The following is a 115,343-nucleotide window of genomic DNA, read 5'->3' on the forward strand; positions in this document are numbered from 1 at the left end:
AAGAACGTACATTTCATAGAGACCCATTTGAACACACCTTTCCTATCACGCGACGCAGTTGCGACCGTGTCTTGAGCTTCATCTCTTTTCCCATTTGCCTTTCAGATCGATGGGCATTGCAACGGGGCACTGAAAATTGCCACCTGGGGAATAAAGACACTTATCAGTGCCCCGCATCAGCAGTTTATGCCTAGCAAGCCAATCCTTTAGCAAACGACCTTCAGAGAAATAGAAAGGCCCACCACAAACCCAGTCCATCTCTCCTCAGTTCATCGCCGGAAAACATTCGCCCTCAGACCCCAAATGTGAGAGCTACGTCTTCTCTCACACCGGCGCTGATCCAGCGTAAAACCGGAACGTCTCCCGATTCATCGTTGAATGGAAGTAGTATAAGTCATGCAAACAGGGTGGGGATAAAGAGGAAGTAAAAAAACATGGTCCAAAAAAACTGTAGATGAGTCAGCGCGAAAAAACCAAACCGCGTTTTACTCTCTTTTTAAGCGCTCCCATTCGCTGATCAATGAGCTATATTTTTCAAGAAAAATAATCTCTTCATCGCCCTGTAAAGGTGTTGTTCGGGGGGAAAAGAACGTCTTACGAAGGGGATCGATGATGCGCATATCATCTGCATCAAGATTAATCAGCGCGCGCTGCATCACCCACAAGCCCAATCGTCCCCCTACTTCGGACAACGCGGGCTCCTCACTAAAGTAGGGGTACACGACGCGTGTGTATTCGCCTCTAACGCGCGCGTGCAAAGCATCACGTATCCGGATTGTAGCGTCTAGTTCTTCAATTTTTAGGATGCCATGCACGCTTTGGGGAATGATCTCAACTAGTTCATTTGACCATCTCAACTTTGCACTGAGCAGATCGAGAACGCCTTCTTTTAACTGTGGGTATAGTCGCTTGAAATTTTTATTCGACCTTATCCGTTCTTCCGTCAGTATTGTGAGATCACCGCGGTCGGAAATATGCTTCTTCACATCTGCCCAAAAGGCCTCATGGAAGTTTCCACCTCTGCCTCGGTTTCCACCGGCCTCTTTTTTGAGATCAAGACGAATATCATCTTTCAAAATTTTGCGCCGCAACGCCGGAGGTGCATCAAACAATTGCAGCACTTTTCGAAGAGGAATATCCAAAACAGACATACGGCCCCACAGTTTTGATTGAATTAGAGATCACTTCAATATTTACATCAACGCAAGGGATTACTGCGATATTCAACCGATAATAGATCAACACTCAGAGAAATGCATCAAGCAGCGACAGCAACGTAGACAAAGAGCAGACCGCAGTCACTGCGCCCTTCTAGTTGCATGTCCTGACGAAAAAACCACTTTCCCGAGAACTTAGAGTTGATTTAGACTTAGGAAAAACTCGGGGGAATAGCAATATGACAGATTTTAAGAGGGTGACCCTATATAAAATCAAGACCGTATCCGGTTTTGAGGATTTTATAATTGGCAGTAACTATGACTCGGTAGATGTTGAGGACGGAGTAACCGGCCTCATTAAGTATGAGGAAGTACTTAGTAAAAATAAAAATGAAGATGACATCCCCTGGCTCGTCTTCCTTAACTCCGGACACTCTTCAAAAAAATATGAATTCAAATCCAGAAACAAGTTTCCGCGCGCCGTAATGGCACTTCGCATAGAAACAGATAGTACTCCGCTCTTTTTTGCCGCCACATTTGGTCAGCACGCAGATAGTTACATTGAAAAAGATCAAATAGTATACGATTTCGGGATCAGGGTTGGAATGAACATATGCCACGACGATGGACTTCGGCGGATTCAGACTACTGGTCATGAGGCGATCAGCAAGCAGACTGAGCGGCAGGCCAGTTCCGGAGCTCCCTTAAGTGTGTTCGGGATAAACTCGGACACCGAGTTTCTCCGTATAATTTCCGGCTCGGTAAAAGAGCCGTATAAGGAAAAAGTCGAATCGTTTAAAGGAAAAGATAGCATAACAATAAAATTTCCGAAAGATTCCGAAGTTTCTTGGTCCTATCTGGTTGAGACATGCAAACAGTTTTAAGAGCGGTATTGGTCAACTGACTACAAAAATACTCAATTTAAGTCGTACGACAATCTTCGTCACGAAAACGATCCTGCGATTATTGAAAAACTCGACGAAATTCTTTGTCTCTCTATCGAGGCGGGAGACTTAACGCGAGTTCACCTAGCTCCGCCCGAATTTGTAGAGGGTGACCTCGAGTTTGCATACGTAAAGGCAGAGGCAAATAAACCCGCCCCGCCTACCTTTGAGGATTTGCGTATCACAGACATCATCTCAGTTACTCGCCGACGCCTAAAAGACCTAACTGCGCAGCGGCTAAAATCTTGGAAAATTTTTCTCTATGACAGCGAGCAACATGTAACTTATCCGAAGTGGAACGCCTATAAATGCCTTGTGGCAGAGGCCGATCTTGGTGATCGAACCTTCGTTCTGTCGAACGGACAATGGCGCGAAATATCAGAGGATCTAAAAGTAGAGGTCGAATCGTTTATTAAGACTGACATCGTCATGCATGACGCGCCCTACCTTCCTACAAATGTGAATATATGGAGTGCGAAGCATAACCAAAACCGAGAAGATGTCTTCAACTCTACTGCAGGCAAAGCCTGTTCAGAGCTGTACGTTCTAGATAAATCAAAAATCACGATCGCAGGCAGTAAATCATATGAGGTTTGCGACCTTCTTCACGCCGACGGCTCAATCATCCACGTAAAGCGCTATTCATCCGGCGCTGCCTCCATTAGCCACCTCTTCACCCAATGCAAATTTTACGCTGATGCCTTCCTCACAGACACAGAATGCCGCTCAGATATGCGGAGCTGGATCAAAGATGACGGTGGCGAGGACAACACAGGCAAGGATAAGGCTCTATTCCTAGCGCTTATTCCAGAGAAGAGTCAGGAAGTCGTGGGGGAGAAGTACACGGTGGTGTTTTGCATACTTTGCACTACCGAAGAATTTTCCCTGAACGACCTCCCTTTTATGTCTCGTTATGAACTGATGCTTAGTCAGCGCTACCTCACCGAGCATCGCAAATTCAAAGTAGGTGTTGTCTTGAGAAAGATCATACATGGCACGAAACCAGAGGAAACGGCGGCAGAAGCTGCTTAGTTTTGATAGTCCACTTACGCCTAAAATGATCCGCTGACCGAAAGCTAGAACGTTCAGTCGCCATAGGAAGCTGGCTTTGCCGGCGGAGCGCAATATTTCTGAGCGGACGGGAGAACAAAAATGAGAATCAGGAATTGAAGGCAATTACAGGAACCGGATGTACCGCTGCCGATCTGCTCTTTTCAGTTTCAGGCACCTTCGCCGCGCCGACCTATTTCAGCTGTGAGTTTGCCAGCTCGAAGGCCCCCCCAGGTGTTCAATTTCGCTCTCGACTGCGCGGCGGCAATCACGGTGAGATTCAGCGTCAATCAGGATGAGACGCGCGCGACAATCTAGATGAGACTCTTATGTCGCGGTCGGAGTGAAGGTATCATGTTGATTGTCGCGCTATACTCGACGAAGCCGCCGGGACATTTGGAGTTTATGTCCCGGCTTCTGGAAGTCAGAGAATGGAGAAGGGTGCCTTTGCCGGTGGTAAAGCGAGCCTGAATGAAGGCTCCATGGCATGGGAGATCGACATCGCCAAGGGTTCCGTTATCCGTGATAAGCGCATGGTTGGCGAGAAGGATGACGGGACCTGCAAGACGATCTCGCACGCGCAGAGCGGCTTTGAAGATTAATGCCGGTCTGGACAAGAGACCAGTATCAAGACCTCTGCACATGGAGCTGACGGCACGGCGCATCTACAGCGCCTTGGCGAAGCGTTCCAGTTTGCCCAGCGTTTGCTGACCCAGCTCCACGGCGCCGAAACCCTTCGCTTGCTGGAACTCGGCTTCCGTGCTGAACACCATGCCCAGCACAACTTTCGTCGCGCCATCCTGATCTTCAAAAGAGGCCCAGGCGTCGGCATGTTTCGGCCCGTTTTCGCCCCATAGCAGCGTATAGGCGAGCCTCTCTTCGGGGCGCACCTCGACATAACGATGATGGTTCGGGAAAACTGTGCCGTCAGGGCCGATCATGTCAAAGACCCATTCGCCGCCGGTCCGCAGGTCAATCCTCTTCGTGCGGCAGGAAAAGCCTTCCGGGCCCCACCATTGCGGCAGCGTCTTTTCATTCATCCAGGCTTTCCAGACAATGTTTCGCGGCACCTTTATCGTTCGCTCCAGCACCATGGTTCGCCCGGCCACGCTGGCCAGATTGTTGAGACCGGCGCTGAAACCCTGTTGATAGCCATCCCGCATATCCTCGGCCAATGAGGAAAGCTGAACCGTTACGGTCAAGCGGCTACGCTCTTCCGCAGCCTGAAAATCGGCAGTTACCAGCGCTGCCGACTGGGTTACGCCGCCGGATGAGACCACCTCGTAATTCACGCTGCGGCGGGTTGGCTGAAGCTCCAGCCAGCCGCATTCACAGCGAATATCCGGCTGGCCAGCGACCTTGCAGAGCGACACTTCGCGACCGCCCAGCCTGCTGTCCGCCTCCAGGAACTCCACTGTCACCGAGGGCGTGGGAGAGGCCCACACCGCCCGGGCGGCGGGTGACAGCCAGACCTGCCAGAGCGCCGATAGCGGAACGGCAATTTCCCGTTCGAAGCTGAGCGTTGCAAAACGGTCTTGCGGTTGAAGCGGTTCAGCGCGTGCGCTTTTTTGATCCGGTTTCGTTGTCATTCTGAATCCTCCTTCATGGCCTGCATTGCAAATGCCTCCAGCCGGTCAAGCCGGCTCTCCCACACAGCCCGCTGCTCATCGAGCCATGTACTTACCGGCTCCAGCGCTTCGGGCACGATTGCGCAGGTGCGCACCCGCCCATCCTTGGACGTGACGATCAGCCCCGCCTCCTCCAGCACGGAAAGATGCCGCATGACCGTGGGCAGACGCAGCCCCGTGGGCGCGGACAGCTCCATGACCGGCGCCGGCCCGCCGCCGAGGCGCGCCAGAATCGCCCGCCGAGTCGGATCGGCCAGAGCCTGGAAGATCAGTGAAAGTTCCCGATAATGCTTAGTCATATTGCTAACTATCATGTTTCATGGCGATGGGGCAAGGAAAAACTTAGCAGATTAACTAAGTTTTATAGGGAGGAATGGCCCCGGGGATGAAATGCCGATGCGTCCTCCGGCCGTCTCGTTTGGGTAACCGGGCCTTTCCCCTTCATGCGCCTGGCGTTCGGCAACGGGTGGCGGATGCAACTGCCGGGCCGGAAACGGGCCATCAAAAGTTGCAGAAAAAGATTGACTCTCGCTGCCGCCTGAGTGAGCTTCGCCGGGAAAAGACGGGGAAAAAATCAAATCATCATGTCACCAGAACGCTTTAATCAATGCCTGCGGGTGATCCGCTGGACGCCGATCAATATTGCGTCCGCGCTGCAATGCGAACTTTCATGGATCGAGGCGCTGGAAGCGGGCAACGAGGAGGTTCCCGCTGGCCTGGCGACATGGCTGGAAACGCTGGCGCAAGCCCATGAGGCTCTTCCGCCTCCGTCCACTTACAGAGGAAAACGGTCGACATTCTGATGCGGCCGGCAGCTTTCAGCCTTTACCAACGATTGGATTATTCGAAATGAAATATGTCATAGCAGCTCTTGGCCTGATCGCCTTCTCAAGCCCCGTCCTCGCCGCATCCTGCGAGAAGAACTTCACTGTCTCAGGCGTACCGATGGTGACGGCTGTCTCTTACAAGTCCTGGCAGGAGCTGCCGAAGGCGAAAGCGCCCGCCGTGCTGCAAAAACTCGCTCAGGCCGTGGCGGCGGAAGGTTTTGCAGGCATCCAGATCAACAAGGCGTTGTCTTCCATCGATGCGCATCAGGAAACCAGCGGCAGCGGCAGAATTCAGACGCTGCGGGTCGTGGCCCGGCAGAAGGGCGCCGCGGTGCGAATTGATGCTGTCTTCAACATTCAGGCAGGGCAGATCGCGGACAAGAACGTCATCCGCGAGGGCATCTGCAATATCATCAATGGCGCGTGACGCACGGTGAATGACCCGTCCGTTCGCAGTCTCGATGCCGGCGCACGCTGACATCGAGACTGGGGAGCTGTGCGGGTGCGGCGCATTTGTTGCGAACGGACGCGGCGGCTGGCCCGCCGCGGGCGGCGGGCCATGTGCTGGTGCATGCCGTTGATGGCGATGCTTAGGGTATGGCGGGCAAACCCGGAATCTGCGATGGGTGCAGACAGGGATAGTGTCCGCAGCCGAAAGCAGGCTGCGAATCGACGGGGAAAACATGCCGATCTATGAACTGGCTGCCGTGGGCGCCGCGACGTGCTGGGCGATAACCGGGCTTCTTGCCGCGGGCCCGGCGGGGCGGCTTGGAGCGCTGGCCTTCAACAGGACGCGGCAGCTTTTTGTCGCCGCTTTGCTGGGGGTCTATGTGCTCGCGTCAGGCTCCTGGCGAGAGCTTCAGCCCGAGGCATTATCGTCGCTTATCCTTTCCGGCTTCATCGGCATTTTTGTTGGCGACACGCTTCTCTTTACCTGCCTCAACCGGCTGGGGCCGCGCCGTTCGGGAATCCTGTTTGCGCTGAATGCCCCGATCGCCGCACTGCTGGCATGGGCGGTGCTTGGCGAGCAGCTTCCCGCAAGCGCCATTGCCGGCATAGGTCTGACACTCAGCGGCGTGCTGCTGGCAATCCTCTTCGGCAAGCGCAAGGCGCAGCTGCATGAATGGGAGAGCGTGAAGGGGCCTCTCTGGCTCGGCGTGCTCTTCGGCCTTCTGGCGGCGCTCAGCCAGGCGGTCGGCTCGCTCATTGCAAGGCCCGTGATGGCGACCGGGATCGATCCTCTTGCCGCTTCCATGCTGCGTGTCGGGGTGGCCGCCCTTTGCCTGACCGCACTGACCATGCTGCCTATCGAGGCTGTCAGGCCCAGAGGCCCTATGACCCGAAGCCTGTTCCTCCAGACGGCGTTCACGGGCATCATCGCCCTGGCTTTCGGCATGACGCTGCTTCTTTTTGCCCTTTCCGGCGGCAAGGTCGGCATCGTCTCGACACTGTCGGCAACGACGCCAGTGATTATCCTGCCATTGCTGTGGCTGAGAACGCGGGAAGTGCCGGCGCCCGGCGCATGGGCCGGCGCCGCACTTGTCGTGGCCGGTATGGCGCTGATGTTCTGGAGATAGCTTCAACCCGATGGAGAACGGGTGCGGAAACACCTCATCCGCGTCGAGACTTTTCACGCCAGAATTCAGACAGCAATGACCCCTTGCTAAGCAACTTTTGCGTGCTTAAAAGGCAGCCAATATCAGTTCGTTAGAGAGGACTCACTTCGTGGAACAGGAAAACATCCAGACCGGCAAGGGTCGGCGCAGGGCGCTTTGGGCGGCAGTTGCGATTATTGCCGTTGCTGCCGCAGGCGTCATCGGCGGCAAGACCTTCTACGAAGCAAAGGTGAAGGAGCTGGTTGCCCGCAGCGGTGCGACGGCCACTTCCATCGAGGTCGATTTTCTCGGCAAAATTCATGTTCGCGATCTGACGCTGCCGCTCGAAGAGGGCAGGAATATCAAGATCGCGGCTATCGACGGACGCCCGAAACTTCCGTTTCTGGATGGCGCGTTGGACATGAACACAATCGACATCGATGTGCCGACCGGAAAGATTTCAGTGGCGCAGGCCCGCGTCGAGAATGCCGCGTTCCAAAAGCCGGCACAGGCGGAAGGAAACGGCGGCTCCCTGCCCCGGCGCATCGAGCGCTTCGCGGCGACAAGCATCTCCACGCCGGAGGTGACGTTTACCCAGTCCGTCGCGACCACCGAGCAGAAGACCGTTTACAGGAACCTCGCTCTCTCTGAGATCGCCGGCGGCCGCATTGCCCGATACTCTATCGACAATGGCAGCTACGACATCAAGATGCAGCTTCCCGACAGCGAAGGCGCGATGAAGGACAAGCATATGGTCGTGTCGACCGGCGCGATCGCCGGCCAGGACATCGACGTCGCTTATCTCGCCCGGCTCTATACGGAGAAGGCCGGCCCGGACGACAAGGAAGCGAAGCCGCTCTACGGGCCGCTCTCCATTAAGGCGGTTTCCTTCTCTGAAGGAGACGGTCATTTCAGCTACGATGAAATCCGCAGCGATGGCTTTACCGCCCGCATGCCGTCCGAACCGCTGCTGGATACCCTCAAAACGCTGACGACCACCCAAGATCCTGACGAGCTTTCACCGGAGGCGCGCCAGGCGCTTTTCGCGAAGGTCGTGTCCATTCTCGACATGGTCGGCAAGAGCAACATGCAGTTCATCGGCCTCAAGGCCGACGCGCCGGACGAAAAGGAAGGGGCGGCCGGCAAAAGGGTCAAGGCCACCATCGACCGCATCGACATGCAGATGGACAGCCGCACGCTCGACTTCGGCTTGAATGGCATGTCGATCGGCGATGGCGACAGCAAGATTGAAGTCGCGGAAGCAAGCCTCAAGGGCTTCGACTGGAGTTCGACGATCAAGGGAATTTCCGAGATCATCACGCTCGACGAGACGCAGATGGAAACCTTCCAGTTCAATCGCCTGATACCGGAACTCGGCAGGGTGCGCGTCGGCGGCATCAACGTCGATATCGCCGCGCCGGAAAAGACGGAGGAAGAAACGGCCGGCACGCCGGAACGTATCAAATTCTCGCTCAAGAATTTCGAGATGGGGCTGACCAAACCCTTCAACGGCATTCCGACCGATATCGAGATCAGGCAGGACGAGCTCACGCTTCCGATCCCGGCGGATTCGACGGAGGAAGTTTTCGTCGAAGCCCGCAAACTGGGTCTCGAAACGCTGGCCTTCTCTTACGGTCTCGCCGCCGGCTGGGACGAACCGAACAGCAATCTGGTGATCCGCGATATCTCGCTCAGCAGCAAGGATTTCGGCAGCGTCAATTTTGCCGGTCTGGTAAGCGGCTTTACGGAAGAGTTCTTCTCCTTCGACGTCAATCGCGCGCAGGCGGCGCTCTTCGGGCTTGCCGGCCGCGAAGTGAAGCTCACGATCAAGGACGAAGGTTTGATGGCCAAGGCGATCAAGCTTTATGCCCTGCAGAACGACATGACGGAAGATCAGGTACGCGCCACCCTGACGCTTGTGGCGAGCATGATGCTGCCGCAGGTGGCAGCTGAACAGCCGAAGCTGCAGAACGCCGTGCAAGCGCTCGTCCAGTTCATCAGCAAACCCGGGACCCTGACGGTAACGGTCAAATCCACCGGCGCAAACGGCCTCGGCATTTTCGATCTGGTTGCCGCCTCCGACAATCCGATGGGGCTTCTCGACAAGGTCGATATTCAGGCGACGGCCGAATAAATCCGGCGATTTCCGCCCCTTCAGTGGCTGCACAGGCTTTAGCTAGTGCAGCCACTCGCAACTATAGGCCAGCACCGGCTCGGCGAAGCCCTTCAGCCTGTAACGATCACCATGCACGAGGACATCGGCGCCGCCATATTCCTGGAAGGTCTTGTCCGAGATCAGGATCTGGTCGCTCTCGGCGGCGGCGCAAAGCCTTGCCGCCAATTGCACGGTCGTGCCGAAGAAATCATTGCTGTCTTCGATAGGCTCCCCGCAATCCAGACCGATACGGATGTGAATGGGCTCACCCCTGTCGCTGTTGTAACGATGGAACTCGCGCTGGATGTCGATGGCGCAATCCACGGCAAACGGCGTGGAGGAGAACACGGCCATTATGCCATCACCGGTGTGCTTGACCTCTCGTCCCGAGCGCCGCCCCAGACAACCGCGCACGAGGGCGTCATGCGCCCGGATAAGTTCCGCCGCCATGCGATCGCCGAGGCGGGCCGTCATTTCGGTTGAACCGACAATGTCCGTGAAAAGGATCGCGCGGTGGCCGGGGTCCATATTTTTCGAGGCGGCCGCGGGCGCTACCGGATCCTGTATTCGCCCGAGAAACGCTTCCACCGCCGACAGCGCGACTTCCACCACCTCGCTGGCGACGAAGCCGTGCGCTTCGCGATGCACGCACTGCGCGGTTTCAGCGTCCGGCGCGTCCATAAGGCAAAACGCCGTGCCGCGCCTTTCATCGAACCAGTAGGTCAAAAACCTGACGCCGTACCGATCCTGAATGTTGATATCTTTAAGATGTGCCGCGGCGATATCGGCAGCGGAAACGCCGGCAAGCTCGTGCCGGTCCATGAAGATAGGCATTGGTTTCCTCCCAAGAGTATATCGTTGCCTCCTCTGCCAGCCATTTTATGACTTCGCCGAATTGCCGTCCATCGTTCTTACGGGTGACGCCGCACAGGGCGGGAACACCGGAAAGGGCGATATTCGTTCGCGTTAGCACTCGCGACAGCCGCAGCGACTTAGCTGCGTTTGACCATGCGCCGAAGCAGGGAGCGGGATCTGGCCTTGCGGGAAATGAGGTGGATATCGCTGACCAGCTTTGCGCCGCCTTCCCGGCGTTCCAAGGTTATCTTCCGGCTATGGAAGGCCTCCAGTTCGGCACGATGCGCCACGCTGATGATGGTGGCGTCGGGCAACTCATCGATCACCGTCTGCATCATCCTGTCCTGGCTTTTTTCGTCGAGAGCCGCGGTCGCCTCGTCCATGACGATGATATCCGGGTCGTTCAGCAACAGGCGGGCAAAGGTCAGCCGCTGTTTTTCACCGCCCGACAGCGTCTGGTCCCACGGCGCCTCCTCTTCCACCTTGTCTTTGAGATGGCCGAGACCAACCTTGTCGAGAGCTTCTCCTATCTCTTCGAACGTCCAGCTCTCGGCCGCCTGCGGATAGCAGACCGCCCGGCGAAGGGTGCCGGAGGGCACATATGGCCGCTGCGGCAACATGAAAAGCCGGCTGCCGGCCCGAAAACTGACGCTGCCTCCGCCCCATGGCCAAAGGCCCGCGATTGCCCGCACAAGCGTGCTTTTACCGGATCCGGATTCGCCTGCGACGAGCACCCTTTCTCCCCGCCCGATTTCCACATCGGTTTCCTTGACAACGGCCGTGCCGTCGCCGAGCGACACCGAAACATCCTTGAGGCTGAGCATCGTTTCGCCTTCCGTTTCGCCGCGCACGATCCGGCCGAGCTTATCGCTCTGTTCGGCCCGCTCCAGCCCGTCAAGCGACATCATCAGGGAGGCAACGCGGCGTGCACAGGCATTCCAGTCCGCCAGCCGTGGATAGTTGTCGACCAGCCAGCCGAAGGCGGATTGAACGATGGTGAAAGCGGATGCCGCCTGCATGACCTGGCCGAGAGACATGCTTCCATCGAGAAATTTCGGCGCGCAGAGAAGAAGCGGAACAACGGGCGCGATCAACATCGATCCATGCGACACGACCGTGGTGCGCATATATTGCTGCGCCATCTGCTTCCATTGGTGTCGGACATTGCGGAACCTCCTGTCGAGGTCGCTTCGCTCCTCCTCTTCGCCGCCGAGCAGGGCGATGCTCTCCCCGTTTTCCCGGACGCGGGTGAGCGTGTAACGGAATTCCGCCTCCAGCTGGTTCTTGACCTCGGAGACCCGGACGAAGTTCCGGCCGATCAACGCGATGGAACTGGATGTGATGAGCGCATAAATCACCGCCGCAATCACCAGAAAACCTGGTATCGTGACCGATAAGCCGCCGATCGGCAGCGTCAGCGCGCCGCCAATCGTCCACAGAACGACGATAAAGGTGGACGCCGATACGAAGGCCGCAATGACGCCCGCCACGAAATCCACGGGCGCTTCGGTGGCGATCCGCATATCTTCCGACAGCCTCGCCTCCGGATTTTGATGGTCGCCGTCGATCAGGTTGAGCTGGTAATAGCGGCCATTTGCGATCCATCGCGAGACCAGCACCTTGGTCAGCCACGACCGCCAGCGGCGCTGAATGCGCATTCTGACATAAACCTGCGAGGTCACAATAAAAACGCTTCCGAGAACCAGCGGCGGGAATATGGAAGCGAGAAAGTAGACCGTCGATGCATCCCGTTTTTCAATTGCGTCGAAAATCCCGCGATTCCAGACGTTGATGCCATATTGGAAACCGACATTGACGCCGATCATAGCGAGAAGCCCGATGGAGAACGGCCAGGCAAGCCCGTCCCCACGGCGGCTCCAGAAACCCCGCGCGCTGATCAGGAAGCGCTTCAGAAGATATCGCTTGCGAGCCTCTTCGGCCTGCTGCGGCGTCAAACCCGCAGCGGGCTCCAATTCCTCCGGCGGAAGGGGATCATCGGGTGCGTCGTTGGCATGAACATTCTCTGCACCGTTGTGGCCGGTGCCATCGACTGGTTTGGGTTTTGCGTCAGCATCGGTCATGGATGCATAAACGGATGACCGTTTGAAAAGTTGCCGGCCCGGGACGCCGGTTTTTTCTCCACTTCAGCAGATAGCCAAATCCCGGTCCGAGCAGAGCGCCGGCGATGACCCATTCCATCTGGTCGAGCGAAATCGGCGCCGCTGCCGCTCAGCGCGTGCATCCGGCCATGCACGGATATGGGAACCTTTCGTCCCGCTCTGCGCTCTTATCCCTGAGGGAGCAATTCAATGGACACGCGCGTCACACATCGCAGAACCTCAATTGCGGGGGTAGAGACCTTCTACAGGGAGGCTGGCTCGCAGGATGCGCCGGTCATTCTGCTGCCGCACGGCTATCCCTGCTCATCCTTCGAGTTCCGAAACCTCATGCCCAGATTGGCCGACAGATGGCGGCTGATCGCACCGGATTTTCCGGGGTTCGGCTATAGCGGCAATCCCGAAACCTTTTCCTATAGCTTTGACGGTTATGCTAGCTGGCTTAACGCTTTTGTCGAGACGCTGGGTCTCGATCGTTTTGTGCTCTACCTGCACGACTTCGGCTCTCCCATAGGCGCAAGGCTTTCCATCATGAAGCCGGACCGCATCGTGGGACAGATCATCCAGAATGGCGATATTCCCTATGAAGACGCGCTGGGGCCGAAATATGCCGATATCGAAAAGTTCTGGTCGCTGCCTGCAGACCGGATGCGCGCCGCATTTCGCGATGCCGTCACCGAGGAGAATTTTCGTGACGAGTTTCTGAATAACGTCCGTCCCGAACTTACCGCACTCATTCCTCCTGACCTCTGGCAATTGCACTGGAGCCTTGTGACGGAGAGGAGGAAGGATATCGCAGCAGACCTACTTTCTGACCTCAAGGCAAATCGCGACTGGTTTCCGATCCACCGCCGCTACCTGCAAACCTGTCGGCCGCCGACCGTCATCATCTGGGGACCGCAGGATCATTACATGCCCGAGCGCTCCGCACGCGCTTATCTTCGCGACATGCCCGATGCCGAGCTTCATCTACTGGATGGAGGACACTGGCTCCTGGAAACAAACCTTGAGGAAGTCATCCCTTTGATCCGGAGCTTTCTTGATCGCATCCACCACTGATGGGACCACGCTTTCATCGCGCCCTCATTCAGGCCGCCGGTCCGCAATGGCATCCTCCCCACGCGAATGGCACGACAAATGTTGTGCGATGCACAAATTTCGGAGGAATAGGCATGAAATTCGGATTTTTAGATACATATCATCCGGAAAAAACCGTCTAAAACTCTCTCAACTCAAGGAGAGACGTCATGACGGACACAACATCGCAGTTTGATGGGGTAGCTATCCCCCTGGAAACCACAGAAGAACCCGCATGGACGGCTGCGACCTGGTTCGCCGTTCTTTCCATGGCGGCCACCAGCTTCGCGCTGGTATCGGCCGAATTCCTGCCGGCGGGCCTGTTGACGCCCATGGCGCGCGATCTTGGCATCACAGAAGGCACGGCCGGACAGGTCGTCACCGCCACCGCCTCCGTGGGCGCGGTGACGGCCCTGTTGAGCAATGTTCTGATCGGCAAGCTGAACCGCAAGACAGTGCTTGTCGGTCTTAGCGCGCTGGCGATTGCCTCCAACATTCTGGCATCGGTTGCCGCCGATTTCTGGCTATTGCTCTTGGGCCGGGCCGGGCTGGGTGTTGCACTCAGCGGTTTCTGGGCGCTGTCGGTTGCCGTTGTGGCGCGGCTTGTCGGCGCAAATTCGACCGGGCGCGGCATGGCTATCGTTACCCTCGGCGTTTCGCTTGCCACCATTGCAGCTCCTTCGATGGGCGCCCTGATCAGCGACTGGCTGGGATGGCGCATCGCCATGTCGATGACGGCGGGACTTGCCATAGTTGCCATGCTGCTTCAGATACTCAGCCTGCCGTCGCTGCCGGCAAGTACAAGCAACAGTCTTTCCGATGTCCTTGGATTGACGCGACGCCGCAGCGTTCAGCTCGGTATGCTTGCCATCCTGTTGCTGATGACGGGGCATTTTGCAGGCTCGGTCTATGTGCGTCCCTTCCTCGAAAAGGTCACGCTTCTTGACACCACGCCGATTGCACTCGCCCTGCTCGGATTTGGCGTTGCCTCGGTGATCGGCAATGTCGTCGGCGGCCGGATGGCTGACGCCAGTATCCGCGTTGCTCTCATCGTCACTGCAGCGGTGATGGCATTTGCGACGATCGCCCTCGTTATCTGGGGTGCTCATACGAGTGCGGCTTTTGCTCTCGTCGCACTTTGGGGCCTTGCATTCGGCATGGGGCCGGTCGTGCTGCCGACAAACCTCTCCCGTGGTGCACCCGATGCCCTGGAGGCAGCCGGCAGCCTGATGGTGGTATCTTTCCAGGTGGCGATCAGCATTGGCGCGGTGCTCGGCGGTTATATCGTTGACTCCTACGGTGCGACCGCGCCGCTCGCTCTCACCGCCGTCCTTGCCGCATTGACGGTCGCACTCGCCGTCGTGCAGCGTCGCGACTGATCCCTGCCACTCCTGGGCCGCGGGCGACATGACGTCCGCGGCAACCGGATGAGCGGCGAATTTCCGGAGCCGCCACCTGCAACAGGTTAAAAATTGGGGCAGGTCCTGCCTTGCGTCACTCCACCTTTGCGCTACGCTTGAGAACAAGGATTTCTCAACGGAGGGACTGAGGCATGTGCAACAATTGCGTGATCGAGAACGTAAAACGGAACATGCTGTCACGACGCCTGCTGTTCAAGGGCGCCGCGGCCGGTTTAACGGCCATGACGGCGGGCAGCCTGGCGGCGCCAGTGCTGGCGCAATCGCCCCGGGAGGTCGTTGATCTCACCCATACCTATGATTCCACATTTCCCACATTCGATGGCAAACCGGGCATAGAATACGAGTGGGCAGCGGAGATCGCCAAGGACGGCTATCAGCTCCACAAACTCACCATCTACGAACATACCGGCACCCATATCGATGCGCCTTTCCATTTCAGCGCGGATGGCGCGAGCGTCGACCAGTTGGAGCCGCAGAAACTTGTGGCGCCGCTCGTCATCGTCGACATCACCGACCGCGCCAAAGACGATGCCAATTCCACCATTGAAGCCGAAGACATCGAGCGCTGGATATCTGCGAATGGCGACATTCCGGCAGGTGCAATCGTGGCCCTGCGCTCCGGCTGGGCAACCAAAGTGAAGAGCCCCTCATTCCGCAATGACGACGCCGGAAAATTCGCCTTCCCCGGTTTCGGCAAATCGGCGACCGACCTTCTGCTCAAGCTCGATACGGTCGCCATTGGCGTCGACACGCTTTCGCTGGATCCCGGCAACTCCGCAGATTTCGCGGTTCACAATTCCTGGCTACCGGCAGGGCGCTACGGCATCGAAGGGCTGAACAACCTCGAGGCTCTGCCGGTCAAGGGAGCGACCATAGTTGTCGGCGCGCCGGCACACCGCGGCGGAACGGGCGGCCCGGCCCGGATTCTGGCCCTCGTCTGATACCGGACAGCCGTTCCGTTCACTCATGGATCGATTGGAAAGGCGAAGCCGGCCTTGACGCGGTCCATGACGACCATCGTCTTGAACCCCTTGATATCGTGGTTCTCGTAAAAGAACCGGCGGGTGAAGGCCTCGTAGTCTTCCATGTCCTTGGCCGTGATAACCAGAATGAAATCGGCGTCGCCCGTCACGTAATAACCGATCATCACCTCCCGCGTGGCGCGAATGGCGGCTTTGAAACGATCGACAATATCGGCCCTTTCTCGCTCCAGCGAGACGAGAACGATCATGGTGATGCCGCGCCCGACCGCCTTGGGCGAAACGATTGCCACATCGGCTTCGATCACCCTCTCATCACGCAGGCGCTTCAACCGACGCTGGCACGCGGTTGGCGAGAGGTTGACGATTTTGGCGAGCTCCTCCGATGTCAGGCGATTGTTCTTCTGCACGGCGTCAAGCAGTGCCCGGTCGGCTCGGTCAATCTGTGTCATGCGGGATTCCTGCATCTGAATGTCGAACTAAGCATTATTCCTGCGTCGAAGCATGCTTAAACGCCGTCGATCAATCATGCAGCGCAGTTAAGCTTCTGGCAAATGAAAAGGGAACTTGCCGATGGAAGCTATCGCCAGCGCAGCGCTTAAAAACCTTCACCGACCCGAGCTGATCGAGCATCGTGCCTTTCTGGATGGGCAATGGGTGGCGCGTAAGGAGACGCTGGGCGTTGTCGATCCGGCAAGCGGAGATCATCTGCTCGATGTCTCTTCCTGCTCCCTGAACGATGTGGACGCCGCAGTCGAGGCCGCCGGCAGAGCGTTTCTCCGGTGGCGCGACATGCTGCCCGTGGAACGCGGCGATATCCTGCGGGCATGGGGCCGGCTGATGCGTGACAATGCCCGCGACCTCGCTGTTATCATCAGCGCCGAACAGGGAAAGCCGCTTTCGGAATCGCTCGGCGAAATTTCCTATGCCGCCGCCTTTCTCGACTGGTTTGCGAGCGAAGGCGAGAGATCCTATGGCGAGACAATTCCCAGCCACCTCAAAGGCGGCAATCTTTCCGTGCGGATGCAGCCGATCGGCGTCACGGTGGCCATCACGCCCTGGAACTTTCCCTCAGCCATGATCGCCCGCAAAGCGGGCGCGGCCCTTGCTGCCGGCTGCACGATGATCGTCAAACCCGCACCGGAAACGCCGCTTTCGGCACTGGCACTGGCAAAACTGGCGCAGGAGGCGGGCATGCCGGCCGGCGTGTTGCAGGTTCTGCCGGGTGAAGCCGCGCCGCTTGCGCGCCGCCTGCTGGAGCATACCGAGGTGCGGGCATTTTCCTTCACCGGTTCGACGGAGGTGGGACGGCTCCTCCTCACGCAATCGGCGGCGACCATCAAAAAAGCCTCGCTGGAACTTGGCGGCCACGCACCCTTCATCGTCTTCGCCGATGCGGACCTGTCCCAGACAGTGAAGGGCTGCCTCGCCGCCAAATTCGCCACATCGGGACAGGACTGCCTTGCGGCAAACCGCATCTATGTTCAACGCGGGCTTTATGACCGTTTCATTGAGCGGTTTGCCGATGCGACCTCCAGACTGACCGTCGGCCATGGCCTTGAACCCGGTATCGACATCGGGCCGATGACACGACCGTCCGTCGCCGAAAAGTGTCGTCAACAGATTGCGCAGGCGCTCTCTTCCGGTGCGCGCCTCGTCTGCGGCGGGCAGGACAGCCCGCTCGGCGGCAATTTCGTCACCCCCACCGTGCTCGCCGATGTGACCGACGACATGCTGATCGCGCGCGAAGAAACCTTCGGTCCCGTCGCCGCCATCCTGCCCTTCGATGACGAGCGGGAGGTGGTCCGCCGCGCCAATGCCACGGAGATGGGGCTTGCGGCCTATGTCTACACCAACGACCTCGGCCGGGCGATGCGCCTGACCGACCAGCTGGAATACGGCATGGTTGCCGTCAACACCCCGAAATTCACCGGCGCGCCCATTCCATTCGGCGGCTGGAAACAATCCGGCCTTGGCCGCGAGGGCTCACGTCATGGCCTCATGGAATATCTCGAACCCAAATATGTCTGCTTCGGCAACCTGGCTGCCTGAAAGGAACTCGCCTATGACCATCGACATCAAAAACATCGCGGAAATGGATCGAAATGCGGTTCTGCATCCCTTCACGCAGTTGAAGGATTTCGCCAGCGGCAAACTCGGCGAACCGACCATCGTCGAAACCGGCAAGGGCATCCGCATTCAGGACGCGCATGGCAAGCAGCTGATCGATGGCTTTGCCGGTCTTTATTGCGTCAATGTCGGCTACGGCCGCACCGAGGTGGCGGAGGCCATCTCCCGTCAGGCCTACAGGCTTGCCTACTACCATTCCTACGCCGCCCACACGACGGACGAACTGGCGATCCTGTCCGACCGGCTGGTGAAGATGGCGCCCGGCAAGATGAGCAAGGTCTTTTACGGCATGTCGGGCTCGGACGCCAACGAGACCCAGGCCAAGCTCGTCTGGTATTACAACAACCTGCGCGGCAAGCCGCAGAAGAAAAAAATCATTTCCCGCGAGAGAGGGTATCACGGCTGCAGCGTGGTCTCCGGCTCCATGACCGGCATGAGCTTTTATCACGACCACATGGACCTGCCGCGCGCCGGCGTGCTGCACACCGGCGTTCCGCACCATTACTGGGGTGCGGAAGCTGGTGAAACCGAGCTGGAATTCTCAAAACGGCGCGCCGACGAACTGGAAGCGCTCATCCTGCGCGAGGGCCCCGACACGATAGGCGCTTTCATCGCCGAACCGGTGCTTGGCACTGGCGGCATCACGCCGCCGCCGGAAGGCTATTGGCGGGCGATACAGGATGTCCTCAAAAAATACGACGTCCTGCTGATCGCCGATGAGGTGATTACCGGCTTTGGCCGCACGGGCTCCATGTTCGGCTCGCAACATTACGGCATCGAGCCGGACCTGATCACCGTCGCCAAGGGCCTGACTTCGGCCTATTTCCCGCTCTCCGGCGCCATCGTGGGGGAGAAAGTCTACAGGGTGATGGAGGAAGGCGCCGATCGCGTCGGGGCCTTCTCCCACGGCTACACCTATTCCGGCCACCCCATCGGTGCGGCTGCGGCAAATGCCGTGCTCGACATTGTCGAAAAGGAAGACCTGCCCGGCAATGCGCGCGCCGTCGGCAGCTATTTTCAGGAGCAGCTGAAGGCGAGGTTCGCGCAGCTTCCAATCGTCGGAGAGGTGCGCGGTGTGGGCCTGATGGGCGCCATCGAATTCGTGGCGGATCGTGAAAAGAAGACACGTTTCGCCCCCGGCCTCACGGTCGGCGCGCGCGTTTCGAAGGCGGCGCGCAACGGCGGCCTTATTGCGCGCGCCATGCCGCATGGCGATATTCTGGGCTTTGCACCGCCGCTCGTTACAACGAAGGCTGAGGTGGATGAGATCATCGCCATCGCCGAAGCCGCCGTGCGCAGCGTCATGGATGATCTGGTGCGGGCCGGCGAAAAAATCTGACGCCAGCCTTGGCGTTTAACGGTCACCACTGCTGCCCATTTCGACAGCAATGACATGACAACTGCGCCTATTTGCGGCGCAGTTGTCATCTGCGCTGCATAAGGCTTCATCTTTTCGCAGAAGCGTGCATAATGTCATGAAATTACCTTCGTCAAAAACGAGACAATTTCATGCGTCGTCAAGCCAATCCGCTCAGCTCCGATCCGGTTTCCGCAACCAAACCGGTGGCATGGCGGCCGTCGCTTGCCAAGCAGAAGGGCGAAACGAAACACTCCGCACTGACGGAACGCATCATTGCCGATATCGACGCCGGCGTCCTGAAGCCGATGGACCGCATGCCGACCCACCGCGATCTTGCCCGCGAACTCGGCCTTTCGGTCCAGACCGTAAGCCTCTCCTACAAGGAGGCCGAGCGGCTGGGTTATCTCAGCGGCGAAATCGGCCGCGGCACTTTCGTAAAGACACGGGTGACGGACCGGGCGGGCCGCATGATGCTCGATCACAGCCCGACCGAGGTGCTCGATCTCTCCATTATCCGTGGCGTTTATCTCGACGACCATGAAAACGCCTCGCGCGCCATCCTTCGCGAATTGGCCGATGGCGACAATTCGGGCTTCATGCGCCCCTGCCGGCCGGTCGCGGGCCTCGACAGCCATCGCGAAACCGCACGGATCTGGCTTGGCATGATGGGCGTGACCGCCGGCGCGGAGCGTATTCTTGTCATCAACGGTGCTGCGCACGGCATTTTCCTTGCCTTGAGCTGCGTTATCCGCTCGAACGACGTGGTTCTCTGCGAAAACCTCACCGACCACGGCATTATCGGCCTGTCGAATATTCTTGGCTTCAGCCTCAAGGGCCTGCCGACCGATGAAGAGGGCATTCTGCCGGACGCGCTGGAGGCCGCCTGTGCAGCCGGTGGCGTCAGGGCGCTGGTGCTCATTCCCACCCTCAACAATCCCACCGGGCATGTTTCGGGTGCGGAGCGCAGGCGGGCGATTGCGGCGATTGCCGAGCGGTACGGCGTCTTTGTCATTGAGGACGAAGTCTATCGACCGATCATCGAGGATGATCTGCCATCCATCACCGAAATGCTGCCTGATCTGGGCTTTTTCGTCACCAGCTTTACCAAGACGGTGCTGACCGGGCTCCGCGTCGGTTATCTCGTCGTGCCGCCCGCTTACTCCATCCGCGCCGCCTCTATCCTGCGTGTATCGAGCTGGAGCGGCACCTACCTCACGGCCGAAATCGCCACGCGCTGGGTCGAAAACGGCACCGCACGGCGGCTGCTGGATGTCCAGCGCGCCGAAGTGCGTGCCCGGCAAAAGATTGCCACGGACATATTGGGCGACCATATCGCCTCGAGCCACCCCCTCTCCTTCTGCGCCTGGCTGAAGGTTCCACCACGCTGGACAGAAGACGGCCTGGTGCGCGCGCTTACAAACCAGAACGTCGCGGTCACGCCGTCGGAACCATTCATTGCCGGTCCCGGCCATGGCGGCGGCATCCGCATATGCCTCGGCGGCCGCCTCAATCACCCAAGCCTCGTCAAGGCCTTGACCACCGTGCGGCAGACCTTCGAGCAACTGCCGCCTGTCTACGATATCGGTTCAATCGGCTGAGGCGGCCGCTCGAAAATCATTGAATCATTACAATATAATAATTGACATGATTTTACTTCGCTCACAACATGACAATCATGAAGAGCGAAAACCAGTCCATATCCGCCCACAAAACCCTGCTTCCGGTCTCGCTGACCGCGATAGAACAGGCAGCTGCGCGGCTTGCCGGACAGGTGGAGCGAACACCTTTAATTCGCTCGGACAATCTGTCCGAACGCTGTGGTTATCCCGTTCATCTGAAACTTGAAACCCTTCAGCCCATCGGCGCCTTCAAACTGCGCGGCGCGGTGAACGCCATACTCTCGCTTGACGATGAGGCACGCAGGCGTGGCCTCGTCACGGCCTCGACCGGCAATCATGGCCGCGCCGTGGCTTATGCGGCCCGCAAGCTCGGAATTCCCGCCACGGTCTGCATGTCGGCACTCGTGCCGGCGAACAAGGTGGAGGCGATCCGCGCGCTCGGTGCGGAGATCCGGATCGTCGGCAGGTCACAGGATGACGCGCAGGAGGAAGCGGAGCGCCTGAGCAAGAGTCTCGGCCTGACCGCAATCCCGCCATTCGATGATGCTGACGTGGCGGCCGGCCAGGGCACGATCGGTCTCGAGCTTGTCGAAGACATGCCTGAACTGACGACCGTGCTCGTTCCTCTTTCGGGCGGCGGCCTTGCGGGCGGTATCGCCGTTGCGGTGAAGGCGCTAAAGCCACGGGCACGGGTCATCGGCATTTCCATGGAGCGGGGTGCGGCCATGCAGGCGTCGGTCGCAGTCGGCCGGCCCGTCACCGTCCGGGAGGAAGAAACGCTGGCGGATTCGCTGGGCGGCGGAATTGGACTGGAGAACCGCGTGACATTCGCGCTTTGCCAGGCGCTTCTCGATGAGATCGTGCTGGTTTCCGAAGACGAGATTGCAGCCGGCATCCGCCATGCGGCGCGCGATGAAGGTTTGACGGTGGAGGGTGCGGGCGCCGTTGGTTTCGCTGCCATCCTGTCCGGCAAGATCGACATCAGCGGCCCGACCGCCATCATCGTGTCGGGCGGAAACATCGATCCGGCGGTCCACAGAACAATCATCGACGGGGGAGCCGCATGAGCCGCATCACCATCCTGACCGAAAAAGACCTTCGCGGTGTCATCCAGCTCGACCTTTCCGCTGTCGACTGCGTGGAGCGGGCCTTTGCGGCGCTCGCAACGCAAGCCGTTGCCATGCCGCCGATCCTGCGGCTCGATATTCCGGAGTTTCGTGGCGAAGTGGATGTGAAGACGGCCTATGTGCCGGGCTTTGACGGTTTCGCCATCAAGGTCAGCCCCGGTTTCTTCGACAATCCGAAACTCGGTCTGCCCAGCCTCAATGGCCTGATGATCCTCTTCAGTGCGAAGACCGGACTGGTGGAGGCCCTTCTCCTCGACAATGGCTATCTTACCGATGTGCGGACCGCCGCGGCTGGTGCTGTCGCGGCGCGGCATCTGGCCCGCAAAGACGCGTCCGTCGCCGCAATCTTCGGGGCGGGCATGCAGGCCCGCTTGCAGCTTGAAGCCCTGATGCTGGTGCGCCCGATCAGATCGGCACGGATATGGGCACGCGACCATGACAAGGCCAAGAGACTGGCGGGCGATTTCGCCAGCGAACACGGCATCGAAGTCACCGCCATGGCCGATCCACAGGCCGCCGCGCGGGGCGCCCATATCACCGTGACAACGACACCCGCCGAAAGCCCGATCCTCTTTGCCGACTGGCTGGAAGAAGGCCAGCATCTGACAGCCATGGGATCGGATGCCGAACACAAGAACGAGATCGATCCGGCCGTATTCGCCAGAGCGCGTTATGTCGCGGACCGCATCTCGCAGACCCGCATTCTCGGTGAGTTGCATCATGCCATCGCCGCCGGCCACGCCGCGTCGGATCAACACTTCGCCGAACTTGGGGACGTCATTGCCGGCAAGGTGCAGGGCCGCATGTCGAGCAAGGACATCACCTTTGCCGATCTGACCGGCACCGGCGTGCAGGACACCGCCATCGCCAATCTCGCCTTTGCCCGCGCAAAGGAAGCCAAGAGCGGTCAAACCATCGAAAACAGCATAAAAATGGGAGACGCAGCGTGAGCGTAACGCTGAACTTTACGCGCGAGGAATATGCCGCGCGCCTGTCCAAAACCCGCAAGGCCATGGAAAAGGCCGGGATCGATCTTCTGGTCGTCACCGACCCGTCCAACATGCATTGGCTGACCGGTTATGACGGCTGGTCCTTCTATGTGCATCAATGCGTGCTGGTGCCGCCGGAAGGCGAGCCGATCTGGTACGGCCGCAAGCAGGATGCCAACGGCGCCAGGCGCACAGCCTATCTCAACCACGACAATATCATCGGCTATCCGGATCACTACGTTCAATCGACCGAACGGCACCCGATGGACCTGCTGTCTGAGATCATCGAGGAGCGCGGCTGGTCCGGCCTGACGGTCGGTGTCGAGATGGATAATTATTATTTCTCGGCAGCCGCCTTTGCGTCTCTGCAGAAATATCTGCCAAACGCCCGTTTCAAGGATGCCGCCGGTCTCGTGAATTGGCAGCGCGCGGTGAAAAGCCCGACCGAACTCGACTATATGCGCAAGGCCGGCAAAATCGTAGAGCTGATGCACAAGCGTATCGTCGATGTCGTTGAGCCGGGCATGCGCAAATGCGATCTCGTGGCAGAAATATACGATGCCGGCATTCGTGGAACCGCCGAATTCGGCGGCGACTATCCCGCCATCGTGCCGCTGCTTCCTTCGGGTGCCGACGCGTCCGCCCCGCATCTGACATGGGACGACAAGCCGATGCGCTCAGGCGAAGGTACTTTCTTCGAAATCGCCGGCGCTTACCGCCGTTATCATTGCCCGCTGTCGCGCACCGTCTTTCTCGGCAAGCCAACACAGGCGTTTCTCGATGCGGAAAAAGCGACGCTTGAGGGCATGGAAGCCGGTCTTTCCGCCGCAAAGCCGGGCAACACCTGCGAGGACATCGCCAATGCCTTCTTCGCCGTCCTGAAAAAATACGGGATCATCAAGGACAACCGCACCGGCTATCCCATCGGCCTCTCCTATCCGCCGGACTGGGGCGAGCGCACCATGAGCCTTCGCCCCGGCGACCGCACGGAGCTGAAGCCCGGCATGACATTCCATTTCATGACCGGTCTCTGGCTGGAAGACATGGGCCTCGAAATCACCGAAAGCATCGCCATCACCGAAACCGGTGTCGAATGCCTTTCCAATGTGCCGCGGCAACTCTTCGTGAAAGGCTGAGACGATGTTGAAGACCGTGCTTCGCCCCTCGCCGATCACGCCCACCGTCGATTTTGACGCGAAGGGCGTGCAGCACGGTCATCTGCGGCTGCCATACAGCCGCGATGACAGCGCCTGGGGTTCGGTGATGATCCCGATCTGCGTCATCGCCAATGGCGAAGGGCCGACAGCCCTTTTGACCGGCGCCAATCATGGTGACGAATATGAGGGACCGGCAGCACTCTTCGAACTCGCCCACACGCTCGATCCGGCAGACGTGAACGGGCGCGTGATCATCGTTCCGGCGCTCAACTATCCGGCCTTTCGAGCGGGAACACGCACCTCGCCCATCGACCGGGGAAACCTGAACCGCAGCTTTCCCGGCCGCCCTGACGGCACGGTGACGGAGAAGATCGCCGACTACGTGACCCGCCATCTGATACCGCTTGCGGATATCGTTCTCGATTTTCATTCCGGCGGCAGGACACTCGATTTCCTGCCCTATGCCGCAGCCCACGAATTGCCCGACAAGACGCAGGAGGCCCGGTGTTTTGAAGCGGTGGCGGCTTTTGCTGCCCCCTATTCGATGAAGATGCTGGAAATCGATGCCGTCGGCATGCTCGACACAACGGTGGAGGAGATGGGCAAGGTCTTTGTCACGACCGAACTCGGCGGAGCCGGCACGGCGAGCGCAAGATCGATCGATATCGCCCGGAAAGGCACCGTCAATCTGCTGCGCCATGCCGGCATCCTTGCCGGCGCACCGGCACCTGCGCCAAGCCGCTGGCTCGACATGCCATCCAGCGATTGCTTCACCTTTGCCCAAGACGACGGGCTTGTCGCCTTTGTCCGCGATCTGGGAGACGCGGTCACGGCGGGTGAAACAATCGCCCGGGTTTATCCCGTCGGCAAAACCGGCCTCGCGCCGGTCGATTACCGCGCCTCCATCAATGGCGTGCTTGCCGCGCGCCATGTTCCCGGCCTGATCAAGGCCGGCGACTGCCTTTCCGTCATCGCCACGGTCACGGAGAATATCTAGCCCCAAGAAACATCGTGAGATCCGAAAACGGACCGCGCAACCCAACCAGAGGAGTAAGAACATGCACATTACCAGACTTGCCGGGCTTTCCGCCCTCGCGCTTACCATCGGCGTGACGTCCGCCAGCGCCCTGACAGTCGAGGAAGTCAAAAGCCAGGGCTATATCCGCGCCGCAACGGCCAATGAAGTGCCCTATTCCTACATGCAGCCAGACGGCACCTCCGCCGGCATCGGCCCCGATGTGGCCAACGCGGTTCTGAAATCGATGGGTATCGAAGAGGTCAACTGGACGGTGACGCCCTTCGGCACGCTGATCCCCGGCCTCAAGGCCCGTCGCTTCGATTTTGCGGCCGCCGAACAGAACATCTCGCCCGAGCGCTGCAAGCAGGTCGCCTTCACCGAACCGAACTCGTCCTATGGCGAAGGCCTGCTGGTGAAGAAGGGCAATCCGAAAAAGCTGACCACCTATGCCGATATCGCCAAGGACCCCTCGCTGAAGGTGGCCGTCGTGTCGGGCGCGAACAATGTCGACTTCCTGCGGGCGGTCGGCGTCAAGGAAGAGCAGATCGTCTTCATCCCCGCCAATGCGGACGCCATTCCGACCGTCCAGAGCCGCGCCGATGCTTATGCAGCGACGGAGCTGACTGTTTCGGAACTCGCCAAGGGACAAGCCAATGTCGAGCAGGTCGAGCCTTTCACCGACCCCGTCGTGAAGGATGCGCCCGTGCGTAATTACGGCGGCTTCGCTTTCCGGCCGGAAGACAAGGAGCTGCGTGACGCCTTCAACGCCGCACTCGTCGAATTCCGCAAGACCGACGATTACAAGAAAATCCTCGCCAAATATGGCCTGTCCGAACAGAGTATTGCGGCGGCGGCCGAAAAGAAGGTCGCCGATCTCTGCGCCGGCAAATAATGCCAGCCGGCGCCCGGCCATAACCGGGCGCCGTTCCTCGGGAATTCGGGAAAACGCCAGATGGACATGACCGCCTATCTGCCGATGTTGTGGCAAGGCGCCGTCGTCACCATGACGATTACGCTCGCAGCCCTTGTCGTCGGCACGGTGCTCGCCTTTTTCTTCGGCATTCTGCGCGTCGAGGGTGGACCAATCCTGTCGACCATCGCGCTTTGTTATACGGAAGTGTTCCGCGGCACCTCGCTGCTGGTGCAGCTTTTCTGGTTCTATTATGCCCTGCCGCTGGTCGGGCTGAGCTTCGATCCGATTACCACCGGCGTGCTGGTGCTTGCCGCCCATGCCGGCGGTTATGGCGCCGAGATCGTGCGCGGCGCGCTGTCTTCCGTTTCGGTGCAGCAGCTGGAAGCCGCACGCGCGCTGAATTTCACACGGATGCAGACGCTGTTTCGCATCTCGCTGCCGCAGGCCGTTGTCGAGATGATGCCAGCCTTCGGTAATCTCGCCATCGAAACGCTGAAGCTTTCCTCGCTCGTATCGCTGATCTCGATTGCCGATCTCACCTTTGCCGCGCAGTCGATCCGCAACCTGACGCTGGATAGCGCCAGCATCTATTCGGTCACGCTGCTTTGTTATTTTGCGATGTCGCTGATCCTGATGGTCCTCATCCGGGTGATCGAACGCTTCGTGCGCCGCGGCAACGTCTTCCCGCGCACCCGCCATTCGTAAGGATATCTTCTCATGATGTATGGTTACGAATGGGACACGACCACCTGGCTCACCTACACGACCTCCATCCTGCCCATCATTCTGATTGGACTTACGGTAACGCTGAAAGCAGCCGCCGCCGGCTTCGCGATTGCGCTGGTTCTGGGGCTTGTCTTTGCGCTGCTGCGCCGCAGCCGGGTGAAAATGATCTCCTGGCCGACCGCGCTGGTGGTCGAATTCCTGCGCGATACGCCGCTTCTGGTGCAGTTGTTCTTCCTCTATTACGTGCTTCCGGATTTCGGCATTGTCCTGCCGGCATTTCTCACCGGCGCGCTGGCGCTCGGCCTGCAATATGCCGCCTATACGTCCGAGGTCTATCGCGGTGGCATAGAGGCGGTGCATCACGGGCAATGGGAAGCGGCGACGGCGCTTAATCTCACACGCATGCAGACCTACAGGGATATCATCGTCCCGCAGGCCATTCCGCGCATCGTTCCGGCCATGGGCAACTACCTCGTCGCCATGATCAAGGAAACGCCGGTGCTTTCCGTCGTCACGGTTCTGGAGATGATGGGGCTTGCCAATATGATCGGCGAGCGCACCTTCGAATATCTGGTGCCGCTGACGCTTGTGGGCCTGATCTTCCTCCTTCTGACCATAATCTGCTCGGCAGGCCTCAGCCGCCTGCAAAGGGCGCTTCCAAAAGCAGGAATACCCTTGCGATGACCAACAACACGAACCAGCCACTGATCGAATTTTCCGATGTCACGAAACGCTTCGGCATTCTGACGGTGCTCGACCAGTTCAATTTCAGCGTGACGAAGGGCGAAAAAGTCACCCTCATCGGTCCTTCCGGCTCCGGCAAGTCAACCGTCCTGCGCATTCTCATGACGCTGGAGCCGTTCCAGGAGGGAAAGCTGACCCTTGCGGACATGTCCTACCACGAGCCAGGCGGCAAAGGACCTTTCAAGGCCTCGGAAAAACATCTGCGCCAGATCCGCAACCACGTCGGCATGGTGTTCCAGAGCTTCAATCTCTTTCCCCATATGACCGTCCTTCGCAATATCGTGGAAGCGCCGGTGCGGGTTCTGGGCATCGGCCGCGCGGAGGCGGAGGCGCGCGCAATCGAATTGCTGAAGATGGTCGGGCTGGCAAATAAGAAGGATCATTATCCGGTCCAGCTTTCCGGTGGGCAGCAGCAGCGTGTCGCCATTGCCCGCTCGCTTGCCATGCGTCCGCGTGTCCTGCTTTTCGATGAGCCGACCTCGGCGCTCGACCCGCAACTGGTCGGCGAAGTGCTGTCCGTCATCCGCGATCTGGCCCATGAGCATGACCTGACGATGCTTCTCGTCACCCACGAAATGCGCTTTGCCCGGGAAGTCTCGGACCGCGTGTGTTTCTTCGACAAGGGCCGCATCTGCGAACAGGGGAAACCGGACGAGATTTTTGGCCAGCCGAAAGAAGACCGCACCCGCGAATTTCTGGCTTCCGTCTTACGGTGACCTTGGTGCAATCAGTCGGCAGGGCTGGACAGAACCTTTCCGTCCCTGCCCTGCACGATATCATGCGACGGAACCGGTGGAGCATCGGCAGCCGGCAGGGGCGGGATTATCAACCACGCGCCGGGATAGTCGTTGCGAAGATGCCGGGGATTGTAACGAATACTGGTTCCGGCGGCATGGTGAAGCGTCCCGAGCTTTGCGTCTTTTGACAGGACACCTCTTTTGATCTCGTGGAGTTTTCGCTCGCCATCAAGGGCAAGCGTTGCCTCGGAAAGATCGAAACTGTCGATGTGAACGGTCTGGCCCTGAGCCGTATCGAGAACCCATCGATCGGAATCGACGAAGCCATCAATATAGACATTGCCGGTGGAGGCACGCAGGGACGTGCCTTTCGGCAGGGTGATGCCGTCGACAACATTACCATCGGAAAGAGTGCAGTTGCTGAAAGCGGAGATGCCGCCATCGGGAGAAAGATCGAATTCCACCGGTTGCGTCGCATCGCAGCGCCAGCCGCTCTGGGTGGTCACGCCGTTGCCGGTGATCCGCATGGTCTGCGGGGTAAAGCCCACCGTTTCATAATTCTCGTTGGTTTTTATCGAGATGTAACGGGCGATTTCGACGGCATCGATATCCGCCACCCGCACCGGATGCGGAAACACGGCCCGGTCGAAGGCTTCCCTGTCGTTGGCAATGGCCAGTTCGAGTTTCGTGCCCTTGGGCATATCGATCTGGCCAAGACGCGCCGGCTCGAGCAGTTCCGGCCGATGGCTTGCCTTCCTCTCTTTGTCGTAGGCGCGCATCTGCAGATAAAAATCACCGAACCGAAAGAGGGTGAAAAGCGCGACGGTGGTTACCAGTCCATAGGGCAGGATCATCGGGCGTTTCCAGCGGCCTGCCACATATCGTACGAACAGCAGGAACGTCCAGACGATCCATACGAAGGTCGTGATGAACAAGAAGGCAAGGAGAAGCAACGCTTCGACGGACGGGAGTGCGACAGGGATCATGCAAACCAATGGTCTTGGGCGGATCGTATTGATCCCGAAGAGACATCCGTGCTTTAGCCCACAAGCGGTTATCTTTTCAACTCGGCGATTGCGGGCGAACATGGCAGTCGCTGCCCGGGCGACAGATGGCCGCCGCCCGGTCAATGCGCTTATCAGCCATCAGCCGCCAAGCACGAAACGGGAAAATGCCAGGGCATTGCGGGCATCCTCGTCCATTTTCGCGAGGTCGGCGCCGCCGCTGAGATCGCGCCACACCTTGATGTCGGAGCCGATCGTGCCGCCCGTCTTGACGAAAGGCTCCATGACGACCGCGCCGGTGTAATTGATATCGCGAAGGGCGAGGCCGATTTCGTGCCAGGGCATCCTGCCCTTGCCCGGTACGCGGCGATTGCTCTCGCCGGTATGGAAATGCCCCAGCAACGGGCCGGCCGTGCGGATGGCCTCACCAAAGCTGTCTTCCTCGATGTTCATGTGGAAGGTGTCCAGCATGACTTTCACGTTGTTCTTGCCGACATCCTTCACAAAAGCGACGCCCTCGGCCGCCGTGTTGAGAACGTGGTTTTCGAAGCGGTTGAGGACTTCGATGCACAGGTTGATGCCGAGATCATTGGCGAAATCGGCAATGCCGTGAATGCCCTCGACGCCGCGCGCATAATCGCCCGCCTTGTCGACCGGCTGCGAATAATCGATTGGCCAATAGGAATGCAACGCGCCGCCGATGGTGTGGATGTCTAGCTTGGCGACATTGGTAAGGGTGCGTTCAAAGAACGCCTTGCCGGCTGCACGAACCGCGGCATCCTCTGACGACAGGTTCTTCGTTTTCGAAGGGCCGATGCCGGCGGTGAGGATGATGCCGTTATCCTTTGCGCTCTGCCTGATGACGGCGAGTTCGGCGTCGCTGTATTCATTGATGTGGTGGGCGGCGACTTCGATGATATCGAAACCGAGCTTGGCGACCTTCTCGATATAGGGGCCGAACTTGGCGCTCCACTCATGTTCCCAGTAGGAATAATAGATGCCGTGTTTCATGGGGGTCTCTTTCGCTTTTCTGTTTCGCTTGACTTTGGATAGGAAGGCGCAGCCCTTCAGGAAGGTTCAGGACGCGGAACTGCTTCCCGGATTTCCGATGCGAATATCCGGCTCCGTGCTCGTCGACGTGATGAAGCGGCCGTTGGGGAGATCGTTTTCCTCCACCTTCCGGTTGATCTCGTCTTCGCCGAGACCGAAGCTTCGCCAGCGGTCCCGCAGCCGCGCACGCAGATCGTCTTCGTCGACATCAACGAAAATCGTGAGATCGAAGATCGACTTGAGGCGATCCCATGGCGACTGGCCGGCGAGGAGATAATTGCCCTCGCAGACGATGATATCGACGGATTTCGGGATCAGGCGGCCGCCGGCGCGGGCGATCTCGATGGCGCGGTCAAAGACGGGAACGGCAACGACATCATCCTCATTGGCCTTCAGGCGCTCAAGCATGTGGCGCAGGCCGTGGGCATCGAACGTATCGATGGCGCCCTTGAAGGGACGGCGTTTCATCTCTTCCAGAACGGCATCGTCATAATGAAAGCCATCCATCGGAAACAGTGCGGCCGATACGCCTTCACCTGCGTTCAACGCATCGACAACGCATTCGGCAATGGTTGATTTTCCCGATCCGGGGGCACCGGCAATCGCAATCATCACACGCCGGCCCTTTGACCCTTCCAGTCGCTGGAGGGCAAGGCCCGCAATCTCGCGGGCATTATCGTCAATAGTGTTCAAGGTGCTTGCCCCGATAATGAGTGCTTTCAGAAAATGCGGTACTGGTGTGCCTTGTCGCGCAGAAATGCGAGGCCCTTATCGAGAACCTCATCGGCGCTGGGCGCAACCGGCCGCCAGGTGGAAATCGCGCCGGCCATCTCCCTGGGCATCGCAGCGAAGCTTTCGAGCGTCAGCACACCCTTGAAGCCGATGGCCGCGAGCGCAGAAAACACCTCGTCCCAGGCAACATTGCCGCAACCCGGCGTGCCGCGGTCGCTTTCCGACATATGCATGTATTTCAGATGGTTGCGGGCGGCGATGATGCCGTTGGCAATGCCCTTTTCCTCCATATTCATGTGGAAGGTATCGAGATGGATGAAGACGTTGTCGGCACCGATGCGCTCCACCAGCGCCACCGCCTGTTCGGCGGAATTGAGCAGATGGTTTTCGTAGCGGTTGACGGTCTCGATGCCGAATTGCAGGCCGAGTGTTTTTGCGTGGCCGACAGCCCTGGAGAGCGCCCTTGTCAGATTGTCATATTCGCCTTGTGTCGGCGGAAATCCGGTTCGCTCATTTGTGCCGCCATAGGTAACACCTGTCAGCGCCTCCGCGCCCATTTCTGCGGCCTTGTCGAGCGCAGCATTCAGATGGTCGATTGCCGCGTCGGGGCGCACGGACGCCCAGGCGGGCTCCGGCAGCACCAGCGAGCAGACGGCACGCAAGCCGTATTTCTCCAGCAGAGCGCGCGTGTGTTTTGCATCGACGGCAGGGATATCGATAAGCGGAATCTCGATGAAATCCTGACCGTAATCCGCGGCAGCGGCGATGGACCGTCTGGCGTTTTCATTGTCCCATTTGAGAGACCACATCATTGCGTGAACACCGAAGCCTTTCACGTCATACCTTCTTTCTGAGAGATGCGAAGTAGCTTGAAAACAGGCCGCGCGCCGCCATGACGACAATCATCAGCACACCCCAGAGCGCCGTTGCCAGATGCTGGTTGGCACCAAGAAGATTGAGGCCGGACGACAGGAGCTGCAAAACGATCAGCGCGACGAAGACCGGCAGCACCCGACCGAAACCGCCGAACGGATTGATGCCGCCGAGAAAGGCCGCCAGCACCGTGATCAGCAGATAGGATTCCCCGTGGCCGACACGGACGGAGTTGAAACGGGCAAGCATGATGATGCCGGCAACCGCACACATCAGGCCCGAGAGCGTGTAGACGAGGACCTGAATCTTGCGCGTATTGAGGCCGGAATAACGCGCGGCTTCGATGTTCGAGCCGATCATCAACAGGCCGAAGCCGAGCTTGGTTCGGGTCAGCAGCACATGCCAGAGGCCGACGCAGACGGTGAAAATCAGAAGTGGGATCGGCAGACCGAGAAGTGTGCCGTGACCGAGCGGCGCCATATAGGTGGGGAAACCGGAAACGTCTCCGCCACGGGTGAGAAACTCGCCAAGGCCGCGCAGGAAAATCATCATCGACAGCGTCACCAGAATGGGGTGCGCGCGGGTGTAGGCAATCGCCGCCCCCGTCATCGCGCCGGCAGCGCCGCCGGTGACAAGTGCGGCAAGGCAGGCGAACAGGAAGGCACTCGGCGGCGCATCCACCCCGCCATGGGCCTGCAACACCCAGGCTGCGGCGAGACCCGACAGATTGGCGGCGAAGGTGACGGACAGATTGATGCCGCCCGTCAGCAGCGGCAGCAGCATCGCCAGTGTCAGCAGGCCAAGTTCCGGCAGCTGGAAGGCGACCGAACCGAATGTCGCGAGCGAGAGAAAGTTATCGGCAAAGGTTCCGAAGATGAGCATGACCGCGACAAAGGCAATCACCGGCCCAGCCATGTCGGCACCGAAAATCGCGTTGAATTTCCGAACGAGACTGCTCATCGCTGTGCGCTCCCCTTCTTTGCGGATGTCCGTAAGGCACTCGGCAAAAGCTTGTCGAAGCGGGTGGAAGAAAGCGTGATGGCGATGAGGATGATGGCACCGACGATCATCTTGAAGGCAAAGGGAGAAACGCCCATCAGGTTAAGACCGTTCTGGGTGATCGACACCATCAGCACCCCGAGCACGCAGCCGATGACGGAGCCCTTGCCGCCGCCAAGCCGCGCGCCGCCAAGCACGGTTGCGGCAAGAACATCCAGCTCGCGGCCATAAAGCGCGTTCGGCACCACCTCCTGCGCATAATGGGCCTGCATGAGCCCGGCAATGCCCGCCATCAGGCCAAGCCAGCCGAAGGAAATATAGTGCATGGCGCCGATATTGATGCCGAAGCGGCGTGCGCCTTCCGGATTGTCGCCGAATGCATAAAGTTTGCGCCCGACGGTGGTGCGCGAAATCATGAACCAGGTGGCGAGGCAGCAGAGGATCATGACCACGACGGGCAGCGTCAGCTCGACCCAGGAACCATCGGACATCTCGCGCTCGTAAAACACCACGCGCGTCGACAGCCATTCGGGCAGGTCGTAGATCGAAACGCCCTTGGTGAAGAACATCAACAGCCCGAAGAAGATGTTGAAGGTGGAGATGGTCGCGACGATGGAAATGATGTTGAGCCGCCAGACGAGGAAGGCGTTGACGAAACCGAGACCAAGGCCAACCGCGCCGGCAATGATGAAACCTTCCGCCCAGTTGCCGCCGCCGAGCGCATTGAGCGCCAGCACCGTGACATATTGAACGACGGAGGCGGCGACCGCGAAGGAGATGTCGATACCGCCCGAGATCAGCACCACGAGCAGGCCGACCGCGAAGATGATGTTGACCGCCGAGACATTCAGCACATCGAAGGCGTTGGAAATGGTGAGGAACCGGTCGGTGGCGAAGGACAGTCCCGTGCAAAGCAGCACCATGACGACAAGCAGCGTGAATTCGGTCGTATGTCCGAGAATGAGCCTACGCATAGATGGCGGACTCCAGTTCGGTCAGCGACAGGCGTCGCGGATCATAGGTGGCGTGGAACCGGCCTTCGACCATGTGGATGACCCTGTCTGTATTGAAATAAACTTCCGGCGGCTCGTCGGAGATCACGATGATCGAAAGACCTTCTGCGGCGAGCTTGCGGACGATTTCGAAGATGCCGGCGCGGGCGCCGACATCGACCCCCACGGTCGGCGCATCGAGGATGAGGATTTTCGGCCCGATGGCCAGCCACTTGGCAATCGCCACACGCTGCTGGTTGCCACCCGAAAGCGTGCGGATCGGATCTTCCGGCAGGCCGATCTTGACGCCGAGCGCCGAAATCCAGCGGGAAACGACATCCGCCTTTTTCGACGGTGAGATCAGGCCGCCGCTCAACAGCCGGTCCAGAGAGGCCATGACCAGATTGTCGGCAATGGACTGCGGCTGGTTGAGGCCAAGCGACAGCCGGTCTTCGGAAAGATAGGCGACGCCCGCCCGGATCGCATCGCGGTTGGAATGAAAATCCACCTTCTTGCCGTCAATCAGGATTTCACCCGATTGCGGCCGATGCATGCCGAACAGCGTCAAAGCCAGTTCCGTGCGGCCGGCTCCCAAGAGGCCGGTAATGCCAAGCGTTTCGCCCCGCCGCAGATCAAACGAAACATCCTCGAACTCGCCGGCCCGGCTCAGCCCGCGCACCGAGAGAACGACGGGTTTGTCATCGTGATCGGCGGCAATGACGGCGCTGTCGAAATTACGGCCGGTCATCAGTTCGGTCACCCGTGACTGGGTCATGCCTTCGACGGGAAAGACACCGACAAGCGACCCGTCCCGCAAAACGGTTATGCGGTCTGAAATCTCAAGCACTTCCGCAAGGCGGTGCGAGACGAAGACGACCGCGACGCCGGAGGCCGACAGGTTGCGGACGATGTCGATCAGGTAATCCGTTTCCGACTGCGTGAGCGACGCGGTCGGTTCATCCATGAAAACCAGCCGCGCTTCCCCGACCAGCGCTCGGGCAATCGCCACGATCTGGCGCTGGGCGATAGGCAGTTCCTTGAGCGGCTTATCAAGATCGATCTCGACGCCGAGCCGGGCAAGCGCCTTTTCGGCCGCCTGCTCGATGGCACGCTTGTCGACCAGCCCGTATTTTCCATTCACCGCGTACTGGAAGCCGATATTCTCAGCCACCGTCATTTCATCGAACAGCGCCAGATCCTGCCAGATCACCTGGATGCCAAGCGATTGCGCAAGCGTCGGATTCATCGCGGTGATCTGCTTGCCGTCGAAATAAAGTTCGGCATCGCTTTCGGGCGTATAGACGCCTGTGATGACCTTGATCAGCGTGCTTTTACCGCAGCCGTTTTCGCCGGCAAGGCAATGCACTTCACCCGGATTGACCTCGAAAGAAACACCCTTCAGCGCGCGGACGCCGCCGAAGGTGACTTTGACATTTTTGAGGGACAGGAGCGGTTCTGCGCTCATGATAACGTAAATCTCCTTCGCCGCGGCAGCATTGCAGACGTGGCGCTCGGCATGTTTTCCAGATGGGACGTCGCGCGAGTATCACACCTCGCGCGACGCCCTCGGCCTTGGGGAGGATCAGAGGCCCATGGAAACGAGCTTGTCGATGCTTTCCTTGTCGATCTTCAAAAGCTGGTCGACGACGATGGTGTTGCCCTCGGGATTGATGGTGCCGAGACCTTCGATATTGTCGCCGGCCTTCGGTGTCTCGCCCTTGGCGATACGGTCGGCGAGGGTAATGAAGACTTCACCGGCCTGTTTCGGGTTCCACATGAAGCCGCCCGTCAGCGCCCCCGACTTGATGAGCTTGGCGCCCTGACCCGGCGAGAACGGGCCGATGACGAAGACCTTGCCATCCTTGCGCCGCTCTTCGACGGCACGCCCGGCGCCGATCGGCCCCTGCGAACCGAAGGCGAGGAAACCGCTCAGGTCGGCATTGGCGGACATCAGGTCAAGCGCCGTCGAACGGCTCTTGTCGAGGTCCTCCGCCACGCCGTAGCGATCGCCGACGAGCTTCATGTCGGGGTAATTCGCCTTGATATAGGCGATGGCGGCATCAGCCCAGGCATTATGAAGCGGAACCGTAAGCGAACCGACGAAGACGGCATAGGAGCCCTTGCCGCCCATCTTTTCCGCCAGAAGCTTGCCATGCGCTTCACCAAAACCCTTGGCGGAAGCCAGTTCGAAATCCCAGTCGGCGCCGAGCTGCTTGGGCGATTCATGGGTGATGACCTTGATGCCGGCAGCCTGGGCCTTTTTCAGCACCGGCTCCAGCACCTTCGCATCATTCGGCACGACACCAATGAAATCGACCTTCTGGGCAATCAGGTCTTCGATGGCACGGACCTGCAGCGCCGGGTCGGCGCTGGTCGGGCCGACCATGAAACCGTCAACGCCGAGCTTCTTGCTCTGCTCCTTGATGCCGGCCTCCATGGCGTTGAACCACGGAATGCCGCCGATCTTGACGACAACGCCCACCTTCGGCCCTTCGGCAAAGGCTGCGGACGAGAGCAGCGCGAGCGACAGGCCGACCGCTGCAGCAATAATTTTCTTCATGATGTTCCTCCTCAAAAAATTAGGCAAACGAAACCCGCCGCAGCCATTTTTCATCTGGCGCGTTCAAAATTTCTCATCTCGCTTATTCGAGACTCTCCCTTGCCACTCCCACAGCAACCATCTTGCACAATCGATATTGCCAAGTTGCACAATCGATGGTGCAATAACCATAACATGAAGCGCCCTTCCGTCAAGGGGATGTGTGCTCTAATAATCGGAATCAGTTGGGGAGATCGCAGTGACGGGTATAAGTTCCAAGAAAGCCACCATTTATGACTTGTCGATATTGTCGGGCGCATCAGCCTCGACAGTGAGCGCGGTGTTGAACGGATCGTGGCGCAAACGGCGGATTTCGGAGGAGACTGCCGACAAGATTCTCTCGCTCGCCAAGGCGCATCGCTACACCACCAACCTGCAGGCCCGCGGCCTGAGGAGTTCGAAATCCGGTCTCGTCGGGCTTCTGGTGCCCATTTATGACAACCGGTTCTTTTCATCGATGGCGCAGACCTTCGAGGGGCAGGCACGCAAACGCGGCCTGTCGCCCATGGTGGTCTCCGGACGGCGCGATCCCGAAGAAGAACGCCGCACCGTGGAGACACTGATCGCCTATTCCATCGATGCCCTCTTCATTGCAGGCGCGACCGATCCCGATGGCGTGCACCAGGTCTGCGCCCGCGCAGCACTGCCGCATGTCAATATCGACCTTCCCGGAAAATTTGTACCCTCGGTCATTTCCGACAACAGGCACGGTGCGGAAATACTGACATCGGCGATCCTTGCCCATGCGGAAAAAGGCGGGCCTCTCGGCCCTGACGACGTCATCCTGTTCGGCGGTCATGATGACCACGCCAGCCGCGAGCGTATCGACGGCTTCCACGCCGCCAAGGCCGCATATTTCGGGGCGGAGAGCGGAGACGATATCGAGATCACCGGCTATTCACCGCATATGACGGAGCTGGCATTCGAACGCTTCTTCGAGCGCAGGAGCCGCCTGCCCCGCTGTTTCTTCGTCAATTCATCGATCAATTTCGAAGGCCTGCTTCGTTTCATGGGGCGTCATGATGGCGAGGCCTTCGGCGACATCGTTGTCGGCTGCTTCGACTATGACCCGTTCGGGTCATTCCTTCCCTTCCCGGTCTATATGATCAAACCCGATATCGCGCAGATGCTTGAAAAGGGTTTCGAACTGCTGGAAGAGAACCGGACCGAGCCGGAAGTCACCATCATCGAACCGAAGCTCATTCCCCCACGAACCGCTCTCGAGGGCCCGCTCGACGACATATGGGACCCGGTTGCATTGCGTCGCATGGCGAAGTGACAGCGCGAAATCCCGCTTGACCTCAACTGCGCTCGAGGTCGTACCGATTGCATGGTGCTTCACCATTGCAACGGGACAACGATGATCGAAAAACTCATGAGGATGCTGGAAGACGGACGGGACAGTCCGCTCCTGCGCTTTTCAATCGCAAAGACGCTCAAGGCGGCCGGGCAGTTCGAAGATGCTGCGCTTCATCTCCAGGAGGCCATCCGGCAGGATCCCGACTATTCGGCGGTTTGGGCCGAACTCGGCGAATGTCGCGCACGGCTGGGAGATGGCGACGGCGCCATTGCGGCGTGGGTGGAAGGCATCGCGGTGGCCGTCAGGCGTGGCGACATTGAGGCAAAGAGGCAGATGGAGGTCCGGCTGCGACGTTTGCGGTCACGCGCCCTGAAGGGCGTCAGTTTATGAGACGGGCATCACGGGCGCAACTCGGCCGCGTCGTTGCCAGCACAATCGAGCCCATGCGCTAAAAAATCGCCGGAAGGTTAGCCAGATTTCATAAAACTGGCTATGATCGCCGGAAAAATCACGGGAGGCGGCTGTCGAGGGCCGGTGATTTATGGGTTTTTCGGATCACATCAAGGAAATCGAGCACGTCGGACAGGGCAGGAATACCGGTCGGGATGCGGTGGTGCTCGAATCCTGGCGGCGTTGTCTCGACACCTATCAGCTTGATCCGGCCAAGGCCCGCGAAGCCGTCATCGTTTCCGAAACATGCCTGCGCGAGCATCGCCAGCGGGCTGAAGACCTCGTCCACATCGCCCGTTCCGGCCTGGAGCGGCTGTATCGGCAGGTGGCCGAGCAGAATTACGTTCTTCTTCTGTCGGATCAGCAGGGGGTGACGGTCGAGTTTCTGGGCGACCCGTCATTTAACAACAATCTGCGCAAGGCCGGGCTTTACCTAGGCTCGGAGTGGTCGGAACCGCGCGCCGGCACCTGCGCTGTCGGCGCCTGCATCGCCACCGGCGAAGCGCTGACGATCCACCAGACCGATCATTTTGATGTGACGCATACGCCGCTTTCCTGTACCGCCGCCCCGATCTACGATACCCAGGGCGCACTCACCGCCGTACTCGATATTTCGCTGCTGAGTTCCCCCATCCTCAAGACGAGCCAGAACATGGCGCGCCATCTGGTTTCATCGACCGTGCGAAGGATCGAACTTGCAAATCTGATGGCCAGCAGCCGCCATGATCTCGTGCTGCGCTTTGCTGGCGCGCCCGAATTTCTGGATGTCGACCCCGAAGCGGCCCTGTCCGTCGATGGCTCCGGCCGGATAACGGGCATGACGCACGCCGCCGCCCGCCTTCTCGCCGCATCGCGCGGGCTTGACTGGCGCCTGCCGGAACGCCTCCTCGGGGAGCGGGTAGAGGCGTTTTTCGAGGCCGGCTTCGATGAACTCGCCTCCCTCACCCGATCAAGCCTGCCGCAGGAGAGGCGCATCGTCGTGAAGGACGGCACTGTGCTTTATGCGCACGCGATCGAACCGCAACAACACCGGTCGACCGTGCCGCTTGCCCGTCCAAAATCCCAGCCGGTCATGGAAGAGATCGGCGGCGATGGGCCGGCGGTTCGAAACCTCAGGCGCAAGGTGGAAAAACTGGCGCCCGCAAAACTGTCGATCCTGCTGCAGGGCCAGACCGGAACCGGCAAGGAACATCTCGCCCGCATCATTCATGACGCCAGCGGCGTTTCCGGCCGCTTCGTCGCCGTCAATTGCGCCGCCATTCCCGAACAGCTGATCGAAAGCGAATTATTCGGCTATCTGCCGGGAGCCTTCACGGGCGCGCTGGCAAAAGGACGCAAGGGGCTCGTGGAAGAGGCACAAGGCGGAACGCTTTTCCTCGACGAAATCGGCGACATGCCGTTTGCGGCACAAAGCCGGCTGTTGCGCGTATTGGCCGAAGGCGAGATCCTGCCCGTCGGTGGCTCCACCCCCCAGAAGGTGGATTTCAGGGTGATTTCCGCATCGCACCGCCCGTTGAGCGACATGGTGCGGACAGGAGATTTCCGCGAAGACCTCTATTACCGCCTGAATGCGGCTGTGTTGACCTTGCCCGCACTAAACGAGCGCGATGATTTCCCCTGGCTTCTCGATAAGATTCTGGAAAAACATGGGCTGCCCGGTCGTCCTCTCACACTTTCCAACGCAGCGAGGATGTCGATCCTTGGCCATCGCTGGCCCGGCAATATCCGCGAGCTGGACAATGCGATAGCCTTTGCCGCCGCCCTTTGCGACGACGGGGTGATTACGGTGGAAGACCTTCCCGATCATCTTGCCGCCACCGCATCAGCCCCGATGATTGACAGTCGCGGGGCCGATCTCGGCGCGCTTCTGGCGGCCTGCAACGGCAATGTGTCGGAGGCCGCACGCCGGCTCGGCATCGATCGCACGACGATGCACCGGCGAATGCGACGCCTCGGCATCGGAAAACCTCACTAACAGGTGAGGCATATGCCACGGCTGTTGCGCCACAGCTGTGGCGTCATACAAAACCGGCATTCTCGTAGAACCCCGCAATTTCAGGCTTCCAGCACGGCAAACCGTGCTGGCACGGGCATTGCACCTTCTCTGGCATCAGGAGCCATCGAGGAGAAAACATGCGCGCGCTCAGATTTCATGCAGCCAGGGACCTGCGGGTTGAAGACATTCCCGAGCCGAAACGGCCGGGGCCGGGGCAGGTTCTCGTCCGCAACCGGTTCGTCGGCATCTGCGGCACCGATCTGCATGAATATAGTTACGGTCCGATCTTCATCCCCACCGAACCGCACCCCTTTACCGGCGCACATGGCCCGCAAATTCTCGGTCACGAATTCGGCGGTGTCGTGGAGGCCATCGGCGAAGGCGTCACCTCGGTCGGCGTCGGTGATCGCGTCTCGATCCAGCCGCTCATCATGCCGCGATCCGGTGACTATTTCGCCGACCGTGGCCTCTTCCATCTGAGCACGCAGCTGGCGCTGGTCGGTCTCAGCTGGGAAGGCGGCGGCATGGCGCAGGCAGCACTCGTCAACGAATATAACGTTCAGAAGATTCCCGACGAGATGACAGATGAAGAGGCCGCACTCGTTGAACCCTCAGCGGTTGCTGTCTATGCCTGCGACCGCGGCGGCGTCACCGCCGGCAACAGCGTTCTGGTCACGGGCGCCGGCCCGATCGGCATGCTCACGCTTCTGGCCGCGCGTGCGGCCGGCGCTGCCCAGCTCTTCGTGTCCGATCTCAATGATGCCCGCCTTGAGCTTGCCCGCAGCATCGTCCCCGACGTCATCACTATCAACCCAAAGCGCGACAATGTCGGTGATGTCGTGCGCGCGGCAACGGAAGGCAAGGTCGGCTGCGATGTCGCCATTGAATGCGTAGGCAATGAACATGCGCTCAAGGCCTGCGTCGATGCGGTGCGCAAACAGGGCGTCGTCGTACAGACCGGGCTGCATCCGCATGAAAACCCGATCGACTGGTTCCAGGTGACATTCCGCGACCTGGAGATCAAGGGCTCATGGGCCTATCCGACCCATTATTGGCCGCGGGTCATCCGACTCATCGCCTCCGGCCTGCTGCCGGCGACGAAGATCGTTACCAAGCGGATCACGCTCGATACGGCCGTGTCTGAGGGCTTCGATGCCCTGCTCGATCCCGCCGGCACTCATCTGAAGATCCTGATCGATCTTTCGAAATAGGCTTTCCGCCTCCGCATGCCGGGAAGAGGAGCCCGGTATGCGGGAGCCGTTGGCTTTCGGGGCGCCGACTTCGCCGCTCCACGATCAGACCAAGCACCATGGAGGAGATGAATATGCTTGATGTCAGTCCCGCCACCAAAATCGACACGGTTCTTTCCAAGCTCGGCAATGCGCTGGAAAATGGAGACATAGACGCCGCCGTCAACCTGTTTCAGGCCGATTGTTACTGGCGCGACCTCGTGACCTTCACCTGGAACCTGAAGACACTGGAAGGCCGTGAGCAAATCCGCGACATGCTGACGAGCCAGCTTTCCGCCATCAAACCCTCGGGCTTGGTGCAGGATGTGAAGGAGCAAGCCTCGGAAGGCGATGGCGTCACCGAAGGTTGGTTCGAGTTCGAGACCGGAGTTGCCCGTGGTTACGGCCATATCCGCCTCAAGGATGGGCTGATCTGGACCCTGCTCACCACCATGAGTGAACTGAAAGGCCATGAAGAGCCGAAGGGTATCCGGCGGCCCATGGGCGCAGAACACGGCCACGACCGCAACCGCCGGACCTGGAAGGAAAAACGCGAGGCCGAAGCCGCCGAACTCGGCTATTCGGAGCAGCCCTACGTCGTCATCATCGGCGGCGGACAGGGTGGTATCGCGCTTGGCGCGCGTCTTCGCCAGCTTGGTGTGCCGGCGATCATCATCGAAAAGAATGAGCGACCCGGCGACAGCTGGCGCAAGCGCTACAAATCGCTCTGTCTGCATGACCCCGTCTGGTACGATCACCTGCCCTACATTCCCTTCCCGGAAAACTGGCCGGTCTTCACGCCGAAGGACAAGGTGGGAGACTGGCTGGAAATGTATACAAAGGTCATGGAGCTGAATTATTGGGGCTCCACCACCTGTAAGTCGGCCCAATATGACGAAGCGACGGGCGAATGGACGGTGGTTGTCGACCGCGCCGGCAAAGAGGTCGTGCTACGGCCGAAACAGCTGGTACTGGCGACCGGCATGTCGGGCAAGGCGAATATCCCGAAATTTCCCGGACAGGATGTCTTCAAGGGCGAACAGCAGCACTCCTCTCAGCATCCAGGCCCCGACGCCTATGCCGGCAAGAAGGTCGTGGTAATCGGCTCCAACAACTCGGCGCATGATATCTGCGCAGCGCTCTGGGAGGCGGGCGCCGATGTCACCATGCTGCAGCGGTCCTCCACCCATATCGTCAAATCGGACTCGCTGATGGATATCGGCCTCGGCGATCTCTATTCCGAGCGGGCAGTGGCAAACGGCATGACAACGCGCAAGGCCGACCTCATCTTCGCCTCCCTGCCCTACAGGATCATGCATGAGTTTCAGGTTCCGATTTACGACCGCATTCGCGAACAGGACGCCGATTTTTATGCCGCCCTGGAGAAAGCCGGCTTCATGCTCGATTTCGGCGATGACGAATCGGGCCTGTTTATGAAATATCTGCGGCGTGGATCGGGTTATTACATTGATGTCGGGGCCTGTGACCTCGTGATCGACGGCTCGATAAAGCTCAAATCCGGTGTCGACGTCTCGCATCTGACGGAGAACGCCGTGGTGCTGAAGGATGGCACGGAGCTACCCGCCGATCTGGTGGTCTATGCGACCGGCTATGGTTCGATGAATGGCTGGGCGGCTGATCTCATTTCGCGCGAGGTGGCGGAAAAGGTGGGCAAATGCTGGGGCCTCGGCTCCGACACCACCAAGGATCCCGGCCCTTGGGAGGGCGAGCAGCGCAACATGTGGAAACCGACCCAACAGCAGGCGCTGTGGTTCCACGGCGGTAACCTGCACCAATCGCGGCACTATTCGCAATATCTGTCGCTACAGCTCAAGGCGCGGCAGGTAGGGTTGAAGACGCCCGTCTATGGCCTTCAGAAGCCGCATCATCTGTCCTGATCAGAGCCCGGGGGCGCAGGCCGATCTCGGCGCCCCCGGGCGACAGACATGTCTCCGTCTAAGTCTTCTCCACGTTTCCAAGCTCGCTCAATATGGCAATCAGCTGCGGTGCCGTTTCGCGGACTTCCTTGAGATGGATTGCGCTCAGATGCGCCATGATCTGCTCGGCCTTTTCCGTCAGCTGTAACGTCTGACGGCGGCGATCGGCAGGGTCTGGTTCGCGCGTGATGAGGCCGCCGCTTAACAGACGACCGGCAAGCTCGGTTGCCGAATGGGGCGCGATCAGCAACCGTTCCGCAAGTAGCCCCACCGTCATGACCTCGCCCGCCGGCAAGCCCTTGATGGCGAGAAGCGCCTGATGCTGCTGCGGCGGCAGGCCCGCCGCCTGAGCGGCCGAGGTGCTGAAATCCATGAATTTCTTAAGCGTGTGGCGAAAGACGGCAAGCGCCTCATATTCCGATTGGGTCGGCAATGTCATATGTCACAAGCCCTTATCCTGGTCGCCTCTCATTCTTCTTTAGCCCGACTATCCGCGAATGAAAATCGCCGGATATTTTGAGAGATTACAAATCCATTGATTTATATCGTATTGCGACATATTTATCGCGCCACTATTTTCGTGCACCCAAGGATAAGCCGTTGACCCAAGCCTCTTCACCCTCAAGATCAAGTCAATTCGACAGCGGTTTTCCAAGGCGGCAAGCCGGAGATTTCACGACGGACAAACGCGTGCTGCTGCTGATCGCCATGGCATGCATCGTCGGCTCGCTCGGGGCCCTTGCCGCATGGCTTCTGGTCAGCCTCATCCAGCTTGTCACCAACATTGTCTGGCTTGGCAGGTTCAGCACGCACGAGGTCAGTTTCGCAGACATACATCCTTCCCTGTGGATGGTCGTGGCGCCGGTCCTCGGCGGTATCGTCATCGGGCTGATGGCCCGTTTCGGTTCGGAAAAAATCCGGGGGCACGGCATTCCGGAAGCGATTGAGGCCATTCTCATCGGCGGCAGCCGCATGTCGCCGAAAGTGGCGCTCCTGAAGCCTCTCTCGTCCGCCATTTCGATCGGTAGCGGCGGGCCTTTCGGCGCGGAAGGCCCGATCATCATGACGGGCGGCGCGATCGGCTCTCTCTTTGCGCAATGTTTCCACATGAGCAGCGCGGAACGCAAAACCCTGCTCGTGGCAGGCGCCGCCGCCGGCATGACGGCGATCTTCGGTTCGCCGATCGCCGCTGTCATGCTCGCGGTCGAACTCCTGCTATTCGAGTGGAAGCCGAGAAGCTTCATACCGGTTGCAGTCGCCGCTGCGGTTTCGATTACCTGGCGGCCGTTCTATTTCGGCACCGGTCCGCTATTTCCCACGGATTTCGCTTATGATCTGCCATGGTGGGGGCTTGCGCCCTGCGTCCTGATCGGCGTGGTCGCCGGCCTGCAGTCCGGATTGATGACTATATTGCTCTACAAGATCGAAGATCTTTTCGAAAAGCTCCCCATCCACTGGATGTGGTGGCCGGCGCTCGGCGGCCTCGCCGTCGGCCTCGGCGGCCTGATGGAGCCAAGAGCGCTCGGCGTCGGTTACGACATCATTGCCGACCTTCTCAATAACCATATTGCCGCTCAGGCCGTCCTCACCATTCTTCTGGTCAAGTCGGGAATCTGGCTCATCGCCCTGTCCTCGGGCACATCCGGCGGCGTGCTCGCGCCGCTTCTCATCCTCGGCGGATCGGCGGGTTATCTGACAGGGACATTCCTGCCCGGAGAGCCCGCCCTCTGGGCGTTGCTTGGCATGGCCGCCATGATGGGTGGGACAATGCGCGCACCGCTGACCGGCATCTTCTTCGCGATTGAGATCACTGGCGATCTCAGCACCGCGATCCCGCTCATGATAGCCACCGTGGCCGCCTATTCCGTCACCGTCCTTTTGATGCGGCGCTCGATCCTTACGGAAAAGATCGCCCGGCGCGGCCAGCACATCACACGCGAATATGCGATCGATTCCTTTGAGCTCACCCGTGCGTCCGAGATCATGATCCGCAAGGTCGACACGCTGCCTGCCGGGATGACGGTATCGCAGGCGATTTCCTTCTTCACCGGCTCGCAGGAAACGCACCGGACATATCCGGTGGTACAGCCCGAGGGAACGCTGGTGGGGCTTGTGTCGCGGGCAGACATTCTCACCTGGCAACAGGAGCCGCATGGCGGCGAAGAAACATTGGCCGACAGGCTGGCTGACCGTGAAATCCCGGTTGCGCACGAAAACGACCCCGTTGGGTTGATCGCCGACCTGATGCTTAGCGCCGACACGGGCAGGATCGCCATTGTAGACAAGTCCTCGAATAGTCTCGTCGGTCTCGTTACGCGCAAGGACCTGCTTCATCTGCGCCAGGCGCAGCAGAGGTCTGAGCAGGAACGGCAACCCTTCATCGGAACGGCAATGACAAATCGCCGCCAGCCTGCGACGACGCCCTGAAACAGGGCAGACCTTTCCGCTCGCCCGCAAGGCACCCGAAAGCGCCGGCCCGCCTCGATGAGACGGGCCGGGCATTTTTACGGCTGCGGCTTATCGGATCGCCAGAACCGATAAAGCTCGGCGACATTGCCGCTGGTCATGAGCGGCATTGCCGCCTTCAGCCGCGCCGCCGGCCAATCCCACCATTTCATCTTGAGCAGCAGGGCGATGCTGTCGTCATCGAACCGCTTTCGGATCGTTTTTGCGGGATTGCCGCCGACGATGGCATAGGGTTCGACATTCTTCGTCACCAGCGCCCGCGTTCCGATCACGGCGCCATCGCCGACCGTGATGCCGGGCATGATGATCGCTTCCGAGCCTATCCAGACATCGTTGCCTATGACGGTATCGCCCGCCGGCAGATAACCGTTGCCGGCATTCTCAAACTCAGGCACCTCCGGCATGAAGAAGAACGGGAAGGTGCTGATCCACTCGTTGCGATGGCCCTGATTGCCGGCCATGATGAAGGCGGCGCCCGAACCGATCGAGCAGAAGCTTCCGATCACCAGCCTGTCCGCGCCTTCATCCGGCAGCAGATAACGGGCGCAATCCTCAAAACTGTGGCCGTGATAATAGCCGGAATAATAGCTGTATTTCCCGACTACGAGGTTCGGGTTCCTGACCTGCTTGTCAAGCGTGGTGCCCCGGAACGGGCTTTCGAAGTAATTTTCCATTGGAGTAATCTCACTGCATATGTTCGCATTCGCTTGCCTTCAGACAAGCCGGCGCCGAGCGCCAAGCCTGTCGGCTTTTCGCTCGATGCTCCTCGCGCTGCGGCGGGAGCTAGATGCAGGTCATACTCGATGCTTTTATCATTCAGTCTGGTTACCGCAAAAAGAGGCGAAGGCCAAGCCATGTCGCCAGTCTCCAATGGTCTGGTCGGAGCACCGCCACCCATAAAAACAGCGGGGATTTCTCCCCGCTGTCCACGTTCATTCGGCGTTTTCAGTGCATCGCCAGCGCAGAGCCTTGTGGCCCAAGCACGGCGATAATCACGATCTCAGTAATGCACCGACTGGGAATCGATCGGCGTCGTCTTCGGCGGAGCGAACTTCGTCAGGTCGATGCCCTCGACGGCGGAACGATACTCCTCGATGCTCGGCGTACGGCCGAGAATGGCGGACAGCACTACGACCGGGGTCGAGGCCAGAAGCGATTCACCTTTCTTTTCAGCACTGTCTTCAACGACACGGCCCTGGAAGAGACGCGTCGAGGTTGCCAGAACCGTGTCACCCTTCGCAGCCTTCTCCTGGTTGCCCATGCACAGGTTGCAGCCCGGGCGTTCCAGATAGAGGATGTTTTCGTATTCGGTCCGGTTCGTTGTCTTCGGATTGATATCATCGAATTCGAAGCCGGAATATTTCTGCAGGATTTCCCAATCCCCTTCCGCCTTCAGCTCGTCGATGATGTTGTAGGTCGGCGCGGCAACGACGAGCGGAGCCTTGAATTCGACCTTGCCTTCGGTCTTTTCGATGTTGCGCAGCATCTGCGCGACGATCTTCACGTCGCCCTTGTGCACCATGCACGAGCCGACGAAGCCGAGATCGACCTTCTTCGTAGCGCCATAATAGGAAACCGGACGGATCGTATCGTGCGTGTAGCGTCTCGAAACGTCGTTGTTGTTGACGTCTGGATCGGCGATCATCGGTTCGTTGATGACATCGAGATCGACGACGACTTCAGCGAAATATTTCGCATTCGCGTCAGGCTTCAATGCTGGAACTTCACCGGAACGGATCTCCGCAATGCGTTGATCCGCCTTCGCAATCAGCCCTTTAAGCGTCTGTGCGGCATTGTCCATGCCCTTGTCGATCATGATCTGGATGCGCGACTTGGCGATCTCCAGTGACTCGATCAGCGTTTCGTCTTCGGAAATGCAGATCGACGCCTTGGCCTTCATCTCGGCCGTCCAGTCGGTGAAGGTGAAAGCCTGGTCGGCAAGCAGCGTTCCGAGATGGACTTCGATGATACGGCCCTGGAACACGTTGTCGCCGTGCTGCTGTAGCATCTGCGCCTGCGTTGCGTGCACGACGTCGCGGAAGTCCATGTAGGGCTGCATCGTTCCCTTGAAGGTGACCTTGACCGACTGCGGGATCGGCATGGTCGCCTCGCCGGTGGCGAGCGCAAGCGCGACGGTTCCGGAGTCCGCACCGAAGGCGACGCCCTTGGACATGCGGGTGTGGCTGTCGCCGCCGATGATAATTGCCCGGTCATCAACGGTGATGTCGTTCAGCACCTTGTGGATCACGTCTGTCATGGAGTGATAGACGCCCTTAGGATCACGGCCGGTGATGACGCCGAAATTGTGCATGAAGGCCATGAGCTTCGGCGTGTTGGCCTGAGCCTTCTTGTCCCAGACGGACGCCGTGTGGCAGCCGGACTGATAGGCGCCGTCCACCAGCGGCGAAATGACGGTGGCCGCCATCGCTTCCAGTTCCTGCGCGGTCATCAGACCGGTCGTATCCTGCGAGCCGACGATGTTGACCTTGACGCGAACGTCGGAGCCGGCGTGCAACACCTTGCCAGGCGTCACGCCAACGGCGTTGCGGTTGAAAATCTTCTCGACGGCCGTGAGGCCCTGGCCTTCGATCGAAATTTCCTTGTTCGGTGCAAAGACAGGGGTCGCCTCGACGCCAAGCGTTTCAGCGGCAAAAGTCTGGAGCTTCTTGCCGAAGACGATGGCGTAGGAGCTGCCCGCCTTCATGAATTCCATCTTCTGGGGCGTGAAGGACGAAGCGAGGTCGACCAGCTCGGTGCCGTTTTCGTCCCGCAGCTTGCGATTCTTGGCGTCGATCTTGAGGACCGTGCCGGTCTCGACCGAATATTTCTGCTCGAGGATGGGGTTGCCGTCATTGTTGAGGATCGGCTTGCCGTCTTCACCGAGCTTCTTCACCCAGTTCTTCAGATTGACGCCGATGCCACCCGTCACGTCGACGGTGGTGGCGAAAATGGGCGAAATGCCGTTGGTGCCCGCAACGATGGGGGCATAGTTTACAAAGGGCACGTAGGGGCTGGCCTGCTTGCCGGTCCACAGCGCCACGTTATTGACGCCCGACATGCGCGAGGAGCCAACGCCCATCGTGCCCTTCTCGGCGATCATCATTACCCGCTTGTCGGGATGCTGCTTCTGCAGCGCGACGATTTGCGCCTGCGCTTCCGGCGAGATCATACACTGGCCGTGCAGCTGGCGGTCGGAGCGCGAATGCGCCTGATTGCCGGGAGACAGGAGGTCGGTGGAAATATCGCCTTCGGCGGCAATGAAGGTGACGATCTTGATCTCGTCTTCGACATCCGGAAGCTTGGTGAAGAATTCGGCCTTGGCGTAGCTTTCCAGCACGGCCTTGGCGATGGCGTTGCCGGCCTTGTAGGCATCCCGCAGGCGGAACATGTCGGCATCGTAAAGGAAGACCTGGGTCTTCAGCACTTCACCCGCCTTGGTGGCGATTGTGGCATCGTTGCCGAGCGCAATGTCGAGCAGCACCTTGATCGACGGGCCGCCCTTCATGTGCGACAGCAGTTCCAGCGCGAAGGTCGGGGTGATCTCAGGGACGATGACGTCGCCGAGGATGATCTGCTTCAGAAACGCAGCCTTCACGCCGGCGGCGCTCGTGGTTCCCGGCAATGTGTTATAGATGAAAAACTTCAGGGCATCGGCGCGGTGTTCGCTGCCTGCATCCTTGATCAGTTCAATGATTTCGGCGGTCAACGCACCGTCATCGATCGGCTTGGGTGCGAGACCCTGTGGTTCTCTGCTTTTGATTTCAGCCAGGTAATCCAAGTAAAGGTTCATCGCAATCCCAACGTCATGATGTCTATTGAGCCGAACGCAGCGTCACCGAACGGTACTGTTGATCGGCCCGGGTTTCTATCGATTTCGAGTACGCCAACCGGGGCCGGCTGACAAGATGTCGCATTTCAGTAAAAAACTCGTAGACGAGATTTAGCGTCGATCCTGTGCTTTGCAACCACGTCGCGACACTTTTGATTGTGGCGCGTACTGCATTTCAGCCAGTGGTTTTTTAGGCCTCCCCCATTAAGAATTTATTAACCAAATCGGCGCGAGTATTAGATTATTCTAATTACCCGTTATTGGAGTAATTCCATGTTGCGCATGGAAAAATCAGCAGCGCAGCAGCTTGGGGAGGCAGCATGAAGTTTGCAGCATCAGGCTATTTATTATCATTTGCGGCACTGGTCCTTACACCGGCATCGGGCGTCGCGCAGGTCGCCACGACGAATTTCAACGTCCAGATCACCATTCAGGCGGCGTGCCAGATCAATTCCGCCGGCAACCTCAATTTCGGCACCAATGGTGTGATCGGCAGCAATATCGATGCAACCAGCAATATTGTCGTGCAATGCACGGCCAGCACGCCCTTCAGCCTGGGTCTCAGCGCCGGCGCCGGCTCTGGAGCGACGGTCGCCAACCGTCTGATGACATCGCCTGCGGGTGCGACCATTTCCTACTCGCTTTATACGACTGCGGCACATAGCACGGTGTGGGGGAACACCGTGGGAACGGACCGGCAAACGGGAACCGGAACCGGGGCGCCGCAGACATTCACGGTCTATGGGCGCGTACCTGCCCAGACGACACCCGCGGTCGGCGTCTATACCGATACGGTGACGGCCACGCTCAACTACTGATCGCCACAGGGAGGATCGCGCATGCGTGTTTTTACCTTAGCGGCTGCGTTTTTTGCCGGTTTGAGTGTTTCACCTTCACAGTCTGCATCTCTACGGGTCGCACCCGTGCTTCTGGATCTCAAAGCGCCCACGGCGGCCTCCAGCCTCCGCATCTGGAACGATGCGAAAACCCCGATCAACGTTCAGGTCAGGATATTCCGCTGGACCCAGCAGAACGGGCAGGACGTCTATACGGCGGCGCAGGACGTCGTCGCCAGCCCGCCGATGACGCAACTGAAGGGAGGCGCGGAAAACCTCATCCGCATCGTCCGCCTTTCCAAGGCGCCGCTTCGGGCCGAAGAGAGTTACCGCGTCATCGTCGACGAATTGCCGCCGGCGGGAAGACCGCAATCCGGCACGGTCAATCTGGTGGTGCGCCACTCCATACCCGTTTTCTTTTCACCCGCCTCCACAGGCGACGCAGAACCTGCCTGGAAGATAACGCCGCAGGGCAATGGCTACCGGGTCTCTGTGTCCAACACGGGCGCAAAGCGGATAAGGATCGCCAACCTGATGCTTTCCGGTAGCAACGGGCAGGCGCTTGCCCGGCAGCAGGGGCTGGTGGGATATGTGCTTGGCGGATCCGCCGCAAGCTTTGTGGTTCCGGCAACGGGCGGCAAAAAAGGCGGCGGCACGCTGAAGATTTCGGCAGACAGCGAAGGCGGCCCCGTCAATGCGACGGCGCGCGTCTCGGGCGGCTGATCTCGCCGTTTTGACGATTGCCGCTCTGACGGTCATTTCATCGGGCAATTTCTCCGTGGCGCAGGATATACCCCCTGCGGCGCAACCCGCCTCTTTTGCCGCAAAAGAAGCGGGACAGTTGCAGCTCGAAGTCTACATCAACGATGTTTCGACAGAACTGATCGCCACATTTCGTCAAAACGACGCCGGATCGTTTCTCATCGAGCCGGAACAGCTGACCAATATCGGGATTTCCCCGGTTGAAAGCGCTGCAGGCGATGATGGCTGGATCGATATTTCCCGGCTGCCGGATGTGGTGGCGCGTTACGATGAAGGCACCCAGTCCATGCATTTCACCCTGCCGATGGCGGCGCGGGCGAACAGGGTGATCGACGCCTCCGGCAAGATTGCGCGGGAAGAAGACGAAGAGACCCGGGAAAAGGCCACGAGCGATTTTGGAGGTCTGGTGAAGTACACGATCTATGGTTCATCCGGCGGCAACAAATGGTCGGATATCGCCGATTTCAACGGCGTCTCGGCCCTTTTGGAAAGCAGGGCCTTCGGTCCGCTCGGCGTGCTCTCCTCATCGCAGGTTCTGAGCACATCGCGCCTGTCGGAGTTCGATACCCAGCGCCTCGATACCACCTGGAGCTACTCGGACGAGGACACGCTGACGAGCTATCGGGCCGGCGATCTCATCACCGGCGGGCTGAGCTGGACACGCCCGACACGGCTGGGCGGCCTGCAGATACGCCGCAATTTCGACCTGCGGCCGGATATCGTCACCATGCCGATGCCGGAATTTGCCGGTTCCGCAGCCGTGCCCTCCACCGTCGACGTCTATGTCAACAATGTCCGCCGCCTGTCGCAGGATGTTCCCGAAGGGCCGTTCTCGATCACCAATCTCCCTGTCATCAGCGGCGCGGGCAATGCGCGGCTGGTGGTGCGGGATGCGCTGGGGCGCGAAACCGTGTCCGAAACGCCCTTTTATGCTTCACCGGATCTGCTGGCGCGGGGCCTCATCGATTTTTCGGCCGAACTTGGCTTTGCCCGGCGCAATTACGGAACCTCGTCTTTCGATTACGATGACAAACCGCTGGGGTCTGCGACGCTGCGTTATGGCGTGTCGGACAGTCTGACGCTGGAAGGCCATGCGGAAGGCGGTGAGAATTTCTACAATATCGGCTTTGGCGGCGTCTTCACCCTTGGAGCGCAGGGACTGGCGGCGGTTTCGGGCGCATCGAGCCGCTTTGGCGCGGAAAGCGGTTATCAGCTTTCCGCAAGCGTCGAAGCGGAATTGCTGGGGGTAAAATTTCACGCACGGTCGCAAAGGACATTCGGCGATCATCACGATATGGCCTCCGTCTCCGCCGACCTGTCCGATATCCGCACGGCATCCGGGCTGCTGAGCGCGCGGCCGCCGCGTGCACTCGACCAGATTTCCGTTTCCACCCAGCTCGGTTTCGATGAGACCAGCCTCAATTTCTCCTATACGGAACTCGAAACATTCGATGAAAGACGATCACGGCTGCTCGGCCTTTCCGCCACGCGGCCGTTCGGCGAGAACGGCAATATTTTCATCACCGCCTACAAGGACCTCGAGGACAACAAATCCTACGGCATCTTCGCGGGCCTTTCCTGGTCGTTCGGCGGCGGCGTCTCCGGCTCGGCCGGCATGTCGTCGGATGCGGATGGATATTCGCTGACGGCCGAGGTCGGAAAATCCGAAGAGCAGGCCGAGGGAAGTTATGGCTGGCGCCTGCGCGGCTCGACCGGCGGCAACGACATCGCCTCCGTTTCCGGCAGCTACCGCGGCAGCGCCGCGCGCGTTTCGGCCGGCGTCGACCAATTCAACCGCACGACACAGGCCTATGCGCAGATCGAAGGATCGATAGCGCTCGCCGGCGGCGATGTCTTTGTCGGCAACCGGATCGACGACGCTTTCGCCGTGGTGGATGCGGGCGCGCCCGGTGTCGATATCCTTTTGGAAAACCGCCCCATCGGCCAGACCAACCGCCGCGGCAAGATATTGCTTCCGAACCTGCGCTCCTATGACGTCAACAACATCACGCTCGACCCGAGCAATCTTCCGGTCGACGCCCGCATCGACCGGACGAAACAGACCGTCAGGCCGACACAACAGGCCGGCGCGGTGGTCAATTTCAAGGTGGAAACCGAGGGTCAGGTGGCGCTGGTGACGCTGAAAGGCGAGAGCGGCGAATTCATCGAAACCGGATCGACCGGCAAAATCGACGGCAAGCGCGATTTCATCGTCGGTTATGACGGACAGGCCTATCTCGACAATATCAGCAAGACGCATCGGCTCCGCATCATGCAGCCGACGAAGGGCGAATGCGAAGCCCAGATCACCGTGCCTTCCGCCGGCAATTCACGCGCAACTTTCGAAACCCTATGCAGGAGCATTCCATGAAGGTCCTGACCCGCACCGCCCTTGCCATCGCCGCTCTCCTCCCGGCTTCACCGGCACTGGCGCAAAGCTGCACCTTCAGCATGTCGGATATGAATTTCGGTTTCGTCAATCTTGCAAGCGGCAGCGCCGTGGACACGACGGCGACATTGTCAGTCACCTGCTCCAATCCCCTGTCGCTGGCGCTTTCCATCCGCATCTGCCCCAACATCAATGCCGGAAGCGGCGGGCAGTCGGGCGGCATCCGTCGCATGCTTCAGGGCAGCAACATCCTCAATTATCAGCTTTACCAGAACTCGGCGCGGACAACCTCATGGGGATCGGTCACGCAGCCCGCGCTCGGCTCGCCTCCGCCAATCGATATGGCGCTGCCGCTCCTGATCAACACCACGAGCCGCACGGTCTATGGCCGGATCAACGCCGGTCAGGCCTCGGCGGCGCGCGGCCTTTACCTCTCCAGCTTCGCCGGCGCGGAAACGAGCTTCACCTATACGACCTTTACCCTGCTTGCACCGAGCTGCTCTTCCGTGACCCAGAACCCCACGCAGGTGCCGTTCAACGTGTCGGCCGCCGTGGCGCCCACCTGTATCATCTCGGCCCAGAACATCGATTTCGGCAGTCACGGGGTGCTGAACACGGCAGTCAATGCGACCGGAGCGATCAATCTGACCTGCACCACCAATCTGAGCTACAGTGTGGCGCTCAATGGCGGCCTGAGCAACAGCCCGCCGGCCGCGCGCCAGATGGTGCAGGCGGGCGGATCGATAACCTATGGTCTCTACCGCGACGTGAACCGCACGAATGTCTGGGGAAGTGCGGCGGGCGAAATAGCCACCGGCACCGGAACTGGCAGCCTGCAGACATTGACCGTCTATGGCCGCGTCCCGGCGCAGAACACGCCAGCGCCAGGAAACTACTCCGATACGGTCGTCGTGACGGTGAACTACTGAGCGCCCGGACGCATCTCTGACTTCCCAAGTTCCAGCCGCCTTTCGATGCCAATGGCGGCGAGGAACGCCTCATCGTGGCTGACCACCAGCAAGGCGCCGTCATAGGCCTGAAGGCCAGCCTCCACGGCCGCGATGGAATCGATATCCAGATGGTTGGTCGGCTCGTCGAGGATCAACAATTGCGGAGGCTGCGGGCCTCCCAGAACACAGGCGAGACCGGCCCTGAGCATCTGCCCGCCCGAGAGCGTTGAAACGATCTGCAACGCGGCATCGGCACGAAACATGAAGCGCGCAAGCGCAGCCCTGCAGGCATTCTCCCCGGCCTGCGGGTTAAGGCGAAGGAAGTTGTCGCGGATGGACAGGCTCGCGTCGAGCAGGCTGACCTGCTGGTCGAGAAACACGGCCTTCACCCCGATATGCACCGCGCCTTCGAATGGCGGCAATTCCCCGGTGATCACCGAAAGCAGCGTCGTTTTTCCCGATCCGTTCGGACCGGTGACGGCAACCCGTTGCGGCCCGATGATCTCGAAGGACAGGTCGCGAAGAACGGGGTGTTCGGCCTGATACCCTGCGGTCAGATTTTGCAGGCTGAGCACGGTTTTTGTCGCGTGCAGCCCGCTGGGCGGCAATGTGACACTGACGCCCTGCAGGATTTCGATCCGCTCACGCGCCGTCTTCAGGTCTTCCGTCGCCTCGGCTGTCAGGCGGCTGGCCAGGTTGGCGTTGTCGCCGCTCGTCTTTTCGGCACGCCTTTTCATCTCACCGACAAGGATACGAGGCATGTCTCCCCTCGCCGCTTTTGCAGCACCCCTGCTATCACGGCGAGCCTTGCGCTCCAAGGCTTCCTGCGACCGGCGCTTGACATCCGACAGACGCTTTTCCGCATTCGCAAAGTCCTGTTCGGCGGCGGCCAGTTCCAGCGCTTTTTGTGCGCGGTAGTGGCTCCAGTTGCCGCCGTAACGGGTGGCGCCGAGCGTCGTCATTTCCACAATCGCATCGAGGGTTTCGAGAAGCTCCCGATCATGGCTGACGACGATCGCTCCGCCGCGCCAGCCCGCCAGAAAATCGGCAACGAAAATGCGTCCGTCCCGGTCGAGATTGTTGGTCGGTTCGTCGAGGATCAGGAAATCCGGCGCGGCATGAATTTGAGCCGCAAGTGCGCCCCGCGTGCGCTGTCCGCCGGATAGCGCCGAAAGCGGTGTGGAGGGTAAGGCGTCCAACCCGACCTGCGCAAGCGCCCCGGCAATTTTCTCCTCCAGCATCCAGTCGATGTCTTCAAGCTCTTCCAGAGTGGCCGTTCCCGCCTGCGCACGGGCAAGCACGTCCAGCGCCTCGCGCGCTTCGAACAGGTCGGCGACGGTCTCGTCGGACACAACCTGCACGCTCTGGTGCAGAAGATTGACGCTGCCCGATACGGAAACCGTGCCCGCGGACGGCGACAGTTCGCCGGCGATCAGTTTCAGAAGCGTCGTCTTGCCGACACCGTTACGCCCAACGAGACCGGTGCGTTCGGGTCCGAAGCGAAGATTGATGTCGGAAAAGAGCGGATGACCGTCAGGTGTCGACCACGAGAGGTCCGAGAGAGTGATGGAATGCGGCATGGATATGGGTTCCCCTGATGACAAGGCGTTGCGGCTTTGTGATCGGGTGGAAATCCATGGTTCACCGTCCTGTTGGTGTTGCGCAGAACACGCCCTTACGCGAAAAAAGCGGCGTGTTCGTGGCGCGGGGTCAATGTTCGGGAAGGGAACGCCGGGAGGATACCCCCCGGCGTTTGGTTTTTTTCAGGCCACCAGGCCCTTGGTCAGCTCCAGCGCCTGCCGTTCGAACAGCCGGCGGTAGATGCCGCCATTGAGGCGGATCAGCGCCTGATGGTCACCCTCTTCGACAATCCTGCCCTTGTCGAAGACCAGCAGCCGGTCCAGCGCCCTGACGGTGGAAAGCCGATGGGCGATGACGAGCGTGGTGCGGCCGACCATCAGCCGCTCCATCGCCTGCTGGATCTGCACTTCGCTTTCGCTGTCGAGGCTGGAAGTGGCCTCGTCCAGTATCAGCACCGGCGCATCCGCAAGGAATGCACGGGCGATGGCGACGCGCTGACGCTCACCGCCGGACAGCTTGACACCGCGTTCACCCACCATCGTCTCATAACCCTTGGGAAGGGACATGATGAAATCATGGGCGCTGGCCTGTTTCGCCGCCTGCTCGATCTGACGCCGCGTGGCGTCCGGCCGGCCATAGGCGATGTTTTCCGCCAGCGTGCGGTGGAACAGGATGGGCTCCTGCTGCACGATGGCGATCTGGCCGCGCAGGCTCGATTGCGTGACGCCTGCGATATTCTGGCCGTCGATGCGGATCGCGCCCGACCTGATATCGTAAAGCCGCTGGATGAGCTTGACGAAGGTTGTCTTGCCCGAACCGGAATGGCCGACCAGACCCACCCGTTCACCCGCCTTGATGGTGACCGAAAAGTCATCGTAAAGCGGCGTGGGATGCGCGCCATATTGGAAGGTGACGTGATCGAAGACGATCTCGCCCTTTCCAATTTTGATAGGCCCTGCATCCGGCCTGTCCTCGATGCCGAGCGGCATCTTGTCCAGCAGCACCAGCTCTTCCATGTCGTTGACGGCGCGTTGCAGGTTGCGGATATCCTGCCCCACATCGCGCAGATAACCCTGCAACACGAAGAACATCGCAAGCACGAAGGTAATGTCGCCCGGCGTCGCCAGCCCCTTTTGCCACATGATGAGGCCCGTACCCAGAATGCCGGCCTGCATGGACACCATCATGAAGCTTTGGATCGTGCCGTTCAGCGTGCCACGCTTCCATGTCCTGCGCGTGCGGTTGTCCCACTTCACCAGCACATGGCCCAGCCGCGTTTCTTCGCGGGTCTCGGCACCGAAGGCCTTGACCACCGAATTGCAGCTGATGGCATCCGCCAGCGCGCCGCCAAGTCTGGTATCCCAGGCATTGGCAAGCCTTGCCGCCGGCGACACATACCCCATGGAAAGGCCGACCGTAACGCCGATATAGATCAGCGATCCGAGACCGACGATCAGGCCCATGACCGGCCAGTAGCTGCCGAGCACGATGGTGGCGCCCACCAGCATGACGATGGATGGCAAAAGCGCGACGAGCAGCAGGTCGTTGAGCGAATCCAGCGCCCACATGCCGCGCGTGATCTTGCGGACCGTGGAGCCGGCGAAGCTGTTCGCATGCCAGTCGGTGGAGAAGCGCTGCACCTTGTGGAAGCCGTTATTGGCGACATCCGCCATGATTTTCAGCGTCAACCGGATGATGCCGTTGAAGATGAACCAGCGCAGCACCACGCTCACCAGCCCCAGCGCCACCACGATGACGAAGGCGCGCAGCGCCTTGTCTGCCCCGTTGCCACCGGCAATGGCATCGACGATCTGGCCGGAAAAGACCGGCACCATCACTTCGGCCAGCGTGCTGGCAATCACCAGAACGATGATGAAACCCACCAGCGCCGGCCGATGACGCCAATGGTTGAAAACAAAGCCGAGCACATGTCGATAGGCATCGGCGCGGAAATCGAGCTTCTTGCGAGTCATTTTTACCAGCCCAGCGCCATATAATCGGCGACCGGTCCTCAAAACGGAAGTTGGATGGCACAGCCCTGGCGGGAGACGAAGTGATCCCGTCAGATCAATCGGGGGGCTATGGGGGAAAGTAAAACCGCATGTCGGGCGCGCTCAGGGCGGGCCGCGAATGGATATGACCTAGTGTCGGGTCATTCCCTGCGGGAGGGTTTCGAAGAATGCTGGTGTCATGCAACGCCTCCCTTTGTTCGATCTGACGCGGTAGTGAGATTTGTAACTCAGCCGTCAGAGCTTGCCAAGCGGGTTTTTGCAACCGGCTGGTGAGTGATGCGGAATGGCCACACCGGTTGGGTGCGTCACTATGAATCGCGGCCGATGCGACAACGGCATCGGCCACGATTTCGTCAGGTCGTTATTTCCGTCCGCAACCGGCAGGATGTGTGGCGGAAAATGAGGATGGTATCTGCCGTTACCGGTCAGTCCATCTGCACATTCGCGTCCTTGACCACCGGTCCCCACTTGGCGATTTCCGCCGCAACGTGGGTTTTCAGCTCATCCGGCGAAGAGGCGACGATCTTGGCGCTGAACTCCGCCATGCGTGCCGCAACCCCCGGATCGGCAAGCGCCTTCTTGGCTGCGGCATTCAGCTTGTCGACCACCTCAGGCGGCGTGCCGGCAGGCGCAAAGAGTGCATTCCAGGTATAGGTCTCATAACCCGGCACCGTCTCGGCGATTGTCGGCAGATCCGGGAAGGACGAGGCGCGCTCCTTGGTCGTGACGCCGAGCGCCCGCAACGTGCCGGATTTGATATGTCCGGACGAAGACGGCAGATTGTCGAACATGATGGAAATCTGGTTGCCGAGCAGATCGTTGAGCGCCGGGCCTGCGCCCTTGTAGGGAACATGCTGCATGCTGACGCCGGCCATGCTCTTGAACAGTTCGCCGGAAAGATGCAGCGGGGTGCCATTGCCGGAAGAGGCGTAGGCATGTTTGTCAGGTTCGGCCTTCAAGAGGGCAATCAGTTCCGCCACGCTGTTGACGTTGAGCTTCGGATTGACGACCAGCACATTCGGCACCACCACGAGCAGCGAAACCGGCGTGAAATCCTTTTCCGGATCGTAAGGCTTGGTCTTGAGAATGAGCGGGTTGAGGGCGTGGGTGGCAACCGTTCCCATCAGGATCGTATAGCCGTCGGGATCGGCGCGGGCTACGCGGTCGGCACCGAGATTGCCGCCGGCCCCGGCGACATTTTCAACGACGATCTGCTGGCCGAGCTCATCACCCATCTTCTGTGCGATAACACGCGCGACCACATCGGTGGAGCCGCCCGCCGCGAAAGGAACGACCAGAGTAATCGTTCGATCGGGGAAGCCCTGCGCGAGCGCAGCCGTTCCCAGCATACCGAAAGAAACCGCCGCAGCGGCAAGTTTCAAAACCATGCGCCGTTTTGAAGACCGGTAAATCATGAACCCTCCTGTAACATGGCCTCCTCGCCATGGGCGCATAGTAGCTAAAATGCACCTCAGGGCAACCCGCAGGCGGCCGGCCGCTGCCGGCAGGTTTCAGGAGAAAGAGGATCGTTATGATTTCAGGCGTTCTTCGACGACCCGCCAGTTGACCAGCTTGTCGAGCACGGCGCGAATATGGTCGGCCTTGCGATTTTCATAATCGACGTAATAGGCATGCTCCCATATGTCGATGCCGAGATAGGCCGGGCGACCCACAGCGACGGGATTTTTGCCGTCCTCATATCCGATCAGCGCGAGCCGGTCGTCGTCGCCGCGCGTGAGCCACACCCAGCCGGTGCCGAAGACCGTATCGGAGACATCGACCGCACGTTTGATGAAACCATCATAGCCACCGAAGGTCTCGTCTACCGAAGCGGCGAGATCGCCAGTCGGCCGGTTCGGCCCGCCCGGTACGAACTGATCCCAATAGGCGACATGGTTCCACGCCTGTGCGGCATTGTTGAATATCTTGACGTCCGCCGCCTCTTTCGACCTGGCGGATGTCGTCACGATATCCGCCAGGTCCATGTCGGCATAGGGCGTGCCGGCGGCAAGCGCATTCAGCTTGTCGTAATAGGCCTTGTGGTGTTTTCCATAATGAAGTCCCACCGTTTTCGCCGAAATCACTGGCGCGAGATCGGCCTCGGCGAAAGGAAGTTTGGGCTGCATCAAGGGCAGTGCGGCACGCGCGACGTGCGGGCGGGGAAAGATTGCAGCGGCGGCGGTTGCTGCACCGGCGGTGAGAATCGTGCGTCTGGTGATGTCCATCGTATCCTCCTTATGAACGGTGATACGGGACTAACCCCGAACTGCCGTCCGGGTTTCCTCACATTGAAGGCAATTCTGTCTAAGGCCATGCTGATTTGCAGCAGGGACGCTGTATTCACACCCTCCCCAAAGGCGGATGGACCTCACCGGCCCATATGAGAAAGGCCCTCCCGACGTGGAGAGGGCCTTGCCCGATCAGTATCGATAATAATCGCGACGATCGCGGTAGTCGCGATAATCTCTGCGGTCGCGCCACTCACGCCATTCCCGTCTGGCCTGACGCTCGCGCCATTCACGGCGAGCTTCCCAGCGGTCGCGCCGGTCCCAGCCGCGCTCATAACGCGGTCCGTTCGGACGGCAATAGCCGCGCGGAGTCAAATGGAAGCCGCGTCCACAGGCATAATCCACCTTTTGAATGTGGGATGCCGAAGGTGCAGACGGTTGACCGACAGGCATGGCGTTGGCGCCGGTGCCGAACAGGGCGCCGAGAATTAGTCCGGCGGTTAGAATCATCTTGCGCATCTTATCTCCCTCCTTGTGGGATGAGAGGATTTAGCGCCCCGCCGGGTGAACTGCGGCTGAATGAATCGTGATCTTTTCGTGGCAGCAGGCCACAGTTACGCCGAACATTCCGGCCGCTCGGCGGAACCCTGCGGAGGTTCGGACATTTACCAGTGCAAGCCAAAAAAAGGGAGAGCACCAATGGACTGGAACCGCGTTGAAGGTAACTGGAAGCAGATGAAGGGCAAGGTCAAGGAACAGTGGGGTAAACTCACTGACGATGACCTCGACGTCATCAACGGCAAGCGCGAACAGCTCGAAGGCAAGATTCAGGAGCGCTACGGTTACGAAAAGGACCGGGCCAAGAAAGACATCGACGACTGGTATGGACGTCAGCCCTGGTAAGACGAGACCCCGCTTCGGCGGGGTTTTTCTTTGCGAAAGATTCTTCGGTCAGCTGGCCGCGGCCAGAACGGCAGCAATAACGATCAGCAGAGGCCCCATCCATCTGAAGTGACGAACAACCGGCGGCTGACTAACGGTGTTTTTCGACAGCGACAGATAACCGAAGCCGACACATGTCATCCAGAGGCCAGCACAGAACATGATAAATTCGTCGATATAGGCTGCAATCATCGCTCCCCTCCCTCCAATCCAATCGCGATCACTCTACCTGCCCGGCAACGCCTTGAGTAGGGCCTGCTTTCGAACGGCCACACGGGCAGTGTGCGCCGGCGATGCTGTCGGCAGCAACCGTCACGAAAGCGTTATGGAAAGACATTAGAACCGCCGCCGGCCCGTTCAAAAAATGCACGGCTGTGCAACGACCGGCCAGAGCCTTCCCCATCTTTCCCGGGGTCAGCGCTCAGCAGTTCCACTCGCGCCGAAAACATCGGAGACATAGATGAAACGCCGCACCTTTATGATGTCCGCCGCAGGCGCCGCCGCCGGTCTCGCCCTTGCACCGCGCATGAGCTTCGCCGCTCCGGGCACGATCGACTGGTACACCAGTTCGGATACGAATATCCTCGATTTCTGGTCCAATACGATCAAGCCCGCCTTTGAAGCCGCCAATCCCGGCCTGAAGCTCAACCTCGTCGATGCCGGCGACAGCGCGGGCATCACCGCCATCGGCGAGCGCGCCATCGCCGCAAAGCAGACGGGCACCGATCCGCAGGCCGATTATTTCGAAACGGCCGATCCGCTGCTGCCCACCGGCGGCATCGATGCTGGCATCTATGTGAACATGGCGAAAGCCGGCCTCTCCAACTATTCGCGCGTCAACCCGCTTGCCATCCGCAGCGAATATAGCCTGCCCTATCGCGGCAGCCAGGTTCTGCTCGCCTATGACACCAGCAAGCTCAAGCCGGCGGATGCACCGAAGACCTGGGATGAGCTCGTCAAGTGGATCAAGGCCAATCCGGGCCAGTTTGTCTATAACCGTCCCGACAAGGGCGGCTCCGGCGGTAACTTCGTCCGCCGCGCCATCCATCAGGCCAACGGCCTCGACCCCAAGGCCTTCACGGTCGATAATTACACGCAGGAAGCCGGTGACAAGGCTCTCGGCAAGGCATGGGCGCTGCTGAACGATATCGCCCCGTCGCTCTATGACAAGGGCGCATATTCCTCCGGCAACACACAGTCGCTGCAGCTGCTTTCGCAGGGCGTCGTCACCATGACCCCTGTCTGGTCCGATCAGGTGCTGAAGGCCATCGATCAGGGCGTTCTGCCGCAAGAAACCGGCCTCGTCCAGCTTCAGGATCTGGCGCTTTGCGGTGATTTCTCGCGCGCCGTGGTGCTTGCCAACGGCGCCAATCGCGATGCTGCCCTGAAGCTCGCCAATTTCGTGCTTTCGGAAGAAATCCAGGGCGCGATCCTCACCGAACTCGGCGGTTTCCCCGGCGTTTCCTGGGACTATGTGCCGGCCGAACTGCGCAAGCGTTTCGCCGACATCATCCCGCAGACCATTCCGACCTTCCCGGCCGGCAAATGGGAAACCGCCATCAATGATGGCTGGTATCGCAACGTCGCTCCCAACGTCGACCGCAAGTCGTGACCGAGGTTGCGGAAGGAGCGGTTCGCCCGCTCATCGACAATACGGCAGGCAGGAGGCCAGTCGGCCTCCTGCTCGTCGCCATCCCCGTGTTCCTGATGATATGGCTCGTCATCTGGCCCGCCATCAACGCCATCGGCCGCACCGTCTGGCGGACCGGAGCGAACGGTGGAACAGGTTTCGATCTTTCAAGCTACGGCTTCTTCTTCTCGGACCGCTACAGCCTCGACAATCTTGCCGTGACGTTGTGGACGACCATGGTCTGCGCGATCCTCCTGCTCGTAATCTGCCTGCCGATCGCGCTCTACCTGCGCTTTTCGCAAGGCCGCCTTTCGGCTTATGTGCAGGCGCTCGCCATCTTCCCGATGTTCGTGCCCTCCATCATCCTCGCCTTCGCCTTCATCCGCGTCCTCGGGCCCAACGGCATGGTGGACATATTGCTCAATGCGGTCGACCTGCCGAAAATCCGCACGCCCTATCTCACACCGTGGGGACCGGTCATCGGTCTTGTCTGGGACAATATTCCGCTGACCGTTCTCATCCTGCTCGCGGGGCTTGGCAGCGTCGCCAACCAGTCGGTGGAGGCGGCGCGGGATGTGGGCGCAAATGCGCTTCAGGTCTTCTGGCATATCATCCTGCCGCGCATTTCCAATTCCATCCTCGTGGCGCTTTCCTTTTCGGTGCTCGGCATTTTCTCCTCCTTCACCCTGCCCTATCTTCTCGGACCGGCCTCTCCTGAAATGCTCGGCCCCTTCATGCAGCGCACGCTACGCGAAGTGCAGGATCCCATCGGCGCCATGACCCAGGCCGTCATCGCTTTCGGTTTCTGCATCGCATTCGGCCTGTTCTACGTGCGTTCGGTCGCACGCAACCAGGGGAAATGACATGACGACCCTCACGCCGGCGCGAACGCGCATGGACTGGCCCGGCATATTTTTCGCCACCCTTCTCACCGTCGCCATCGTCGGGCCGCTGCTTGTCGTGGGCACCTGGGCATTCACCGAGGTCTGGCGTTTCCCCAACGTCATTCCCCAGCAGTTCGGTTTCCGCTTCTGGGGCCAGACGCTCGGCCGCGCCGACGTGTGGAACGCGCTGATGCTCAGCCTGCGGCTGACGACTGTGGTAACGCTGCTTTCAGCGGTGATCTGCCTTCCCGCCGCCTATGCCTTTGCGCGCATGAGCTTTCCCGGCCGCAACCTGCTGTTCTTCTCCTTCCTTGCCGGCCACGCCTTTCCGAAATTCGGGCTTCTGGTGGCGATTGCCGCCATTTTCCTGCAGCTCAACCTCATCGGCACCTTCTGGGGCGTCGTTCTCATCCAGCTAGTCGGCACGCTGATGTTCATGATCTGGATTCCCGTGGCGGCATTTCAGGCTGTCGACCGGCGCATGGAAGAGGCGGCCCGTGATGTTGGCGCCAGTCCGCTCAGGGTCTTCTGGTCGATTACGCTGCCGCAGGCGGGACCGACCATTGCCGCCGCCGTGCTGCTGAGCTTTGTCGGCACTTTTTACGAGACGGAAGGTGCATGGCTGATCGGTGCGCCCGGCATCCGAACGATGCCGGTGCTGATGATCAGCTACATCAACAACCAGATGGTCATCCAGTATGGCGCGGTCCTGTCCGTCCTGCTCTGGGTGCCGTCCTTCATTGCCCTCATGTTCGCCCGCCGCGTCATCGGTGGCGGCGCATTCGCCCGCGGTTTCGGCGGTTAGGAATTCATCATGTCCGTACTTCACATCCGCCAGGTCACAAAAACCTATTCCGGCGGGACAAAGGCAGTCGACAGCTTTTCGCTCGATGTCGCCGATGGTGAACTCGTCTGCCTTCTCGGCCCCTCCGGTTCGGGCAAGTCGACGCTGCTGCGCATGGTCGGCGGCTTCGAGCAGCCGACGGGCGGGCAGATCACCATCGATGGCGAAGATGTCACCCACCTGCCGCCGGAACGGCGGCCGACCGGCATGGTGTTTCAGAGCCACGCGCTCTGGAGCCATATGAACGTCTTCAAAAACCTCGCTTTCGGCCTCAAGCTGCGCCGCGTGCCGGCTGCCGTCATCAGAGAGAAAGTGGAGGCAGTGCTCGAACTCGTCGGGCTTGCCGGTTATGGCGAGCGCGCTACCGGCCAGCTTTCCGGCGGCCAGCAGCAGCGGGTGGCGCTCGCCCGCTCGCTGGTTCTCGAACCGAAAATACTCCTGCTCGACGAACCCTTCGCCAGCCTCGACCAGCATCTGCGCGAGCGGTTGCGGGAAGAGGTGCGCGATATTCAGCAACGTCTCGGCATCACCACGCTGTTCGTCACCCACGGCCAGGATGAGGCCCTTTCCATGGCCGACCGCATCGTCGTGATGGCGAACGGCAAGACCGAACAGATCGACCGGCCGAACGTCATCTACCGCGAACCGCAGACCCCGTTCGTCGCCGGCTTCATCGGCACCATGAACCTGATAGAGGGCGCGGTTTCAGACGGAAACTTCATGCGCGCCGACTTCAGCCTGCCGCTTCCGGTCTCCGACGGACCGGCCATTCTCGCCGTTCGCCCGGAAGCCATCGATCTGACGATTTCCGAAACGCCGGAAGCAAATGTGCACCGGGTGACGGATTATGGCACCCATGGCCTTGTCGACCTTGATCTTGCCGATGGTACAAGGATCAAATCCATGGTCGCTCACCCGGATATGTTCCAGACGGGACAGGGCGTACAGATTTCGCCCCGTGCCGTCACGGCCTATCGCGACAACCGCCCAATCTACCGGAGCTGACATGAGCCAGCCGATCCTTATCGACCGCGACGGCCATAGAACATGGCTCAAATGGCATCGCGCCCGCCGCCGCGCTGGCGATCCGGTCTTTACCGGCGAGCGCATCATCGAGGCGATGCGGCTCGGTGCAAGCATCGAGGTCGATCTCGTCATCCATGCCGACCATGGCTGCGCCGTCCTGCATGACCGGACGCTGGAGCGGGAGACCACCGGCACCGGCCGGGTGCGCAACACATCCGCCGCCACCCTGCGTAAGCTCCACCTGCGCGACAATGACGGCCAGCCCATCGATGCGAAGGTAATGCTGCTCGAAGACCTTTGCGCCCTGCTTGCCGAGGGCACCGTTCATCCTGACGCCCTGCTTCAACTCGATTTCAAGGAAGACCGGCAGGCGCTTACCCCGCAGGTGGTCGCCGGCTTCGGGGCGAGCGTTTCGCCAATAGCAAAGTCGGTGATCCTGTCGGGCGGCGATTTCGACGCCATCGCGACGCTTGCCGGCTCAGCCCCCGGCCTTCGCACCGGATATGATCCCTGCCATCGCGGCACGCTAGCCGCCCTGAAGGCAAGCGGAAACTATCCGAGCTTCATCGCAGACGCCCTTGCCACGGCCCCCGATGGCGACATGATCTACCTCGCCTACGAGATCGTGCTTGCCGCCGAGGATGCGGGTGTCGATATCATCGCCCCCATCCATGCCGCCGGCCGCCGGGTCGACGCCTGGACGATCAACAGCGTCACACCGCAATCCATAGAAGAGGTGAAACGCCTCCTGCGGCTTAAGGTGGACCAGATCACCACCGACGATCCGGAAGGGCTCGCCGAGGTTTTCACCCGATGACAGTCAATTACAGCACCATCCTCAACCATATGGTCGCCACCGCCCGCGAAGCCGGCGCATTGACGCTCGACCATTTCAGGCGCTTCCGCGAGATCGAAATCGGCGTCAAGGGACCGGGAGACTTCGTTTCCGATGCGGACAGGGATTCCGAAACGTTGATCCGCGACCGCCTGCTCGGGCAATATCCCTGGGGACTGACCGGCGAGGAATTCGCGCCTGTCGAAGGGGCGGATCAGGATCACCGCTGGCTGGTCGACCCCATCGACGGCACCACCAATTTCATCTTCGGCCAGCACTATACAATTACCATCGCGCTTCGCCGCGGCAATGAAACGATCTGCGGGCTGGTCTACAATCCCGTTTCCGACGAGATGTTCACCGCGATCAAGGGAGACGGCGCCTATCTCAACGGCGAGCGGCTGCGGGTCAATGCCAGCACCGATGTCGCCCTGATGTGCGTCGGCACCGGCCTGCCCACGCCCAATCTCCAGCTTTATCCCGGCGCCTATCAGCGCCTCGACGCCATTCGCGCGCCCATTGGCGCGGTCCGCGTGGTCGGCAGCGCCGCCAATTCCTGCGCTTACGTCGCCTGCGGCCGGCTGACCGGCTATTATGAGGAAACGGGCTTCGTGGACACGGCAGCCGGCATTCTGCTGGTGCAGGAGGCCGGCGGCATCGTGACCGACTGGTGGGGCCGCGGACCCGAGTTCTATGAAAAGACCGGTACGCTCATCGTCGCCAATGCCGCGACCCATGCCTATCTTATGGAGCACCTGCGCGGCGTTCCGCCCAAGAACCCCGCATAGCGGTTTCCTCTTCGGAGCATCCATGCCGCAACAATCGTCTCAGGCCACCTGCACCAGGTGGCCGGGCGAAACCGTCCTGTAGTTTCGCACCGGCGTTTCATATCCCATGGCCCGTATCGGGCTTTTCAGCTCGTCATTGGATATGCCGCGCCTTATCCCGCGCCTTGCCGGGTCCGGCACCGGCACGGCGGCCATCAGCTTTTTCGTATAGGGATGTTGCGGATTGTCGAAAACCGCGGCACGCGGCCCGATTTCGACAATCTCCCCGAGATACATCACCGCCACCCGGTGGCTGACGCGCTCCACCACCGCCATGTCGTGGCTGATGAACAGGAAGGCGAGGTTGAGGCTCTGTTGCAGGTCGAGCAGCAGATTGCAGACCTGCGCCTTGATGGAAACATCGAGCGCCGAGACGCTCTCATCGGCAACGATGACCTTCGGATCGAGCGCAAGCGCACGGGCAATGGCGATGCGCTGGCGCTGGCCGCCCGAAAATTCATGGGGGTAGCGGCTGGCCATATCGGCGGACAGGCCCACCTTTTCGAGAAGATCGGCAGTCTTTTCCTTCGCCTGTCTGGTGCTGCCCAGTTTGTGCTTGATGAAGGGCTCGGAAATCGCCGTGCCCACCGTCATGCGCGGATTGAGCGACGAGAACGGGTCCTGAAAGATCATCTGCACGGATTTGCGCATATTGCGAAGGCCGACCGTATCGAGCCGCATCACGTCGTAACCGTCGAGCGACACGTCGCCGGCCGTCGGCTCCACAAGCCGCATGATCGAGCGGCCGGTGGTGGATTTTCCGCAACCGGATTCACCCACCAGCGACAGCGTTTCCCCCTGAAACAGATCGAAGGAGACATTTTCCACCGCATGGACTGCGCCCGTCTGGCGTGCCAGCAGGCCGGAGCGGATGGCAAAACGCGTCACAAGGTTTCGGACCGACAGAACCGGCGTCTGCCCGCTCGCAACCGTCCCCGCCACCTCCTGCGGCTCGCTCGAAAGGCCGGTTTTCATGTCGAGCACCGGAAACCGTGTCGGCCACTGCCGGTCGCGCATTGAGCCGAGCTTCGGCACCGCCGAAAGCAGCGCCCGCGTATAGGGATGCTTGCCACGCCGGAAGATGTCCTCGGTCGGTCCGGTCTCGACCTCATCGCCGCGATACATCACGATCGTCCGGTCGGCGATTTCGGCCACCACACCCATGTCATGGGTGATGAAGAGAACGGACATGCCCTCCTCTTCCTGCAGCAGCTTGATCAGATCGAGTATCTGGCCCTGAATGGTCACGTCGAGCGCCGTCGTTGGCTCGTCGGCGATCAGCAGTTTCGGCCTTGAGGCGAGCGCCATGGCGATCATCACCCGCTGGCGCATACCGCCGGAAAACTGGTGCGGATATTCGTCGAAACGACCGGAGGCGTTGGGAATGCGAACCTTTTCCAAAAGCCGCACCGTCTCCGCCCGTGCCTCCTGCTTCGAAAGCCCCTTGTGCCGGATGAGGACTTCGGAAATCTGGCGGCCGATGGTGAAGATCGGATTGAGCGAGGTCATCGGCTCCTGAAAGATCATCGAGATATCGTTGCCGCGCACGCCGCGCATTTCTCTTTCGGAAAGCGCAAGAAGGTCGCGCCCGTTGAGCAGCACTTCACCCTCGATCCGGCTGGAGGCCGGGGCAAGCAGGCGCATAAGAGACAGCGACGTCACCGATTTACCGGAGCCGGATTCACCGACAATCGCGACGGTTTCGCCGGGCGCGACATCGAAGGACACATTGCGCACCACGCTCTTCCACGCGCCATCGACGAGGAAGGAGGTGGTGAGGTTGCGGACGGAAAGGACTGGTTTTGTCTCCATGGTCTCACCGTCCCACCGCATAGGCCTGCATCAACCGCGGTGTTGCGGCGGCGCGCAGCAGACCATCCGCATCGCGACGCGCGGCGGTGAGCCGCCCGACCGACCATGCATCGGCAACTGTGACGCGGTGCCCGCGGCGGCGAAGCTCCTGCAAGGTCGCTTCGCCCACGGTGCTCTCCACGGTGATTTCACCCGGCGAACTGGTGCGCGGATAAAACGAGCCCGGAAAATGCGCGGTGTGGAACAGCGGCATGTCGATGGCGGCCTGCAGGTTCTTGCCGTGATGCGCATAACGCAGGAAGAAGGGCAGTTGCCACTGGTCCTGCTGATCGCCGCCCGGCGTGCCGAACACCATCGCGGGACGCCCCTGGTGAAGCGCAAGCGAAGGCGTCAGCGTGGTGCGCGGGCGTTTGCCCGGTGCAAGCGAGGTCGGCAGGCCTTCCTTCAGCCAGAACATCTGGGCGCGGGAATTGAGCGCAAAACCGAGGCCTGGCACGATGGGCGAGGATTGCAGCCAGCCACCTGAAGGCGTGGTGGAGACCATGTTGCCCCAGCGGTCGATGACATCGATATGCACCGTATCGCCACGCTTCTCCGTCAGATGCGACATGGTCGGCTCGTAGACCGTGCCGGTGCCGCTCATCTCGGCCAGCATGGCCATGGTGGCGTCCACCTGCTTTTCATAACCCGGCACGGTGCCGGGGCGCAGCTCCAGCGAGGCCTCGCCGCTTATCAGCGCGCGGCGGCCGGCATTGTAACCTTCCGACAGGAGATATTCCGTCGGGATCTGGCCGAATTCCGGATCGCCGTAATAGACCTCGCGGTCTGCATAAGCGAGCTTCATGGCTTCGACGATGGTGTGGATGAAATCGGGACCGGAGGGGTCCATGGCCGCAATGTCGAAGCCTTTCAGAAGCGCAAGCGATTGCAGCAGAACCGGACCCTGCCCCCAGGCGGGCGTCTTGGCAATCGTCCAGTCGTGATAGTCGAGTGTCTGCGGCGCTTCGACGGTTGCGCTCCAGTCCGCCATATCCTGCGCCGTCAGCACACCCTTGTGCTTAGCACCGCTGGCATCCATGACTTCCGCTGTCCTTACGTAACCGTCGATAACTTCCGCAACGAAACCCCGATAAAAGGCATCGCGTGCCGCCTCGATCTGGTTTTCACGGCCGGAGCGCGCTTCGGCTTCGGTGACGATCCGCTGATAGGTCGCGGCCAGAACCGGATTGCGGAAATTGGCGTGAGGCTCGGGTGCCGCGCCACCCGGCAGCCACGTCTCGTGGGATGTCGGCCATTCCTTCTCGAAGAAATCGGCCAGACCCTTGATGGTGGCGGAGACGCGCGGCAATGTCGGATGCCCGTGCTCGGCATAGTAGATGGCGGGTTCCAGCACGTCGCGCACGCTCATCGTGCCATAGTCGCGCAGCATCAGCATCCAGCCGTCGAAAGCGCCGGGGATGACGGTGGCGAGCAGCCCGTCGCCGGGGATCAGCTTCAGCCCTTCCGACGTGTAATGTTCAATCGTCGCACCGCTCGGGGCCGGGCCCTGTGCGCAGATGACTTCCACCTTGTCCTTCTGCTTCGAATAAAACACGGCGGGCATATCTCCGCCGGGACCGCACAGATGCGGCTCGACAATCTGGAGGACGAAACCGGTGGCGACGGCGGCGTCGAAAGCATTGCCGCCTTTTTCGAGGATCGCCATGCCGACGGCCGATGCGATCCAGTGCGTTGAGGTGACGACGCCGAAGGTGCCAAGGATTTCAGGGCGTGTGGTGAATTCATTCATTCGGATATTTCCTTGTAAAAAATCATGCTTCGCGCGGATCGAGCGCGTCGCGCAGGCCGTCGCCCAGAAGATTGAAGCCGATGACGACGAGGAAGATGGCGATGCCGGGCCACATCGTCATCCACGGCGCCTGGCTGAGGAAATTCTTCGCGGTATTCAGCATCGAACCCCAGGAGGGCGCCGGCGCCTGCTGGCCGAGGCCGAGGAAAGAAAGGCTCGCCTCCGCGATGATGGCGGTCGCCACCGTCAGGGTCGCCTGCACGATGATGGGGGCGAAGACATTCGGCAGGATGTAACGCGTCATGATGTCGATGTGGTTGAGGCCGATGGACCTTGCGCCTTCGACATAATCTTCGGTCTTGACCGCCAGCACCTGCCCGCGCGTCAGCCGCACGAAAATCGGCATGGCGGAAAGGCCTATGGCGATCATCGCATTGGTGAGGCTCGGGCCGAGGAAGGCGGCAAGCGCAATCGCCATGATGAGAAACGGCATGGCCAGCAACGCTTCGGTGATACGGGATATGACCATATCCACCCAGCCGCCGAAATAACCTGAAATCAGGCCGAAGGGCACGCCGATGACCACGGCGATCATCACCGAAACGACGCCCGCCATCAGCGAGGCGCGCGCGCCATAGATCATGCGGGAAAGGATGTCTCGGCCGAGATCGTCGGTGCCGAGCCAATGGGCGGCCGAGGGCGCCTTGCGGATGGCCGACCAGCTGGTCGCCACCGGATCGGCAATCGGCAGGATCGGCGCGGCGATGGCAAGGACGGCGAAAAACAGCACGATAACCATGCCGACAAGCGCCGATTTGTTGCGCTTCATCTTCTTCCAGGCGCGGCTTTCCTGCCGCGTTACCGCTACGGAAAGGTTTTGATCGAGAACGGTCATGATATCGGGGCCTCAGATCGTCGCCCTGAGGCGGGGGTTGAGCAGGACATAGGCAATGTCGGCCAGAAGGTTCATGAGGATGAAACCGACGGCGGTGCAAAGAACGATGCCCTGCACGACGGCGTAATCGCGGGTGAACACCGCATCGACCGTCATCTTGCCGAAGCCGGGAATGGTGAATATCTGCTCCGTCAGAACCGCCCCGGCCAGCAATTCGCCGAAAAGCAGCGCCAGCAATGTGATGACGGGCAGAAGCGCGTTGCGGAAACTATGCGACAGGATGATCTCGCGCGGAGAAAGACCCTTGGCGCGGGCGGTGCGGATATAGTCGGAACTGAGCACCGCCACCATCGCCGAACGTGTATGGCGCATCAGCGTCGCCGCAAGCGCATTGCCCAGCACGAAGGCCGGCATGATCATGGTTTCGATGGAACGGACGGGATCGACAAAGATCGATTCATAACCGGATGCCGGCAACCAGCCGAGTTTGACCGAAACCAGCAGGATCAGCATGATGCCGAGCCAGAAGTTCGGGATGGAGAGGCCGGAAAGCGCCACAATATTGGCCGTGTAGTCGATCCATGTGTTCTTCTTGACGGCGGCCAGAATGCCGATGGGAATGCCGATGACCATGGCAAAGAACATCGCCATGACAGCCAGCTGAATGGTGACCGGCAGCTTCTGGCCGATAAGCTCCAGCACCGGCTGGTTGGTGCGCAGCGAAATACCGAAATCGCCCGTCACCACGCCGCCCAGCCAGTTGACATATTGCAGCGGCACAGGGTCGTTCAGGCGATATTTCTCCCGCAGGAATTCAATCGTCGCCGGATCGCGCTCCTCACCCGCCATGGCAAGGACCGGATCGCCCGGCAGCAGTTTCTGCAGCGAGAAGACGAAGATGGAGATGATCAAAAGCGTCGGGATCGCGACCAGCAGTCGCTTGCCGATATAAACAGGCATGGCATGGCCCTCGTTCGTGCCAATTCGTGAGGGCCGCACGGCAAGGCCGTGCGGCGCATGCGAAGCGTTCAGTCCTTGGAGACGCCGAGAAGGCGGATCATGCCATCCGGCGACGGCGCCCAGCCCTTGACCTTGTTGGAAATGGCATAGGCATAGGGCTGGTGGCCAAGATAGATGATCGGCATGTCATCGTTGAGGATGACGCTTGCGGCATCGTATTTTTCCTTGCGCACCGCATCCTCGGTCGAGGCGCGGGCCTCGTTCAGCAGCTTGTCGACCTCGGGATTGCAATATTTCACATCGTTAATGCCGCCCTTGCAGGTGACGAACTGATGCAGATTGCCATCCGGATCGATACGTCCCGACCAGTCGGAACGGCTGAGCTGGTAGTTGCCGGCGGTCTGTTCGGACAGAAGAGTCGCGAATTCCGTGGCCTTCAGGGTGACGTTGAAGCCGGCTTCCGCGACCATGGACTGGATGACCTGCATCATCTGCGTCTGCGTTGTGTTGTTGGCGTGCTGAAGCTCGATGTCGAGCTTTTCGTAACCCGCCGCCTTCATCAACGCTTTGGCCTTGTCGATATCGCGCGCCGGCACCGGCAGATTCTGGTTGAACCACGGGCTTGTGGGCGGGAAGGCCTGATTGCCTGCCTTGGACGTGCCCTCGAACACGATCTGGCCAATCGCTTCCCGGTCTATCGCATAAGAAAAGGCCTGACGCAGGCGCTTGTCCTTGCCGAGCGGATTATCCGCACGCGAACCATTGTTGATATTGACATACATGGCCATGTAGCCCGGCCCGATGACATCCGCATAGGTCAGATTGGCATCGTTCTTGACGGACTCGGCATCGGAGGCCGAGATGCGCTCGGCGATATCGAGGTCTCCGGAGCGAAGATTGGCAAGCTTCACGGTCGTATCGGGGATCGGCAGATAAACGACCCTGTCGACCAGAATTTTGTCCTTGTCCCAATAATCGGCGAATTTCTCGAGCACGATACGGTCCTGCTGGATGCGCTCGACGAATTTGAACGGTCCGGCGCAGACCGGCTTCGAACCGAAATTCGCGCCCAGTTCCTTGGCCGCCTTCGGCGCGACGATCATGCCGGCGCGGTCGGAAAGCTGCGCCAGCAGCGTGACGTCAGGCGTCTTCAGGGTGAATTTGACGTCCAGAGGCCCGGTGGCCTCGACCTTTTCGACCGAGGAAAGCTCGCTCTTGCGGCGGGATTCCGGCAGGGTCATGTTGCGCTCGATGGTGGCGACCACAGCCGCCGCATCCAGTGTCTCGCCGTCGTGGAATTTCACGCCGTCGCGGATCTTCATCGTCAGCACCTTGCCGCCCTCGGACCAGGCCCATTCGGTGGCAAGCTGGGGAACGATCTTCATGTCCTGCGAGATGTCGACGAGCTTGTCGCACATGGCGGTATAAACGATACGGCCGACGAAAGTGCGCGATTGCGCGGGGTCGAGAACGTCGGCGTCATCGTTAAGGCCGATGCGCAATTCGGACGAGATGGCCGGCGTGGACAGGAATGCACCGGCCAATAAGGCGGCAGTCAATGTCTTGATTTTCTTCATGTTCTATCCTCTGGTCTGGTTATCTTTGTTTTTTGATTGGCCGGCCCGGAAAGGCCGGCAGGTCTGCCCTGCTGCCTATGAGGCCGGCGTGAGCGGATTATCGGCATCGCCCGTGCTGCGGGCGGCAATGTCTTCTCCGGTTTTCTCCTCCAGAAAGCCGAGCGAGGTGGCGCGGATCAGCCTTTCCTGATGCATGAGAAGGTGCTGGCGCATCGCTTCGCCGGCTCTTGCGGGGTCGCGATCGGCGATGGCATCGACGATCGCTATGTGCTGCTCGAAGGAAGCCTTGCCGTTCGTGCCGCTGCGGCGCGCCAGTTCCCGTATCGATTGCCATGCATCGTCCTGGCGAATGCGGTTGACGACATCGAAGATGGACAGGAACAATTTGTTGCCGGCGCTCTGGGCGATCTGGCGGTGAAGCGAACCATCCCACAACTCCTTGGCGTCGGCATCCGTGCTCTGGCCGGTCTTCTGGACGAGGGCGCGCATGCGTTCCACCTCGGCGGGTTTGGCGCGCATGGCCGCAAGCTGCGCCAGCTGCGGCTCGATGCGCAGGCGCACTTCCATAATTTCCATGATATCCGTGCCGGCGACCAGTTCCGTCACTTGGGCGGACCAATCGTCCGGCTTTTCACCCACAAAGGTTCCCGCCCCCTGCCGTCGCCAGATCAGACCTTCGGCTTCCAGAACCTCAAGAGCACGACGGACCGCACGCCGGCCGACATTGAAGGTTTCCGCGAAGGCCCGCTCCGTCGGCAGGCGACGGTCTTTCGCAAGATCCTGCGTTTGAATGTACTCCCGCAACTTCGCCAGCGCGTAGTTGGAGTTATCGTTGGGGTTCACCGTCAAGTCGCACCATTTACTGAACCAATCCTATATTGGTTCATTTGGTGAGAAATTTTTGCCGTCGTCAAGCTTATTTTTGAGCGGCAATAATTGGCGCTCAAAATATGGGCATACGGCTTTTTTTTTGAAGGTGAAGGGTGGGCGTCATAGACGCACCCGCCCCTCCTAAAGATCGATGGAGAGCCTGATGCGCCCCGACAGGCGCTCGCCGGGGGCAACCGTCGCGAGACCCCGCCCTTCCCGTTGTAACTGCGGCAAACCAAGCGCTCCGGCGGCCATGGAAACGGGCTCAAGACAGAGATAGCGCTCCATGCGGTGCACGGCGAGATGGCCGAAAACGGTATCGGCTTCGAGCCGTAGTGAAAACCTGTCGAAGTCTACCTGTGCGCTTGACCAATCGGTGAAATGCAATGTGTATCCCGTTGCGGCGGGAATGGCGGGTTTCGGGCGAGGTGCCGGCGGCTGGCCGGTTGGCACGTTCTGCCCGTCCAGAGGATATTGCAATTTGGCGTCCGTCCGCGCATCGCAACCGAGCCCGGCCGCCAGATAAGGATGCCAGCCCAGGGACATCGGCGCTGGCCCATTCGCGCGATTGGTTATCGACAGTTCCACGGTGAGGCTGTCGTCTTCCAGCAGAAAAGACTGCTCGGCGCGGAAGGAAAAAGGCCACTCCCGGTCAGCCTCGTAGTCCAGTACCAGTGAGACCCGATTCGAAGACAGGTCTGAAATCTCCCACGGCCGGCGGTGAGCCGGACCATGCATGGCGTCAGGCGCAAGCACCGGATGCGGCAGCAGATCGTGGCGGATACCCGCATGGACAAAGGACCCGTCATAGAGCCGGTTGTGATAGGGAAACAGCGGGTATGCGCCGGCCCTCGGCCAGTTGAACGGCTCGAACTCCTGCTCCGTTGTGGGCGCTAGAATATCGCCGTAGTCCGCGTGCCGCAGATGGGTCATCCTGCCACCCCAGGCGGGGCGCAAGAGGGCCAAAAGCGGCCCGCAGGCAATCGCAACGGTTTCAGGCGAAGGCATAGGAGCCGTCAGGCCGTTTCGGCACCCGTCTTTGCCAGTGAACATAGCCATCCTCCTGCATGGCTTTTTCATCCATCTCCACGCCCCAGCCGGGGCGGTCCGGCCTCAGTTCCAGATATCCGTCCTTCGGCAGGTAGGGGTCGACGACATAGCGGGTTTCATCCTCGCGTTTTTCAAGATCGGTGCCGCCATAGACGTAGCATTGCCCTTTCGGCAGCCGGTATTCGAGAATGCGGAAATTCTGCTGGGCGGCGGAGAAGTGCACGTTGACGGCGGTGGCGAGCGGTCCCATCGGGTTATGCGGCGCGATGCTCACGAAATGCGCTTCCGCCAGCGTGGCGATGCGGCGCATCTCCGAAATGCCGCCGACAACGCAGATGTCGGGCTGGATGATATCCGCGCCCTTTACCTGAAGAAGTCGCAGGAACTCATTGCGATTATAGAGACTTTCACCGGTTGCCAGCGTGCAGTTCAGCCCCTGTTTCAGGTCTCCCCACATCTCGATATTTTCGGGACGCATAGGCTCTTCGAAGAACAGCGGATCGTAAGGGGCAAGCGCATTGCCAAGCTGGCGGGCGGCCGCAGGCTCGAAAATCTTGGCATGGGCGTCGAAGGCGATGTCGTAGTCGGGCCGCACGGTTTCGCGAAGGGAGCGGAAATATTCGGCGGAACTGCGCACCACCTCCCCCCAGCGATGGGCGTGAATATCGACGCGCCATGGGCTGAGCTTAAAGGCTGTAAAGCCCCAGTCCTCGTTGAGACGGTCGAATTCTTCCTTGGCCGCCGGTGCGTCCGGGGCCGTATAGACACCGGCATAGACCTTGATACGGTCGCGTACTTCGCCGCCCAGCAGCTTGTAGACCGGCACGCCCGCCGCCTTTGCCGCGAGGTCCCAGAGGCAATGATCGAGCGCCGAGATTGCCGACAGACCGAGCGCTCCGGGCGGAAAGCGGTTCTGCTGGAGCAGGAGATTATAGAGATACTCCACCCGCGTCGGGTCCTGCCCGGCAAGGAAGCTGTAGAGGTAATCCAGCACCGGCGGCAAAGCGAGATCGGGGCCGTGATTGTAACATTCACCCCAGCCGGTCAAACCGTCATCGGTATCGAGAGCGACGATGACGCGGGGACGGTCCTTGTCGCGGGTGACGAATACCCGCATGCGATCGATTTTCATGCTTCAGTCTTCCTCATGAATTGCAGCGTGCGGCAGGCCCGGCACTATCGGGCGACGGCCCCGTTCTTGACTTCGGATGGTTCGACGTAGCGGAATCTGCGGGTACGATCCCGGTCGCGCGGGTCAGGGCGCGGAATGGCGGAAAGAAGCGCCTGTGTGTAAGGGTGATCCGGCGCGTTGCAAACCTTTTCGGCCTCTCCCACTTCCACCAGCTTGCCGCGATACATCACCCCGACGCGGTCGCACATATAGCGGATGACGCCGATGTCGTGGCTGATGAAGATATAGGCGAGCCCCAGTTCATCCTGCAGCCGCATCAGAAGATCCAGCACCTGGAACCGCACCGAAACATCGAGCGCCGAGGTCGCCTCATCCGCCACGATGATGCGCGGCTTCAGGGTGATGGCGCGGGCGATGCCGATGCGCTGGCGCTGGCCGCCGGAAAAGGCGTGCGGGTAACGTTCACGCCCGGCAGGGTCGAGACCCACCTGCTCCATCAGCGCGCAGACGCGTTCATCCAGTTCCCTGCCCTTCGCAATACCGTTTACGAGCAATGGCTCGCCGATCACCTGCGCCACCGTCATGCGCGGATTGAGCGAACCGAACGGGTCCTGAAACACCATGCGTAATTCGCGCCGCGCGGCTTTCAGCTCCGCACCCTCGATTTTCGCCAAATCGACCACCGTGCCATCCGCACGGCGATAGAGCATCGCGCCGCCGGTCGGGTCGTAGAGGCGCATGATCGAGCGGCCCATGGTGGTCTTACCGGAGCCGCTTTCGCCGACGATGCCGAGCGTTTCGCCGGGAAGCAGCCGGATCGATACGCCGTCCAGCGCCTTCATCTCGCCGAAATGCATGGAGAGGTCGTTGACCTCGAGGATGGGCGCGGCCGCAAGATCGAGCGGCGGGCGGGCGAGCCGGATTTCCGCCTTCTGCTCCAGCTTTAGAACGGAGCCGATCAGCATGCGGGTATAGGGATCTTTCGGATTGTGGAATATCTCGTCGACCGTGCCATATTCCTTGGCAACGCCGTGATGCATGACCAGCACGTCATCGGCAATCTGCGCCACCACGCCCATGTCATGGGTGATGAAGAGCACCGCCATGCCGTGCGCCTTTTGCAACCGCGATATCAGGTCGAGGATTTCGGCCTGTGTGGTGACATCGAGCGCCGTCGTCGGTTCGTCGGCGATCAGAAGCTGCGGCTTGCAGGCCAGCGCCATTGCGATCATCGCGCGCTGGCGCATGCCGCCGGAATATTGGAAGGCGTAACGATCCAGCGCCTTTTCAGGGTTAGGGATTTCCACCTGCCGCAACAGTTCGATGGCCTCGGCCCGCGCCTGCGCCTTGCTCATTTTCAGATGCAGGCGCAGGACTTCGGTGATCTGGTCACCGACCGTGTGCACGGGTGAAAGCGACGACATCGGCTCCTGAAAGATCATCGCGATATCAGCGCCGCGCACCGAGCGGATGGCGCGGCTGCGCGGATCGAGCTTTGCCAGATCGAGAGACGTGCCGTCGGCGCGGTTGAGGATGATCGAGCCGGACGCGATGCGGCCGGGGCTGTCGATGATTTGCAGGATCGAACGGGCGGTGACGGATTTCCCGGAACCGCTTTCGCCGACGACGCAGAGCGTCTTGCCGGGATCGATGGAGAAAGACAGGTCGTTGACGGCCCGGAAAACGCCGTTTCTGACCGGAAACTCAGTGACCAGATTGCGGACTTCGAGCAGGGGTTTGGCTGGCTTGATAGAGAGAATATCGCTCATCCGGGGCCTCACTTGTTATAGGGGTCGGCTGCATCGCGCAGGCCGTCACCGAGCAGATTGAGCGCCATGACGGCAATGACGACCGCCACACCGGGCAGGAACAGCCAGGGTGCAGTCGCAATCGAGCGGATATTCTGCGCCTCGCGAAGCAGCACGCCCCAGGAAATGGTGGGCGGCTGGAGACCGAGGCCGAGGAAGGACAGCGAGGTTTCCGCAAGGATCATCGCCGGAACCGCAAGGGTGACAGAAGCGATGATATGGCTCGAAAAACTGGGCAGCATGTGGCGGAAGATGATGCGCCCTTCCGGCACGCCATCCAGCCTGGCCGCAGCCACGAATTCTTCGGTCCTGAGCGACAGGAACCGGCCGCGCACGACTCGGGCAAGCTGCGCCCAGCCGGTCAGGGACAGGATGATGGTAATCATCATATATTGCAGCGTGGCAGGCCAGCCCTGCGGCAGGGCGGCGGCCAGCGCCAGCCAGATGGGAATGGTGGGGAGCGACAGCACGAAGTCGATCACGCGCTGCATGACGAAATCGATGCGGCCGCCGTAATATCCCGAAATGCCTCCCAGAACGACGCCGAGCAGCAACGAGAAGAACACGCCGACAAGACCGATGGACAGGGAGACCTGCGCCCCCTGCACCACGCGGCTGAAAACATCTCGGCCGAGACGATCCGCGCCGAAGAGGAAGAGCGGGCGCGTTTTATCGGTGGAGGCCAGCAGGTGGATATCCGTGGTGAACAGGCCGAAGACGGAATATTCGTAACCGCGACCGAAAAGCTGGACCGGAATTTTCTTCGCCGTATCTTCAACGAAGACCGCCGCCAGCGTTTCAGGATTGCGGGTCAGCTTCAGCGGATAATAATGCAGCCCGAGCGAAAAACCCTCGGTCGTATCGATGAAATGAACGCGCTGCGGCGGATGGAAGGTGGCGCGGGCATTTTGCAGCACCGGATCGTTGATGGCGAAGAAGCCGGGCACCAGCGCGACGATATACATGGCGATGGTGATGAACAGGGCGGCCATGGCCAGCTTGTGGCGCTTGAAGGCCCACCAGATGAGCTGCCACTGCGAGGCGACGGCGGCGCGGTCCTGCCGGGCATTGGTGGTCATGGTGATATCGCTCATGGCGCCCTCCTATTCGAGACGGATGCGCGGATCGACCAGCGCAAGCAGGATGTCGCTGATAAGCGAGCCGATCAGCGTCAGCGCGCAGATCAGCAGCACGAAAGCGCCAGCGAGATACATGTCCTGCGCCATCAGCGACTGCAGAAGCAGAGGCGCGGCCGTCGGCAGATTGAGCACGATGGCGACGACCACGGAGCCCGAAATGAGGTTGGGCAATAGCCATGCAATGGTGGAGATGAACGGATTGAGCGCAATTCTGAGCGGATATTTCGTCAGCAGCTTGAACTCCGACAGTCCCTTCGCCCGCGCGGTGGTGACATAGGGCTTGGGCAACTCGTCCAGCATATTGGCGCGCATGACACGGATGAGGCTTGCGGTGGAAGACACGGCAAGAATGGCGACCGGCAGCCAGATATGGGCCATGAGGTCCATCATCTTGGCGATGCTCCATGAGGCGGTCTCGTATTCGGCTGAAAACAGCCCGCCGACATCGGCCCCGAACTCCACCGCCGCGACATACATCAGCACCAGCGCCAGCAGGAACGAGGGTATGGAAAGGCCGAAGAAAGAAAAGGCGGTGAAGAGATAATCGCCAATCGAATATTTGCGCACGGCGGAGAAGACGCCGATAGGAAGCGCGATGGCCCAGGTTGCAAGAAGGCTGGCGATGGCCAGAACCAGCGTCAGCGCCATGCGCTCCCAGATGAGGCCTGAAACTGGCTGCTGCCATTCGAAAGAAATGCCGAAATCACCGCGGCTGACGATGCCCCATATCCATTTCAGATATTGCACGATCATCGGGTCATCGAGGCCGAAACGTTCGCGCAGCTGCGCCGCCGTATTGTGGTCGATGACCTCGTTCGAGGCGGCCAATGTGGCGATATAGGTCGTCACATAGTCGCCGGGCGGCAGCTGGATCAGGACAAAGGCAAGGAAACTGACGGCAAACAGGGACGGTATCATCCACAGCAGGCGTTTTACGATAAAAAGCAGCATGTCGTTCTCGCAATCACATTGTGCCGCACGCGCCGCCCTCCACCAAGGAGACGGCTGTGGGTGGTCGAAACAACCTGAGAGGCGTCGCCGCGTTGCGGCAGCGACGCCCATGTGGCGATATCAGCTTGTGAAGGTGAACTGTTGCGGCAGCGCCGGGCCGGGATTGGGCCAGGTCCAGCTGTCGGGTTCCGTTTCCGGCACATTGCGCAGATTGTTGCGGATGATGCCGAAACCGCCCACCGCAAGGCAGAGGCCGATTGTCTCGAACTCTTCCGCCGCAATGTCGAAAATCTGCTTCATCTTCTCGCCGCGCTTGGCAAGGTCGGCCGTCGAGCGCGCCTCATCGAACAGCTTGAAGCGCTGCTTCTGGCTTTCCGGCGGCTCTTCGCCCTTCTGGCCATTCGAGGTGTACCAGAGCGCCCACGGAATGGCGTAACGCGACCCCTGCGGATGGAAGGCAAAGAAATCACGCGGATCGAGCATCGGATCGAGACCGCCGGGGCCGGGCCAGACGGCGGCATCATGGGCATTGTCATCGCCGCGCGTGTAATAGAGCGCGCGTTCGATGGTGTTGACCTTGATGTCGACGCCGATCTGCGCCCATTGCGCCTTCACCAGTTCCAGCGCATCGACCAGATCGGGATAGAGCGTCGGGATAACGTCAATCGAGAAGAAGACGGGCTGACCGTCAGGCCGCAACCGCATGCCGTTGCCGTTCTTCTTGTCGTAACCGGCCTTGTCGAGAAGCTCGTTCGCCTTGTCCGCATCATATTCGGTGAATTGCCGCGCCAGCTTTTCATTGTACCAGGGGTGTGTCGGGCGCGGCCCGGCCTGATAGCCCTCGCTTTGACCGAAATAGACGATGTCAATGATTTCCTGCCGGTTGAGCGCGATGGACAACGCCTGGCGGAACGACTTGTCGGCGAACATCTTGCGCATCGCCGGGTCTTTATGGGTGATGTTCAGGTAAATCTGGCACTGCTGTGCGGCAGACGGCACCAGCGTCAGCAGGCGGTAGTCACCCTTTTTCATGTTCTGAGACAGGGTCGGCTTGTTGGCGAGAACGCTGATATGGCGCTCCTGAATGTCGATCTTGCCGGAAATGACGTTTAGCATCAGCGATTCCACATCCTGCGAAATGCCGAAATTGATTTCATCGATATAGGGCAACTGGTTGCCTTCGGTATCGACCTGCCAGAAGTAAGGGTTGCGGGTCATCACCACCCGGGTCGCACCGCCCGAATAGGGTTCCTTAACCACCCAGGGATCAAGCGTCGGCTTGTCGACATTCGACCAGCGGGACGGAATTTCGATATCGCCGCATTTGGCGCGGAACAGTTCGGTCCAGCTCGAGACACCCGCCGCCTTCACATCGGCATCGAGCGACGTGTTGTATTTCGGCAGGAACTTGCTGCAATAGTGTTTGGGAAACAGCGTCGGATGCTGGCCGAGCGGCGTGGCGAGGTTTTCGAGATAAAGCGCATTCGGCGCGGCGAATTTGAACTTTACCGTAAAATCGTCGACTTTTTCGACATCGACCGCCTTGCCGGCCACGGAAAGCTGCGCCGGTGTGGCGCTGTAAAGCTCCTTGTTCTTGATGCAGTCCTCGATGGCGAACACCACGTCATCGGCGGTGAAGGGGTGGCCGTCAGACCATTTTGCGCCTTCCAGCAAATGGAAGGTGAATTGCGAGGCATCGTCGTTGACTTCCCATTTCACCGCAAGGTTCGGCAGAACCTCGGTGAAATCCATGTTCCAGCGGACAAGGCCCTGATTGCCGACCATGCGCAGGATGCCGTTATGGTCCGATGAACCGCGCAGGCCACGGCGCAATGTGCCGCCATAGGTGCCGATTTTCTCGTGCGGCGTCACCACCATCGGATTTTTCGGCAGACGTTCGGCCAAAGGCGGCAATTTGCCGTCCTTTACCAGCGCCTCCAGTTCCGGCGCCTGCTTGCCGGCGGCAGCCCGCGCCGAGGTCCCGATGACGGAAAGGGCGGCCACGCCGCCAACACCCGCCATAAAGGTTCGGCGCGTTACGCCCAGTGAAAATGCTTCGCCATCGCGCATCGACAATCCTCCCAAAAAATCACCGGCAGCGAAACGGCTTTCACCGAACCGCGACGGCCCTCCCGGCCAGCCAGCACGCCGATCCTCCATCGGCAGGGGCAGACCATATGAGCGTTTTCAGATGATTACAAGTATTGACAGATTTTTACATCTTTTTTATTTGTAGGCCGGTTTTCAGGATCAGGCTTAAAGAAAAAATCGGCAGGACAGCCCTCTCGCTCACAAAAACCCCGGTATTTCTGTTGCGGTTGAAATGCAGGAAACCCATTAACTTCAGCGATTTGCAACGGAAGGGCTGCTGATGGACAATCACACTGCATCTGCCGCCGCTCGAGGCGAAACTCGGCTGAGCGACATCATCTACGAAAAAATCGTGGGCATGATTTCGGACGGGCGGTTTCCCGTGAACGAGCGGTTGCCATCGGAGCAGAATCTGGCGTCGCTGTTTGGTGCGTCGCGGCCGGTTGTGCGGGAAGCGCTGGAGCGGCTTCGGAACGACGAGCTTATCGTTTCGCAAAAGGGATCTGGCTCCTATGTACGCCAGCAGCCGGATTCTTCCGTGTTGCAACAGGTGCCGGTCGGCTCGCTGGCCGACGTGCAGCGTTTTTTTGAGTTCAGGGCCGGATTGGAGGCTTCCGCGGCTGAGCTTGCGGCGCGCAACTGGCAGGCCGCGGACAGGTTGCGTATAGAGCAGGCGATTGCCGCGCTGGAACAGTGTCTCGAGCGCAACGATCTCGGCGCTGAGGAAGACTTCGCCCTGCACGAAGCCATCGCGAAGGCGAGCCATAACCAGTTCCACATCACGGTGCGGATCTGGTTCAAGCCCCATTTCGCCATCGGCCAGTCGGTGACACGCAGCCTCAGCCTCAAGCGGACGCCGCAGCATGTGCGCGAGGTGCAGAACGAGCACACGGCCATCGTGGAAGCGATTTTTGCGCGGCGTGAGCAGGCCGCGCATGACGCGATGAAAGACCACATATTGAAGGCGCGCGCCCGCATGTTTCAGGGCGTCGGCAGCTAGGCCGCACCCTGCAATGTCGAAAACAGAATCATAAAGGGCGGATGAGGGAGAGGAACCAGTGAGCCAGCCACACGTCATAGAACCGAAGCTCCGTTCCCTGATCGATACCCCGCTGAAGGTCGGCGAGTCGCCTGCCTGGGACGAGCGAACCGGCGATCTGTGGTTCGTCGATATTCTCGCGCCTGCCATTTTTCGCCTGCATCCCGGTGGAAAACTCGACAGATACGACATGCCCGCCCAGGTGGGCTGTCTCGGCCTTTGCGACAATGGCTTGATCGTGGCGGGCCTCAAGACCGGTGTGCATCTTCTCGATCCCGCGAGCGGCAAGCTCGATCTTCTCTGCGACCCGGACGACGGGCGGCCCGACAGCCGCCTCAACGACGGAAAGGTCGGTCCGGACGGCCATTTCTGGGTGGGGACCCGCGACGAGGCCGCGATACCGACAGGCAATGCCCGCCTCTATCGCGTCGCCCCGGATGGCGGCATCGAATGCATCATCGATGGCGACATGTTCACATCGAACGGGCTTGCCTGGAGCCCGGACGGCAGGCGCATGTACCATTCCGACAGCAGCGGCCTCATGTATCAGGCGTTCGATTTCGATGTCGCGACCGGCAGGCTCGGCCCGGCCGAACGCCTGCACGATTTCGCGCCGGATGAAGGCAGGCCGGACGGTGCGGCGACCGATTGCGAAGGCTGTTACTGGAGCGCCGGCGTTCAGGCGGGACGTCTCAACCGTTTTTCACCGGACGGCGAATTGTTCGAGATTTACAGGCTGCCATTCAAGGGGCCGACCATGCCGTGTTTCGGCGGTCCCGACCTCAAGACGATATACCTCACAAGTCTCGTAACCGAGACGGACGGAATAACCACCGCAGGCACGGTTGTCGCATTCGATGCCCCGGTCGCCGGCACACCCGTTCACAAATTCTCCATCTGAAGATGACTTTTGATCTTAAGGAACCCAGTTGATGACGACATTCGATTTTCGCCAGGCCCTGCAGGGCATCTCCGGTGTTCCGGTAACGGCTTACGATGCAGGCGGCGAAGTGGAGACCGGTGTTACCGCCGAGGTTTACGCCCGCGTCGCGAAGGCAGGCATCCACAATATCGTTGCGGCGGGCAATACCGGCGAATTCTACGCCTTGACGCCCGCGGAAATTCTGAAGGTTTATGAGGCTGCGATAAAAGGCGTCAGCGGCAAAGCCCCGGTTACGGCGGCGATTGGCCGCTCGCAGCGCGAGGCGCTCTCCATGGCGCGTCAGGCAAAAGAAATGGGCGCATCCGCCGTCATGTCGCATCAGCCGGTCGACCCTTTTGCAGCCCCGCAATCGCAGATCGACTATTTTATCGGCCTTGCGGAGGGCAGCGAATTGCCGCTGGTCGCCTATGTCCGGGCGGACGGCTTTTCGGTCGATGACATGGTAAGGCTCGCCGGCCACCCGAATGTCGCCGGCATCAAGTTTGCGACGACCGACATCATGCTTCTGTCGCGTGCGATTGCCGCTTCCAATCCGAACGGAGCCTTATATGTCTGCGGACTGGCTGAAAGCTGGGCGCCTGCCTTCGCGGCGGTTGGTGCGCGCGGCTTTACATCCGGTCTCGTCAATGTCGCGCCGCAATTTTCCCTACAGGTTCATGACGCCCTGACGGCCGGCGATTTCCCGGCCGCACGGAAGATTATCGAAAAGATCGAATTGTTCGAACGGCTGCGGACACGATATCGCAACGGTGCAAACGTGACCGTGGTGAAGGAAGCCATGGAAATTCTGGGGATGACGGTCGGCCCCGTTCGCGCCCCGGGACTTGCCCGTCTGGACAAAGAAGACCGCGCAACACTCGAAGGACTGCTTGCCAGCTGGCGTTGATGGACGCCTTACCGGCAAGCTGCACGTTTTCGCTTTTATCAGATCATATGCCGGCCATGCGCCGGCATATGCTTTCCGGGCCTGATGGCTCAGCCGAACAGCGCAAGGCTGCTTTTCACGGTAACCCATACGCCCCACAGAAGCGGAATACCGACAGCAACCCAGGCAAGTGCCGCCTTGGTGTCCAGCCCGCCACGTCCGATGCCGAAGGAGCCTGTCGGGCCGGCATTTGCGGCCGCCGTCTTTGCCTGGAGCGTCGCGACCTCCGCATCCGACATGAACCACTTGTCCGACAGCGGCCGCACGAAGGCATTGGCCACGAGGCCGATCGCCAGCATGCCCGCCAGAATATACATGGTGCTGGTGTAGAGCGCGGGTCCTGGCGCCACGCCCGCCGCGATCTGCGCTTCGCGGATGTAGTTGACGACGACCGGGCCGGCGATGCCCGCAGTCGCCCACGCCGTCAGCAGGCGGCCGTGGATTGCGCCGACGAACTGCGTGCCGAAAATATCGGCGAGATAAGCGGGAATGGTCGCAAAACCACCGCCATACATCGACAGGATTATACCGAAGGCAAGAACGAAGAGCGCCTTGTTGCCCATCGTCGCAAGCGTCGGCGCCAGCGCATAAAGAATGATGCCGAGAATGAAGAAGCAGAAATAAGTGTTCTTGCGGCCGATCTTGTCAGACATCGACGCCCAGAAGAAGCGGCCGCCGATATTGAACAGGGAAAGCAGCCCGGTGAAACCGGCAGCAATCGCCGCGATCTGCGCCTTCTGCCCGGCATCGAGATCGGCAAAGCCCACGCCGGGTAAGCCGATCAGCGATCCTGCGAAGATTTCCTGCAGCATGGGCGAGGCCATGCCGATGACGCCGATACCTGCCGAAACGTTGAGGCACAGCACCGCCCAGATAAGCCAGAACTGCGGCGTCTTGTGCGCATCGCGCAGATGCACGTGGCGATGGGTTATCATGGCGCTTTTGGCAGAAGGCGCGGTCCAGCCTTCCGGACGCCAGCCCGACGGCGGAATGCGGTAACCGAAGGCGCCCGCCATCATGAAGACGAAATAGATCAGGGCCATGACCACGAAAGTCTGCCAGACGCCGACCGAAACATCCGTCTTGAAGTTGTTCATCAGCAGATTGGCAAGCGGCGCGCCGATCATCGCACCACCGCCAAATCCCATGATGGCCATGCCCGTCGCCATGCCGCGACGGTCCGGGAACCATTTGATCAGTGTCGATACGGGCGAAATATAGCCAAGGCCGAGACCGATACCACCGATGACGCCAGCGCCCAGCCACATCAACCACAGTTGATGCGTGATGACGCCGATTGCCGCCACCAGAATGCCGCCGCACCAGCAGCAGGCGGAAACGAAGCCGGCCTTGCGTGGCCCCACTCTTTCCAGCCAGCCGCCCCAGATCGCCGCCGAGCAGCCGAGAAGAACGAAGAAAAGCGTATAAATCCAACCAAGGTCGGCGACGCGCCAGTTGCACTCAGTGGTGAACAGCGCACCCAGAAGGGTAAGGCTGGAGCAACTGGGGTCCGTGGCCGGCAGCGCCTTCGACAGCGGTAGCCAGAACACGCTGAAGCCATAGGCCATGCCGATGCATAGATGAATGGCAAGGGCCGCCGGCGGCACCAGCCAGCGATTGAAACCCGGTCTTGCGATTATTCGTTCGCGGTCCAAAAACCCGGCTTGCGCCGCCTCTCCCGCTGTCGCACCTGCTACTGCCATTGACATTACCTCCCTCGTGGATGTCTGGACATGTCACGTTCGCCCCGCCGGGCGAACACCGATATCGCCGAACGTCCCCCGTCCGGCCGAAAATGTGATTTTGCGGTCGCGCCGCTCAAGCCTCTGTGCTTTCCGGGACGCTCGGTTCCGAAAGGGACTCGCCCGCAATCGGTCCTTTGCCGCCCGGCGCGCCCTTCGCATCGTCGCCGAGGCCCACGGCATCGGCCGCCGGATCGTCGGGCCGCTTGATCTTCTTCGACGCGGCAAGCACAAGCGGCAGAAAATCACCGGCCCCGGCATCCACCATCTCGAAGAACCGGCGTCGCATGCGCGGTTCCCAGAACTTATTGATGTGGGTGGCGACACCTTCGATGCGAATATCTTCCGGCTGCGACAGAAAGAATGTCGCGATCTGGTTCGCCATTCTCACCAGCTTTTCATCGGTGTGATTGAGCAACATGACCTCTTCCCCCGCGCCGGCTGCTGGCCGACGCCTCTGTGTGTGACAAGGCCGGGCGCATCCGGCCCTCCTTATTCCGCCGCTTCGAGCTTGCCGCTGATCCGCCGCGAACGGCGGCCAAGCGCATCATATTCCTCCTGCCATTCCGTCGGCCCGTTGGAAGGCGATACCTGCACGGCGGTCACCTTGTATTCTGGGCAGTTGGTCGCCCAGTCGGAAAAGTCGGTAGTGATGACGTTCGCCTGCGTGCCGGGGTGGTGGAAGGTCGTATAGACCACGCCTGGCGCCACACGGTCGGTGATCAGCGCCCGCAGCGTCGTATCGCCCGACCGGCTGGCGAGCTTGATCCAGTCGCCATCCTTCACCCCGCGCTGTTCGGCATCGTGCGGATGGATTTCGAGCCGATCCTCCTCATGCCAGACGACGTTTTCAGTGCGCCGTGTCTGCGCGCCGACATTATATTGCGACAGGATGCGGCCGGTGGTGAGCAGCAGGGGGAAACGCGGCCCAGTGCGTTCGTCCGTCGCCACATATTCGGTGCGGATGAACTTGCCCTTGCCGCGCACGAAACCATCCACGTGCATGATCGGCGAACCATCCGGGAATTTCTCGTTGCAGGGCCACTGCACCGAGCCCTTCTCCTCCAGATAGTCATAGGAAACACCGGCAAAGCTCGGTGTCGTCGCCGCGATCTCGTCCATGATCTCGGACGGATGCGCGTAATTCCACGCAAGACCCATGGCCTGCGCCAGCTTCTGCGTCACTTCCCAGTCGGCATAACCGTTCTTCGGGGACATGACCTTGCGGACGCGGTTGATGCGGCGCTCGGCATTGGTGAAGGTGCCGTCCTTTTCGAGGAACGTGGATCCCGGCAGGAAGACATGGGCGTAATTTGCCGTCTCGTTCAGGAAGAGATCGTGCACCACGACACATTCCATCGCGGCGAGACCGGCCGAGACGTGCTTCGTATCCGGATCGGACTGGAGAATGTCCTCGCCCTGAATATAGATGCCCTTGAAGCTGCCATCCACGGCCGCATCGAGCATGTTGGGAATACGCAGCCCCGGCTCGTTGTTAAGCTTCACGCCCCAGAGTTTCTCGAAGATGTCGCGCGTGGCATCGTCGGAAATATGCCGATATCCCGGAAGCTCGTGCGGGAAAGACCCCATGTCGCAGGAACCCTGAACATTGTTCTGACCGCGCAGCGGATTAACGCCTACACCGGGGCGGCCGATATTGCCGGTCGCCATGGCCAGATTGGCGATTGCCATCACAGTGGTAGACCCCTGGCTGTGCTCGGTGACACCGAGCCCGTAATAGATGGCGCCATTGCCACCCCTGGCATAAAGACGTGCAGCGCCGCGCACCTCTTCCGCCGGCACACCGGTAAAGCTTTCGGTTTCTTCCGGGCTATGCTGAGGCTCGGCGACGAAAGCGGCCCAATCCTCGAATTCCGACCAGTCGCAGCGCTCGCGAATGAAGGCTTCGTTGAACAGACCTTCCGTGACGATGACATGCGCAAGCGCTGTCAGCACCGCAACATTCGTTCCGGGCTTCAGCGGCAGGTGGAAGGACGCCTCCACATGCGGCGTGCGGACGAGATCGATACGGCGCGGATCGATGACGATCAGCTTCGCGCCCTGCCGCAACCGCTTCTTCAGCCGCGAACCGAAAACAGGATGCCCATCGGTCGGATTGGCGCCGATCACCAGCACCACATCGGACTGCTCGACGCTATCGAAATTCTGCGTGCCGGCGGAGGTGCCGAAGGCCTGGCCGAGACCGTAGCCCGTCGGCGAATGGCAGACGCGGGCGCAGGTATCGACGTTGTTATTGCCGAAGCCGGCGCGGATGAGTTTCTGGACGAGGAAGGTTTCTTCGTTCGTGCAGCGGGACGAGGTGATGCCGCCGATGGATTCCCGGCCATATTGACCCTGGATACGCCGGAACTCTGACGCGACATGGGAGAAGGCCTCCTCCCATGTGACTTCCCGCCATGGATCGCTGATCTTCTCGCGGATCATCGGGTTGAGAATGCGGTCCCTGTGGGTGGCATAACCATAAGCGAAGCGGCCCTTGACGCAGGAATGGCCGCGATTGGCCTGCCCGTCCTTCCACGGCACCATGCGCACCAGCTCTTCACCGCGCATTTCCGCCTTGAAGGAGCAGCCAACGCCGCAATAGGCGCAGGTCGTGACCAGCGAATGCTCCGGCTGGCCGATTTCGATCACCGATTTCTCCGTCAGCGTCGCCGTCGGACAGGCCTGCACGCAGGCGCCGCAGGAAACGCAATCGGAATCGAGGAACGCCTCATGTGCGCCGGGCGACACACGGCTTTCAAAACCTCGTCCTTCGATCGTCAGCGCGAAGGTGCCCTGCACTTCCTCGCAGGCGCGCACGCAACGGGAGCAGACGATACATTTGGAAGGATCGTAGGTGAAATAGGGATTGCTTTCATCCTTCGGCATCCAGCGCGCGTTAAGATCGCCATCGCCAGTGCGGGCCTTGACGTGGTTGTCGCCTTCGTATCCGTAGCGAACATCGCGCAGGCCCACGGCGCCGGCCATATCCTGCAGCTCGCAATCGCCATTGGCGGCGCAGGTCAGACAGTCGAGCGGGTGATCGGAGATATAAAGCTCCATCACGCCCTTGCGGATCTGCTTCAGCCGCTCCGTCTGCGTGTGCACGACGAGACCGGGGGCGACGGGCGTGGTGCAGGAGGCGGGGGTGCCGTTGCGGCCCTCCACCTCGATCAGACAGAGGCGGCAGGAGCCGAAGGCATCCAACATGTCGGTGGCGCAGAGCTTTGGAACATCGATACCCGCTTCGCGCGAGGCGCGCATGATCGAGGTTCCCGCAGGCACAGTCACCTGCCTGCCGTCGATGGTGAGCGTCACCATGTCCGTTGCGTGGGATTTGGGGGTTCCATAGTCGAATTCTGTTACAAGGGCCATGGTCTTACTCCGCCGCTTCAACACGTGGGATGGGGGCAAAATCATCAGGGAAATGCCGAAGTGCGCTCATGACGGGATAGGGCGTGAAACCGCCGAGCGCACATAGCGAACCGAATTTCATGGTTTCGCAGAGATCTGCGAGGAGTGCCGTATTTTTCTCCGGCTCGATGCCGAGCGCGATCCTGTCCACCGTCTCGACGCCGCGTGTGGAGCCGATGCGACAGGGCGTGCACTTGCCGCAACTTTCGACGGCGCAGAATTCCAGCGCGAACCGGGCCTGATGCAGCATATCGGCGGTATCGTCGAAAACCACGATGCCGGCATGGCCGATCAGGCCACCGGCGGCGGTGAAGGCTTCATAGTCGAAGATCGTGTCGAACAGCGAAACCGGGAAATAGGCCCCGAGCGGACCACCCACCTGCACCGCCTTGACTGGGCGGCCGGTGATCGTGCCGCCACCGATCTCATTGACCAGCTGCCCGAGCGGCAGGCCGAAGGCGGTCTCATAAAGCCCGCCATGCCGGATGTTTCCGGCAAGCTGGATGGGAATGGTGCCATGCGAGCGGCCGACGCCGAAATCGCGATAAAACGCCGCGCCGCGATCCATGATGACCGGAATGGAGGCGAGCGAAATCACATTGTTGACGACGGTGGGCCTGCCGAACAGGCCCTGCAAAGCAGGAAGCGGCGGCTTGGCGCGCACGGTTCCGCGCTTGCCTTCCAGACTGTTCAGAAGCGAGGTTTCCTCGCCGCAGACATAGGCGCCGGCACCCATGCGCACTTCGAGATAGAAGGCCCGCCCGGAACCAAGCACGGATGGGCCAATGATGCCTTCGCGGCGGGCGATTGCGATTGCCTGCTCCATGACCTTGATGGCGTAAGGATATTCCGAGCGCGTATAGATGAAACCTTTCGTCGCGCCGACGGCGAGGCCGGCAATCGCCATGCCTTCAATCAGCACGAAGGGATCGCCTTCCATGATCATGCGGTCAGCGAAGGTGCCGCTATCGCCCTCATCGGCATTGCAGACGATATATTTCTGGTCGGCCACCGCATCGGCGACGGTCTTCCATTTGATACCGGTCGGGAAACCCGCGCCGCCGCGTCCGCGCAGGCCGCTTTCGGTCACTTGCGCTACGATATCGGCCGGCGCCATGGCGACGGCTTTTTCGAGGCCTTTCAAGCCCTGATAGGCGCGGTAATCCGCAAGCGACAATGGATCGGTAACACCGCAGCGGGCAAATGTAAGACGCGTCTGGCTTTTCAGGAACGGAATGTCCTTCGTCGGCCCGAGACAGAGACGATGCTCGCCGCCGGTGAGAAAACCCGCATCGAAAAGTGAAGCAACGTCGCTGGCCTTGACCGGCCCATAGGCAATACGGCCATGTTCGGTGCGCACTTCCACCAGCACTTCAAGCCAGAGCATGCCGCGTGAGCCATTACGGACAATATGAACCTCGAGGTTGCGGCTGGCCGCCTCGCGGCCGATTGCTTCGGCGACACGGTCTGCGCCAACGGCAAGCGCGGCGGAATCGCCTGGAACAAAAACGGTGACACTCATCGGCGCGCCTCCGCCAGAATGTCGCCAAGACAGTGCTCATCCAGTCGCGCATGAAGCTCGCCATCCAGCATCAGCGCGGGCGCCTGTGCGCAAAGCCCGAGACAGAAAACCGGCTCCAGCGTGACGGAACCGTCGGCTGCGGTTTCGTGCCAGTCAAGGCCGAGCCGGTTCTTGATGGTTTCCGCAAGAGGCTCGCCACCCATCGACTGGCAAGCCTCGGCGCGACAGAGCTTCAGCACATGCCGGCCGGACGGATGATCTCGAAAATCGGGATAGAAGGTCACGACGCCATGGACCTCGGCGCGCGAAATATTCAGCGCGGATGCGACGATCTGCTTGGCGCTTTCCGGTATGTAGCCGAATTCTTCCTGCACCGCGTGCAGAATGGGCAGCAATGGCCCCTCCAGGTGGAGAAGTTCGTCAATGATGGCGGAAACACGAGCCGCCTCATCTGCGGCAACCGCACGGATATTCATAAGCCAGTCCTCCCAAACCGACAGGGGCAGGGATGGCGAACGGCACATGTTTCAGTGCCAGCGCAGCCCCTGCATGGTTCGGGAGAATGGCGAGGTCGGCCGGATCAGGTCAATAATGTGTTTTCGTCAACCGATAGGAAATTCCTATCAAAAGCCATCGCCGCTGCGCGCTGACGCGCCTCATGAAGAAGCGCAGAAACGAGTGGCGTGTGCGGTTCACGATAGGTCGCGATCAGCCCCACTAGGTGCTCCGCATCCGGCTCGGTAATCGGTATCATTCTGATCTGTTTTGGAAAACCGAATGATTCCGCTATGTTACGCGGCATTATTGAAGCCCATTGTCCGGTTCGGATATGCGAAAACAGCACAATCATGGAGTTGGACTCCAATGTCGGCTTCACCTCAACGCCCGCTTCAGCCATATGCTTGTTGATGATGCGGCGGTTCTGCATATCCGAAGTCAATAGGCATAACCTAAGACCTGAAACCTGCTTCCAGGTAACGCTTTCCTGATCGGCGAGCGGCGTTCCGGCTGCTGCAATCAGGTGATATCGCTCCGAATAGAGCGGTACCGTGGTCACTCGGCCAAGAGGTTCATTGTCGAGATAGCTGATTCCCGCATCGATCTCGAGGTTTTCGATCTGGCTCAGGACCTGAAGCGAGGTGCGTGACGTCACGGAAAAGGTCACGTCGGGATGCCGCGCCTGAAAGGATTCCGTCAATCGCGGCACCATCGCAAGGGCCGTCGGAATGACCGCAAGGCGGATGTGGCCCGCCAGACCCTTGCGCGCCGCACGCATTTCCTCACGCATGGTGCGCGTATCGGCGACGATGCGACGCGCCCATTCGAGAACACGCTGGCCCTCCGGTGTCAGCCCCTGATAACGCGCCGCACGCACCACAAGAACGACACCAAGCTGGTCCTCCAGCTGCCGGATCGCGGCCGAGAGACTGGGTTGGGAAACGCCGCACTCCTCTGCCGCGCGGCCAAAATGCCCTGCGCGCGCCAATGCAATGAAAAATTCCAGCTTGTCGATCATGCGTCCTCCCGCGTCGCTCGCGACCCTGCGATGGTGCGAGCAGGAGAACACTAGAACGAGGCGGGGAAGCCCGCAAATGAATGCCGTTGTTTTCCTGAAACCGCACGGGGTGGCGAGACTGGATTCCATCAGGCACGGGCAGTCATGGGCGCGACGTTCGGTCAACCACTCCAACCGCACTGGACGCAGCTTTATCGCGGCATTGACCCATCCGTCGTTTCGCCTGACCTGCCGCACAGCGCCGGGAAACGAAACCAATCGTCATCGCCGCCGCGATGCCCTACCCTCTCATTTTCTCGAGTTTGCGGCGGCAGGCAAAAGGTATTCGGCGCTTCAGTCGCAGAAACCTTCACTCGCCAGTCGGCTTGATGAAGTCGCTCATCGCAGGCGCCTTGAGGACGAACTGGCGATCCGAGCTGATGTAATTATCGGCATGCAGGCGCGCGATGGGCTGATATCGGTCCGGATCGACATAACGCCCTTCCGCATCGAGACAATCCTTGTGGACATGCATGTGCACCACCTCCCCGAGGACAAGGGTACGGCGCGGATAATCGATCAGGCGCTCCACACGGCATTCGAAGGCGCAGGGCGATTCCGCCGCAAAGCTTGCATCGATCTTGCTGCAGGGCATGGCCGTCAGTCCGGCAATCGAAAGTTCATCGACCTCGCTCTCGAAACCCAGGCCGCAGACGAGCATCTGTTCGGACAGAGCCATATCGACCATGTTGATGACGAATTCGCCGGTGCGACGAATATTGGCCATCGTATCCTTCTCCTCGCCCGTCACACGCGGCTGGATGCCGAGAACAACGATCGGCGGATCATGGGAGAAAACGTTGAAAAAGCTCATCGGCGCGGCATTGTTGTGACCAGCGGCCGAGCGCGTCGTGACAAGCGCTATCGGCCGTGGACCGATAAAATTGGTCAGCAAACGATAACGGCTTTGCGGCTCAAGCGCGGTAAAATCGAATTCCATGGGAGTACCTGATTTATTGTATACAATAATATTTCATATTGCAGACAATTACTCAATTGCCCTCCTCACGGGATAGCCGATTTTGCTGTATCACATTTGCGAGCAAGGGAAGAGCAGCAAGCCTGCGCGCATTCTCCGACCAAATGGACGGAGCCGCCATCCACGTATCGACTATAAGCGCAAAAACTCCCCGGCCTGGAGGGGTCCGGGGAGTAAACCTGACATCATGTCAGGAACTTTGACTGGAGCTAGTGACTCACCCGTTCGGAAACGGGGTGGATCTGAGTTGTCTAACCCTACTATGCTTTTTGTAGACTATTAGAACGCGCGCTCGAGACGAACGAAACCGGTCCAGCTGTCGCCAGCACCACTGTCGCGACCTTCGCGGCCGTCGACGTCCTGATAGGTCACCGCAACCTTGGTGGAGAGACCAGACGTGATCTTGTAGCCAGCAGCGACGCCAGCGCGCCATGCATCGCGATCACCCGTGAACTTGCCGTCCTTACCGATATCCAGCGTACCGAAGTACTGGAAGCCGGGGGTGATGGTCAGCTTGTCGGTTGCTTTGATCGAATATTCGGCGGCCACGGTCCATTCCGATTCTTCGTAATATGCATTGGCACCCGATGCCCATGCGCCAGCAAGGCCGAACGTGCCCGGACCGAGGTCTGCCGTCAGGATTGCGCGGATTGCGCCATTCTCAGCATTGGTGTCGTAACCGCCGAGGACGTTGGCCTTAACAGCGCCGAACTTTCCGCCGATGATAGCGCTAATACCGACGTTGTTGTCGGTGGCGCTTTTTCCGTTGGCGGTGGTCCAGTTGCCTTGGGCTACGCCGAGGTTGTTTGTTTTGTTGATGGCGGTGTAACCACCGCTAACCCTTCCAGAGATTACTGTAGCTGCTACATCAGCATCGTTGCCAGCGATAACGCCTTCGAGTTCTTCAACTGCAACACCAGCGTAGAACGAGCCGGCATCGTAGGTGTAACGGATAGCGTTCAGACGGGTCTTGTTGGAGCTGAGCTGGTCATATTCGCCAGCGAGACCATCATCCCACCAGTTGTAGTAGAAACCGACCTTAAGGCCGCTGAGCTCGATAAATGCCTGATCGACGACAACGCCGCGGCTGCTGTCTTGGTCGGCATCGCCACGGAAACCGATATAGCCGCGCAGAGCGCCCAGTTCGGTGTCGGTGCGGGTATCGATGTTGAACTGGGCGCGCGAGAAGCTGTCCCAATCCGAGTCGCCAGCCTTGCCGCGACCGAAGTCCGTCTGGAAACGTACGTAACCGTCGAACTTCAGGCAGGTTTCGGTGCCGGGGATGTAGAAGAAGCCGGTGCCGAAAGCGTCGCAGACGCGAACATATTCCATGGCTTCCGGCTCGGCAGCGACGATGGCGTCAGCGGCCTGTGCGCCGGATACTGCTGCGAGAGCCGCAGCGGAGCCGATAAGAAGGCTCTTGATGTTCATTTGTAATCTCCAGTCAAAAATTTTTCAACGAATGCGCAAATTTGAGGGCTGGTCTTTCCCTGCCGCCCGCTTCCCTGCGCTGATTCAGCAAATGACAGAAGTTGCCGCAGACTCGCAATTTAAATCGACAAAATACAAATACAGACAAAGTACACAATTCAATTTCGTAGTAAAATTACAACAATTTAATAGTTTAAAATATAATACTTCTTATTATTATTTCAAAATAATAGAATTTATTACTTTTAAATATTGCCTTAAATTTCTAAATTATAAGACACAAAAACAACAAACGCTCCCGTCCCGTCCGGATCAGGAGGCGTCAGCACGCGCGGGCATGGGGAAGCAAAGTGGTTTTCATCGAGGAAGAAGAAAGGATGCAGGCGACAAAACGTCCGCCCGGCCTCTCCCGGGAAGCCATATCTGGACGATCTGAAACAACCGGTCGCCCGAGGCAGCTTATAGGCGGTGTTCGGGTAAGCCGGTCGCGAATATCGTCGTCTTCGCCAGCATGTCTTCGATCGCCTCTGCCGGCACCGGGCGGCTGAAGTAATAACCCTGACCGTAGGGGCAGCCGGCATCCCGTAGAAATGTCGCCTGCTCGCCGGCTTCCACACCTTCGGCAATGACATCGATGCCCAGAGACCCGGCAAGCTGGATCATGATCGAGACGATGGCGCTGTCCTTGGTCTTTTCCGGCAGATGGGTCAGGAACGAGCGGTCTATCTTCATGCACGAGAGCGGGAATGTCTTGAGCATGCCGAGGCAGGAATAACCGATACCGAAATCATCCAACGCCAGGCTGACACCCATCTGTTTGATGGCCCGCATGATCCGCACCGATGTTTCAACATCCTGAATGATGAGCGTCTCGGTGATTTCGATTTCCAGCAGGGATGGCGCAAGGCCGGTTTCCTTGAGCACCGACCTGATCTGCTGCACCAGCCCGCCCTGAAACTGCCGCGGAGAGATATTGACCGCCATTTTGACGGGCGACAGGCCGGCGGCGGCCCATGCCTGCGCCTGACGACAGGCCTTTTCGAGAATGCTTTCTCCGAGTTCGACGATCAGGCCGGTTTCTTCCGCAAGCCCGATGAATTCCGCAGGACCGAGCAGACCTTCCGTGGGGTGCTGCCAGCGCACCAGCGCCTCCACGCCGCTGATCCGGCCGCTGACAAGATCGACCTGCGGCTGGAAGTGCAGCACGAACTCGTCCCTCTTTACCGCCTTTCGCAATTCCTCGATGCGGGTGAACTTCTTTCTCAGATCATCCGCCATGTTCGGGGTGAAGGTGGCAATGCTGTCGCGCCCGGTATGTTTGGCTTCATACATGGCGAGATCGGCCGCCGCGACGATTTCCGCCGTGGTTTCCCCATGCTCCGGGAAAAAGGCCATGCCGATGCTGCATGTGACCTTGATATCGTAATTGCCGATACGCAAGGGCTGCGAGACAGCGGCGCGGATGCGCTGCAGGCGGTTTTCGACATCGTCCCTGCGCTCTTCGAGAATGATGACGAACTCGTCGCCGCCCACCCTGAGAACGAGATCGTTCTTCCGGAGGCTTTTCGCAATGCGCTCGGCGGTTTTCGACAGCAACGCGTCGCCGATGCTGTGGCCGAGCGTATCGTTGATCTGCTTGAAATTGTCGAGATCGAGAAAACCGATACCGACCCTTCGGTTCGCCTTTGCCGCCGCCGCCAGTATTTCCGGCAGTCTCGTATCGAGGAAACGGCGGTTCGGCAGCCGGGTCAGCATGTCGTGATCCGCCAGGAAAGCGATATGTTCCGCCGCCCTTTTGCGGTCGATAGCCAGCCCCGCCATGCGCGCCGCCGCGCCTATGAATTCCACCAGCGCCGCATCCGGCTGGCGGCCGGCCAGCATGCACCAGACGAAACCATGCGCCTTGCCTTCGCTGGCGGGAATATCGAAACTGAAGGCCATGTGTTCTGCCGGCTGGATAAGGCTCTCAGGATCGCTGACACTGGAGACAAGTGCGGCCAGCCCCTCCTGCTGCGCCAGTGCCGGCGAGGCGTAAACGGAAGGTTCCCCTTCCGCCGCATCGAACACCCGCACCGCGCAGGCCAGTCCGGTCGCGAGATTTTCGATGGCCTTGACGAATTCCTCAAGAAAATCCTCGATACGCGCTGCCGCGACGATCATTTCCAGAATATGCGCCTGCGCCTGAAGCAGTCTTTCAGAGGCCTTTTTCTGGGTTATATCCCGCGAGGCGCCGACCACGCCGATGATGTTGCCGGCCTTGTCCTTCAGCGGCACGCGCGACATCATGAGCCAGCGGTCGATATCCCCGCGCATTGCGCGCTCTTCGTAACCGAGATCCGGTTCGCCGGTGCGCATCACCCGCGCCTCGGTATCGGGAATGCCGGCACGCCGCGCCGCTTCGCCGTGAATATCGTAGTCGGTGAGCCCGATCAGTTGCTCGACCGTGTCAAAGCCGTTTTCGGTGACGATGGCGCGATTGGCAAAAAGAAAGCGCCCTTCCAGATCCTTGGCATAGATAAAATCCGGCACGTGGTCGATCATCGCTTCCAGAAGCGTGTGCCGGTCGGAAGGATTGCTGTTTTCGCTCATGTCACGAGTGGCGGATGGCGTGACATCGCGCTTTTTTCGCGACATCCGGTTTTCTTCGGGTGTCTTCGGGCCTTTGGAACGCACCTCTCCGCCTCATCATTTTATAAGGAAGCAGAATAGTAGGATTATACGTATTATATAAATATGAACAACGACGGGAGATTGCCGGGAAACCCGCCTTTTGCAGCAGCCTCCCTGAAGCCCTGCCGGCTTGAATCAAAACGGCGCAACCGAAGCTGCGCCGTCAAGGCCACAGGCGGCAATTCGTTGACGGTCACACCACCGGTTTCGGCAGTTCTTTCCCGGCAAAATGGGCATCGAGATTGGCGAGAACGAGATCCGCCATGGCGCGCCGCGTCTGGTGCGTGCCGCTGCCGACATGCGGCGCGAGCGTGACGTTGTCGAAGGCGAAAAGCGCTTCCGGCACACGCGGCTCATCCTCGAAGACATCCAGCGCAGCACCTGCGATCGTGCCGTTCGCAAGCGCTTCGACCAGCGCCTTTTCATCCACCAGCGAACCGCGCGCCACATTAACGAGCACACCCTGGGGCCCGAGAGCCTTCAGCACATCCGCATCGACGATATGGCGCGTTTCGGCAGTAGCGGCGGCGGCGATGATCAGCACGTCGCAATTGGCGGCAAGCGCCTCGATGCTGTCATAATAATCATAGGCGACATCGCGGCGGTTTCTGGCGGTGTAGGAAATGCGCGCATCGAAACCTTCCAGCCGCTTTGCGATTGCCTGACCGATGCGGCCGAGGCCGAAAATGCCGTAACGGCGGCCGGCCACGCGGGTGGAAAGCCCCATATCGCCCTTCAGCCATTGGCCGGTGCGCACATGCTGGTCGGCCTGCGGCAGCTTGCGTGCCTGCGCCAGAACGAGGCCGAGCGCGAGGTCGGCGACATCGGCGGTCAGCACGTCAGGCGTGTTGGAGACGCGGAAACCGCGCTGTTTCGCGTCAGTCAGATCGACCTTGTCGAAACCGACGCCGTTGATGGCGACAATTTCAAGATTGGGAAGTGCAGCGCCGATATCCGCCGGAAGGCCGATATGGCCGCCGGTGACGACGCCGCGGATTGAAGCACCCTTTTCAGCAAGGAACGCCGCCTTGTCAGCAGCCTCGAACAGGCGATGCACGGTGAAGCGCTCCGCGAGTTCTTCTTCCAGTGCCGGGATGAGCGGGCACAATTGCACGATTTCAGTGGTCATGAAGTTTCCTTTGCGCCGGTGAACTACTTCACATCGGCCTTGACGAATTGCCGGAGTTCCGGCGTTTGCGGGTTGGCGAAGAGTTCGGATGAACGACCCTGCTCCCAGATCTTGCCCTTGTGCATGAAGATGGTTTCGGTCGCGACGCGGCGCGCAAAGGCCATTTCATGGGTGACGAGGATCATGGTCATGCCGTCTTTGGCGAGGTTTTCCATGACAGTCAGCACTTCCTCAGTCAATTCTGGGTCGAGCGCCGAGGTCACCTCATCAAACAGCATCACCTTCGGCCGCATGGCGAGCGAGCGGGCAATCGCCACGCGCTGCTGCTGGCCGCCGGAAAGCTGATCCGGATAGGAATCGAATTTCTCCGACAGGCCGACGAGTTGCAGAACCTCGCGGGCAATATCCTTCGTTTCCGATTTCGCCACATCCTTGACGATACGCGGCGCGAGCATGATGTTTTCGCCGACCGTCAGATGCGGGAAAAGATTGTAGCTCTGGAATACGATGCCGACATCGGTGCGCAGCTTGCGCAGCGCCTTGGCATCTTCCCCGATGGCGTGACCCGCGATTTCGATGCGGCCCGAATTGATCTTCTCCAGTCCGTTCATGCAGCGCAGCAGCGTGCTCTTGCCCGAGCCCGAGCGGCCGATAAGGGCGAAGACTTCACCGCGGCCGACCGTCAGCGACACGCCTTTGAGGACTTCCAGAGCGCCAAAGCTCTTGTGAACGTTTTCAACGATTACTTCCGGCATGAAGCCTCCTTTCCAGCCAACGCGACAGCTGGGACAACGGGTAGCAGACGATGAAATAAAGCACGGCCACGGCGACGAAGACGCGGAACGGCTGGAACGTGGCATTGTTGATGAGCTGCCCCGCTCTCGCCAGTTCGACGAAACCGATGATCGATGCGATGGACGTATTCTTGACGACCTGAACGGCAAAACCGACGGTCGGCGGTAGCGAAATGCGGATCGCCTGCGGCAGGATGACGTAGCGATATTGCTGGGCGCGGGTCAGCGCCAGCGATTCCGACGCTTCCCATTGCTGCTTCGGCACCGCCTGGATGCAGCCGCGCCAGATTTCCGCGAGATAACCCGATGTATAGATCGTCATCGAGGCGCCGGCGGCAAAGAGCGGCGGCAGTTCCAGCCCGGCAAGGCTGAGGCCGTAATAGGACAGGAACAGGATCATCAGCACCGGAATGCCCTGGATCACCTGGATATAAGTGCCGGCGGCAATGCGCAGCGCCTTGAAATTCGAGGTGCGGGCGAGCGCCACGAAGAAGCCGACGATGCCGCCGCCGATAAGCGCAATGATCGTCAGAAGCACGGTCCATTGCAGGGCGGTCAGCAAGAAGCCGAATTCGTTCCAGCCGAAAGTTCGAAGAGTCATGACTGCACCTCCGGCATGGCGGTCATCGTCTTGCGGGCAACGCGACGGCCGAACAGCCACATGCCGACAAGGGCAAGGATGAGCCGCAGGCTGAGCGCCAGCGCAAGATAGATGAGCGTGACGACGATATAGACCTCGAAGGAGCGATAGGTCTGCGATTCCACGAAGGCTGCGGCAGCCGCAAGCTCATGGGTGGAAATGGCCGAACATATGCTCGATGCCAGCATCATCAGCACGAACTGGCTGCAAAGCGAGGGATAGACCTTGGCGATGGCGGGCACGATGATGACGTGGCGATAGATCTGATACTTGGTGAAACCCAGCGCCTCGCCCGCCTCGATCTGCGACTTGTGCACCGCCTCGATGCCGGCGCGGATGATTTCCGTCGAATAGGCCGCGAGATTGATCGTCATGCCGATCAGCGCCGCCGTGTCCGCCCCTACCCTGAAGCCGAGGCCCGGCAGGCCGAAATAGACAATGAAAAGCTGCACGAGAAACGGCGTATTGCGGATGACTTCCACATAACCGTCCACGATGATGCGGACGATGCCGCCATTGATGGACCGCAGCGAGGCCAAAAGAATGCCGAAAGCGCAGCCGAGCACGATGGACAGGACCGACAGCTTGATCGTCAGCCATATGCCGTTCAGAATCTCGTTCTGATACTGGGCGAGCGCGCCGAATTGGAATGTATAGGACATGCGTCACTCCGTTGACATTTCCCGGGCCCGCCGGAAGTCTTCCTGGCGGGCGCGTTGAAAGGCTCAATCAGAAGCTTGGCAATTGCGGCAGCGGACGGCCGGTCCACTTGACCGAGATGCGGTCGAGATCGCCGGACATCTTCATAAGATAGATGGAGGTGTTCAGCCATTGGCGCAGCTCGAAATCCTCAAGCTTGGTCGCCATGGAGTTGCCCTGCTGGAAGAAGGTGAAACCAACCTGCAGACCGGCTTCCGGACGCTGCTTGATGATCGCTTCGCCAACCGTGGACGGAAGGGCGACGGCATCCACCTGACCGGCGAGCAGTGCCTGGGCGCTGGTGGAATCGTCTTCGTAAACGACGATTTCGAGACCTTCGACATTGGCCTTGCGCAGCGCGGTTTCCTGCGAGGAACCGCGATTGACCGAAACGCGCTTGCCCTTAAGGCTGTCGAGATTTTCGAACTTCTGGTCCTTGCCGGAAATGATGTCCATGTTGAAGGCGCTGTAAGGCTGCGTGAACATCACGGTCTTGGCGCGCTCGCCGGTCGGCGCAAGCGTGGCAACAAGAAAATCGACCTTACCGGTCTGAAGGGCAGGAATACGCGCAGGCGGCGTCAGCGGCACCAGTTCCACCGGCAGCGACAGGTAGGAACCAATGAGATTGGCGACATCGACGTCGTAACCGGAAGGATTGCCCTTCTCATCCACCATGCCCATCGGCGGCGCACCGGTCAGAACACCAATCTTGACCTTGCCGCGCGCCGTGATCTCGCTGAGCGAGACGGCTTGGGCAGACGTGGTGGCGGCAAGCGTTGCTGCTGCAACACCAACGGCAACGGTCATGTTCTTCAGAAATCTGGATATGCTCATGGTTTCTCCTCCAACCTTATAAGTGGCTGCCCAGAATGGAACAGCGGCCTTGCGCAAACCCGAAAATGTTCTCGATAACATTTTAACGCGATTGACTAAAAACTCCTCCCAAGAAACCGCGAAAGCACAAAACCAGATGAATTTCCCATGAAATTCAATGTTTTCTGCTGGTTATCGATTTTCCTCTGTTCGACACCGCTTCACGTTCTTGGCAGGATCAATAATGCATGTTATCGGTATCATTGCAAGTCCGATCTACAGAACTGTTTGGGTCGGCATTCATTCGGGAGGAAAGATGTATACACGCTCGGCAATTTTCGAAGGCAGGATTCACCCCGGTCGGGAGGAGGAGTTTTTCCGCATCGTCGAGGAAAAATTGCTGCCGGTCTGGAAACGCATGCCGAATGCGCAGGCCGTGCGGGTGATGCGCACCGAGCGCACGGACCCGGACGCGGCCTCGATCATCATGGTGCAGGAAATCGACTATCCGTCGATGGAAGCAGTGGAGGAAGCGCTGGTTTCCCCCGTCCGGCTGGAAGGCCGGGTGCTGACGGATGAGATGATGAGCATGTGCGACGGACGTTTTTACCATCTCGTCTATAGCCGCGTCGCATAAATCCGGTGCACGCCGCATCGATCTGCAATCATACGGCGTGCTTTCCCTTATTGTCTTCGTGTATGTCTTGTCCTGAACCGGTTCGAATTTAGGGAGACATGCTTTGATGGAGCGCACGCCCTTGGCCGCAGCGTTAGTCACGTCAAAAAAAGCTACCATGAGCGATGTCTCGAAACTCGCGGGCGTCTCCAAGATGACCGTTTCGCGGGTGCTGGCCGATCCCGCACTGGTGTCGGAAGAGACCCGCCAGAAGGTGATGAAAGCCATCGAGAAGCTGGGCTATGTGCCGGACCGAATCGCCGGTTCGCTCTCTTCCCGCCGCACCAATTTCATCACCGCCATCCTGCCGACGCTCACCAACTCCAACTTCGCCGATAGCGCTCAGGGGCTCGCCAATGCGCTGCGCGCCGCCGATTACCAGTTGCTCATCGGCTACACCATGTACGATCTGCAGGAGGAAGAACGCGTCATCCGCACCATGATGGAGCGCCGCCCCGATGCCATCGTCGTCGCCGGCACGGTGCATACCAAGATGGCGAGCGAGGTGCTGATGCGCGCCGGTATCCCGATCGTGGAAATCTGGGACGTTCCCGAACACCCGATCGACCATGCGGTCGGTTTTTCCAACTACGAAGTGGGAAGAACTGCCGCCAAGCATCTGATATCGCTTGGCTTCAAGAGAATCGGCGCGCTCGGATCGAGGGCCGATGGCGATGTGAAGGACTGGCGCGGCGAAAGCCGCCTGCTCGGTTTTGGCGCGGCCCTGCGGGAAGCCGGCATTGCCGACGATCTCATCATCCGCGAGGGCAGCGCCCCGGTCTCCTATGACCACGGGGCAAAGACCCTCGGCTCGCTACTGGCCAAGGCCCCGGATGTCGAGGCCATCTTCGCCGTATCGGATATTTCCGCCGTCGGCGCGCTGATGGAATGTCATCGACGGGGAATCAGTGTCCCGGACCGCATTTCCATCCTCGGCTTCGGCGACTTCGATATCGGCCGGCAATGTTACCCGGCGATTTCAACGATCCGCGTCGATGCCCAGATGATCGGCCGCAGGGCGGGCGAGTTGCTGCTTTCGATACTGGAGGCGGAAAAGGATGCCGTTGTTCCCGAAGGCGCAAGGGTGGATGTCGGCTTCGAGCTGATCGTGCGGGAGACGACGAAGCGGCTGGGTGGGTGATCCACTCTCTTCCCTCATTCCTGTGCTTGTCACAGGGATGAGGGAGAAGAGACGTGTCCTCCTTACCGCGCACCCCACGTATCCGTCAGACGATACCCTTCCGGCCACGGATCGGACGGGTCGAGCATGTGCTGGTGGATACCGGTGATCCAGCCGCGACCGGAGATTTCCGGCAGGATGGCTGGACGGTCGCCGACCGTTGTCGTTCCAAGAATACGGCCGGTGAAGGTAGAGCCGATCAGCGACACCGCCGTCAGGGTTTCGCCCTCCTTCATTTCGCCACGTGCATGCAGCACCGCCATGCGGGCCGAAAGTGCCGTGCCGGTCGGCGAACGGTCCACCTTGCCCGGCTGGATGGCGACGGCCGCCCCTGCCCGCAGGCCTTCGGCCGTGCGCTCCACCTTGCCCGCAAACAGGCAGAAGGAAAAATGCCGCCAGTCCGGGTTCTCGGGATGGTCGAAGCCCAAAGCCTTGTTGGCGGCATTGGTGATGCGCACGCCGAGGCGGGCAATCTCATGCGCCTCTTCCGGCTTCAGGCTAAAGCCCATAGCTTCGGCATCGACGACGACGAAGCTGTCGCCGCCATAGGCCGTGTCCACTTTCAGCGTACCGAGGCCTTCAACCTCGAGTTCGACATCGAGCTTTGCGGCAAAGCTGGGCAGGTTCTGCACGAAAATGCGCTCGGCCTTGCCGTTGCGGCATTCGGCGCGCACTTTCACCAGCCCGCCTGGCGCTTCCAGCAGCATATGGGTTTCCGGCTCCTGCATCGGTACGATGCCGCCATCCAGAAGTACGGTGGAAACGCAGATGGAGTTGGAGCCGGACATGGGCGGCGTGTCTTCCGGCTCCATGATGATGAAGGCGGCATCCGCATCGGGATGTTTCGGCGGCACCAGCAGGTTGACGTGCCGGAACACGCCGCCACGCGGCTCGTTGAGCACGAAATTGCGCAGGGTCTCATCGCGCGCGATGAAGCGGCTCTGCTCCCAGATCGTCTCGCCCGGCGGCGGCCTGACACCGCCGACGATCACGTCACCGACTTCCCCTTCCGCATGGGCGGAAATGACATGAACGGTCTTGATGCTGCGCATTCGAAACTCCTTAGGAAAGCCATGAAGGAAGAAGGGATGGAGCACGGCCGGTCAGCGCACTTTCCACGCAATCGGCAAGGCTGCCGAAGCGCACTGCGCGACCGCTGAGGCCGGGTCCGTAATGGGCGTATTTGCCGGAATTGGTCATCAGGGCACGGGTCTTCGTCGGGAAGACCGGCTCGGAAATGGAGCACCAGCAAAGATCAGGCAGCACCTGCACACCGCTGTCGTGCAGGCTTTGCAGGGTGCCGTCCAGCCCGGCCGCATCGATGACCTGCTGGCCGGCTGTGACGATGACGGCGACATCCGCGTGACGCCGGCGGCCTGCAAATTCAGCCGCAAGCGCGTGGCACTCCTCCAGCGAGGCGTGCGGACTGCCGATGGCGACAAGTTGCACCTCTTCCGGCCCTTCATTGAGAAGCGACCAGCCGGCGGCCATATCGGAGGGTGAGACAGTGACGATATCGGCCGTTTCAAGAGGCGGAAGACCGGCTTCCGGCGTTACGCCCTCTATATGAAGCATGGGCGCAGCGGATGTGGTGCCGAAAGCCGCGCAAAGCGCCTTTAGATCATCCCGTGACGGCTTCGCAGGGCCAAGGCCGCGCAGCAGCGGAATGCAATCCGGCGCGGCCTTGCCCGCCAGATAACCGACGAGCGGCCAGAAGGCATCATCCACACCCTGCGGCAAAGCCACATTGAGGATGCGCTGAGGACGGCGATTTTCCTCCAGATAGACGCCGGCAAGCGGCGCCCTGCCCGTCAGCGCGATGCAGAGATCGAGAAAATCCGGATGTTTCGCCGTGCGCGCGCCAAGCACCGTATTGGCGAAGATCACCGCGTTCGATTCGGCCCAGGCGATCATGTCGCCGGCCTGCGGCGCGCTGTCGAGCAGGTAAGGCGAACAGGTGAAAGTCGGGCGACAGCCCATGCGCACATAGGCATCCGCCAGCCTTGCGGCCGGGTCGCCGAAATCCTCCGGCATGCCCTGCGAACGCCAATGCGCCTTGTCCACCGAAATGGCGTTCATGGTCGTCGGCACCCGTACCTTCGCGCCCATCTCCGCCATTTTTTCCGCGAAGGTGAGATTGGCGGGGCTGGCATAGATGCAGCCATCAATATGGCCCTGCGTGACATCGACAAGCGCCGATGCCCCCTGCTGGGCGGCCATGGCGACGGTGATGCGCATGGCCTGCTGCACGGCGATGCCATCGCGTCCTTCGAGCTTGGCCCGGTCGTCATCCCCAAGATCGAGATGCGCCGTCGCCGGCGGGGTGATGGCAAGGGAAACGCCATCGGCTTCAATGGCCTTCTCATCGATACGGACATGAACGGCTTTGGAAAACCGGGCGAAATTTTCCGCGTCGAGGCGCAGCACCGGCAAAGGCTTGCCGAACATTTCCGCGGCGATCAGCGCGCCCAGCGTCAGCACGTCTTCGGCCTCGCAGAAGACCAGCGCCGAGGGCGCACGGCCCGTCAGGATAAGATCGAGCAAGACGCCCGAACCGGTGCAGGAGCCACGGCTGGTGGGCATGAACAGCACACCGCCGGTGAGACAGATGCCATGCAACGGGTGGTGCACGTCGATGACCCGGCCGGTGGCGGGATCGACCCCGCCCCAGAAACTCAGCGCTTCGGTCGTCGCAATCACGGGACCTTCGGCCGAACCGGCCAAAATGCTGCGGGCTTCAGGAACGGCTGCTGTCGAGAGGGAAGAAGACATCGGAAATCCCCGTCAGAAACGTTGCGGCGAAAATGCCCTTGTATCGATGGCGGGTTTTTGCCCCGTCAGAAGATCGGCGACGATGCGGGCCGTGCCCGCCGATTGCGTCAACCCCAGATGCCCGTGGCCGAAAGCGTAGACCACCCGCGCCGTGTGCCTTGCTTGGCCGATGGCCGGCAGGCTGTCCGGCAGCGAGGGGCGAAAGCCCATCCACTGCTTGCCGCCTTCGGTCTTCAGGCCCGGCAGGAAGGCTTTCGCCTTGGTGAGCAGCGCTTCGGAACGGGCGAAATTGGCCGGAAGCTCCAGTCCGCCCAATTCCACCGCGCCACCGACGCGGATGCCGGAGGAAAGCCGCGTGACGACGAAACCATGGCCGCCGAAGGTCACCTGCGTGCGCAGATCGAAGGCGCCAGACGGCAGGGTCGTATTATACCCCCGTTCGGTTTCCAGCGGAATTTTTTCCCCGAGCGAACGGGCGATGCGATGCGAAAAGGCGCCGGCCGCCAGCACCACCCTGGCGGCCTTGCGGGTGCGCCCATCATGGCTCACTACCTCGACACCGTCTTCCAGCGGCCTGAGCGAAGCGATATCGAGGCATTCGATACGGCCGCCAATGGTGCGGAAATGCTCGGCCAGCGCCAGCGTGTAGAGCTTGGGGTCGGCGATGGAATACCAGCCGGGCGTGAACGTGCCGCAGGTGAAACGCGGCGCGATGCCGGGCTGTATCTCAGCCATCTGTTCGGCATTGAGATGCCGGAACTCGATGCCGTGCCGCTCGCGCGCCTTCCAGCCGGGAAGCGAGGCTTCGAATTCCACCTCGCTTTCATAGACCTGGAGGTTGCCCTCCTTGCGCAGCATGGCGATGGTATCGGTCTTTTTCAGGAACGGCTCCAGCTCGGCCTTGGCGAGATCCATCAGCGCGGTCTGGGCAGCGGTGGAATGCTCCACCTTCGAAGCGGCGCAGGCCCGCCAGAACCGGAACATCCACGGCGCAATTTTCAACGCGTAGGAAGGCGGCACGCTGAGCGGACCGAGCGGATCGAGCAGCCACTTCGGCGCCTTCCACAGAATGCCGGGCGATGCCAGCGGCAGGATATCGGTGAAGGCGAAGGCACCGGCATTGCCGGCGGACGCGCCCGCCGCCGGTCCCTCGCGGTCGATGACCGTGACCGAGAGGCCACGGCCCTGCGCCGCGATTGCCGCCGAGAGGCCGACGACGCCGGCCCCGATGACGATGACATCATTGGCTGGCATTACCGCACGCTCGCCAGGAATTTCTGCGTTTCAGCATGCTGCGGCGCGCCGAACAGCTGGTTCGGCGTGCCGATTTCCGCCATCACACCCTGATGGAAGAAGGCAACGCGATTCGAGACATCACGCGCGAAGGCCATTTCATGGGTGACGCAGATCATCGTCATGCCCTCATCCGCCAGCATCTTCAGCGTATCGAGCACTTCGCCCACCAGCATCGGGTCGAGCGCCGAGGTGACTTCGTCGAACAGCATATATTCCGGCGACATGGCAAGCGCACGGGCAATCGCCATACGCTGCTGCTGACCGCCCGACATGCGGTTCGGATAGACCTTCAGCTTTTCGGCAAGACCCACATGGGTCAATTGCTTTACCGCGATCTCCTCGGCCTGCTCCCTGGAAATCCCGAGCACCTTGCGCGGCGCCAGCATGACATTTTCAAGCACTGTCAGATGCGGAAACGCGTTCCACTGCTGGAAGACGATGCCGACCTTGCGGCGCAGCTTGTTGAGGTCCGTGGACTTCGCATGCACTTCCGTGCCGTCGATGACGATCTTGCCGCTATCGATCGGCTCCAGGCCGTTGATGCAGGTCAGCAACGTCGACTTGCCGGAACCGGAGCCGCCGATGATGGTGACCACCTCGCCCTTGTTGACGGTGAGGTTGATCCCTTTCAGAACCTCCAGCGGGCCGAAGGATTTGCGGACGTTTTCGATCTCAATCATTGGGGGACCACCGTCTTTCGAGATACCCGCCGAAACGGGCGATGGGGAAACTGATAAGGAAGTAGATGGCGCCGCAGATCATCAGGATCGTCAGCGGTTCCTGCAGGCGGGTGACGAGGATCTGCGAGGCGCGCAGAAGCTCGATGAGGCCGAGCCAGAGCACCAGGGCCGAATCCTTCATGACACCGAGCGTGAGCCCGATCCATGCGGGCAGCGACACGCGGGTGGCGAGCGGCAGCACGATGTAGCGCATGTCCTGCGACCAGGTCATGCCCAGCGAACGGCAGGCGCGGCGCGTATTCGACGGCACGGCATCGATGCCGCCGCGCACGATCTCGGTGCAATAGGCCGCCGTATAAAGCGACAGCACCACGCAGGAGGTGGTGAATGGCGGCCAGCCGAGCTTGGCGATCGACTGGAAGGCGTTGCCGAGCACGAGCTGGATGAGCAGCGGCACGGAACGGAAAATATCCAGCACGAAGGTCAGCGGCAGCGACCAATAGGGGCCGAACTGGACACGGATGATACCGAAGATGATCCCCATGATGGTGCCCGCCGTGACGGCGACGGCGGTGACGGCAAGCGTCATACCGGCACCCTTGGCCAGGAAGGCGAGATCACTCCAGGTGAGAGCGGTTTCAAACATGGCTCACCTCTCTCAATAACGGAACAGACGCGCTGCCAGCAGACGGGCGGCGAGCGTGACGATCTTGGCGATCACGTAATAGATGACCGCGGCGAGCGCGAAAAATTCGAAGGTGCGGAACGAGCGCGCATTGAGCGCCTGCGTGACGCCGGCGAGATCCGTATTCATGCCGACCGTGACGCCGAGCGAGGTCATGAGGATTGCCCAGACCATCTGGTTGGTGGCCGGCAGAAAGGCGACGCGCAGCATCTGTGGCAGGATGATAAGCCGGAAGGTTTGCATCGAGGTCATGCCGAGCGAACGGCCGGAGCGCGTCTGCGTATCGGGAATGGCCTTTAGCGCGCCGCGAAAATTTTCCGCGAGATAACCGGCGTTGTTGAAGGCTATACCGACCAGAAGCGCCGTATAGGGGCTGAGGTGAATGCCGAAATTGCCAAGGCCGAAATGGGCCATGTAAATCTGGAACAGCGCCGGCGTGTTGCGGGCGACTTCCACCCAGACGGCGGCGAAAGCGCCGAGAATGCGGTTGCCGGAGAGCCGGAACAGCGTCAGCACGATGGCGCAGGAAAGACCGATCACCATCGACAGAATGGCGATCTGCAGCGTCACCACCGCACCGTCCAGAAGCTGCGGCAGAGCCTTCAGCGCCTGATTCCAGTGGAATGTATAATTGAACATTAAGCGTCCCGCCTTTTCAGAAACGATCAACGGCGCGATCATCTTGACCGCGCCGTTTACGAAAAGTCCTGATCAGCGATAAACGCCGTTGACGGTGAGCGAAGGAACTTCGCCGCCAACCCATTTTTCATAGAGTTCGGCGTAACGGCCGGTGCGAACCTGCTGGTTGATGAAGAGGTTCAGGTAGTTGATGAAGCCGTATTCGTCACGGTTGGTGAAGAGCGCGACATAATCGATGTCATATGGCGCCTTGCCGACCACGGAGATGCCCGCGAACTTGCCGCCCTTGACGTTGGACTGCGCAACCGTCGAGGTGGAAACGGTGGCGTCGATCTGGCCCTGGCTGAGCGCGAGGAACACATCGGCCTGCGTCTGGTACGGACGGAACTCGCCAGTGCCCCATTCCTTGACCGTCTTTTCGAGCGCGATGGCTTCGAACGTGCCGGCAGTCGCGCCGACCGTCTTGCCCTTCATGTCCTCGAAGGACTTGATGCCCGACTTGTCGTTGGCGGTAACGGCCATTTCGAAAGCGAAGTAAGGCACCGTCATGCCGACCGTCTTGGCGCGCTCCAGCGTATCGGAGGTGGACGCAACGCCGACATCGACGCGGCCGGACATCAGCGCCGGAATGCGCTCGGGGAACGGCGTTTCGACGATTTCAGCCGTGACGCCGAGCGCCTTGGCAAGATCGTTGCAATAATCGACATCGAAGCCGATTGGGTTGTTGGCGTCATCACGCGCGCCCATGGGCGGGAAATCGAGCACGACGGCGCAACGCAGCGTGCCGGACGAAATGATGTCGTCAAGTTTGTCGGCCTTGGCCGGCGTAATAGCGAAAGTGGCGGCCAAGAGGCCGGCGACGATGACCGATTTTTTCATTCTTTATTTGCTCCCACAATTGGTCTGCCCTTGAAGGCGCGGTCACTATTTCCCTATGGCGGCGATAAATCAACATAAAAATACAACGAGTATACAAAAAGAATTTTTGCATGTGCGAACTGATGAGGTTCGCGGATGATTACGCAAGCCAGCGCCGGGGGGAGCGGACAAGGTTGGTGAAACGTCCGGCATCCTCGTTCCGTGGTTGTCACAGGAATCTGGCCTGCCCAAAACTTTGGGCTAAAAAAGGCTTTCCGACGCGCAGACGCGCCGACCGGATTTCTGTAACAAGCAAAGGAATGACGGCTTAAGGTGTCTTCGTGTTTGAGAGGGTCACCTTCTGCTGGGACTGAGCTTCATCGAAAAGACACGTTGCAATACTCACGCCTTTGTATACTTTATGTATTCAAAATGTGCGAGCCCTATCGGAGGACTATGATGAGCGACACGATCACCTTGACCATTGAGGCACTTTTCCAGCGGGTCGAGTCGATTTTCTTGAGGGCCGGGGTGAATGATGTACAGTCGGGAGCGCTGGCGCGCGTCATTACTGCCGGTGAGCGGGACGCCTGCAAGTCCCACGGCATCTACCGTATCGAAGGCGCGCTCCGCACCGTCAAGGCCGGCAAGGTGAAGCCCGACGCCATACCTGAAGTGGCTGAAGACGACGGCACGGCCATCGTCAAGGTCAATGCCCGTGGCGGCTTCGCCAACCCCGCCTTCGAACTTGGTCTGCCGGTTCTGGTGGAGCGGGCGAAACGTGCGGGGATCGCTGCACTCGTCATCAATGACTGCACGCATTTCTCGGCGCTCTGGCCGGAAGTCGAGGGCCTTACCTCGAATGGTCTCGCCGGGCTGGTCATGTGCCCGAGCTATTCCACCGTTGCGCCCACCGGCGGAACCAAGCCTCTGCTTGGCACCAACCCCTTCGCCTTCGGCTGGCCGCGCAAGGACACCTCCCCTTATGTCTTTGATTTCGCGACCTCGGTTGCGGCCCGTGGTGAAATAGAACTACACCGGCGGGCCGGAAAGCCCCTGCCGGAAGGCTGGGCTCTGGATGCCGACGGCAAGCCAACGACTGACCCGGAAGCGGCCCTTGCCGGCTCCATGCTGCCCTTTGGCGGCCACAAGGGATCGGCCATCGGCACCATGATCGAGCTTCTCGCCGGCATCATGATCGGCGATCTCACCAGCCCCGAAGCGCTCGAATTTCTCGGCACCACCACGCTTGCCCCGACCCATGGCGAGCTGATCGTCGCTTTTTCGCCTGAGACCTTCGCCAAGGGGCGCCCCGGCGATCCTTTTCAGCGCGCGGAAGTGCTGTTCGACGCCATCATCGGCCAGGGCGCCCGCCTGCCCTCGGGCCGCCGCTTCACTGCACGCGCGAAGTCCGAAAGCGAAGGCATTACCCTCACCGCCGCCGAAATGGCCGGGCTCGACCGGTTGCTGGAGAAGGGGCTGGATGCGGTTTCCTGAGCGCGTTTGGATGTGGAAATAAAAAAAGCCCGAGATCGCGGGCTTTCTCATAACGACAGCGTCACTCAGCTTTCTTTGCGACTGCATAGCATCCCCTCTCCGTCACCCCGGACTAGATCCGGGGTCCAGCGCGATCAAGTCCTTGATCGCGGAAGAGTCCTTTCACGGCGCAGACGCGCCGTGGCTGGATGCCGGATCTAGTCCGGTATGACGGACGAGAGGCATCAAATCTCATAAATGCAAAAAGGCCCGCAGTTGCGGGCCTTTTGTTTTCTCGTCAGCGACTGCTCAAGCAGCCTTGCAGGCCTGCACGGCGCCCGGAAGCTTGCTCCAGTCGGCATACCAGCTGTTGAACAGCTTGAACTGCGCCTCGACATAACCGCGCTGGCTGTCGGTCAGGGCGTCGGTTTCGTTGAAGTGCAGCGTGTATTCCTTGTCGCCCTTCAGCACCATCATGTGCTTGAAATAGAGAACCAGATCCGGGCCTTCATCGAAGGAAGAGAGGACGGCGAGCGCCTGCTCCAGCTCCAGCGCGCGGGCGCGGGCATCGGCATCACCCTTGGCGGCGGCCTGCGACAGCTTGCAGAGGTGAATGACTTCCTTCGGCAGGACATTACCGATGCCGGTGATGGCGCCAGTTGCGCCACAATTGACGAAGCCATGGAAGACGGCGGTATCGACGCCGATCATGAGGGTGACGTCGTCATCGCGGCTGGTGATGTTTTCAGCTGCGTAACGCATATCGGCCGGGCCGCCGAATTCCTTGAAGCCGACGAGGTTCTTGTGCTCGGCGCGCAGCGCGAAAAAGAGATCGGCGCGAGTGGCGAAGCCGTAATAGGGGCTGTTGTAGATGACGGCCGGGATTTCCGGTGCGGCCGAGAGGATGGCCTTGAAGTGGGCCTTCTGGGCGGCGATGACCGAACCGCGCGACAGGACGCGCGGAATGACCATCAGGCCCTTGGCGCCAACCTTCTGGGCATGGGCGGCATGGGCAACGGCAGATGCCGTGTTGACCGCGCCGGTGCCGACGATGACCGGAATACCGGCTTTCACCAGGCGCTCGACGCCTTCCATGCGCTGCTCGTCCGTCAGGAGCGGCCAGTCGCCCATGGAACCGCAATAAACAACGGCCGACATGCCATCGGCGATCAGTTCCTTGCCCT

100 protein-coding genes and 1 pseudogene (1 of these 101 running past the window's edge) are annotated in these 115,343 nt (G+C 60.1%); 44 read left to right on the plus strand and 57 right to left on the minus strand.

Annotated elements, in window-relative coordinates; genetic code table 11:
• Window positions 1-485: 485 nt before the first annotated feature.
• Window positions 486-1,151, minus strand: coding sequence for a hypothetical protein (locus tag BTE54_RS20760; protein WP_078053839.1), 666 nt, complete (start codon window positions 1,149-1,151; stop codon window positions 486-488).
• Between the two features lie 245 nt (window positions 1,152-1,396).
• Between BTE54_RS20760 and BTE54_RS25380 the strand changes: the two are divergent.
• Window positions 1,397-3,133 (plus strand): annotated as a pseudogene (locus BTE54_RS25380) (DUF6119 family protein).
• A gap of 449 nt (window positions 3,134-3,582) precedes the next feature.
• Window positions 3,583-3,753: a hypothetical protein gene (locus BTE54_RS25175; protein WP_198939201.1), complete on the plus strand. Its 171-nt coding sequence runs from the start codon at window positions 3,583-3,585 to the stop codon at window positions 3,751-3,753.
• Window positions 3,754-3,816: 63 nt separating this feature from the next.
• Here BTE54_RS25175 and BTE54_RS20775 read toward each other — a convergent pair whose 3' ends face one another.
• Together BTE54_RS20775 and BTE54_RS20780 are read right to left on the minus strand one after the other, a co-directional pair.
• A complete protein-coding gene (locus BTE54_RS20775; protein ID WP_078053842.1) occupies window positions 3,817-4,740 on the minus strand; it encodes an SRPBCC family protein in 924 nt (307 codons plus the stop codon).
• The gene (locus BTE54_RS20780) at window positions 4,737-5,078 is read right to left on the minus strand and encodes a metalloregulator ArsR/SmtB family transcription factor (protein ID WP_198939202.1); all 342 of its coding nucleotides are present in this window, start codon (window positions 5,076-5,078) and stop codon (window positions 4,737-4,739) included. Before BTE54_RS20780 ends, BTE54_RS20775 begins: the two co-directional genes overlap by 4 nt.
• A 285-nt stretch (window positions 5,079-5,363) precedes the next feature.
• Between BTE54_RS20780 and BTE54_RS20785 the strand changes: the two genes are divergently transcribed.
• The 4 genes from BTE54_RS20785 (at window position 5,364) to BTE54_RS20800 (ending at window position 9,335) form a co-directional block, all read left to right on the plus strand.
• Complete coding sequence (locus tag BTE54_RS20785) at window positions 5,364-5,582, plus strand: hypothetical protein (protein WP_003505772.1); 219 nt, start codon at window positions 5,364-5,366, stop codon at window positions 5,580-5,582.
• 46 nt (window positions 5,583-5,628) lie between these two features.
• Entirely contained in the window at window positions 5,629-6,033 is a 405-nt protein-coding gene (locus BTE54_RS20790; protein WP_078053844.1) for a hypothetical protein, read from the plus strand.
• Window positions 6,034-6,289: 256 nt separating this feature from the next.
• Complete coding sequence (locus BTE54_RS20795) at window positions 6,290-7,183, plus strand: DMT family transporter (RefSeq protein WP_078053930.1); 894 nt, start codon at window positions 6,290-6,292, stop codon at window positions 7,181-7,183.
• 148 nt (window positions 7,184-7,331) lie between these two features.
• The gene (locus BTE54_RS20800) at window positions 7,332-9,335 is read left to right on the plus strand and encodes a hypothetical protein (RefSeq protein WP_078053845.1); all 2,004 of its coding nucleotides are present in this window, start codon (window positions 7,332-7,334) and stop codon (window positions 9,333-9,335) included.
• A gap of 42 nt (window positions 9,336-9,377) precedes the next feature.
• Here the strand turns inward: BTE54_RS20800 and BTE54_RS20805 are convergent, their stop codons facing one another.
• Both BTE54_RS20805 and BTE54_RS20810 read right to left on the minus strand, forming a co-directional pair.
• Window positions 9,378-10,190: a nickel-binding protein gene (locus BTE54_RS20805; protein ID WP_065657755.1), complete on the minus strand. Its 813-nt coding sequence runs from the start codon at window positions 10,188-10,190 to the stop codon at window positions 9,378-9,380.
• Window positions 10,191-10,348: 158 nt separating this feature from the next.
• Entirely contained in the window at window positions 10,349-12,292 is a 1,944-nt protein-coding gene (locus tag BTE54_RS20810; protein ID WP_078053846.1) for an ABC transporter ATP-binding protein/permease, read from the minus strand.
• A 228-nt stretch (window positions 12,293-12,520) separates the two neighbouring features.
• On the opposite strand from BTE54_RS20810, the gene BTE54_RS20815 reads away from it, so the two are divergent.
• The 3 genes from BTE54_RS20815 to BTE54_RS20825 all read left to right on the plus strand — a co-directional run bounded on the left by BTE54_RS20815 (window position 12,521) and on the right by BTE54_RS20825 (window position 15,767).
• On the plus strand, window positions 12,521-13,387 hold the full coding sequence (locus tag BTE54_RS20815) for an alpha/beta hydrolase (protein WP_065657753.1): 867 nt from the start codon (window positions 12,521-12,523) through the stop codon (window positions 13,385-13,387).
• A 188-nt stretch (window positions 13,388-13,575) separates the two neighbouring features.
• Window positions 13,576-14,784: an MFS transporter gene (locus tag BTE54_RS20820; protein WP_065657752.1), complete on the plus strand. Its 1,209-nt coding sequence runs from the start codon at window positions 13,576-13,578 to the stop codon at window positions 14,782-14,784.
• Between the two features lie 173 nt (window positions 14,785-14,957).
• The gene (locus BTE54_RS20825) at window positions 14,958-15,767 is read left to right on the plus strand and encodes a cyclase family protein (RefSeq protein WP_143240760.1); all 810 of its coding nucleotides are present in this window, start codon (window positions 14,958-14,960) and stop codon (window positions 15,765-15,767) included.
• Window positions 15,768-15,790: 23 nt separating this feature from the next.
• On the opposite strand, the gene BTE54_RS20830 is transcribed toward BTE54_RS20825, so the two are convergent.
• A complete protein-coding gene (locus BTE54_RS20830; protein ID WP_078053932.1) occupies window positions 15,791-16,258 on the minus strand; it encodes an Lrp/AsnC family transcriptional regulator in 468 nt (155 codons plus the stop codon).
• Between the two features lie 121 nt (window positions 16,259-16,379).
• Between BTE54_RS20830 and BTE54_RS20835 the strand changes: the two genes are divergently transcribed.
• From BTE54_RS20835 to ehuA, 11 genes are all read left to right on the plus strand, one after another.
• Complete coding sequence (locus tag BTE54_RS20835; protein WP_078053847.1) at window positions 16,380-17,858, plus strand: NAD-dependent succinate-semialdehyde dehydrogenase; 1,479 nt, start codon at window positions 16,380-16,382, stop codon at window positions 17,856-17,858.
• A 13-nt stretch (window positions 17,859-17,871) separates the two neighbouring features.
• A complete protein-coding gene (locus BTE54_RS20840; RefSeq protein WP_078053848.1) occupies window positions 17,872-19,275 on the plus strand; it encodes an aspartate aminotransferase family protein in 1,404 nt (467 codons plus the stop codon).
• 170 nt (window positions 19,276-19,445) lie between these two features.
• Entirely contained in the window at window positions 19,446-20,894 is a 1,449-nt protein-coding gene (locus BTE54_RS20845) for a PLP-dependent aminotransferase family protein (protein WP_078053849.1), read from the plus strand.
• A 68-nt stretch (window positions 20,895-20,962) separates the two neighbouring features.
• A complete protein-coding gene (eutB, locus tag BTE54_RS20850; protein ID WP_078053850.1) occupies window positions 20,963-21,982 on the plus strand; it encodes a hydroxyectoine utilization dehydratase EutB in 1,020 nt (339 codons plus the stop codon).
• Window positions 21,979-22,992, plus strand: a complete 1,014-nt coding sequence (gene eutC / locus BTE54_RS20855) for an ectoine utilization protein EutC (protein WP_078053851.1) — start codon at window positions 21,979-21,981, stop codon at window positions 22,990-22,992. The genes eutB and eutC overlap by 4 nt, the downstream gene beginning before the upstream one ends.
• The gene (gene doeA / locus BTE54_RS20860; protein WP_078053852.1) at window positions 22,989-24,167 is read left to right on the plus strand and encodes an ectoine hydrolase DoeA; all 1,179 of its coding nucleotides are present in this window, start codon (window positions 22,989-22,991) and stop codon (window positions 24,165-24,167) included. The genes eutC and doeA overlap by 4 nt, the downstream gene beginning before the upstream one ends.
• A gap of 4 nt (window positions 24,168-24,171) precedes the next feature.
• Entirely contained in the window at window positions 24,172-25,185 is a 1,014-nt protein-coding gene (doeB, locus tag BTE54_RS20865; protein ID WP_078053853.1) for a N(2)-acetyl-L-2,4-diaminobutanoate deacetylase DoeB, read from the plus strand.
• Between the two features lie 61 nt (window positions 25,186-25,246).
• Window positions 25,247-26,098, plus strand: coding sequence for an ectoine/hydroxyectoine ABC transporter substrate-binding protein EhuB (gene ehuB, locus BTE54_RS20870; protein WP_078053854.1), 852 nt, complete (start codon window positions 25,247-25,249; stop codon window positions 26,096-26,098).
• A 60-nt stretch (window positions 26,099-26,158) separates the two neighbouring features.
• The gene (gene ehuC / locus BTE54_RS20875; RefSeq protein ID WP_078053855.1) at window positions 26,159-26,824 is read left to right on the plus strand and encodes an ectoine/hydroxyectoine ABC transporter permease subunit EhuC; all 666 of its coding nucleotides are present in this window, start codon (window positions 26,159-26,161) and stop codon (window positions 26,822-26,824) included.
• Window positions 26,825-26,836: 12 nt separating this feature from the next.
• Window positions 26,837-27,529 carry an ectoine/hydroxyectoine ABC transporter permease subunit EhuD gene (gene ehuD / locus BTE54_RS20880; RefSeq protein WP_078053856.1) on the plus strand — a complete coding sequence of 231 codons (693 nt, stop codon included), beginning with the start codon at window positions 26,837-26,839 and terminating at the stop codon, window positions 27,527-27,529.
• Window positions 27,526-28,305 (plus strand): ectoine/hydroxyectoine ABC transporter ATP-binding protein EhuA, encoded by a 780-nt coding sequence (ehuA, locus tag BTE54_RS20885; RefSeq protein WP_078053857.1) that lies wholly within the window; start codon window positions 27,526-27,528, stop codon window positions 28,303-28,305. The genes ehuD and ehuA overlap by 4 nt, the downstream gene beginning before the upstream one ends.
• 11 nt (window positions 28,306-28,316) lie before the next feature.
• Here the strand turns inward: ehuA and BTE54_RS20890 are convergent, their stop codons facing one another.
• The 8 genes from BTE54_RS20890 to BTE54_RS20925 all read right to left on the minus strand — a co-directional run bounded on the left by BTE54_RS20890 (window position 28,317) and on the right by BTE54_RS20925 (window position 36,536).
• On the minus strand, window positions 28,317-29,312 hold the full coding sequence (locus BTE54_RS20890) for a hypothetical protein (protein ID WP_078053858.1): 996 nt from the start codon (window positions 29,310-29,312) through the stop codon (window positions 28,317-28,319).
• A 159-nt stretch (window positions 29,313-29,471) separates the two neighbouring features.
• Window positions 29,472-30,341: a sugar phosphate isomerase/epimerase family protein gene (locus tag BTE54_RS20895; protein ID WP_065657738.1), complete on the minus strand. Its 870-nt coding sequence runs from the start codon at window positions 30,339-30,341 to the stop codon at window positions 29,472-29,474.
• 66 nt (window positions 30,342-30,407) lie between these two features.
• Window positions 30,408-31,073 carry a nucleoside triphosphate hydrolase gene (locus BTE54_RS20900; RefSeq protein WP_078053859.1) on the minus strand — a complete coding sequence of 222 codons (666 nt, stop codon included), beginning with the start codon at window positions 31,071-31,073 and terminating at the stop codon, window positions 30,408-30,410.
• Between the two features lie 26 nt (window positions 31,074-31,099).
• Window positions 31,100-31,948, minus strand: a complete 849-nt coding sequence (locus BTE54_RS20905) for a sugar phosphate isomerase/epimerase (RefSeq protein ID WP_078053860.1) — start codon at window positions 31,946-31,948, stop codon at window positions 31,100-31,102.
• A 1-nt stretch (window position 31,949) separates the two neighbouring features.
• Window positions 31,950-32,945 (minus strand): ABC transporter permease, encoded by a 996-nt coding sequence (locus BTE54_RS20910; RefSeq protein WP_078053861.1) that lies wholly within the window; start codon window positions 32,943-32,945, stop codon window positions 31,950-31,952.
• The gene (locus tag BTE54_RS20915; RefSeq protein WP_065657734.1) at window positions 32,942-33,958 is read right to left on the minus strand and encodes an ABC transporter permease; all 1,017 of its coding nucleotides are present in this window, start codon (window positions 33,956-33,958) and stop codon (window positions 32,942-32,944) included. Before BTE54_RS20915 ends, BTE54_RS20910 begins: the two co-directional genes overlap by 4 nt.
• Complete coding sequence (locus tag BTE54_RS20920; protein WP_078053862.1) at window positions 33,951-35,441, minus strand: sugar ABC transporter ATP-binding protein; 1,491 nt, start codon at window positions 35,439-35,441, stop codon at window positions 33,951-33,953. Before BTE54_RS20920 ends, BTE54_RS20915 begins: the two co-directional genes overlap by 8 nt.
• A gap of 117 nt (window positions 35,442-35,558) precedes the next feature.
• Complete coding sequence (locus BTE54_RS20925; protein WP_003521644.1) at window positions 35,559-36,536, minus strand: substrate-binding domain-containing protein; 978 nt, start codon at window positions 36,534-36,536, stop codon at window positions 35,559-35,561.
• 238 nt (window positions 36,537-36,774) lie between these two features.
• Between BTE54_RS20925 and BTE54_RS20930 the strand changes: the two genes are divergently transcribed.
• The 5 genes from BTE54_RS20930 (at window position 36,775) to BTE54_RS20950 (ending at window position 43,448) form a co-directional block, all read left to right on the plus strand.
• Window positions 36,775-37,854, plus strand: a complete 1,080-nt coding sequence (locus BTE54_RS20930; RefSeq protein WP_078053863.1) for a LacI family DNA-binding transcriptional regulator — start codon at window positions 36,775-36,777, stop codon at window positions 37,852-37,854.
• Between the two features lie 81 nt (window positions 37,855-37,935).
• Window positions 37,936-38,265 (plus strand): tetratricopeptide repeat protein, encoded by a 330-nt coding sequence (locus BTE54_RS20935; RefSeq protein ID WP_078053864.1) that lies wholly within the window; start codon window positions 37,936-37,938, stop codon window positions 38,263-38,265.
• 151 nt (window positions 38,266-38,416) lie between these two features.
• Complete coding sequence (locus BTE54_RS20940) at window positions 38,417-40,300, plus strand: sigma-54-dependent Fis family transcriptional regulator (protein ID WP_078053865.1); 1,884 nt, start codon at window positions 38,417-38,419, stop codon at window positions 40,298-40,300.
• Window positions 40,301-40,458: 158 nt separating this feature from the next.
• Window positions 40,459-41,532, plus strand: coding sequence for a 2,3-butanediol dehydrogenase (locus BTE54_RS20945; protein ID WP_003505729.1), 1,074 nt, complete (start codon window positions 40,459-40,461; stop codon window positions 41,530-41,532).
• 113 nt (window positions 41,533-41,645) lie between these two features.
• Window positions 41,646-43,448, plus strand: a complete 1,803-nt coding sequence (locus BTE54_RS20950; RefSeq protein ID WP_078053933.1) for an NAD(P)/FAD-dependent oxidoreductase — start codon at window positions 41,646-41,648, stop codon at window positions 43,446-43,448.
• Between the two features lie 58 nt (window positions 43,449-43,506).
• On the opposite strand, the gene BTE54_RS20955 is transcribed toward BTE54_RS20950, so the two are convergent.
• A complete protein-coding gene (locus tag BTE54_RS20955; RefSeq protein ID WP_078053866.1) occupies window positions 43,507-43,926 on the minus strand; it encodes a helix-turn-helix domain-containing protein in 420 nt (139 codons plus the stop codon).
• A gap of 269 nt (window positions 43,927-44,195) precedes the next feature.
• Between BTE54_RS20955 and BTE54_RS20960 the strand changes: the two genes are divergently transcribed.
• Window positions 44,196-45,914 carry a chloride channel protein gene (locus tag BTE54_RS20960; protein ID WP_120947751.1) on the plus strand — a complete coding sequence of 573 codons (1,719 nt, stop codon included), beginning with the start codon at window positions 44,196-44,198 and terminating at the stop codon, window positions 45,912-45,914.
• Between the two features lie 77 nt (window positions 45,915-45,991).
• On the opposite strand, the gene catB is transcribed toward BTE54_RS20960, so the two are convergent.
• A complete protein-coding gene (gene catB / locus BTE54_RS20965; RefSeq protein ID WP_078053868.1) occupies window positions 45,992-46,627 on the minus strand; it encodes a type B chloramphenicol O-acetyltransferase in 636 nt (211 codons plus the stop codon).
• Between the two features lie 326 nt (window positions 46,628-46,953).
• Window positions 46,954-49,743, minus strand: coding sequence for a bifunctional aconitate hydratase 2/2-methylisocitrate dehydratase (locus BTE54_RS20970; protein WP_078053869.1), 2,790 nt, complete (start codon window positions 49,741-49,743; stop codon window positions 46,954-46,956).
• A 359-nt stretch (window positions 49,744-50,102) separates the two neighbouring features.
• Between BTE54_RS20970 and BTE54_RS20975 the strand changes: the two genes are divergently transcribed.
• The 4 genes from BTE54_RS20975 to BTE54_RS20990 are packed head-to-tail and all read left to right on the plus strand — an operon-like array spanning window position 50,103 to window position 54,698.
• Window positions 50,103-50,600, plus strand: a complete 498-nt coding sequence (locus BTE54_RS20975) for a spore coat U domain-containing protein (protein ID WP_065657727.1) — start codon at window positions 50,103-50,105, stop codon at window positions 50,598-50,600.
• A gap of 21 nt (window positions 50,601-50,621) precedes the next feature.
• Complete coding sequence (locus tag BTE54_RS20980) at window positions 50,622-51,341, plus strand: molecular chaperone (protein WP_078053870.1); 720 nt, start codon at window positions 50,622-50,624, stop codon at window positions 51,339-51,341.
• Window positions 51,313-53,751, plus strand: a complete 2,439-nt coding sequence (locus BTE54_RS20985) for a fimbria/pilus outer membrane usher protein (protein ID WP_078053871.1) — start codon at window positions 51,313-51,315, stop codon at window positions 53,749-53,751. The genes BTE54_RS20980 and BTE54_RS20985 overlap by 29 nt, the downstream gene beginning before the upstream one ends.
• Window positions 53,748-54,698, plus strand: coding sequence for a spore coat U domain-containing protein (locus BTE54_RS20990; protein ID WP_078053872.1), 951 nt, complete (start codon window positions 53,748-53,750; stop codon window positions 54,696-54,698). The genes BTE54_RS20985 and BTE54_RS20990 overlap by 4 nt, the downstream gene beginning before the upstream one ends.
• Here the strand turns inward: BTE54_RS20990 and BTE54_RS20995 are convergent.
• The 5 genes from BTE54_RS20995 to BTE54_RS21015 all read right to left on the minus strand — a co-directional run bounded on the left by BTE54_RS20995 (window position 54,692) and on the right by BTE54_RS21015 (window position 61,059).
• Window positions 54,692-56,299, minus strand: a complete 1,608-nt coding sequence (locus tag BTE54_RS20995) for an ABC-F family ATP-binding cassette domain-containing protein (RefSeq protein WP_078053873.1) — start codon at window positions 56,297-56,299, stop codon at window positions 54,692-54,694. The genes BTE54_RS20990 and BTE54_RS20995 overlap by 7 nt on opposite strands.
• A 183-nt stretch (window positions 56,300-56,482) precedes the next feature.
• Window positions 56,483-58,273 (minus strand): ABC transporter ATP-binding protein, encoded by a 1,791-nt coding sequence (locus BTE54_RS21000; RefSeq protein ID WP_078053874.1) that lies wholly within the window; start codon window positions 58,271-58,273, stop codon window positions 56,483-56,485.
• Window positions 58,274-58,737: 464 nt separating this feature from the next.
• Window positions 58,738-59,727, minus strand: coding sequence for a tripartite tricarboxylate transporter substrate binding protein (locus tag BTE54_RS21005; protein WP_078053875.1), 990 nt, complete (start codon window positions 59,725-59,727; stop codon window positions 58,738-58,740).
• A gap of 114 nt (window positions 59,728-59,841) precedes the next feature.
• Entirely contained in the window at window positions 59,842-60,537 is a 696-nt protein-coding gene (locus BTE54_RS21010) for a superoxide dismutase (RefSeq protein WP_078053876.1), read from the minus strand.
• Between the two features lie 195 nt (window positions 60,538-60,732).
• Window positions 60,733-61,059 (minus strand): hypothetical protein, encoded by a 327-nt coding sequence (locus BTE54_RS21015; protein WP_020810616.1) that lies wholly within the window; start codon window positions 61,057-61,059, stop codon window positions 60,733-60,735.
• Between the two features lie 180 nt (window positions 61,060-61,239).
• On the opposite strand from BTE54_RS21015, the gene BTE54_RS21020 reads away from it, so the two are divergent.
• Window positions 61,240-61,443 (plus strand): CsbD family protein, encoded by a 204-nt coding sequence (locus BTE54_RS21020; protein ID WP_065657719.1) that lies wholly within the window; start codon window positions 61,240-61,242, stop codon window positions 61,441-61,443.
• A gap of 48 nt (window positions 61,444-61,491) precedes the next feature.
• On the opposite strand, the gene BTE54_RS21025 is transcribed toward BTE54_RS21020, so the two are convergent.
• Complete coding sequence (locus BTE54_RS21025; RefSeq protein WP_078053877.1) at window positions 61,492-61,674, minus strand: hypothetical protein; 183 nt, start codon at window positions 61,672-61,674, stop codon at window positions 61,492-61,494.
• A 268-nt stretch (window positions 61,675-61,942) separates the two neighbouring features.
• Here BTE54_RS21025 and BTE54_RS21030 point away from each other — a divergent pair, with 268 nt between their 5' ends.
• Genes BTE54_RS21030 through BTE54_RS21055 form a run of 6 tightly spaced genes read left to right on the plus strand, consistent with a single transcriptional unit; the run spans window position 61,943 to window position 67,489 of the window.
• A complete protein-coding gene (locus tag BTE54_RS21030; protein ID WP_003521661.1) occupies window positions 61,943-63,094 on the plus strand; it encodes an extracellular solute-binding protein in 1,152 nt (383 codons plus the stop codon).
• A complete protein-coding gene (locus BTE54_RS21035; RefSeq protein WP_078053878.1) occupies window positions 63,091-63,975 on the plus strand; it encodes an ABC transporter permease subunit in 885 nt (294 codons plus the stop codon). Before BTE54_RS21030 ends, BTE54_RS21035 begins: the two co-directional genes overlap by 4 nt.
• Window position 63,976: 1 nt before the next feature.
• Window positions 63,977-64,801, plus strand: a complete 825-nt coding sequence (locus BTE54_RS21040) for an ABC transporter permease subunit (RefSeq protein WP_003521664.1) — start codon at window positions 63,977-63,979, stop codon at window positions 64,799-64,801.
• A gap of 9 nt (window positions 64,802-64,810) precedes the next feature.
• The gene (locus BTE54_RS21045) at window positions 64,811-65,845 is read left to right on the plus strand and encodes an ABC transporter ATP-binding protein (RefSeq protein WP_078053879.1); all 1,035 of its coding nucleotides are present in this window, start codon (window positions 64,811-64,813) and stop codon (window positions 65,843-65,845) included.
• A gap of 1 nt (window position 65,846) precedes the next feature.
• Window positions 65,847-66,683, plus strand: coding sequence for a glycerophosphodiester phosphodiesterase (locus BTE54_RS21050; RefSeq protein ID WP_078053880.1), 837 nt, complete (start codon window positions 65,847-65,849; stop codon window positions 66,681-66,683).
• Complete coding sequence (locus tag BTE54_RS21055; protein ID WP_078053881.1) at window positions 66,680-67,489, plus strand: inositol monophosphatase; 810 nt, start codon at window positions 66,680-66,682, stop codon at window positions 67,487-67,489. Before BTE54_RS21050 ends, BTE54_RS21055 begins: the two co-directional genes overlap by 4 nt.
• 39 nt (window positions 67,490-67,528) lie before the next feature.
• Here the strand turns inward: BTE54_RS21055 and BTE54_RS21060 are convergent, their stop codons facing one another.
• The 12 genes from BTE54_RS21060 to BTE54_RS21115 all read right to left on the minus strand — a co-directional run bounded on the left by BTE54_RS21060 (window position 67,529) and on the right by BTE54_RS21115 (window position 83,581).
• Window positions 67,529-69,340, minus strand: coding sequence for an ABC transporter ATP-binding protein (locus BTE54_RS21060; RefSeq protein WP_078053882.1), 1,812 nt, complete (start codon window positions 69,338-69,340; stop codon window positions 67,529-67,531).
• A gap of 4 nt (window positions 69,341-69,344) precedes the next feature.
• Window positions 69,345-71,129: a gamma-glutamyltransferase family protein gene (locus tag BTE54_RS21065; RefSeq protein ID WP_078053883.1), complete on the minus strand. Its 1,785-nt coding sequence runs from the start codon at window positions 71,127-71,129 to the stop codon at window positions 69,345-69,347.
• Window positions 71,130-71,151: 22 nt separating this feature from the next.
• The gene (locus BTE54_RS21070; RefSeq protein WP_003521670.1) at window positions 71,152-72,024 is read right to left on the minus strand and encodes an ABC transporter permease; all 873 of its coding nucleotides are present in this window, start codon (window positions 72,022-72,024) and stop codon (window positions 71,152-71,154) included.
• Between the two features lie 12 nt (window positions 72,025-72,036).
• Window positions 72,037-72,984 (minus strand): ABC transporter permease, encoded by a 948-nt coding sequence (locus BTE54_RS21075; RefSeq protein ID WP_020810606.1) that lies wholly within the window; start codon window positions 72,982-72,984, stop codon window positions 72,037-72,039.
• Between the two features lie 68 nt (window positions 72,985-73,052).
• Window positions 73,053-74,561, minus strand: coding sequence for an ABC transporter substrate-binding protein (locus BTE54_RS21080; protein ID WP_078053884.1), 1,509 nt, complete (start codon window positions 74,559-74,561; stop codon window positions 73,053-73,055).
• Window positions 74,562-74,636: 75 nt separating this feature from the next.
• Complete coding sequence (locus tag BTE54_RS21085) at window positions 74,637-75,410, minus strand: FadR/GntR family transcriptional regulator (protein ID WP_065657709.1); 774 nt, start codon at window positions 75,408-75,410, stop codon at window positions 74,637-74,639.
• A 162-nt stretch (window positions 75,411-75,572) separates the two neighbouring features.
• Window positions 75,573-76,439 (minus strand): aldose 1-epimerase, encoded by an 867-nt coding sequence (locus BTE54_RS21090; RefSeq protein WP_078053885.1) that lies wholly within the window; start codon window positions 76,437-76,439, stop codon window positions 75,573-75,575.
• Window positions 76,426-77,613: a galactarate dehydratase gene (locus tag BTE54_RS21095; RefSeq protein ID WP_078053886.1), complete on the minus strand. Its 1,188-nt coding sequence runs from the start codon at window positions 77,611-77,613 to the stop codon at window positions 76,426-76,428. Before BTE54_RS21095 ends, BTE54_RS21090 begins: the two co-directional genes overlap by 14 nt.
• 44 nt (window positions 77,614-77,657) lie before the next feature.
• Window positions 77,658-79,382 carry an ABC transporter ATP-binding protein gene (locus BTE54_RS21100; protein ID WP_198939203.1) on the minus strand — a complete coding sequence of 575 codons (1,725 nt, stop codon included), beginning with the start codon at window positions 79,380-79,382 and terminating at the stop codon, window positions 77,658-77,660.
• A gap of 8 nt (window positions 79,383-79,390) precedes the next feature.
• Window positions 79,391-80,515 (minus strand): ABC transporter permease, encoded by a 1,125-nt coding sequence (locus BTE54_RS21105; RefSeq protein ID WP_020810601.1) that lies wholly within the window; start codon window positions 80,513-80,515, stop codon window positions 79,391-79,393.
• Window positions 80,516-80,524: 9 nt separating this feature from the next.
• Complete coding sequence (locus BTE54_RS21110; RefSeq protein WP_003521681.1) at window positions 80,525-81,511, minus strand: ABC transporter permease; 987 nt, start codon at window positions 81,509-81,511, stop codon at window positions 80,525-80,527.
• Between the two features lie 120 nt (window positions 81,512-81,631).
• On the minus strand, window positions 81,632-83,581 hold the full coding sequence (locus BTE54_RS21115; RefSeq protein ID WP_078053887.1) for an ABC transporter substrate-binding protein: 1,950 nt from the start codon (window positions 83,579-83,581) through the stop codon (window positions 81,632-81,634).
• 301 nt (window positions 83,582-83,882) lie between these two features.
• Between BTE54_RS21115 and BTE54_RS21120 the strand changes: the two genes are divergently transcribed.
• The 3 genes from BTE54_RS21120 to BTE54_RS21130 are packed head-to-tail and all read left to right on the plus strand — an operon-like array spanning window position 83,883 to window position 86,470.
• Complete coding sequence (locus tag BTE54_RS21120; RefSeq protein ID WP_065657704.1) at window positions 83,883-84,602, plus strand: FadR/GntR family transcriptional regulator; 720 nt, start codon at window positions 83,883-83,885, stop codon at window positions 84,600-84,602.
• 58 nt (window positions 84,603-84,660) lie between these two features.
• Window positions 84,661-85,542 (plus strand): SMP-30/gluconolactonase/LRE family protein, encoded by an 882-nt coding sequence (locus BTE54_RS21125; protein WP_078053888.1) that lies wholly within the window; start codon window positions 84,661-84,663, stop codon window positions 85,540-85,542.
• A gap of 31 nt (window positions 85,543-85,573) precedes the next feature.
• Window positions 85,574-86,470, plus strand: coding sequence for a dihydrodipicolinate synthase family protein (locus BTE54_RS21130; protein ID WP_078053889.1), 897 nt, complete (start codon window positions 85,574-85,576; stop codon window positions 86,468-86,470).
• A gap of 89 nt (window positions 86,471-86,559) precedes the next feature.
• On the opposite strand, the gene BTE54_RS21135 is transcribed toward BTE54_RS21130, so the two are convergent.
• The 8 genes from BTE54_RS21135 to BTE54_RS21170 all read right to left on the minus strand — a co-directional run bounded on the left by BTE54_RS21135 (window position 86,560) and on the right by BTE54_RS21170 (window position 97,152).
• Complete coding sequence (locus tag BTE54_RS21135) at window positions 86,560-88,212, minus strand: OFA family MFS transporter (RefSeq protein ID WP_003521686.1); 1,653 nt, start codon at window positions 88,210-88,212, stop codon at window positions 86,560-86,562.
• A gap of 115 nt (window positions 88,213-88,327) precedes the next feature.
• A complete protein-coding gene (locus BTE54_RS21140) occupies window positions 88,328-88,672 on the minus strand; it encodes a formate dehydrogenase subunit delta (protein WP_065657700.1) in 345 nt (114 codons plus the stop codon).
• A gap of 71 nt (window positions 88,673-88,743) precedes the next feature.
• A complete protein-coding gene (gene fdhF, locus BTE54_RS21145) occupies window positions 88,744-91,626 on the minus strand; it encodes a formate dehydrogenase subunit alpha (protein WP_078053890.1) in 2,883 nt (960 codons plus the stop codon).
• Between the two features lie 4 nt (window positions 91,627-91,630).
• Window positions 91,631-93,187 carry an NADH-quinone oxidoreductase subunit NuoF gene (locus tag BTE54_RS21150; protein ID WP_078053891.1) on the minus strand — a complete coding sequence of 519 codons (1,557 nt, stop codon included), beginning with the start codon at window positions 93,185-93,187 and terminating at the stop codon, window positions 91,631-91,633.
• Window positions 93,184-93,663, minus strand: coding sequence for a formate dehydrogenase subunit gamma (locus BTE54_RS21155; protein WP_065657697.1), 480 nt, complete (start codon window positions 93,661-93,663; stop codon window positions 93,184-93,186). The genes BTE54_RS21150 and BTE54_RS21155 overlap by 4 nt, the downstream gene beginning before the upstream one ends.
• A gap of 104 nt (window positions 93,664-93,767) precedes the next feature.
• Window positions 93,768-94,703, minus strand: coding sequence for a LysR family transcriptional regulator (locus tag BTE54_RS21160; RefSeq protein ID WP_003521693.1), 936 nt, complete (start codon window positions 94,701-94,703; stop codon window positions 93,768-93,770).
• A gap of 349 nt (window positions 94,704-95,052) precedes the next feature.
• Entirely contained in the window at window positions 95,053-95,682 is a 630-nt protein-coding gene (locus BTE54_RS21165; protein WP_078053892.1) for a flavin reductase family protein, read from the minus strand.
• Window positions 95,683-96,000: 318 nt separating this feature from the next.
• A complete protein-coding gene (locus BTE54_RS21170; RefSeq protein ID WP_078053893.1) occupies window positions 96,001-97,152 on the minus strand; it encodes a porin in 1,152 nt (383 codons plus the stop codon).
• Here BTE54_RS21170 and BTE54_RS24865 point away from each other — a divergent pair.
• Window positions 97,145-97,588 (plus strand): hypothetical protein, encoded by a 444-nt coding sequence (locus tag BTE54_RS24865; RefSeq protein ID WP_143240761.1) that lies wholly within the window; start codon window positions 97,145-97,147, stop codon window positions 97,586-97,588. The genes BTE54_RS21170 and BTE54_RS24865 overlap by 8 nt on opposite strands.
• Window positions 97,589-97,611: 23 nt before the next feature.
• Here BTE54_RS24865 and BTE54_RS21175 read toward each other — a convergent pair whose 3' ends face one another.
• From BTE54_RS21175 to BTE54_RS21200, 6 genes are all read right to left on the minus strand, one after another.
• Entirely contained in the window at window positions 97,612-99,786 is a 2,175-nt protein-coding gene (locus BTE54_RS21175; protein WP_078053936.1) for a GGDEF and EAL domain-containing protein, read from the minus strand.
• A 229-nt stretch (window positions 99,787-100,015) separates the two neighbouring features.
• Window positions 100,016-100,951, minus strand: coding sequence for a 2-hydroxyacid dehydrogenase (locus BTE54_RS21180; protein WP_078053894.1), 936 nt, complete (start codon window positions 100,949-100,951; stop codon window positions 100,016-100,018).
• Window positions 100,952-100,974: 23 nt separating this feature from the next.
• Window positions 100,975-101,706, minus strand: coding sequence for an amino acid ABC transporter ATP-binding protein (locus BTE54_RS21185; RefSeq protein WP_003521699.1), 732 nt, complete (start codon window positions 101,704-101,706; stop codon window positions 100,975-100,977).
• Complete coding sequence (locus BTE54_RS21190; protein ID WP_003521700.1) at window positions 101,687-102,346, minus strand: amino acid ABC transporter permease; 660 nt, start codon at window positions 102,344-102,346, stop codon at window positions 101,687-101,689. The genes BTE54_RS21185 and BTE54_RS21190 overlap by 20 nt, the downstream gene beginning before the upstream one ends.
• Entirely contained in the window at window positions 102,343-103,047 is a 705-nt protein-coding gene (locus tag BTE54_RS21195; protein ID WP_003505665.1) for an amino acid ABC transporter permease, read from the minus strand. The genes BTE54_RS21190 and BTE54_RS21195 overlap by 4 nt, the downstream gene beginning before the upstream one ends.
• A 67-nt stretch (window positions 103,048-103,114) precedes the next feature.
• Window positions 103,115-103,918, minus strand: coding sequence for a transporter substrate-binding domain-containing protein (locus BTE54_RS21200; RefSeq protein WP_078053895.1), 804 nt, complete (start codon window positions 103,916-103,918; stop codon window positions 103,115-103,117).
• A 295-nt stretch (window positions 103,919-104,213) separates the two neighbouring features.
• Here BTE54_RS21200 and BTE54_RS21205 point away from each other — a divergent pair, with 295 nt between their 5' ends.
• Window positions 104,214-104,534, plus strand: a complete 321-nt coding sequence (locus BTE54_RS21205; protein ID WP_003505663.1) for a hypothetical protein — start codon at window positions 104,214-104,216, stop codon at window positions 104,532-104,534.
• Window positions 104,535-104,691: 157 nt separating this feature from the next.
• Window positions 104,692-105,714, plus strand: a complete 1,023-nt coding sequence (locus tag BTE54_RS21210) for a LacI family DNA-binding transcriptional regulator (RefSeq protein WP_065657691.1) — start codon at window positions 104,692-104,694, stop codon at window positions 105,712-105,714.
• A 62-nt stretch (window positions 105,715-105,776) separates the two neighbouring features.
• Here the strand turns inward: BTE54_RS21210 and BTE54_RS21215 are convergent, their stop codons facing one another.
• The 7 genes from BTE54_RS21215 to BTE54_RS21245 form a co-directional block, all read right to left on the minus strand.
• The gene (locus BTE54_RS21215; RefSeq protein ID WP_078053896.1) at window positions 105,777-106,805 is read right to left on the minus strand and encodes a proline racemase family protein; all 1,029 of its coding nucleotides are present in this window, start codon (window positions 106,803-106,805) and stop codon (window positions 105,777-105,779) included.
• A 10-nt stretch (window positions 106,806-106,815) separates the two neighbouring features.
• A complete protein-coding gene (locus BTE54_RS21220) occupies window positions 106,816-108,525 on the minus strand; it encodes an aconitase X (protein WP_078053897.1) in 1,710 nt (569 codons plus the stop codon).
• Between the two features lie 12 nt (window positions 108,526-108,537).
• Entirely contained in the window at window positions 108,538-109,779 is a 1,242-nt protein-coding gene (locus BTE54_RS21225; protein WP_078053898.1) for an FAD-binding oxidoreductase, read from the minus strand.
• Window positions 109,779-110,501 (minus strand): amino acid ABC transporter ATP-binding protein, encoded by a 723-nt coding sequence (locus BTE54_RS21230; RefSeq protein ID WP_078053899.1) that lies wholly within the window; start codon window positions 110,499-110,501, stop codon window positions 109,779-109,781. Before BTE54_RS21230 ends, BTE54_RS21225 begins: the two co-directional genes overlap by 1 nt.
• Window positions 110,494-111,147, minus strand: coding sequence for an amino acid ABC transporter permease (locus BTE54_RS21235; RefSeq protein ID WP_078053900.1), 654 nt, complete (start codon window positions 111,145-111,147; stop codon window positions 110,494-110,496). Before BTE54_RS21235 ends, BTE54_RS21230 begins: the two co-directional genes overlap by 8 nt.
• Window positions 111,148-111,159: 12 nt before the next feature.
• Complete coding sequence (locus BTE54_RS21240) at window positions 111,160-111,825, minus strand: amino acid ABC transporter permease (protein WP_078053901.1); 666 nt, start codon at window positions 111,823-111,825, stop codon at window positions 111,160-111,162.
• Window positions 111,826-111,897: 72 nt separating this feature from the next.
• Window positions 111,898-112,704 (minus strand): transporter substrate-binding domain-containing protein, encoded by an 807-nt coding sequence (locus tag BTE54_RS21245; RefSeq protein WP_003521709.1) that lies wholly within the window; start codon window positions 112,702-112,704, stop codon window positions 111,898-111,900.
• A gap of 438 nt (window positions 112,705-113,142) precedes the next feature.
• Between BTE54_RS21245 and BTE54_RS21255 the strand changes: the two genes are divergently transcribed.
• Complete coding sequence (locus BTE54_RS21255; protein ID WP_078053903.1) at window positions 113,143-114,180, plus strand: Ldh family oxidoreductase; 1,038 nt, start codon at window positions 113,143-113,145, stop codon at window positions 114,178-114,180.
• 288 nt (window positions 114,181-114,468) lie between these two features.
• Here BTE54_RS21255 and BTE54_RS21260 read toward each other — a convergent pair whose 3' ends face one another.
• A protein-coding gene (locus tag BTE54_RS21260; RefSeq protein ID WP_078053904.1) for a dihydrodipicolinate synthase family protein crosses the window boundary here: on the minus strand, window positions 114,469-115,343 show its 3' portion. 91 nt of this gene lie beyond the right edge of the window; only the last 875 of its 966 coding nucleotides appear in the window; its start codon lies off the right edge, out of view; the stop codon is at window positions 114,469-114,471.

Origin of the sequence: Agrobacterium sp. YIC 4121 (genome assembly GCF_002008205.1) — a bacterium.
Lineage (GTDB): Bacteria > Pseudomonadota > Alphaproteobacteria > Rhizobiales > Rhizobiaceae > Agrobacterium > Agrobacterium leguminum.

Coding starts and splice junctions, on each gene's coding strand:
- BTE54_RS21200 (WP_078053895.1), bottom strand. CDS start 103,918: ATGAGCATATCCAGATTTCTGAAGAACATGACCGTTGCCGTTGGTGTT.
- BTE54_RS21175 (WP_078053936.1), bottom strand. CDS start 99,786: ATGTCGCGAAAAAAGCGCGATGTCACGCCATCCGCCACTCGTGACATG.
- BTE54_RS21150 (WP_078053891.1), bottom strand. CDS start 93,187: ATGAGTGTCACCGTTTTTGTTCCAGGCGATTCCGCCGCGCTTGCCGTT.
- BTE54_RS20990 (WP_078053872.1), top strand. CDS start 53,748: ATGAAGGTCCTGACCCGCACCGCCCTTGCCATCGCCGCTCTCCTCCCG.
- BTE54_RS21030 (WP_003521661.1), top strand. CDS start 61,943: ATGAAACGCCGCACCTTTATGATGTCCGCCGCAGGCGCCGCCGCCGGT.
- BTE54_RS21130 (WP_078053889.1), top strand. CDS start 85,574: ATGACGACATTCGATTTTCGCCAGGCCCTGCAGGGCATCTCCGGTGTT.
- BTE54_RS20920 (WP_078053862.1), bottom strand. CDS start 35,441: ATGAGCGCAGAACCGCTCCTGTCCCTCAAAAATGTCAAAGTCACCTTC.
- BTE54_RS21240 (WP_078053901.1), bottom strand. CDS start 111,825: ATGTTCAATTATACATTCCACTGGAATCAGGCGCTGAAGGCTCTGCCG.
- BTE54_RS21155 (WP_065657697.1), bottom strand. CDS start 93,663: ATGAATATCCGTGCGGTTGCCGCAGATGAGGCGGCTCGTGTTTCCGCC.
- BTE54_RS20975 (WP_065657727.1), top strand. CDS start 50,103: ATGAAGTTTGCAGCATCAGGCTATTTATTATCATTTGCGGCACTGGTC.
- BTE54_RS20815 (WP_065657753.1), top strand. CDS start 12,521: ATGGACACGCGCGTCACACATCGCAGAACCTCAATTGCGGGGGTAGAG.
- BTE54_RS21195 (WP_003505665.1), bottom strand. CDS start 103,047: ATGTCCTATACATTCCAATTCGGCGCGCTCGCCCAGTATCAGAACGAG.
- BTE54_RS25175 (WP_198939201.1), top strand. CDS start 3,583: ATGGAGAAGGGTGCCTTTGCCGGTGGTAAAGCGAGCCTGAATGAAGGC.
- BTE54_RS21220 (WP_078053897.1), bottom strand. CDS start 108,525: ATGTCTTCTTCCCTCTCGACAGCAGCCGTTCCTGAAGCCCGCAGCATT.
- BTE54_RS20915 (WP_065657734.1), bottom strand. CDS start 33,958: ATGCGTAGGCTCATTCTCGGACATACGACCGAATTCACGCTGCTTGTC.
- BTE54_RS21205 (WP_003505663.1), top strand. CDS start 104,214: ATGTATACACGCTCGGCAATTTTCGAAGGCAGGATTCACCCCGGTCGG.
- BTE54_RS20790 (WP_078053844.1), top strand. CDS start 5,629: ATGAAATATGTCATAGCAGCTCTTGGCCTGATCGCCTTCTCAAGCCCC.
- BTE54_RS21095 (WP_078053886.1), bottom strand. CDS start 77,613: ATGAAAATCGATCGCATGCGGGTATTCGTCACCCGCGACAAGGACCGT.
- ehuB (WP_078053854.1), top strand. CDS start 25,247: ATGCACATTACCAGACTTGCCGGGCTTTCCGCCCTCGCGCTTACCATC.
- BTE54_RS21100 (WP_198939203.1), bottom strand. CDS start 79,382: ATGAGCGATATTCTCTCTATCAAGCCAGCCAAACCCCTGCTCGAAGTC.
- BTE54_RS21070 (WP_003521670.1), bottom strand. CDS start 72,024: ATGACCGTTCTCGATCAAAACCTTTCCGTAGCGGTAACGCGGCAGGAA.
- BTE54_RS21065 (WP_078053883.1), bottom strand. CDS start 71,129: ATGAATGAATTCACCACACGCCCTGAAATCCTTGGCACCTTCGGCGTC.
- BTE54_RS20935 (WP_078053864.1), top strand. CDS start 37,936: ATGATCGAAAAACTCATGAGGATGCTGGAAGACGGACGGGACAGTCCG.
- ehuD (WP_078053856.1), top strand. CDS start 26,837: ATGATGTATGGTTACGAATGGGACACGACCACCTGGCTCACCTACACG.
- BTE54_RS20760 (WP_078053839.1), bottom strand. CDS start 1,151: ATGTCTGTTTTGGATATTCCTCTTCGAAAAGTGCTGCAATTGTTTGAT.
- fdhF (WP_078053890.1), bottom strand. CDS start 91,626: ATGGCCCTTGTAACAGAATTCGACTATGGAACCCCCAAATCCCACGCA.
- BTE54_RS20780 (WP_198939202.1), bottom strand. CDS start 5,078: ATGACTAAGCATTATCGGGAACTTTCACTGATCTTCCAGGCTCTGGCC.
- catB (WP_078053868.1), bottom strand. CDS start 46,627: ATGGAAAATTACTTCGAAAGCCCGTTCCGGGGCACCACGCTTGACAAG.
- BTE54_RS21005 (WP_078053875.1), bottom strand. CDS start 59,727: ATGATTTACCGGTCTTCAAAACGGCGCATGGTTTTGAAACTTGCCGCT.
- BTE54_RS21140 (WP_065657700.1), bottom strand. CDS start 88,672: ATGTTGCTCAATCACACCGATGAAAAGCTGGTGAGAATGGCGAACCAG.
- BTE54_RS20805 (WP_065657755.1), bottom strand. CDS start 10,190: ATGCCTATCTTCATGGACCGGCACGAGCTTGCCGGCGTTTCCGCTGCC.
- BTE54_RS20970 (WP_078053869.1), bottom strand. CDS start 49,743: ATGAACCTTTACTTGGATTACCTGGCTGAAATCAAAAGCAGAGAACCA.
- BTE54_RS21160 (WP_003521693.1), bottom strand. CDS start 94,703: ATGATCGACAAGCTGGAATTTTTCATTGCATTGGCGCGCGCAGGGCAT.
- BTE54_RS20950 (WP_078053933.1), top strand. CDS start 41,646: ATGCTTGATGTCAGTCCCGCCACCAAAATCGACACGGTTCTTTCCAAG.
- BTE54_RS21230 (WP_078053899.1), bottom strand. CDS start 110,501: ATGATTGAGATCGAAAACGTCCGCAAATCCTTCGGCCCGCTGGAGGTT.
- BTE54_RS24865 (WP_143240761.1), top strand. CDS start 97,145: ATGTTCATTTGTAATCTCCAGTCAAAAATTTTTCAACGAATGCGCAAA.
- BTE54_RS20820 (WP_065657752.1), top strand. CDS start 13,576: ATGACGGACACAACATCGCAGTTTGATGGGGTAGCTATCCCCCTGGAA.
- BTE54_RS21210 (WP_065657691.1), top strand. CDS start 104,692: ATGAGCGATGTCTCGAAACTCGCGGGCGTCTCCAAGATGACCGTTTCG.
- BTE54_RS21255 (WP_078053903.1), top strand. CDS start 113,143: ATGAGCGACACGATCACCTTGACCATTGAGGCACTTTTCCAGCGGGTC.
- BTE54_RS21040 (WP_003521664.1), top strand. CDS start 63,977: ATGACGACCCTCACGCCGGCGCGAACGCGCATGGACTGGCCCGGCATA.
- ehuA (WP_078053857.1), top strand. CDS start 27,526: ATGACCAACAACACGAACCAGCCACTGATCGAATTTTCCGATGTCACG.
- BTE54_RS20785 (WP_003505772.1), top strand. CDS start 5,364: ATGTCACCAGAACGCTTTAATCAATGCCTGCGGGTGATCCGCTGGACG.
- BTE54_RS20810 (WP_078053846.1), bottom strand. CDS start 12,292: ATGACCGATGCTGACGCAAAACCCAAACCAGTCGATGGCACCGGCCAC.
- BTE54_RS21015 (WP_020810616.1), bottom strand. CDS start 61,059: ATGCGCAAGATGATTCTAACCGCCGGACTAATTCTCGGCGCCCTGTTC.
- BTE54_RS21000 (WP_078053874.1), bottom strand. CDS start 58,273: ATGACTCGCAAGAAGCTCGATTTCCGCGCCGATGCCTATCGACATGTG.
- BTE54_RS21225 (WP_078053898.1), bottom strand. CDS start 109,779: ATGCCAGCCAATGATGTCATCGTCATCGGGGCCGGCGTCGTCGGCCTC.
- BTE54_RS21020 (WP_065657719.1), top strand. CDS start 61,240: ATGGACTGGAACCGCGTTGAAGGTAACTGGAAGCAGATGAAGGGCAAG.
- BTE54_RS20985 (WP_078053871.1), top strand. CDS start 51,313: ATGCGACGGCGCGCGTCTCGGGCGGCTGATCTCGCCGTTTTGACGATT.
- BTE54_RS21010 (WP_078053876.1), bottom strand. CDS start 60,537: ATGGACATCACCAGACGCACGATTCTCACCGCCGGTGCAGCAACCGCC.
- BTE54_RS21055 (WP_078053881.1), top strand. CDS start 66,680: ATGACAGTCAATTACAGCACCATCCTCAACCATATGGTCGCCACCGCC.
- BTE54_RS21180 (WP_078053894.1), bottom strand. CDS start 100,951: ATGACCACTGAAATCGTGCAATTGTGCCCGCTCATCCCGGCACTGGAA.
- BTE54_RS20890 (WP_078053858.1), bottom strand. CDS start 29,312: ATGATCCCTGTCGCACTCCCGTCCGTCGAAGCGTTGCTTCTCCTTGCC.
- BTE54_RS20830 (WP_078053932.1), bottom strand. CDS start 16,258: ATGACACAGATTGACCGAGCCGACCGGGCACTGCTTGACGCCGTGCAG.
- BTE54_RS20955 (WP_078053866.1), bottom strand. CDS start 43,926: ATGACATTGCCGACCCAATCGGAATATGAGGCGCTTGCCGTCTTTCGC.
- BTE54_RS20795 (WP_078053930.1), top strand. CDS start 6,290: ATGCCGATCTATGAACTGGCTGCCGTGGGCGCCGCGACGTGCTGGGCG.
- BTE54_RS21075 (WP_020810606.1), bottom strand. CDS start 72,984: ATGCCTGTTTATATCGGCAAGCGACTGCTGGTCGCGATCCCGACGCTT.
- BTE54_RS21135 (WP_003521686.1), bottom strand. CDS start 88,212: ATGGCAGTAGCAGGTGCGACAGCGGGAGAGGCGGCGCAAGCCGGGTTT.
- BTE54_RS21115 (WP_078053887.1), bottom strand. CDS start 83,581: ATGCGCGATGGCGAAGCATTTTCACTGGGCGTAACGCGCCGAACCTTT.
- BTE54_RS21245 (WP_003521709.1), bottom strand. CDS start 112,704: ATGAAAAAATCGGTCATCGTCGCCGGCCTCTTGGCCGCCACTTTCGCT.
- BTE54_RS20835 (WP_078053847.1), top strand. CDS start 16,380: ATGGAAGCTATCGCCAGCGCAGCGCTTAAAAACCTTCACCGACCCGAG.
- BTE54_RS20980 (WP_078053870.1), top strand. CDS start 50,622: ATGCGTGTTTTTACCTTAGCGGCTGCGTTTTTTGCCGGTTTGAGTGTT.
- BTE54_RS20840 (WP_078053848.1), top strand. CDS start 17,872: ATGACCATCGACATCAAAAACATCGCGGAAATGGATCGAAATGCGGTT.
- BTE54_RS20910 (WP_078053861.1), bottom strand. CDS start 32,945: ATGAGCAGTCTCGTTCGGAAATTCAACGCGATTTTCGGTGCCGACATG.
- BTE54_RS21060 (WP_078053882.1), bottom strand. CDS start 69,340: ATGGAGACAAAACCAGTCCTTTCCGTCCGCAACCTCACCACCTCCTTC.
- BTE54_RS21170 (WP_078053893.1), bottom strand. CDS start 97,152: ATGAACATCAAGAGCCTTCTTATCGGCTCCGCTGCGGCTCTCGCAGCA.
- doeB (WP_078053853.1), top strand. CDS start 24,172: ATGTTGAAGACCGTGCTTCGCCCCTCGCCGATCACGCCCACCGTCGAT.
- BTE54_RS21215 (WP_078053896.1), bottom strand. CDS start 106,805: ATGCGCAGCATCAAGACCGTTCATGTCATTTCCGCCCATGCGGAAGGG.
- BTE54_RS20960 (WP_120947751.1), top strand. CDS start 44,196: ATGGCATGCATCGTCGGCTCGCTCGGGGCCCTTGCCGCATGGCTTCTG.
- BTE54_RS21105 (WP_020810601.1), bottom strand. CDS start 80,515: ATGAGCGATATCACCATGACCACCAATGCCCGGCAGGACCGCGCCGCC.
- BTE54_RS21120 (WP_065657704.1), top strand. CDS start 83,883: ATGGACAATCACACTGCATCTGCCGCCGCTCGAGGCGAAACTCGGCTG.
- BTE54_RS20825 (WP_143240760.1), top strand. CDS start 14,958: ATGTGCAACAATTGCGTGATCGAGAACGTAAAACGGAACATGCTGTCA.
- BTE54_RS21050 (WP_078053880.1), top strand. CDS start 65,847: ATGAGCCAGCCGATCCTTATCGACCGCGACGGCCATAGAACATGGCTC.
- BTE54_RS20995 (WP_078053873.1), bottom strand. CDS start 56,299: ATGCCGCATTCCATCACTCTCTCGGACCTCTCGTGGTCGACACCTGAC.
- BTE54_RS20895 (WP_065657738.1), bottom strand. CDS start 30,341: ATGAAACACGGCATCTATTATTCCTACTGGGAACATGAGTGGAGCGCC.
- BTE54_RS20845 (WP_078053849.1), top strand. CDS start 19,446: ATGCGTCGTCAAGCCAATCCGCTCAGCTCCGATCCGGTTTCCGCAACC.
- BTE54_RS20945 (WP_003505729.1), top strand. CDS start 40,459: ATGCGCGCGCTCAGATTTCATGCAGCCAGGGACCTGCGGGTTGAAGAC.
- BTE54_RS21080 (WP_078053884.1), bottom strand. CDS start 74,561: ATGAAGAAAATCAAGACATTGACTGCCGCCTTATTGGCCGGTGCATTC.
- BTE54_RS20925 (WP_003521644.1), bottom strand. CDS start 36,536: ATGAAGAAAATTATTGCTGCAGCGGTCGGCCTGTCGCTCGCGCTGCTC.
- BTE54_RS21190 (WP_003521700.1), bottom strand. CDS start 102,346: ATGACTCTTCGAACTTTCGGCTGGAACGAATTCGGCTTCTTGCTGACC.
- BTE54_RS21235 (WP_078053900.1), bottom strand. CDS start 111,147: ATGTTTGAAACCGCTCTCACCTGGAGTGATCTCGCCTTCCTGGCCAAG.
- BTE54_RS20940 (WP_078053865.1), top strand. CDS start 38,417: ATGGGTTTTTCGGATCACATCAAGGAAATCGAGCACGTCGGACAGGGC.
- eutB (WP_078053850.1), top strand. CDS start 20,963: ATGACAATCATGAAGAGCGAAAACCAGTCCATATCCGCCCACAAAACC.
- ehuC (WP_078053855.1), top strand. CDS start 26,159: ATGGACATGACCGCCTATCTGCCGATGTTGTGGCAAGGCGCCGTCGTC.
- eutC (WP_078053851.1), top strand. CDS start 21,979: ATGAGCCGCATCACCATCCTGACCGAAAAAGACCTTCGCGGTGTCATC.
- BTE54_RS21165 (WP_078053892.1), bottom strand. CDS start 95,682: ATGGAATTCGATTTTACCGCGCTTGAGCCGCAAAGCCGTTATCGTTTG.
- BTE54_RS21090 (WP_078053885.1), bottom strand. CDS start 76,439: ATGCCTTCGCCTGAAACCGTTGCGATTGCCTGCGGGCCGCTTTTGGCC.
- BTE54_RS21185 (WP_003521699.1), bottom strand. CDS start 101,706: ATGCCGGAAGTAATCGTTGAAAACGTTCACAAGAGCTTTGGCGCTCTG.
- BTE54_RS21110 (WP_003521681.1), bottom strand. CDS start 81,511: ATGCTGCTTTTTATCGTAAAACGCCTGCTGTGGATGATACCGTCCCTG.
- BTE54_RS20775 (WP_078053842.1), bottom strand. CDS start 4,740: ATGACAACGAAACCGGATCAAAAAAGCGCACGCGCTGAACCGCTTCAA.
- BTE54_RS21045 (WP_078053879.1), top strand. CDS start 64,811: ATGTCCGTACTTCACATCCGCCAGGTCACAAAAACCTATTCCGGCGGG.
- BTE54_RS21025 (WP_078053877.1), bottom strand. CDS start 61,674: ATGATTGCAGCCTATATCGACGAATTTATCATGTTCTGTGCTGGCCTC.